The organism is Leifsonia sp. ALI-44-B (genome assembly GCF_001984125.1).
Taxonomy (GTDB): domain Bacteria; phylum Actinomycetota; class Actinomycetes; order Actinomycetales; family Microbacteriaceae; genus Okibacterium.
On the sequence record NZ_MTQL01000007.1, the window covers coordinates 615663 to 728310 of the forward strand.

Annotated in this window: 108 protein-coding genes and 3 tRNA genes (2 of these 111 only partly in view); 54 read left to right on the forward strand and 57 right to left on the reverse strand. The window is 67.6% G+C overall.

Annotated features, from left to right (window positions below):
* The 6 genes from ALI44B_RS09905 to ALI44B_RS09930 form a co-directional block, all read left to right on the forward strand.
* Positions 1-1155, forward strand: partial view of an ABC transporter substrate-binding protein gene (locus ALI44B_RS09905; RefSeq protein ID WP_143459175.1) — the 3' portion only. 165 nt of this gene lie to the left of the window's left edge; the window shows 1155 of its 1320 coding nt (coding positions 166-1320); its start codon lies off the left edge, out of view; its stop codon occupies positions 1153-1155.
* A 25-nt stretch (positions 1156-1180) separates the two neighbouring features.
* A complete protein-coding gene (locus ALI44B_RS09910) occupies positions 1181-2125 on the forward strand; it encodes a carbohydrate ABC transporter permease (RefSeq protein ID WP_238592179.1) in 945 nt (314 codons plus the stop codon).
* Positions 2125-3033, forward strand: coding sequence for a carbohydrate ABC transporter permease (locus ALI44B_RS09915; protein ID WP_083709858.1), 909 nt, complete (start codon positions 2125-2127; stop codon positions 3031-3033). The genes ALI44B_RS09910 and ALI44B_RS09915 overlap by 1 nt, the downstream gene beginning before the upstream one ends.
* A gap of 74 nt (positions 3034-3107) precedes the next feature.
* Positions 3108-3986: a PfkB family carbohydrate kinase gene (locus ALI44B_RS09920; protein WP_077054536.1), complete on the forward strand. Its 879-nt coding sequence runs from the start codon at positions 3108-3110 to the stop codon at positions 3984-3986.
* Positions 3986-4717 (forward strand): GntR family transcriptional regulator, encoded by a 732-nt coding sequence (locus tag ALI44B_RS09925; protein WP_202969380.1) that lies wholly within the window; start codon positions 3986-3988, stop codon positions 4715-4717. The genes ALI44B_RS09920 and ALI44B_RS09925 overlap by 1 nt, the downstream gene beginning before the upstream one ends.
* Before the next feature lie 155 nt (positions 4718-4872).
* Positions 4873-6351, forward strand: coding sequence for an NAD(P)/FAD-dependent oxidoreductase (locus tag ALI44B_RS09930; RefSeq protein WP_083709860.1), 1479 nt, complete (start codon positions 4873-4875; stop codon positions 6349-6351).
* A 24-nt stretch (positions 6352-6375) separates the two neighbouring features.
* Here the strand turns inward: ALI44B_RS09930 and ALI44B_RS09935 are convergent, their stop codons facing one another.
* Positions 6376-6672 carry a hypothetical protein gene (locus tag ALI44B_RS09935; protein ID WP_077054537.1) on the reverse strand — a complete coding sequence of 99 codons (297 nt, stop codon included), beginning with the start codon at positions 6670-6672 and terminating at the stop codon, positions 6376-6378.
* Positions 6673-6937: 265 nt separating this feature from the next.
* On the opposite strand from ALI44B_RS09935, the gene ALI44B_RS09940 reads away from it, so the two are divergent.
* Positions 6938-7123, forward strand: coding sequence for a hypothetical protein (locus ALI44B_RS09940; RefSeq protein WP_077055514.1), 186 nt, complete (start codon positions 6938-6940; stop codon positions 7121-7123).
* Positions 7124-7184: 61 nt separating this feature from the next.
* Here ALI44B_RS09940 and ALI44B_RS09945 read toward each other — a convergent pair whose 3' ends face one another.
* The 3 genes from ALI44B_RS09945 to ALI44B_RS09955 form a co-directional block, all read right to left on the reverse strand.
* A complete protein-coding gene (locus ALI44B_RS09945; RefSeq protein WP_077054538.1) occupies positions 7185-7757 on the reverse strand; it encodes a TetR/AcrR family transcriptional regulator in 573 nt (190 codons plus the stop codon).
* Positions 7750-8601 (reverse strand): alpha/beta fold hydrolase, encoded by an 852-nt coding sequence (locus ALI44B_RS09950; RefSeq protein ID WP_077054539.1) that lies wholly within the window; start codon positions 8599-8601, stop codon positions 7750-7752. Before ALI44B_RS09950 ends, ALI44B_RS09945 begins: the two co-directional genes overlap by 8 nt.
* Before the next feature lie 102 nt (positions 8602-8703).
* A complete protein-coding gene (locus ALI44B_RS09955) occupies positions 8704-11067 on the reverse strand; it encodes an arylsulfatase (protein WP_077054540.1) in 2364 nt (787 codons plus the stop codon).
* Positions 11068-11248: 181 nt separating this feature from the next.
* On the opposite strand from ALI44B_RS09955, the gene ALI44B_RS09960 reads away from it, so the two are divergent.
* Positions 11249-12145, forward strand: coding sequence for a formylglycine-generating enzyme family protein (locus ALI44B_RS09960; protein WP_077054541.1), 897 nt, complete (start codon positions 11249-11251; stop codon positions 12143-12145).
* Positions 12146-12202: 57 nt separating this feature from the next.
* On the opposite strand, the gene ALI44B_RS09965 is transcribed toward ALI44B_RS09960, so the two are convergent.
* Positions 12203-13855 (reverse strand): SulP family inorganic anion transporter, encoded by a 1653-nt coding sequence (locus ALI44B_RS09965; RefSeq protein WP_077054542.1) that lies wholly within the window; start codon positions 13853-13855, stop codon positions 12203-12205.
* Between the two features lie 171 nt (positions 13856-14026).
* Here ALI44B_RS09965 and ALI44B_RS16415 point away from each other — a divergent pair, with 171 nt between their 5' ends.
* Both ALI44B_RS16415 and ALI44B_RS09975 read left to right on the forward strand, forming a co-directional pair.
* Positions 14027-16609: a helix-turn-helix transcriptional regulator gene (locus ALI44B_RS16415; protein ID WP_077054543.1), complete on the forward strand. Its 2583-nt coding sequence runs from the start codon at positions 14027-14029 to the stop codon at positions 16607-16609.
* Positions 16610-16706: 97 nt separating this feature from the next.
* Positions 16707-16907, forward strand: a complete 201-nt coding sequence (locus tag ALI44B_RS09975) for a DUF8691 family protein (protein ID WP_077054544.1) — start codon at positions 16707-16709, stop codon at positions 16905-16907.
* Between the two features lie 36 nt (positions 16908-16943).
* On the opposite strand, the gene ALI44B_RS09980 is transcribed toward ALI44B_RS09975, so the two are convergent.
* Positions 16944-17462, reverse strand: a complete 519-nt coding sequence (locus tag ALI44B_RS09980; protein WP_353615678.1) for a DUF6328 family protein — start codon at positions 17460-17462, stop codon at positions 16944-16946.
* A gap of 178 nt (positions 17463-17640) precedes the next feature.
* On the opposite strand from ALI44B_RS09980, the gene ALI44B_RS09985 reads away from it, so the two are divergent.
* Together ALI44B_RS09985 and crcB are read left to right on the forward strand one after the other, a co-directional pair.
* The gene (locus ALI44B_RS09985) at positions 17641-18288 is read left to right on the forward strand and encodes a fluoride efflux transporter FluC (RefSeq protein WP_077054546.1); all 648 of its coding nucleotides are present in this window, start codon (positions 17641-17643) and stop codon (positions 18286-18288) included.
* Positions 18285-18668 carry a fluoride efflux transporter CrcB gene (gene crcB, locus ALI44B_RS09990; RefSeq protein WP_077054547.1) on the forward strand — a complete coding sequence of 128 codons (384 nt, stop codon included), beginning with the start codon at positions 18285-18287 and terminating at the stop codon, positions 18666-18668. The genes ALI44B_RS09985 and crcB overlap by 4 nt, the downstream gene beginning before the upstream one ends.
* On the opposite strand, the gene ALI44B_RS09995 is transcribed toward crcB, so the two are convergent.
* The 6 genes from ALI44B_RS09995 to ALI44B_RS10020 all read right to left on the reverse strand — a co-directional run bounded on the left by ALI44B_RS09995 (position 18657) and on the right by ALI44B_RS10020 (position 23704).
* Complete coding sequence (locus tag ALI44B_RS09995; protein ID WP_143459177.1) at positions 18657-19628, reverse strand: putative RNA methyltransferase; 972 nt, start codon at positions 19626-19628, stop codon at positions 18657-18659. The genes crcB and ALI44B_RS09995 overlap by 12 nt on opposite strands.
* 224 nt (positions 19629-19852) lie before the next feature.
* Positions 19853-20101 (reverse strand): zinc-ribbon domain-containing protein, encoded by a 249-nt coding sequence (locus ALI44B_RS10000; protein WP_077054548.1) that lies wholly within the window; start codon positions 20099-20101, stop codon positions 19853-19855.
* 9 nt (positions 20102-20110) lie between these two features.
* Positions 20111-20998: a KPN_02809 family neutral zinc metallopeptidase gene (gene ypfJ, locus ALI44B_RS10005; RefSeq protein WP_077054549.1), complete on the reverse strand. Its 888-nt coding sequence runs from the start codon at positions 20996-20998 to the stop codon at positions 20111-20113.
* A 181-nt stretch (positions 20999-21179) separates the two neighbouring features.
* The gene (locus ALI44B_RS10010) at positions 21180-22544 is read right to left on the reverse strand and encodes an ABC transporter substrate-binding protein (RefSeq protein ID WP_077054550.1); all 1365 of its coding nucleotides are present in this window, start codon (positions 22542-22544) and stop codon (positions 21180-21182) included.
* A 123-nt stretch (positions 22545-22667) separates the two neighbouring features.
* Positions 22668-23519, reverse strand: a complete 852-nt coding sequence (locus tag ALI44B_RS10015) for an SDR family oxidoreductase (protein WP_077054551.1) — start codon at positions 23517-23519, stop codon at positions 22668-22670.
* Positions 23516-23704, reverse strand: a complete 189-nt coding sequence (locus tag ALI44B_RS10020; RefSeq protein WP_077054552.1) for a DUF2795 domain-containing protein — start codon at positions 23702-23704, stop codon at positions 23516-23518. The genes ALI44B_RS10015 and ALI44B_RS10020 overlap by 4 nt, the downstream gene beginning before the upstream one ends.
* Positions 23705-23932: 228 nt before the next feature.
* On the opposite strand from ALI44B_RS10020, the gene ALI44B_RS10025 reads away from it, so the two are divergent.
* Entirely contained in the window at positions 23933-25327 is a 1395-nt protein-coding gene (locus ALI44B_RS10025) for an APC family permease (protein ID WP_083709862.1), read from the forward strand.
* Positions 25328-25389: 62 nt separating this feature from the next.
* Here ALI44B_RS10025 and ALI44B_RS16530 read toward each other — a convergent pair whose 3' ends face one another.
* Positions 25390-28062 (reverse strand): helix-turn-helix transcriptional regulator, encoded by a 2673-nt coding sequence (locus ALI44B_RS16530; protein WP_143459179.1) that lies wholly within the window; start codon positions 28060-28062, stop codon positions 25390-25392.
* Positions 28063-28520: 458 nt separating this feature from the next.
* Here ALI44B_RS16530 and ALI44B_RS10040 point away from each other — a divergent pair, with 458 nt between their 5' ends.
* The 4 genes from ALI44B_RS10040 to ALI44B_RS10055 all read left to right on the forward strand — a co-directional run bounded on the left by ALI44B_RS10040 (position 28521) and on the right by ALI44B_RS10055 (position 32678).
* Positions 28521-29210 carry a SipW-dependent-type signal peptide-containing protein gene (locus ALI44B_RS10040; RefSeq protein WP_077054555.1) on the forward strand — a complete coding sequence of 230 codons (690 nt, stop codon included), beginning with the start codon at positions 28521-28523 and terminating at the stop codon, positions 29208-29210.
* A gap of 61 nt (positions 29211-29271) precedes the next feature.
* Entirely contained in the window at positions 29272-29925 is a 654-nt protein-coding gene (locus ALI44B_RS10045) for a signal peptidase I (protein ID WP_083709863.1), read from the forward strand.
* A 9-nt stretch (positions 29926-29934) separates the two neighbouring features.
* The gene (locus tag ALI44B_RS10050; protein WP_143459181.1) at positions 29935-30819 is read left to right on the forward strand and encodes a hypothetical protein; all 885 of its coding nucleotides are present in this window, start codon (positions 29935-29937) and stop codon (positions 30817-30819) included.
* Positions 30816-32678 carry a choice-of-anchor G family protein gene (locus tag ALI44B_RS10055; protein WP_077054557.1) on the forward strand — a complete coding sequence of 621 codons (1863 nt, stop codon included), beginning with the start codon at positions 30816-30818 and terminating at the stop codon, positions 32676-32678. The genes ALI44B_RS10050 and ALI44B_RS10055 overlap by 4 nt, the downstream gene beginning before the upstream one ends.
* A gap of 151 nt (positions 32679-32829) precedes the next feature.
* Here ALI44B_RS10055 and ALI44B_RS10060 read toward each other — a convergent pair whose 3' ends face one another.
* Complete coding sequence (locus ALI44B_RS10060) at positions 32830-34035, reverse strand: MFS transporter (RefSeq protein WP_238592180.1); 1206 nt, start codon at positions 34033-34035, stop codon at positions 32830-32832.
* Between the two features lie 79 nt (positions 34036-34114).
* Between ALI44B_RS10060 and ALI44B_RS10065 the strand changes: the two genes are divergently transcribed.
* The 6 genes from ALI44B_RS10065 (at position 34115) to ALI44B_RS10095 (ending at position 40215) form a co-directional block, all read left to right on the forward strand.
* Positions 34115-34570 carry a winged helix-turn-helix transcriptional regulator gene (locus tag ALI44B_RS10065; RefSeq protein WP_077054559.1) on the forward strand — a complete coding sequence of 152 codons (456 nt, stop codon included), beginning with the start codon at positions 34115-34117 and terminating at the stop codon, positions 34568-34570.
* A gap of 184 nt (positions 34571-34754) precedes the next feature.
* Positions 34755-36884, forward strand: a complete 2130-nt coding sequence (locus tag ALI44B_RS10070) for a glucose PTS transporter subunit IIA (RefSeq protein ID WP_083709865.1) — start codon at positions 34755-34757, stop codon at positions 36882-36884.
* Positions 36871-38322 (forward strand): glycoside hydrolase family 1 protein, encoded by a 1452-nt coding sequence (locus tag ALI44B_RS10080; protein WP_077054560.1) that lies wholly within the window; start codon positions 36871-36873, stop codon positions 38320-38322. Before ALI44B_RS10070 ends, ALI44B_RS10080 begins: the two co-directional genes overlap by 14 nt.
* A 42-nt stretch (positions 38323-38364) precedes the next feature.
* Positions 38365-39195 carry a PRD domain-containing protein gene (locus tag ALI44B_RS10085; protein ID WP_077054561.1) on the forward strand — a complete coding sequence of 277 codons (831 nt, stop codon included), beginning with the start codon at positions 38365-38367 and terminating at the stop codon, positions 39193-39195.
* A gap of 28 nt (positions 39196-39223) precedes the next feature.
* The gene (locus ALI44B_RS10090; RefSeq protein WP_077054562.1) at positions 39224-39487 is read left to right on the forward strand and encodes an HPr family phosphocarrier protein; all 264 of its coding nucleotides are present in this window, start codon (positions 39224-39226) and stop codon (positions 39485-39487) included.
* Positions 39487-40215 (forward strand): histidine phosphatase family protein, encoded by a 729-nt coding sequence (locus ALI44B_RS10095; RefSeq protein WP_077054563.1) that lies wholly within the window; start codon positions 39487-39489, stop codon positions 40213-40215. Before ALI44B_RS10090 ends, ALI44B_RS10095 begins: the two co-directional genes overlap by 1 nt.
* Positions 40216-40248: 33 nt before the next feature.
* Here ALI44B_RS10095 and ALI44B_RS10100 read toward each other — a convergent pair whose 3' ends face one another.
* From ALI44B_RS10100 to ALI44B_RS10110, 3 genes are all read right to left on the reverse strand, one after another.
* A complete protein-coding gene (locus tag ALI44B_RS10100) occupies positions 40249-41493 on the reverse strand; it encodes a type II toxin-antitoxin system HipA family toxin (protein WP_143459183.1) in 1245 nt (414 codons plus the stop codon).
* On the reverse strand, positions 41480-41818 hold the full coding sequence (locus ALI44B_RS10105; protein ID WP_077054565.1) for a helix-turn-helix transcriptional regulator: 339 nt from the start codon (positions 41816-41818) through the stop codon (positions 41480-41482). The genes ALI44B_RS10100 and ALI44B_RS10105 overlap by 14 nt, the downstream gene beginning before the upstream one ends.
* 94 nt (positions 41819-41912) lie before the next feature.
* Complete coding sequence (locus tag ALI44B_RS10110) at positions 41913-42845, reverse strand: hypothetical protein (protein ID WP_143459185.1); 933 nt, start codon at positions 42843-42845, stop codon at positions 41913-41915.
* Positions 42846-43113: 268 nt separating this feature from the next.
* Here ALI44B_RS10110 and ALI44B_RS10115 point away from each other — a divergent pair, with 268 nt between their 5' ends.
* Both ALI44B_RS10115 and ALI44B_RS10120 read left to right on the forward strand, forming a co-directional pair.
* Positions 43114-43470: a hypothetical protein gene (locus ALI44B_RS10115; protein ID WP_077054567.1), complete on the forward strand. Its 357-nt coding sequence runs from the start codon at positions 43114-43116 to the stop codon at positions 43468-43470.
* A 2-nt stretch (positions 43471-43472) separates the two neighbouring features.
* Positions 43473-44267 carry a nitroreductase family protein gene (locus ALI44B_RS10120; protein WP_077054568.1) on the forward strand — a complete coding sequence of 265 codons (795 nt, stop codon included), beginning with the start codon at positions 43473-43475 and terminating at the stop codon, positions 44265-44267.
* A gap of 32 nt (positions 44268-44299) precedes the next feature.
* Here the strand turns inward: ALI44B_RS10120 and ALI44B_RS10125 are convergent, their stop codons facing one another.
* The 3 genes from ALI44B_RS10125 to ALI44B_RS10135 form a co-directional block, all read right to left on the reverse strand.
* Complete coding sequence (locus ALI44B_RS10125) at positions 44300-45385, reverse strand: Gfo/Idh/MocA family protein (RefSeq protein WP_077054569.1); 1086 nt, start codon at positions 45383-45385, stop codon at positions 44300-44302.
* An 84-nt stretch (positions 45386-45469) separates the two neighbouring features.
* Positions 45470-46501: a S66 family peptidase gene (locus ALI44B_RS10130; protein ID WP_077054570.1), complete on the reverse strand. Its 1032-nt coding sequence runs from the start codon at positions 46499-46501 to the stop codon at positions 45470-45472.
* A 9-nt stretch (positions 46502-46510) separates the two neighbouring features.
* Positions 46511-46996, reverse strand: coding sequence for a YxiG-like protein (locus ALI44B_RS10135; RefSeq protein WP_077054571.1), 486 nt, complete (start codon positions 46994-46996; stop codon positions 46511-46513).
* Between the two features lie 175 nt (positions 46997-47171).
* On the opposite strand from ALI44B_RS10135, the gene ALI44B_RS10140 reads away from it, so the two are divergent.
* Positions 47172-48767: a purine-cytosine permease family protein gene (locus ALI44B_RS10140; RefSeq protein ID WP_083709866.1), complete on the forward strand. Its 1596-nt coding sequence runs from the start codon at positions 47172-47174 to the stop codon at positions 48765-48767.
* Positions 48764-49309, forward strand: coding sequence for a cysteine hydrolase family protein (locus ALI44B_RS10145; protein ID WP_238592181.1), 546 nt, complete (start codon positions 48764-48766; stop codon positions 49307-49309). Before ALI44B_RS10140 ends, ALI44B_RS10145 begins: the two co-directional genes overlap by 4 nt.
* A gap of 70 nt (positions 49310-49379) precedes the next feature.
* On the opposite strand, the gene ALI44B_RS10150 is transcribed toward ALI44B_RS10145, so the two are convergent.
* The gene (locus ALI44B_RS10150; RefSeq protein ID WP_077054573.1) at positions 49380-50483 is read right to left on the reverse strand and encodes an alkene reductase; all 1104 of its coding nucleotides are present in this window, start codon (positions 50481-50483) and stop codon (positions 49380-49382) included.
* Between the two features lie 90 nt (positions 50484-50573).
* Here ALI44B_RS10150 and ALI44B_RS10155 point away from each other — a divergent pair, with 90 nt between their 5' ends.
* On the forward strand, positions 50574-51305 hold the full coding sequence (locus tag ALI44B_RS10155) for an AAA family ATPase (RefSeq protein WP_077054574.1): 732 nt from the start codon (positions 50574-50576) through the stop codon (positions 51303-51305).
* Here ALI44B_RS10155 and ALI44B_RS10160 read toward each other — a convergent pair.
* On the reverse strand, positions 51285-52139 hold the full coding sequence (locus ALI44B_RS10160; protein WP_077054575.1) for a helix-turn-helix transcriptional regulator: 855 nt from the start codon (positions 52137-52139) through the stop codon (positions 51285-51287). The genes ALI44B_RS10155 and ALI44B_RS10160 overlap by 21 nt on opposite strands.
* Positions 52140-52240: 101 nt before the next feature.
* Between ALI44B_RS10160 and ALI44B_RS10165 the strand changes: the two genes are divergently transcribed.
* The 5 genes from ALI44B_RS10165 (at position 52241) to ALI44B_RS10185 (ending at position 54572) form a co-directional block, all read left to right on the forward strand.
* Positions 52241-52921 (forward strand): SDR family NAD(P)-dependent oxidoreductase, encoded by a 681-nt coding sequence (locus ALI44B_RS10165; RefSeq protein WP_077054576.1) that lies wholly within the window; start codon positions 52241-52243, stop codon positions 52919-52921.
* 72 nt (positions 52922-52993) lie between these two features.
* Complete coding sequence (locus ALI44B_RS10170) at positions 52994-53395, forward strand: DUF2256 and DUF3253 domain-containing protein (RefSeq protein WP_077054577.1); 402 nt, start codon at positions 52994-52996, stop codon at positions 53393-53395.
* Positions 53396-53478: 83 nt separating this feature from the next.
* On the forward strand, positions 53479-53688 hold the full coding sequence (locus ALI44B_RS10175) for a type II toxin-antitoxin system HicA family toxin (protein WP_077055519.1): 210 nt from the start codon (positions 53479-53481) through the stop codon (positions 53686-53688).
* Positions 53689-53690: 2 nt separating this feature from the next.
* On the forward strand, positions 53691-54092 hold the full coding sequence (locus ALI44B_RS10180) for a hypothetical protein (protein WP_077054578.1): 402 nt from the start codon (positions 53691-53693) through the stop codon (positions 54090-54092).
* A gap of 78 nt (positions 54093-54170) precedes the next feature.
* Entirely contained in the window at positions 54171-54572 is a 402-nt protein-coding gene (locus tag ALI44B_RS10185; protein ID WP_077055520.1) for a DUF1801 domain-containing protein, read from the forward strand.
* Between the two features lie 34 nt (positions 54573-54606).
* Here the strand turns inward: ALI44B_RS10185 and ALI44B_RS10190 are convergent, their stop codons facing one another.
* The 6 genes from ALI44B_RS10190 to ALI44B_RS10215 form a co-directional block, all read right to left on the reverse strand.
* Positions 54607-55362 (reverse strand): GntR family transcriptional regulator, encoded by a 756-nt coding sequence (locus ALI44B_RS10190; protein WP_077054579.1) that lies wholly within the window; start codon positions 55360-55362, stop codon positions 54607-54609.
* Positions 55363-55377: 15 nt separating this feature from the next.
* Positions 55378-56286 (reverse strand): PfkB family carbohydrate kinase, encoded by a 909-nt coding sequence (locus ALI44B_RS10195; RefSeq protein ID WP_179100252.1) that lies wholly within the window; start codon positions 56284-56286, stop codon positions 55378-55380.
* Positions 56287-56290: 4 nt separating this feature from the next.
* Positions 56291-57148 carry a carbohydrate ABC transporter permease gene (locus tag ALI44B_RS10200; protein ID WP_077054580.1) on the reverse strand — a complete coding sequence of 286 codons (858 nt, stop codon included), beginning with the start codon at positions 57146-57148 and terminating at the stop codon, positions 56291-56293.
* Between the two features lies 1 nt (position 57149).
* Positions 57150-58028 carry a carbohydrate ABC transporter permease gene (locus ALI44B_RS10205; protein ID WP_077054581.1) on the reverse strand — a complete coding sequence of 293 codons (879 nt, stop codon included), beginning with the start codon at positions 58026-58028 and terminating at the stop codon, positions 57150-57152.
* A 68-nt stretch (positions 58029-58096) separates the two neighbouring features.
* Positions 58097-59377, reverse strand: a complete 1281-nt coding sequence (locus ALI44B_RS10210; RefSeq protein WP_077054582.1) for an ABC transporter substrate-binding protein — start codon at positions 59375-59377, stop codon at positions 58097-58099.
* 23 nt (positions 59378-59400) lie between these two features.
* The gene (locus ALI44B_RS10215) at positions 59401-60405 is read right to left on the reverse strand and encodes an SIS domain-containing protein (protein ID WP_083709869.1); all 1005 of its coding nucleotides are present in this window, start codon (positions 60403-60405) and stop codon (positions 59401-59403) included.
* A 252-nt stretch (positions 60406-60657) separates the two neighbouring features.
* Here ALI44B_RS10215 and ALI44B_RS10220 point away from each other — a divergent pair, with 252 nt between their 5' ends.
* Entirely contained in the window at positions 60658-62694 is a 2037-nt protein-coding gene (locus ALI44B_RS10220) for an ABC1 kinase family protein (RefSeq protein ID WP_083709871.1), read from the forward strand.
* Positions 62695-62742: 48 nt separating this feature from the next.
* Positions 62743-63426 (forward strand): SDR family oxidoreductase, encoded by a 684-nt coding sequence (locus ALI44B_RS10225; RefSeq protein ID WP_077054583.1) that lies wholly within the window; start codon positions 62743-62745, stop codon positions 63424-63426.
* A gap of 95 nt (positions 63427-63521) precedes the next feature.
* On the opposite strand, the gene ALI44B_RS10230 is transcribed toward ALI44B_RS10225, so the two are convergent.
* Together ALI44B_RS10230 and ALI44B_RS10235 are read right to left on the reverse strand one after the other, a co-directional pair.
* Positions 63522-63827, reverse strand: a complete 306-nt coding sequence (locus ALI44B_RS10230; RefSeq protein ID WP_077054584.1) for a DUF7882 family protein — start codon at positions 63825-63827, stop codon at positions 63522-63524.
* Between the two features lie 222 nt (positions 63828-64049).
* Positions 64050-64535: an Lrp/AsnC family transcriptional regulator gene (locus ALI44B_RS10235; protein WP_143459188.1), complete on the reverse strand. Its 486-nt coding sequence runs from the start codon at positions 64533-64535 to the stop codon at positions 64050-64052.
* 159 nt (positions 64536-64694) lie between these two features.
* Between ALI44B_RS10235 and ald the strand changes: the two genes are divergently transcribed.
* The 6 genes from ald (at position 64695) to ALI44B_RS10265 (ending at position 69771) form a co-directional block, all read left to right on the forward strand.
* Positions 64695-65816: an alanine dehydrogenase gene (ald, locus tag ALI44B_RS10240; protein ID WP_077054586.1), complete on the forward strand. Its 1122-nt coding sequence runs from the start codon at positions 64695-64697 to the stop codon at positions 65814-65816.
* 20 nt (positions 65817-65836) lie between these two features.
* Positions 65837-66511 carry a DUF4166 domain-containing protein gene (locus ALI44B_RS10245; protein ID WP_077054587.1) on the forward strand — a complete coding sequence of 225 codons (675 nt, stop codon included), beginning with the start codon at positions 65837-65839 and terminating at the stop codon, positions 66509-66511.
* Positions 66512-66520: 9 nt separating this feature from the next.
* Positions 66521-67966 (forward strand): coiled-coil domain-containing protein, encoded by a 1446-nt coding sequence (locus tag ALI44B_RS10250; RefSeq protein WP_077054588.1) that lies wholly within the window; start codon positions 66521-66523, stop codon positions 67964-67966.
* A gap of 172 nt (positions 67967-68138) precedes the next feature.
* Positions 68139-68732: a sulfite oxidase-like oxidoreductase gene (locus ALI44B_RS10255; RefSeq protein ID WP_077055524.1), complete on the forward strand. Its 594-nt coding sequence runs from the start codon at positions 68139-68141 to the stop codon at positions 68730-68732.
* Complete coding sequence (locus ALI44B_RS10260) at positions 68708-69451, forward strand: FAD-binding oxidoreductase (protein WP_353615679.1); 744 nt, start codon at positions 68708-68710, stop codon at positions 69449-69451. Before ALI44B_RS10255 ends, ALI44B_RS10260 begins: the two co-directional genes overlap by 25 nt.
* Positions 69451-69771 carry a DUF6510 family protein gene (locus ALI44B_RS10265; RefSeq protein ID WP_077054589.1) on the forward strand — a complete coding sequence of 107 codons (321 nt, stop codon included), beginning with the start codon at positions 69451-69453 and terminating at the stop codon, positions 69769-69771. The genes ALI44B_RS10260 and ALI44B_RS10265 overlap by 1 nt, the downstream gene beginning before the upstream one ends.
* Before the next feature lie 60 nt (positions 69772-69831).
* Here ALI44B_RS10265 and ALI44B_RS10270 read toward each other — a convergent pair whose 3' ends face one another.
* A complete protein-coding gene (locus tag ALI44B_RS10270) occupies positions 69832-71442 on the reverse strand; it encodes a hypothetical protein (protein ID WP_077054590.1) in 1611 nt (536 codons plus the stop codon).
* 186 nt (positions 71443-71628) lie between these two features.
* Between ALI44B_RS10270 and ALI44B_RS10275 the strand changes: the two genes are divergently transcribed.
* The 4 genes from ALI44B_RS10275 (at position 71629) to ALI44B_RS10290 (ending at position 76323) form a co-directional block, all read left to right on the forward strand.
* The gene (locus tag ALI44B_RS10275) at positions 71629-72084 is read left to right on the forward strand and encodes an SRPBCC family protein (protein ID WP_077054591.1); all 456 of its coding nucleotides are present in this window, start codon (positions 71629-71631) and stop codon (positions 72082-72084) included.
* Positions 72085-72257: 173 nt separating this feature from the next.
* A complete protein-coding gene (locus ALI44B_RS10280) occupies positions 72258-73865 on the forward strand; it encodes an APC family permease (protein WP_077054592.1) in 1608 nt (535 codons plus the stop codon).
* An 18-nt stretch (positions 73866-73883) separates the two neighbouring features.
* Positions 73884-75119: a saccharopine dehydrogenase family protein gene (locus ALI44B_RS10285; protein WP_077055526.1), complete on the forward strand. Its 1236-nt coding sequence runs from the start codon at positions 73884-73886 to the stop codon at positions 75117-75119.
* 130 nt (positions 75120-75249) lie between these two features.
* Positions 75250-76323 (forward strand): aquaporin, encoded by a 1074-nt coding sequence (locus ALI44B_RS10290; RefSeq protein ID WP_077054593.1) that lies wholly within the window; start codon positions 75250-75252, stop codon positions 76321-76323.
* On the opposite strand, the gene ALI44B_RS10295 is transcribed toward ALI44B_RS10290, so the two are convergent.
* From ALI44B_RS10295 to ALI44B_RS10330, 8 genes are all read right to left on the reverse strand, one after another.
* Complete coding sequence (locus ALI44B_RS10295) at positions 76287-76991, reverse strand: response regulator (protein WP_077054594.1); 705 nt, start codon at positions 76989-76991, stop codon at positions 76287-76289. The two genes, ALI44B_RS10290 and ALI44B_RS10295, sit on opposite strands and share 37 nt — an antisense overlap.
* Positions 76988-79525 (reverse strand): ATP-binding protein, encoded by a 2538-nt coding sequence (locus ALI44B_RS10300; protein WP_077054595.1) that lies wholly within the window; start codon positions 79523-79525, stop codon positions 76988-76990. Before ALI44B_RS10300 ends, ALI44B_RS10295 begins: the two co-directional genes overlap by 4 nt.
* Before the next feature lie 7 nt (positions 79526-79532).
* Complete coding sequence (gene kdpC, locus ALI44B_RS10305) at positions 79533-80138, reverse strand: potassium-transporting ATPase subunit KdpC (protein ID WP_077054596.1); 606 nt, start codon at positions 80136-80138, stop codon at positions 79533-79535.
* Positions 80139-80216: 78 nt separating this feature from the next.
* A complete protein-coding gene (gene kdpB, locus ALI44B_RS10310; protein ID WP_083709873.1) occupies positions 80217-82484 on the reverse strand; it encodes a potassium-transporting ATPase subunit KdpB in 2268 nt (755 codons plus the stop codon).
* A 2-nt stretch (positions 82485-82486) separates the two neighbouring features.
* A complete protein-coding gene (gene kdpA / locus ALI44B_RS10315) occupies positions 82487-84160 on the reverse strand; it encodes a potassium-transporting ATPase subunit KdpA (RefSeq protein WP_077054597.1) in 1674 nt (557 codons plus the stop codon).
* Positions 84160-84249, reverse strand: a complete 90-nt coding sequence (locus ALI44B_RS15925; protein WP_077054598.1) for a potassium-transporting ATPase subunit F — start codon at positions 84247-84249, stop codon at positions 84160-84162. The genes kdpA and ALI44B_RS15925 overlap by 1 nt, the downstream gene beginning before the upstream one ends.
* A 515-nt stretch (positions 84250-84764) precedes the next feature.
* Positions 84765-84998 (reverse strand): DUF3072 domain-containing protein, encoded by a 234-nt coding sequence (locus tag ALI44B_RS10325; protein ID WP_077054599.1) that lies wholly within the window; start codon positions 84996-84998, stop codon positions 84765-84767.
* A gap of 157 nt (positions 84999-85155) precedes the next feature.
* Positions 85156-85239 (reverse strand) — tRNA-Leu (locus ALI44B_RS10330).
* A gap of 201 nt (positions 85240-85440) precedes the next feature.
* Here ALI44B_RS10330 and ALI44B_RS10335 point away from each other — a divergent pair.
* The 7 genes from ALI44B_RS10335 to pknB all read left to right on the forward strand — a co-directional run bounded on the left by ALI44B_RS10335 (position 85441) and on the right by pknB (position 94479).
* Positions 85441-86193, forward strand: a complete 753-nt coding sequence (locus tag ALI44B_RS10335) for an FHA domain-containing protein (protein WP_077054600.1) — start codon at positions 85441-85443, stop codon at positions 86191-86193.
* The gene (locus ALI44B_RS10340) at positions 86190-86780 is read left to right on the forward strand and encodes an FHA domain-containing protein FhaB/FipA (RefSeq protein ID WP_077054601.1); all 591 of its coding nucleotides are present in this window, start codon (positions 86190-86192) and stop codon (positions 86778-86780) included. The genes ALI44B_RS10335 and ALI44B_RS10340 overlap by 4 nt, the downstream gene beginning before the upstream one ends.
* Before the next feature lie 5 nt (positions 86781-86785).
* Complete coding sequence (locus ALI44B_RS10345) at positions 86786-88033, forward strand: Stp1/IreP family PP2C-type Ser/Thr phosphatase (protein ID WP_077054602.1); 1248 nt, start codon at positions 86786-86788, stop codon at positions 88031-88033.
* Between the two features lie 110 nt (positions 88034-88143).
* Positions 88144-89484: an FtsW/RodA/SpoVE family cell cycle protein gene (locus ALI44B_RS10350; RefSeq protein WP_077055527.1), complete on the forward strand. Its 1341-nt coding sequence runs from the start codon at positions 88144-88146 to the stop codon at positions 89482-89484.
* Complete coding sequence (locus ALI44B_RS10355) at positions 89481-90938, forward strand: peptidoglycan D,D-transpeptidase FtsI family protein (RefSeq protein WP_077054603.1); 1458 nt, start codon at positions 89481-89483, stop codon at positions 90936-90938. Before ALI44B_RS10350 ends, ALI44B_RS10355 begins: the two co-directional genes overlap by 4 nt.
* A complete protein-coding gene (locus ALI44B_RS10360; RefSeq protein ID WP_077054604.1) occupies positions 90935-92662 on the forward strand; it encodes a protein kinase domain-containing protein in 1728 nt (575 codons plus the stop codon). The genes ALI44B_RS10355 and ALI44B_RS10360 overlap by 4 nt, the downstream gene beginning before the upstream one ends.
* A gap of 77 nt (positions 92663-92739) precedes the next feature.
* Positions 92740-94479, forward strand: a complete 1740-nt coding sequence (gene pknB / locus ALI44B_RS10365; RefSeq protein WP_077054605.1) for a Stk1 family PASTA domain-containing Ser/Thr kinase — start codon at positions 92740-92742, stop codon at positions 94477-94479.
* A gap of 7 nt (positions 94480-94486) precedes the next feature.
* Here pknB and ALI44B_RS10370 read toward each other — a convergent pair whose 3' ends face one another.
* From ALI44B_RS10370 to ALI44B_RS10375, 3 genes are read right to left on the reverse strand one after another with little or no spacing between them, the layout of a single operon-like run.
* Positions 94487-95122: an anthranilate synthase component II gene (locus ALI44B_RS10370; RefSeq protein WP_077054606.1), complete on the reverse strand. Its 636-nt coding sequence runs from the start codon at positions 95120-95122 to the stop codon at positions 94487-94489.
* Positions 95123-95126: 4 nt separating this feature from the next.
* Positions 95127-95285 (reverse strand): hypothetical protein, encoded by a 159-nt coding sequence (locus tag ALI44B_RS16165; protein ID WP_179100253.1) that lies wholly within the window; start codon positions 95283-95285, stop codon positions 95127-95129.
* A 43-nt stretch (positions 95286-95328) separates the two neighbouring features.
* The gene (locus ALI44B_RS10375) at positions 95329-96099 is read right to left on the reverse strand and encodes a class E sortase (RefSeq protein WP_077054607.1); all 771 of its coding nucleotides are present in this window, start codon (positions 96097-96099) and stop codon (positions 95329-95331) included.
* 137 nt (positions 96100-96236) lie between these two features.
* On the opposite strand from ALI44B_RS10375, the gene ALI44B_RS10380 reads away from it, so the two are divergent.
* The gene (locus ALI44B_RS10380) at positions 96237-96482 is read left to right on the forward strand and encodes a cell division protein CrgA (RefSeq protein WP_077055528.1); all 246 of its coding nucleotides are present in this window, start codon (positions 96237-96239) and stop codon (positions 96480-96482) included.
* Positions 96483-96659: 177 nt separating this feature from the next.
* On the opposite strand, the gene ALI44B_RS10385 is transcribed toward ALI44B_RS10380, so the two are convergent.
* Both ALI44B_RS10385 and ALI44B_RS10390 read right to left on the reverse strand, forming a co-directional pair.
* Positions 96660-97499, reverse strand: a complete 840-nt coding sequence (locus ALI44B_RS10385) for a rhomboid family intramembrane serine protease (RefSeq protein ID WP_077054608.1) — start codon at positions 97497-97499, stop codon at positions 96660-96662.
* 137 nt (positions 97500-97636) lie between these two features.
* Entirely contained in the window at positions 97637-98176 is a 540-nt protein-coding gene (locus ALI44B_RS10390) for a peptidylprolyl isomerase (RefSeq protein ID WP_077054609.1), read from the reverse strand.
* A 112-nt stretch (positions 98177-98288) separates the two neighbouring features.
* Between ALI44B_RS10390 and ALI44B_RS10395 the strand changes: the two genes are divergently transcribed.
* Positions 98289-98810, forward strand: a complete 522-nt coding sequence (locus ALI44B_RS10395) for a hypothetical protein (RefSeq protein WP_077054610.1) — start codon at positions 98289-98291, stop codon at positions 98808-98810.
* 124 nt (positions 98811-98934) lie between these two features.
* Here the strand turns inward: ALI44B_RS10395 and ALI44B_RS10400 are convergent, their stop codons facing one another.
* From ALI44B_RS10400 to dnaA, 13 genes are all read right to left on the reverse strand, one after another.
* On the reverse strand, positions 98935-99360 hold the full coding sequence (locus tag ALI44B_RS10400; RefSeq protein WP_077054611.1) for an NUDIX hydrolase: 426 nt from the start codon (positions 99358-99360) through the stop codon (positions 98935-98937).
* A 60-nt stretch (positions 99361-99420) separates the two neighbouring features.
* Complete coding sequence (locus ALI44B_RS10405; RefSeq protein ID WP_077054612.1) at positions 99421-100047, reverse strand: FMN reductase; 627 nt, start codon at positions 100045-100047, stop codon at positions 99421-99423.
* An 11-nt stretch (positions 100048-100058) separates the two neighbouring features.
* Positions 100059-101270: an LLM class flavin-dependent oxidoreductase gene (locus ALI44B_RS10410; RefSeq protein ID WP_083710152.1), complete on the reverse strand. Its 1212-nt coding sequence runs from the start codon at positions 101268-101270 to the stop codon at positions 100059-100061.
* A 227-nt stretch (positions 101271-101497) separates the two neighbouring features.
* Positions 101498-101570: transfer RNA gene (locus ALI44B_RS10415), tRNA-Ala, on the reverse strand.
* 45 nt (positions 101571-101615) lie between these two features.
* A tRNA-Ile gene (locus tag ALI44B_RS10420) sits at positions 101616-101689 on the reverse strand.
* Positions 101690-101761: 72 nt separating this feature from the next.
* Positions 101762-102166 carry a DUF3566 domain-containing protein gene (locus ALI44B_RS10425; RefSeq protein WP_077054613.1) on the reverse strand — a complete coding sequence of 135 codons (405 nt, stop codon included), beginning with the start codon at positions 102164-102166 and terminating at the stop codon, positions 101762-101764.
* A gap of 4 nt (positions 102167-102170) precedes the next feature.
* The gene (gene gyrA, locus ALI44B_RS10430) at positions 102171-104780 is read right to left on the reverse strand and encodes a DNA gyrase subunit A (RefSeq protein ID WP_083709878.1); all 2610 of its coding nucleotides are present in this window, start codon (positions 104778-104780) and stop codon (positions 102171-102173) included.
* A 66-nt stretch (positions 104781-104846) separates the two neighbouring features.
* On the reverse strand, positions 104847-106874 hold the full coding sequence (gene gyrB / locus ALI44B_RS10435; protein WP_077054614.1) for a DNA topoisomerase (ATP-hydrolyzing) subunit B: 2028 nt from the start codon (positions 106872-106874) through the stop codon (positions 104847-104849).
* 121 nt (positions 106875-106995) lie between these two features.
* Positions 106996-107481 (reverse strand): DciA family protein, encoded by a 486-nt coding sequence (locus ALI44B_RS10440; RefSeq protein WP_179100230.1) that lies wholly within the window; start codon positions 107479-107481, stop codon positions 106996-106998.
* The gene (gene recF / locus ALI44B_RS10445) at positions 107474-108814 is read right to left on the reverse strand and encodes a DNA replication/repair protein RecF (RefSeq protein WP_077054616.1); all 1341 of its coding nucleotides are present in this window, start codon (positions 108812-108814) and stop codon (positions 107474-107476) included. Before recF ends, ALI44B_RS10440 begins: the two co-directional genes overlap by 8 nt.
* A 57-nt stretch (positions 108815-108871) precedes the next feature.
* Entirely contained in the window at positions 108872-109759 is an 888-nt protein-coding gene (gene gnd / locus ALI44B_RS10450; protein WP_077054617.1) for a phosphogluconate dehydrogenase (NAD(+)-dependent, decarboxylating), read from the reverse strand.
* 25 nt (positions 109760-109784) lie between these two features.
* Entirely contained in the window at positions 109785-110930 is a 1146-nt protein-coding gene (gene dnaN, locus ALI44B_RS10455; RefSeq protein ID WP_077054618.1) for a DNA polymerase III subunit beta, read from the reverse strand.
* A 933-nt stretch (positions 110931-111863) separates the two neighbouring features.
* A protein-coding gene (dnaA, locus tag ALI44B_RS10460) for a chromosomal replication initiator protein DnaA (RefSeq protein ID WP_077054619.1) crosses the window boundary here: on the reverse strand, positions 111864-112648 show its 3' portion. It continues 712 nt past the right edge of the window; only the last 785 of its 1497 coding nucleotides appear in the window; its start codon lies beyond the right edge, outside the window; it ends in the stop codon at positions 111864-111866.

The following is a 112648-nucleotide window of genomic DNA, read 5'->3' on the forward strand; positions in this document are numbered from 1 at the left end:
GAGGGGTTCTTCCAGCAGATGAAGGCCGACTTCGAGGCCGAGCACCCCGATGTGACCATCGAGCTGCAGCAAGAATCCGACCAGGGCTATAAAGACAAGATCAAGACGCTCACGGCATCGCAGAGCCTCCCCGATGTGTACTTCTCCTGGGCCGGCAACTATGCCGAACAGTTCTACGACAACGGGGTCGTGCAAGACCTGACCAGCGTCATCGGGTCGGGCACCGAATGGGGTGACACATTGGCTCCCAGCGCAGTGGGCGCCTTCACCAAGGACGGAAAGACCTACGGCATCCCCTTCGGCCTCGACGCCAAGTTCATGGTCTACAACGAGAAGATGTTCGCGGATGCGGGCGCCACCGTCCCCACCGACCTCGACAGCCTGCTCGAAACGTGTTCGACCCTTTCGGCCGCCGGGCTGACGCCCATGTCGTTCGGAAACGTCGACGGCTGGCCGGCCCTGCACTTCATCACCCAGTTGAACAGCTACAACGTGCCGGCCAAGACCCTGGCCGACGATTACAAACCCGATACGGCGACCTTCGAGAACCCGGGTTACGTCGACTCGCTCGACCAGTTCTCCGAGATCGTCGACCAGTGCACCACGACGGGCGCATCGGCGAACGGCTCGGACTACTACTCGCAGCGCGACGCGTTCGGGGCGGGAGCATCCGCCATGTTCTATGTCGAGAACCTCGAGTTCGGCGCGACCGTGCCGGAAGGCAGCCAGGCCGAACAGGACGGCTGGAACATCTTCAAGCTGCCCGTGCCGGCCGACGCCGCGGGAGACACCGGCGCACTCACGGGCGCCCCGGACGGCTTCCTCGTCAACCCGAAAGCCGAGAACCTGCCGCTCGCGGTCGAGTTCATGCGCTTCGTCACCGACAAGAAGAACGCCGAGACGCTGACCACCATGCTCAACATCCCGAGCCCCGTGGTGGGTTCGCTCACCGAGAGCAACTCCACCCCGCAACTGCGCGAAAGCATCGATCAGCTGCAGGATGCGAGCAGCCTGTCGATCTGGCTCGACACCGTCACGGTGCCCGACGTCGCCGACGCCTACCTCTCGGGGGTCGAGGGCCTCATCGCCGGCGACAAGACGCCAGAACAGGTGATGGATGCCGTGAAGGCAGCCTCCGAGCAGGCGAAGGGCTGAGCGACCCATGCTGAAGGAGGTCCCCGTGGCCAGGAAGGATTCCGCCCTCGCGACGGGGACTTCCGCCCCGCTGCGCACCGGCCGGCCGACGCGCCGCCGCCCCGCCCGCTGGAAGGGTCTGGTCTGGGTCGTCCCCGGCCTCGCCGTCCTGTTCCTCTTCGTCTACTACCCGCTCGTGCTGAACTTCCGTTACAGCGTCGAATCATCGAACATCTTCACGGGCGAGCAATCGTTCGTCGGCGCGGACAACTACGTCAAGATGTTCGCCGACCCGATCTTCTGGCGGGCCCTCGGCAACAACGTGCTCTACGCGGTCATCTCGATCGTCTTCCAGGTGGGCTTCGCGCTCGTGTTGGCGGCGATCATCGAGGGTCTGCGCAGCGCCCGGTGGCGAGCCGTCCTGCGGTCGATCTACTTCGTGCCCGCGGCGATGTCGCTCACCGTGACGGGCCTGCTGTTCAGCTTCATCTATCAGCCGGATGGTGGCCTGCTGAACGGCATCCTCGACGCGGTCGGCGCGGATGACCTGCAGCGCGCGTGGCTCGGCAACTCGCAGACCGCTATGACGGCGATCATCATGATGAGCCAGTGGCAGGGGTTCGGCTACACGGCGCTTCTCTTCGCCGTCGCCATTCAACGCATCCCGCGCGAACTCTTCGAGGCCGCGGCGATCGACGGGGTGGGACCGATCCGCCAGATCTTCACCATCACGGTGCCGCTCGTGCGCGAGATGACGGCGCTCATGATGATCGTCACGATATCGGGCGCATTCCAGGTGTTCAACGAGGTCATGGTGATGACCTCTGGCGGCCCTGATAACTCCACGCAGGTGCTCGGCACCTGGCTCTACCGCAGCGGATTCGTGAAGAACGACTTCGGTTATGCGGCCGCGATAGCCGTCGTGATGTTCGTCATCACCCTGGCGCTCGCCATCGTCCAAGTCCAGTACGCCAACAAGAAGAGGGTCTGATGGCCGAGACATCCACCGTCGCCATCGTCACGCAGGGTGCGCGACGTGACCGCGACCCGCGACGCGCGGTCACGGCGAACCGAACCGACGCATTGCGCCTCATCGGGCGCCTCCTGCTCGTCGGGTTCCTCGCCGGCCTCGCCATCGTCGTGATCTACCCGATCCTCTGGATGGTTCTCTCATCGTTCAAGACCAACGGCGAGATCCTGCAGAACCCGTTCGGCTGGCCGTCCGCCCTCAACGCCGACAGCTACGGCCGCGCGCTCGACAGCGGAGTCGGAACCTATCTGCTCAACAGCGTCATCGTCACCGCGGCGAGCGTAGTGAGCACCACCCTGCTCAGCGCGTGGGCGGCGTATGGCCTGACGCGCATCACCATTCCGTTCAGCCGCACGATCCTGTTCGTGATCGTGGGCGGGCTGATGCTCGCGCCGACCGTCGCGGTCATCCCCCTCGTGCGGTTGCTGCAGTCGTGGGGAATCTACGACTCCTACTGGGCGCTCATCGTGCTCTATACGGCGTTCCGCATTCCGTTCACGACGTTCCTCATCCGCTCGTACATGGTCGACCTGCCCGTCGAGGTCGATGAGGCCGCCGTGCTCGACGGCGCCCGCAACAGCCAGATCTTCTGGCGCATCACCCTGCCGATGTCGGCGCCGATCATCACGTCGGCGGTCATCCTGCAGATCCTGTTCGCGTGGAACGAATACCTCTTCGCGCTCATCTTCGTCGGGGATGACGCGCTGAAAACCCTGCCCGTCGGTCTCGCCACCCTCTCCTCGCGCTCGGTCACCGATTTCCCGGCCGTCTTCGCGGGGATGACGATAGCGGCCGTGCCCATGATCGTGTTGTTCTTCGTCTGCCAGAAGTACTTCATCCGGGGCCTCGCCGACGGGATCGGCAAATGACGGTCGGGCACCCCGCACCGGAAGCACGAGATGATGTGAGCGGCGGAGGGGCGCCGCTCAGGGAGGAGAACGGCATGACGGGACCGCGGTTCGCGACGCTCGGCGACAACACGATCGACCAGTACTTCGGCGCGACGAACGAAAGCTTCGTCGGCGGCAACGCCGTCAACGTGGCCGTGCAGTTGGCGGCTCTCGGCGACGACGTCCGCTACGCGGGGGCGGTCGGCGCCGATCGCGACGGACAGCGCGTGCGGTCGGCCTTGCACCAGCGCGGCGTCGGCGTCGAACTTCTCGTCGACCTTCCCGGGGTGACGTCGATCTCCCAGATCCAGGTGCAGAGAGACGGCGACCGGCGCATCGGTTTCGAGGACTTCGCCGTCTGCGCCGACTACCGCCCATCGGCTGCGGCGTACGACGCGGTGGCCGACGCCGCGATCGTGCACCTCGGGTGGACCCCCTTCGGCGGAGAGATCCGCCGCGAACTCAGCTCCCGCGGCGTAGCGATCAGCCAGGACTGCGCGGTCACGGCGGGTTTCGACCACCTCGACATCGCGTTCGGATCGGCCGGCGAGAATGTCGAGGCCGCCCGCATCCAGGCCATCGAGGCTCTCGCGGGCGGTGCGGCACTCGCCATCGTCACGATGGGTGCAGCGGGGAGTATCGGGTTCGACGGCGAGAGCTGGTTCGAACAGGCCGCCGAACCGGCCGAGGTGGTGGACACCACGGGTGCCGGGGATGCCTTCATCGCGGGTTTCCTGCACGAGTGGGCGCGGTCCGCCGATGTCCCGGCCGCCCTGGCCTCTGGGGCTCGCAACGCCGCCCGAGCGTGCGGGCACCCCGGGGGGTTTGCGCAGCAGCCGGAACCGCTCGACATCACCTCGCCCCGCGGTACATTGAGAGATCGAGCGCAAGGGCACGAGCCGGCCGTGATGCACGATGAGGGGAGCATCTGATGGAGACCACCATCGTGGGGCGTGAGCTCATGTCCGTACAGGTCAGGGATGCCCTGATCGAGTACTTCCGCGAGCACGGCGTCAAACCGGGCGACCGCATTCTCAGCGAGCCCGAGATCGTCGAGCTGTTCAAGGTGGGCCGCAGCACCGCTCGAGAAGCCGTGAAGTTGCTCGAGCACGACGGGCTCGTCGAAGTGCGCCCGGGTCTCGGTCGGTACCTGTCGTCGCTGTTCGCGGCCACCGTCGATCGCCCCATCACGCGTTTCGAGTCGGTGTCGCAGATGCTCGCCGGCATGGGTTATTCGAGTCGAACGCTCACCCTGTCGGTCGAAGAGTCGGCACCCACCGACGTCGAGGCGACCGCGTTGGGCCTGACGGCCGAAGATGCGGTCGTGCGCGTGACGCGGTTGCGCAGCGACCACGACGAACCACTCATGTACAGCATCGACACCATCGTCCGCTCGCACCTGCCCGGGCCGATCAAGCACGTCGACTGGAACGGTTCGCTGAGCGCGCTCATGCGCGACCAGGGCAAGGAGATGACGTTCTCCACCGCTCGCATCCAGGCCGTCAATCTGCCCGACGAGGCCGCAGACCGGTTCTCGCTCACCGGGCACGATCCCTGGCTGCTCATCACCGAGACGGCGTTCTCCACGACCGGCGAGGCCGTCCTGTATGCCCAGGACTATCACCGCGGGGACATGTTCAGCTTCAACGTGCTGCGGCGCTGACCGCAGCACGACCTCTCACGACCCCGGGCCCGGGCAGTCGGCGTCAGCACCTCCGACGCCGCTCATCGGCGTACCCGGAATCGCACCACCGACCGACTCATCGATCCACTGACCCACCGACCCACCGACCCACCGACCAGTGAAGGACCAGGACCATGGCCAGCACCGACACCACGACTCGCACCTCGTCATCCCGTCGCCGTTCCCGCCGTTCCCACCGCACCGAGTGGCATCTGCGCCGTCCCGTCGATGCACCCGCCGCCGACCGTTCGTTCTGGTTGCAGGATGCGCCCGCGGGCCCCGCCCTTCCAAGCCTCGCCGGCGACACCACGGCGGATGTCGTCATCGTCGGCGGTGGCCTCACCGGGCTGTGGACCGCGCTGCGCATCCGCGAGGCGGCCCCGGAGAAACGTGTCGTCGTGCTCGAGGCGCTCACGTGCGGCTCGGGTGCGTCGGGACGCAATGGCGGCCAGGTGCACTCCTGGTACGAGAGCCTTGACCGCCTCACCCACGTGACGGATGCTGCCGAGGCCGAGCGGTTGGCTCGAGCGACCTCCGAGGCGATCGACGAGTTGCACGACCTGCAGAGCTCGGGCGAACTGGACATGGGCCTGCGCCTGGACGGCTGGTTGTGGACCGCATCCTCTCGCGCTCAAGAGGGCGCGTGGGATGACGCGGTGCGCGCGAGTTCGGCGCTCGGCGTCGACGCTTACACGCCGCAGGATGCCGACACAATCGCTCGGTCGACAGGCTCGACGGCGTCCTATGTCGGCGTACGAGAGACGCACGCGGGAAGCCTGCACCCGGGCAAGCTCATGCGCGGGCTGCGCGCTCTCGCCGAGCGACGCGGTGTCGTGATCCACGAGCACACGCCCGTCGACACCATCCGCATCGGACCCCGGCCCTCTGTCGTCACCCCGACGGGCACTGTGACGGCCGACGCCGTTCTCGTCGCGACCAACGTGTGGGCCTCCTCCATCCCAGAACTCCGACGCCGCATGTTCATCGTCGACAGCGAGGTCATCGCCACGGAACCCATTCCCGAGCGGCTGGACGCCCTCGGGTGGACGGGTGGCGAGGCCATCTGCGACGCTCAGCAGCAGGTCCTGTACTACCAACGCACCGCCGACGGCCGCATCGTCTTCGGGCGCGGCAGCGGGCGCACCATCTTCGCCGATCGCGTGGGGGCCTCGCTCAACCGCCGCTCCGGAGAGCGCACCGACACCGTGGCCGAATTGCACCGCGTCTTCCCGGAGTTGAGCGATGTGCGCATCGACTACGACTGGACGGGCGGCATCGACTGCGTGCCCGAACACGTTCCGATCTTCGGTGCCCTCGACGACCAGCGCAGCGTGTTCTATGCCGTCGGATGGAACGGCACCGCTCTGGCGCAGATTCCGGCATGCTCGCGCATCATCGCCTCGATGGTGTTGAAGCGCGACGACGAGTGGAGCGGGAGCAAGCTCATCGACCAGACATCGCCGACGTTGCCGCCGGAGCCCATCCGCTTCATCGGCGCGAACATCGTGCGAGCGGCCGTCGTGCGCAAGAATCGGGCCGAGATCCGGAACCGTCGCCCCGGCCTGCTCACGCGCCTCATCCTGCGCCTCATGCCGGGTTCGTCCGAGCACTGAGCGAGGCCCGCGAGCGTCATGCCGTCAGTGCAGGCACGTGCCCCGGATGGTGCGCATCGCCTCGGTGAAGTCGGGGTGCCGGCTGATGCGTGCCTGTGGCCGCATCCAGGTCAGCTCGACGTGCGAGCCGCATTCGTCGACGTAGCAGAGCACCTGGAAGTCCTCGGTGACGTCGACGTGGTCGGTGACCCGCCACTGCGTCTCGGTGAGGCGCACGATGTCGAGCGAATTGGCGTGCGTCTGCGTCAGCGCGCGCGCCCGCGTCTCGGTCTCGGCTTCGGCCTGGGCCTCGGCACGTGTCCTGGTCTCCACAGTGGTCATGATGTCCCTCCCGTCCCTGATCGTCACGGCGTTCCGTGCTCGTGTGACGACGGTACGGCGTACCCCCAACGGGTGTCACGAGGATTGACAGATCGGCGAACCAGTGCAGGATGCGGGGGCCGCCGCGAGCACTTGTCCCCCAAAAGGGGGAGAAGTGTAGAAGCGCTTCTCGGTCTTGTGAATCCCCTCCTCAGGGGCGCCGCTTCTTCCTAACGTGGGGTCCGCGAGCAAACGTTCGTGACGCATGACGAAGGGAGAAATCATCATGGCAGATCAGAGTAACCCGGGTCAGTTCGGCAACCGCGAGGACACCGAAGAGCAGGCTAGCAAGGGCGGCCAGGCGAGCTCCGGCAGCTTCGGCAGCGAGAATTCCGCAGACCCCAGCGAGGCCGGCAAGAAGGGCGCAGAAGCCCAGCCGACCGAGGCGAAGGCAGAGGGCGGCCGCAACTAGGTCGCGCATGCGGGCGGGGTGGGGAGCGTGCTCCTCACCCCGTTTGTGTTGCCCGGGTTTGTCAGCGACCGGGCTGCGCGCGCAAACCGCGGTCGACGAGATCGATGAGCCACTCGAAGCTGTCGTCGATGTCTTCGGCCCAGCGAAAGCCACCCGTCGATTGGATGCTCGCGAACCCGTGGAACATGCTGCGAACGGCGCGCAGCGCGTGGGTGGACTGCTCGGGCGCCACATCGTATCCCCGCAGCACGGCCCGCAGCGGGCGCAGGCCCTCGGCCGCCGCGAGCGCGAGCGGGTCGCCGGGGCCGAGGGGCTCGAAACTGACGGTGGCGGCATAGCGACCCGGATGCGTGAGCGCGAAGTCCCGCAGCGCGTGGGCCGCGGCGGCGAGCGCATCGCGACCCGCGAGCCCCTGGATGGCGGCACCCATCGCCTCGCCCGCTTCGGTGAGCGCCAACGTCGCGATCGCACGGTTGAGGTCGGCCTGGTTCTCGACGTGTTTGTAGAGCGACGGCGTGCGCACCCCGACGCGCTGGGCGAGCGCTCCCATGCTGAGCGCCGCGAAGCCGATCTCGTCGGCCAGGTCGGCGCCCGCGGCGATGACGGATGCGCGATCGAGGCCCGCCCTAGGCATGCGAACCGTTGCGGGTGGGGGCGATCGTGCTGAGGAAGGGGAGCATCGCCTCGAGTGTCTCATGCGGTGCCTCGACGTGCGGGTAGTGCCCGGCGCCCTCGATCACGGTCAGCTGACCGAGACCCGCTGGCAGGTCGGCGAGGATCGCTTCGCCTTCGGCACGGGGCGACACCCAGTCGGGATCGGCGGAGCCCTGAATGACGAGCACGGGTTGCGTGACGCGCGGCAGGGCCTCGCCGGCGTCGACGGGCGGCAGCGAGCCCATCTTCTGCAAAACCTTCATGCGGCCGGGCTGCTCGAGCGAGTCCGTGATCTCGGCGAGGCGCGCGGACCAGTCGGCGGGCTTCGCGCCCGGGTAGGCGACGTCGAGGTACTTCGCCCACTGGCGCGTGCTGCCGAGCATCGTGGTGCCGATGAGATGCAGCGCGCCACGGCGGTAACGAGCCACACCGAAGTCGCCGAGGCGGATCTTCTGCTTGCGCGTGAACGGGCCGAGCTCGACGACCGCGGTGACGAGTTCGGGTGCGTCGGCGGCGGCGATGGTGACGGCGCCGCCCGCGATGGAGTGGCCGACCAGGACCGCCGGGCCCCCGAGGTGACGCACGAGGGCGAGCAGATCGCCCGCGATGGCCGCGCGGGTGTAGGTGGGCCAGTCGACGCTCGATTCGCCGCAGCCGCGCAGATCGACCGAGGCGACGCGGTAGCCGGCCGACACGAGCGCGGGGGCGATGAAGCGGAAGGCTTCGCGGCTGTCGCCCATGCCGTGAGCGAGCACGACGAGCGGGCCGGAGCCGGCGATGTCGTAGGCGAGGGTGCCTTCGTCGAGTGCGAGGTACTCGGTCATGATGAACTCCTGTCGATTGCGGCTAACGCCGTTAGCTAGAAACTAACAGCGTTAGCCGCAGGAGTCAACCCGCGTCAGTCCGGTATCCGCCGCACGCGAAACTTATTGCCTCGTCATGGCGATCTGCATGAGGTGGTGCGGATCGGCCAGATGGCTGTGATCGTCGTCGCCGGCGTCGAGGCGCAGCCATGCGATCTTGCCCGTGAACTGGTTTCCCGTCGGCCCGTAGTCGTCGGAGACGGGTGAGGCCAGGTCTGAGCCGATATCTACCGTTTCGTCCATCGAGAAGAAGAACGGAAGGGTGCGCTCGATGCGCCCCTCCGCGAGCACGGTCTCACCCTCGAAGAGCGTGACCGTACCGCCTTTGCCGAGACCGCCGCCGTCGTAGGCGAAGTGCGCCCGCAGTTCGACTGCCCCCTCGCTGACCGCCGTCTCGCTCCTCACGTAGTCGGTGTGGACGCCTCCCAAGTTGTAGGCGAACGCGGGCTTGCCATCGAGAAGGTACAAGCTCCACCCGCCGTACGCACCGCCCTGGGCGATGAGCACGCCCGCTGCCCCACCACGGGGCACCTCGATTTTGGCCGTCACGGTGAAGGACTTGTTCTTCACATTCACGACCGAGTTTTCACTCATGCGCTTCATGCCCGAGTAGAACGTCTGGCTCGAGCCCTTGACGAGCTCCGGGCGACCGACGAGCTCACCGTTGAAGCGCTCAGCGGACCGCGTGTCCATGGGGAGCACGTTGAAGCGCGCAGCCTGGATCAGGAAGAGCCTCTGAAGCTCGGCCAGCTTCTCGGGGAACTCGGCGGCGAGGTCGTGCGATTGAGTCCAGTCCTCTTCGACGTTGTACAGCTCCCAGACGTCGTCGTCGAGCCCGTGCGAGGAGCTGAGCCACGGGTCTTTGTGTTTTGCCACGGCCGTCCAACCGAGGTGGAAGATGGCTCGGTTCCCGAACATCTCGAAGTACTGCGTGGTGTGCCGTTCGGGCGCATCAGCGTCGTCGAAGCTGTAGTTCATCGCGGTGCCCTCGTAGGGTCGCTGCGTAACGCCGTTTACGGTGTGGGGTTCTGGGATGCCGGCCGCCTGCAACACGGTCGGCGCCACGTCGATCACATGCGCGAACTGGTCGCGAACTTCACCGCGCGCCGCGATTCCCTTGGGCCACGCGACGATCGTTCCATTGCGCGTTCCGCCCCAGTGGCTGGCGACTTGCTTCGTCCACTGATAAGGCGTGTCCATCGCATGCGCCCAGCCGATGGCGTAGTGGTTGTAGGAGCGCGGCGTGCCCAGGTCGGCCGTGTGGGCGATCTTGTATTCGTCGGTCTCGACGTCTTCCATATGGTTGATCGTGAAGCCCTCGTTCGTGGTGCCCGTCATGGTGCCCTCTGCGCTGGCGCCATTGTCGCCGATGATCAGGTAGATGAGCGTGTTGTCGAGCTCGTCGAGTTCTTCGAGCGCATCGAGCAGCAGACCCACGTGGTGGTCGGTGTACTCGAGGTACCCGGCATATACCTCCATCTGGCGCGCCAGCGTTGGTTTGATGTCCTCACTCATCTCGTCCCAGGCCGGGATGCCGGGGCTCCGCTTCGTCAGCTCGGCGTCGTCAGGGATCACACCGAGCTTCTTCTGCGCCTCGAAGGTGTCGGCGCGCACGGCATCCCACCCCGTGTCGAACCGACCGCGGTACTTGTCGGCCCATTCCTCGGGAACGTGGTGGGGCGCGTGGGTCGCACCGGGGGCGAAGTACGTGAAGAAAGGCTTGTCGGGGGCCAGGGACTTCTGCTGCTTCGTCCAGTCGATGGCCTTATCGGTCATGTCGGCCATGAAGTGGTAGCCCTCTTCGGGCGTGCCCCAGGGTTCGACCGGTGAGGTGTTCTCGTAGATGGCCGGATACCACTGGTTCGTCTCGCCACCGATGAAGCCGTAGAAGTACTCGAATCCTCCGCCGGGGTGGGGCCAGTGATCGAACGGCCCGACCGCGCTCGTCTGCCACACGGGCACCTCGTGGCATTTGCCGAACTGGGCGGTGCTGTAGCCATTGAGCTTCAGCGTCTCGGGAAGAGGGGCGCAATTGTTCGGCCGTAGGGAGTTGTACCCGGGGGCACTCGTCGCGATCTCGGTGATGCCCCCCATGCCGACAGTGTGGTGATTGCGACCCGAGAGCAGGGCGGCACGCGTCGGCGAGCACAGCGCCGTCGTGTGAAAGCGCGAGTATTTCACGCCGAGTGCGGCGATGCGCTCGAACGTGGGCGTGTTGACGGGGCCTCCGAAAGCGCTCGTCGCGCCGAAGCCGCAATCGTCGATGAGGACGACGAGCACATTGGGCGCACCCTCCGGCGGGCGCACATCGGCGATGGGCGGAAAGTGCGTGTCGGGTGACGTGGCGTCATACGTGACTGTTCCGGTGTACGCGAGGTCCGGAATCGGCAGACTCGATCGCTGCAGATTGTCGTCGTTGGTGGTCATGCGTGCCCCTTCATCGGCGCGGTGGATGTCTGATCCGCGATGCCTTCAGTGAAGTGCGCCCGGTGCCGCCCTTCCACACCCGAAAGAGGTGAGGTTGGGCGACGCCATTGAGTCCGGAGGGTCGACACGATTGGATGTCTACAGAGGAGGAACATCTGTGGCGGTCGTGGAATTGAGCGATATGAAGCACATCGAGGCGGGGACGTTCAGCATGGGCTCCGCCGAGTTCTATGCCGACGAGATGCCCGTGCACGATCGCCGTGTCGACGCTTTCGAGCTCGATGTGCGCCCGGTCACGAATCGGGATTTCGCAGCTTTCGTGGCCGATACGGGTTATGTGACGGTCGCTGAGCGCGAACTCGACCCCGCCGATTTTCCGGGCGCCGACCCAGCCGACCTCGTGCCGGGCGCCCTGGTCTTCCGCCCCACCGCCGGGCCGGTGAATCTCGCGGATTGGCGCGCGTGGTGGGATTGGGTGCCCGGTGCGCACTGGCGTCGACCGTTCGGTCCGGGCAGCTCCGTCGACGACAGGCTCGATCATCCGGTGGTGTCGGTGTCGTTCGACGATGCGAGCGCCTTTGCCGAATGGGCGGGGAAACGCCTGCCCACCGAGGCGGAGTGGGAACGTGCCGCTCGGGGACACCAGTCGGGTGCGCGGTACGCCTGGGGCGACGATCTGCGCCCCGGTGACCGCATCATGGCGAATACCTGGCAGGGCCGCTTCCCCTATGCCAACAGCGGCGCCCAGGGCTGGGTCGGCACCTCGCCCGTCGGGTCCTTCCCCGCGAACGATTTCGGGTTGGTCGACATGATCGGCAACGTCTGGGAATGGACCACGACGCGCTACACATTCGGGCATGTCGTCCCCGAGATCGAGCAGAAACGCGTCTTACGCGGCGCCCGAGCCGATCTACTCGGGCCTGAGGAGCCCACCGGCGACGAACGTCGGGCGCTCAAGGGCGGCTCGCACCTGTGCGCCCCCGAGTACTGTCTGCGCTATCGGCCGGCGGCACGTTCACCTCAATCGGATGATTCCGCCACCACACATATCGGCTTTCGCTGCGCCCGCTCCATCTAGTCGCTCGCCCGCGGGCGGGCTCACCGTATTCGCGCCGACGAGCTGCGCCCGCCATGCCTATGCGCCGTCGACATCGCCACGTGTTTCAGCTGTGGGTCGGGCGTCGGCCGCCAGCGCCTCTCGCGCCGAGGAGTGCACTCGACCCGATTCGTCGAGCGCGCGCCACCACGCCGTCCGCTCGGCCAGACGGAGCGCGCCGGTCGGCATGCCGGCCACCTCGAGCCGCACGCCCGTGCCGCGCAACTCGGCGTCGAGATCGGCGAGCGTGTCGAGAACCGTGACCGACGTGATCTGCAGGATCGAGGCATCGAGAATGACCACGCGGGGACGCTCTCGCCCGACAGCCTCCTGCACCGCGGCCGTGGTGCCCAAGACGTTGGCTGTGTAGAGCGGCGACTCGAGCACGACGACGAGAACCCCCGGCCGCGGCTCCGTCACCGCGATGCGAGGCCGGTTGAGCTCGCGGAGCACCAGCAACAGCGTGAAGAGCACGCCCGCCGCCACCGCGGGTATCAGGCCCGCCGCGAGCCCGATCACGGCGGTGAGGGCCGCGATCCAGAACTCGGCGCGGCTGATGCGCCAGAGGCGAACGAGGCCCTGGATGTCGATGAGACCGACGACCGCGACGAAGACGAGCGCCGCCAGGGTGGCCTGGGGCAGCTGGCTGAGGACGGGGGCCAGGAGAACGGCGACGAGGACGGCGAGCCCGGCCGTGACGAGGGAGGCGACCTGCGATTTCGCCCCGGCGCGCTGATTCACGGCGCTCTGAGAGAAACCGCCGGCCGCTGGAAGCGACTGGAAGAACGCCCCGATCGCGCTCGTCACGCCGGTTGCGAGCAGCTCGCGGTTGCTTCGGATCTGCGGATCGCCCGCCACACGGATTCCGCGAGCGACCGAGGCGGATTCGAGGAAGGCCATGACGGCGATCGCAAGTGCCCCCGGAAGGAGCGCACCGATCAGGTCGAATTGCGGCAGCATCGGGACGGGCAAACCCGTCGGCACCGGGTCGATGAGGCGCAGGCCGTTGTCGCTCAGTGCGGTGAACGTCACGAGAAGGATTCCAGCGGCCACCACGACGAGCGGGCCCGGCACGCGCGGCGCGAATCGCCGCAGGGCCACCAAGAGCACGATCGAACCCACCGAGAGCAGCAGGGTCGCGAGGTGCGTTCCCGGCACAGCGGCGAGCGTGGCGGCTAACGTGGCCGCGAACCCACGCCCGGTCGGTTCGACGTCGACGCCCAGAAGCTTCGGCACCTGTCCGAGCGCGACCGTCGCCCCCAGACCCACCTTGATGCCGACGAGGGTCGCGTGATTGATGTTCTCGACCAGGCTGCCGAGGCGCAGAACGCGGGCAAGAATCAGGATGACGCCGACGAGCAAGGTAAGGGTGGTCAGGGCGCGCAGCGGGTCGGATGAACTCGCCGCCACGCCGGCGGAGACGAAAGTCGTCGCGGTCAATGTTGCGATCGTCGATGTCGTCGTCACGCTCATAGCCCGCGAACCGCCGACGGCGGCATAAACGACGAGCGGCACGATGCACGTGTAGAGCCCGACCTGCACGGGCAGCTCGGCGATGGTTGCGTAGGCCATGGCTTGCGGAATGACGACGGCGCCCGCAGACAGGCCAGCGATGGCGTCGGGCAGGGCCCACGCCCGTCGATACCCTCGAAGCGTCGGAAAGAGCCAAGCTGCCGTCACGAGCGTCACCATCCTGTTCCTGCCGTCCCCGCCGAACCGAGTTCTGCCAGTGTGGGCGACCCCGGCGGCTCCTTCACCACCCCAAGCGGGTGAATTCGCTGAACGAATTCGTGGCCCGGCATCTCCCTGCTGAGCTAACCTGGCGCTGTTCAGGGGAAATCGGCGGCGGCGGGAGGAGGCGACGTGGTGCAGGAGGCGGAGCTTCGGGCCGGTTCGCGCGATTCCGGCGCGCGCATCCCCTCTGCCGGCCCACGCACTCTCGTGCGAAATCGCTTCGACGCCCACGTGGCGTCGCTGAGCGAAGGCCCGGCGCGACTTCTCGGCGTGTGGGGAGCAGCGGGCTCGGGCAAGACGACCCTGCTCGCGGCGTGGGCCCGCCGCGCACAGGAGGCCGACCAGACCGTGCTCTGGGTCTCCGCGACGGAACTGCGGCTCGACGCCGACATCGAGACCCTGCTCGCATACCTCGCCAGGCCCCCGGCCGAGGCGTTGGTCATCGTCGACGACCTACACCGACTCGGGCCGCGGGCGCGCAACCTGGCGGAGCGGCTGCTCGATACGCCGCGGCGAGAAACGGGCATCATTCTGGCGGGACGCTTCGACCCGTCGGGCCGACACGCCTATCTCGAGGCATCCGGCGCCCTGATCGATATCCGCGAGGCCGAGCTCGCGTGCACGCTCGAAGAGGTGCTCGAGTTGGCGAACCTGCATGGTCTCGAGCTGAGCAGCGGCTCGGCCGAGCGTCTGGTGCGGCGCACGGGCGGGTGGATGACGGGTGTCGCGCTCGCCATGCCGTGGTTGCTGCGCGAACCGACGCCGGATCGGGCCATCCGCCGGTTCGACGGCAACCACCGCGCTATCGCCGACTTTCTGACCAGCGAAATCATCGCCGACCTCGACGACGGTGACCGGGCCGTGCTGATGGACGCAGCGGTGCAATCGTGCGTGCCACTCGGACTCGCGATCGCCGTCACCGGGCGCGTCGACGCGGGATCAATCTTGCACCGGCTCGCCGCGCACAACGCATTGATCACCGAAGATCTGCACGACGAGACCTTCACCTACCACCCCATCCTGCTGGCCTTTCTGCAGGCCGAGAACCGCAGGCGGGACTTCGTGCGCGCCAACGATCGCCACCGGGCGGCGGCGGATTGGTACGCCGCACGGGGAGACGGCGCGTCGACCCTGACCCATTCGGCCCTCTCCGGCATGCCCGGGGTGGCGGAGGCGGCACTCGACGAGTTCGGGCTCGAAGTCTGTCTCACAGGCCCGATCGAAGCCGTCGGTGCGGCAACGACGACTGTTGGTTCGCGCGCGGGCCCCGCCGCCGCGGCACTGCGGATGCTCATGCAGTGGCCTCTCGGCGTGCACACGCCCGAGAGCCGGCACGCGCTGCGCGACGTCGAGGCCGCACTCGCCGCTGCCCGGCAGCCGCCGAGGGACGCGGCGACCGTGCGGGTGGCCCGCTGGTCAGCCGTGCTCGCGGCCCTGCGTGCGTGGGCACTCTCCGCTGACGACGGCGACGCCGCCGCCGAGACCGAGCTGGCGCTCCGCTCACCCGAGGTCCGCGAGGCCCGGGCCGCCTGTCTCTCCCTGGATCTGTTGTGTCTGACGGCCGAGGGCCTCGTCTCACTGCGGCGAGGCCGCGGGAGTGAGGCGGCCGCGCGGCTGGCCCATGCCTCGGAATCGGCGCGCGCGGCCGGGCTCCTGCGTCTCGCGGCCATTGCGGACGACCTCGCGCGCGAACCGGCCCGGCAGGCGCACGACTGGCGGCAGGTCGCGCGACTCGAACTCCGACTCACCCGGATGCGTCGCGTCGACGCGTCCGCCGATCCCGTCGACGCCCATATCGATCTCCTCCGAGATCTGCGCGCCTGGGAGGCTTTCGCGCCGCTTCCCGCGTCGACTGCCGTGCCCTTCATCGACGTGCGGCCGGCTGGCCCGGGCGAGCTGGGCACCGCACAGCACGCGTTGTCGCTCGTCATGCGCTTGGGCGAGGGAGTCGACCCCTCTGCCGACCTGACGGACTTCGAGGCCTGGGCAGTCGAGTTCGGTCCGGGGCACCCGGCCAGCGTCGCCACCGCCGCCCTGGCATGGTTCTCGGCGGTGTACTCCCTGCGTGGCCGCAGCGACGCTCTTGCAACGGCACGATTCGTGTCGGCGACGCTCGGTGCGGGAACGCTCGAAGACATCGTCATGCGCGCGGCAACCGCCGACTCCAAGAACCGCGCGTCCACTCTCGCCGACCTGCGTGCCGCGCTCGGCGATGGTGGTTCGGCCCCCTCGCACGAACACGCGCGGGCCTGGCGCGGTACGACCGAGGTCTGCGCGTGGATCATGTTGGCGCACACCGCTGAAGCGGCCTCGCGACTGGTCGAAGCGGATGCGGCTGTGCGGCGCGCCCTCGAACTCGCCCAAGCCATCGATTGCGTGCGAGCGTTCACTTTCTTCGACGCCGCCGGCATCCGTCTCCTGCACAGCCGGCGCGGGCGACTCGGGCATTCAGAGGGTTACGCGCGACACATCCTCGTTCGCTCGGGCTTCACGGGGACGCGAGACCCCGTCGGGCAGACCGGAACGCTGACCGCCCGAGAGTTCGCTGTGCTGCGCGAGCTTCCGGCCCACCAATCGGTCGCCGAGATCGCCAAGCGTCACAGCGTCAGCGTCAATACGGTCAAGACGCATCTGCGCAGCATCTACCAGAAGCTGGGCGCGAACGATCGCGCGCACGCGATCGCGATCGCTCACGACATCGGCCTGCTCTGATCGGCTCGACCCGCCACCCCGGCCTCACCCTTCCCGGGTGAGGCCCCGGCATCGCCAGAAGACCATCATGGTCCCAAGCCGGCAGGGAGGATCGGGCATGAAGCGCTACGAGTTCCGAGTGCCCTGCGCGCTGTCCGACACACTCGCCGCCGCCTTCCCCGAGCTCGACGCCGTGCAGATCGGCCCGGCCACGACCATGCTCACGGGCGAGATCCGCGATCAATCCGAGCTCCACGGCATGATCGCGCGCATCGGCGACCTCGGTCTCGAATTGCTCGAGGTGCGCCAGGGGCAGTGACGTGATGCGGGGTCCGCGAGGTCAGGGTCCGCGAGGTCAGGGCCGAGCGTCCTCGCGATCACCATCCGGTACGTCTGCGCGTCGCAGGATGAGCGGGACGACCACCCAGATGATGGCGACGACCACGAGGATGCCGGCACCCGCGACGATTCCGGCGGTGCGCCCGATCACGAAATCGCACACGAACATGGCGACGCCGCCGAACAGCAACGAGCCGAGCGCGAGACACACGATCAGGATGCGGCTCGCCGCCGTCACGAGCACGGCCTTCGCCCCGCGGCGGAACAGGAGGCGGTGCAGCGCGACCGGCGCGAGGGCCAGCAATGTGACCGCGGCCGCCAGGAACACGAGCACCAGATAGGTCGTCACCTCGAACGCGTCGAGCTTCGTGAAGCGCGCCTGGAACGGGAGGGTGACGAGAAAGCCGGCGAGGATCTGCGTGCCCGTCTGCAGCACCCGGAACTCCTGCATGAGCTCGTCCCAGTTGCGATCGGAACGCTCGTTGGGTGTCTCGTTGCGGCCGTCGTTCGGCGCGACATCCATCGTCTTCTGCACGGTACGCCTCCCTCGGTGTCTCGGGCGGCGATCGGGCGCGGGCCTCGCCACCGCTGGGCCAGAAGTTTAGTCCCGTCGGGCTGCGCTCGCGCGGGGGGGCGACGCCCCGATTGTCGGCGCCGTGCGAAGGTGGGAAGATCGACGGGTCGCGTGCGTGCGGCCGTGGGTTGGGAGACACGTGGACGAGCGGGAACCGATATCCGGTGTACACGGCCTGCCCACCGACAGCGATCTCGGTGACCATGATTCGCCCGGCCCGACGCCCCCCGCGTCGGCGCCGCCTGCCGGCGCTGACCGCCCCGCGCATCTGCAGTGGCCACTCATCGCACTCGTCGCTCTCGGCGGGGCCGTCGGCACGGCCGCCCGCGAAGCGTTGACGCTGGCCTTTCCCGTGCAGACGTCGACTGCCGACGGGACGATCGGCTCCGTCGCACCGGGCCTTCCCCTCACGGTCGGCGTCATCAACGTGGGCGGCGCCTTCGTGCTCGGCATCCTGCTCGCCGCCCTCGCCGCGCGGGGCCCGGATGTCGGGCGCCGCCGCGCACTGCGCCTGACCTTCGGCACGGGTGTGCTCGGCGGTTTCACCACCTACAGCGCCCTGGCCGCCGACACCGCTGGGCTGCTCACGAGCGGCTTGGCGGGGCAGCAACTCACCGGCGCCGCCTACGCGGTCGGCAGCATCGTCATCGGCGGCGCGGCGAGCGCCCTGGGCATGTGGATCGGCAGCCGGGGCGCACCACACCTGGGCAGTCGCCTGCCAGCCGCAGACTCCCCCGCCGGCGGCCCGCGCCCGGCTGCGCCTCGCGAACGCGCAGGCGAATCGTGACCCCGCTGCTCTTCATCGCCATCGCCTTGGCCGGCGGTCTCGGTGCCGCCGCCCGGTTCGTGCTCGACGGCGTCGTGCGCGCCCGAACGGCATCGCGCACGACGTTCCCGGTGGGCACCTTCGTCATCAACGCAACGGGTTCGCTTTTGCTCGGGCTGGTCGTCGGGCTCACCTCGGCGCAGCTCCTTCCCGAAACGCTGCAGGCGGTCGTCGGGGCGGGCTTCCTCGGCGGCTACACGACGTTCAGCACGGCCAGTTTCGAGACGGTGCGCCTGCTGCAGGAGCGACGTTTCAGCGCGGCCGCCGTCAACGGCATCGGGATGCTCGCGGTCTGCGTGCTGCTCGCCACCGCCGGGCTCCTTTTCGGCTCAGCCCTCTAACGTCGGGGCCGCGCCAAGGAGCCGGTTTCGGCGCGGCGCGAACGCGGTGGTCACGGTCACCGAAACGGTCACGCTGACGGGTTCGGGCAGCTGCGCAACCCGCTCAGCCAGGACATCCTCGTCGACGTGGTGGGCGCTCGGCCCCATGAGCACGTCGTTCAGGACATCCGCGTGACTCATAGAGGTCTCGTATTCGACGGGGGTGGACGAGAGGTCGACGAAGCCGTCGAGTTGAGCCGCCAGGCGCTCCTGTTTGCGATCGTCGACCCCGATCATGCCCAGCGGCCCGACGAGTTCGCGCAAGTGACGCGAGGTGGGCGTGACGACGATGAGCCGTCCGCCGGGCTGCAGCACGCGCAGGATCTCGGGTCGATTGCGCGGCCCGAAAATGCTCAGGATGGCGGCGGCCACACCCGTTTGCAGGGGCAGCGGTTGCCACACATCCGCCACGACCGCGGCCAGCGTCGGTGAGGGAACATCACCATTGAGCGTGCCACGGCGGGCCGCTCGGCGGGCGGCGAACTTGGACAGGTCGATGTCGATGCCGCGCATTTCGGGATGGGCGCGCAAGACGCGTTCGAGGTAGTAGCCCGTGCCGCCCGCGAGATCGACGACGAACCCCTGTCGGCTCACCGGGGCCGGCGCCGGCGCCGGCGCGCGGGCAGGGGCCTCGGCATCGATGTGAACGTCCTCGCCCGCGCCGGAAGAAGGAACGGTCGCGAGAGCGGCGGCCACGGTATCGGCGATGCGCTCGTAGTGGCCACGGCTGAGGAGGGCGTCGCGCGCCGCGACCATGTCGGCGTTATCCCCTGTCCCCGCGTTTCCGCCGCCGCGAAGCAGCGACACGTAGCCCTGTTTCGCGACGTCGAAACCGTGTCCGGCGGCGCAGGTCAGCGCCGTCTCGTCTTCGGTGAACGCGATCGCCTCGCCACAGACGGGGCACGCGAGTGCGTCGATCACCCGTGAGAGCGAACCGCGCCGCGCGCGGTCCGGCGAGGCCACCGGCGTCGCGCTCGTTCGCGAGGGCGAACCCGTTGCGGTGGTTCGAGAGAAAGAACCCGTCGCGGTGGTCGCCGCGCGTTCTGCGTGCTCGCTGCCGGATGTCACGGTCGAAGTCTCCTCGAGGTCGATCCATCCTCCCACGCGCTCGATGATGCGAGTCGGGACCAGGCGTGGCGGAACGCTCAGCGCTGCGAGGCGCTCCACTCGAGGGAGTGCTGCACCTGCTCGGCGCTCAGCTGCGTCTCGGCGCCGCAGTTGGTGCACCGGTTGACGTGCTTCTTCGAGAAGGAGAACAGAGGGACGAAGAACAGCGTGAAGCGGTTCGCGCGTTTGACGACCTGCTGCGGCGCCCGCACGTTGCACACGGCACAGACGAAGGTGACGACGTTGACGATGCTCTCGGTCACGCGACTGCCGAAGATGAGTAACACGTGCGCGCCCTACAGTTCCGAGGCCGAGACGGAGAACGTGTCGCACGCCTGCGGGCCGCCGTCGAGACCCGCGGTGAACCACTTCTGGCGCGAGGCGCTCGAGCCGTGCGTCCAGGTGTCGGGGTCGACCTGACCCGAGGACTGTTCCTGAATGCGGTCGTCACCGATGACGGACGCCGCATTCAGGGCATCCGCGATCTGCTCGTCGGTGAAGGGTTTGAGCAGGGCCTGACCCGAAGCGTCCTCGGTGGTCGACGCGAACTTGGCCCAGGCGCCCGCATAGCAGTCGGCCTGCAGCTCGGTGCGCACCGAATCGGATGCCGGGCCGGAGCCTCCACGGTCGGTGCGGTCGAAAACCCCCGTGACCTTCTGGATGTGGTGGCCCCACTCGTGCGCGATGACGTACATCTGCGCGAGCGAACCGCCCGAGGCGCCGAACTGGGTGCGCAGCTGCTCGAAGAACGACGGGTCGACGTAGATCTGCTCGTCGGCCGGGCAGTAGAAGGGGCCCGTGGCGCTGGACGCCTGACCGCAACCCGTGGAGATGCCCTGGCTGAAGAGGTTGACGTCGGCGGGCGACCGATAGGCGGCACCGAGCACGGCGGGCGAGGCCTCGGCCCAGTAGTCGTCGAGCGAGTTCGAGGCGCCGACCACCAGGCAGTCGGTGCGTTCGTTGGCGTCGGCCCCGGTCTCGCAGTCGAGTGCGACCTCTTGCGACGAGCTGCCCCCGCCGACACCGCCGCCGCCCACGAGCCCCGTGAGATCGACGCCCAGCAGCTGCGACAGGATGAACAGGCCCACCACGACGACCGCGCCGCCACCGCCGGCGATAGCGGTGTTGCGGCCGCGCTTCGACACCTTGGACGTATCGAGGCGCGCGTTGTCGTTGAAAGTCATCCCCCGAAGTTACCCGTTTCCCGAATCGCGCGGGGAGGGGTTGCGCGGCCGACGCGGCACAGTTGCGCGGCACCGCCGGCGCGGTTGCGCAAGAGCGCCGACACGGTTGCGCCCACACGAACGAGGGGTGGGATGCCGCAGCCCGCGCGCCATCCCACCCCTCGTGATCGAGCGTGATCGGCTATTGCCCGCCCGCCTGCGTGTAGGCCGTCATGGCGGCGGCCTGCGCGTCTTCGAGCGCCTTCTCGGGCGTCTTGTCGCCCAGCAGCGCCGACGTGATGGCGTTGTTCAGCTCGCTCTTGATGGCCTGACCGGCCGGCGAGGAGCCGAACGACCGACCCTCGGCGGCGACGTCGTAGAACGTGGAGATCGTCTGGTCGAAGCCGGCGTTACCGCTGTCCCCGACGAACTTCTCGCGCACGGCCTTGTCGGCTTCGGGCGATCCGGTGAAGAGGCCCGTGTTGATGGCGCCGGGTTTCGCGGCAATGGTGTCGGCTCGAGCCTCACCCGCGGCCATCCAGGCGTCCTGCGACGTCAAGTCGAGGGCCCACTGGCACGCGGCCGACGGGTTCTTGGCGCCCGTCGGAATGACGAACGCCGTGCCGCCGGTGACCGAGAAGGGCTCGCCGTCCTGGTCGCGGAAGGGCACGGCCTCGATCTCGACCTGGTCGGCATAGGGCGAGAGCACGTTCACGTACCACTGCGCGTTCAGCTGCGCGCCGACCTGGTCGGCCACGAACTGGTTGTTGTCGCCGAACGTGTCGAAGGAGTCGGAGAAGCTCTTCATCTTGGCGAAGCCGCCCTGAGCGTCGGCCAGCTCGGTCAAGAATTCGATGGCCTTGACGTTGTTGGGGTCGTCGAGCGTGGGCTTGCCGTCGTCGTCGATGACCTGGCCGCCGTAGCCCAGCATCCACAATTCGCCTTGGCCGGTCGCGACCGGGTCGAAGCCGATGGTGGTGGGATTGCCGCCCGACTCCTTGTACATCTTCTTGGCGGCCTCGATGAGGACATCGGGTTTCGAGGTGTCGATCTGATCGGCCGTGACGCCCGCGGCATCCATGACCTTCTTGTTCAGGATGATTGCGGGCGGCTGGTAGAACTGCGGAACGCCCCACATCTGGTCGTCGTAGGTGACATCGTCGACCACGTTCTCATACCAGCGCTCGTCGGCGTCGACGTCGCCCGCCGCGAAGCATTTGTCGAGGGGCTGGATGAGGCCCTGCGCGGCGTAGGTGCCCACGAATTGGCGGTCCATCTGCACGATGTCCGGCACCGAACCGCTCGCGGCGCGCGTGGTGAACTTCTGCGCATCGAAGGCGGTCTGGTCGATCTTGATGTCGACGTCCTTCAGCTGCGCCTTCGCGTAGTCCAGGCGGCTGGTGCCCACGTCATCCGCGTTGTCGAAGCCCCAGGCGTTGAGCGTGCCCGTCGGCGTGGTGGTGAAATCGGCGGCGGCGGTGTCGTTGCCCCCGCCGGAGCATCCCGCGAGTGCGACCATGGCGGTCGCGACCCCGACGGCGAGCAGAGTCTTCTGTGACTTCTTCACGTGTCCCTCACTTCTTTCGAAACTACTTCTTAACAACCACAGCGGAGAAGCGCTGGTCAATCCCTTTCATTGCCAGCGCTTCTCTGCATGCGGATGCGAGCCCGCCTCGTTTTTCGTTCGGGATCAGCCCTTCCGCCACTCGTCGGACTCGAGGTGCGAACCCGCCTGAGGGCCCATCTGCAGCATGCCGCCGTCGACCACGAGCGAGGCGCCCGTAACATACGAGGCCTGCGGCGACGCCAGGAAGGCGATGGCCGCGGCGATCTCGCGCGCGTCGCCGGGGCGGCCGAGCGGGATGCCGGGGCGCTCGGTCTGGCGCGGGTCCTCGTCGGTCTGACCCGTCATGGGCGTCGCGATCTCGCCCGGTGCGACCGAGTTGGCGGTGATGCCGTAGCGGCCCAGTTCGAGCGCGATGGTCTTCATGAGGCCGCCGAGACCGTGTTTGGCGGCGTCGTAGGCACTCGACCCGACGCGTGGCTGGTGTTCGTGCACGCTCGTCACGGCGATGATCCGGCCGCCGTGGCCCGCTTGCACCATGCGCGCCGCTGCCCGCTGCAGGCACACGAACGCGCCGTCGAGGTCGGTGGCAACGGTGTGCCGCCAATCGGCGAGCGACATCTCGAGGAACGGCGCGTTGTCGCCCGTCCCCGCGTTGTTGACGAACACGTCGACGCCGCCCAGCTCATCGGCGAGAGCGTCGATGACCGAGCCGGCCGACTCGAGTTTCGTCGTGTCGAGGTGGCGCACCGCGGCCGTGCGACCGAGCGCCCGCACCTCCTCGGCCGTGCCCTGCGCGCCCTCCTCGTCCTCATGCCACGTGATGCCCACGTCGAGACCCGCTTCGGCCAGCACCACGGCCGTGGCCTTGCCGATGCCCGAGTCGGCACCCGTCACGATGGCGACGCGGGGCCGGAACTCGGGCGAGCGCTCGACCGGGGCTCCGGCATCCGCACCGCTTTCTTGGCCGTCGCTCATTCGCCGCTCACCGCCTGGGTGACGGCGGTCGGGGCGTCGAAGTCCTGCTCGGGCAGGCCCTTCAGCGCGTCGAGCACCTCGTCGCCGGCGCCGTTCTTCTCGGCTGCCGACACCAGGTCGTCGCGGCTGGCGGGGTAGTCGACGCCGCCCAGGTGCTTCTGCAGTTCGATCGGATTGACCGTCATCGTTTCCTCCTCGGATCGACAGATTGGTGAGCACCAGAAAACCCCCGAACGGGTGACAGCGAAAGACCCTTGACGAACCCGCGGTGGCGGCTTTAATTGCCTCGACAGACACGGGGGCGCATCCATTAGCCCATCCGCGAGGATTTCTCTCCCCCTTTCGCGGGTCGCGGAGCGCGCAGTACCGTCTAACCGGCCTCGAGGCCACGCCCCACACGAAAGACGAAAATCATGAGCGACAAGACACGTCCTGCCACCGGACCGGGTTCCTCCGGCGCGGCCGCCGACCCCGGCTCGGGCTCCGGCACGAACTCCGGCTCCAAGCTGAAGCAGGGCATCACGGGTCCGCTGCTCTTCCTCTTCATCCTGGGCGATGTGCTCGGCGCGGGCATCTACGCCCTCATGGGCAGCCTGTCGGCGGATGTCGGGGGCGCGCTCTGGGCCCCGCTCGCCGTCGCGCTCCTGCTCGCACTCCTGACGGCCGGCTCCTACGCCGAACTCGTCACGAAGTACCCGAAGGCCGGCGGAGCCGCCATTTTCGCCGAGCGCGCCTATAAACAGCCCCTCATCTCGTTTCTCGTCGGCTTCAGCATGCTGGCCGCCGGCGTGGTCTCCGCCGCCGGTCTCGCTCTCGCCTTCGCGGGCGACTACCTCTCGGTCTTCATCGAGCTGCCGCCCATCCCCACGGCCATGGTGTTCCTGCTGCTCATCGGCGCCCTCAACGCCCGGGGCATCTCGGAGTCGATGAAGAGCAACCTCGTGATGACGATCATCGAGCTCAGCGGCCTCGTCATCGTGATCGTCGTCGTGGCCGTCATGCTGGGCCGCGGCGATGGCGACGTCAGCCGCGTCGGCGAGTTCCCCGAGGGTTCGGTGCCGGCCCTCGCCACTCTGAGCGCCGCCATCGTTGCCTACTACTCGTTCGTGGGCTTCGAGACGTCGGCCAACGTGGCCGAGGAGGTCAAGAACCCGAGCAAGGTCTATCCCCGGGCCCTCTTCGGCTCGCTCGCCACGGCCGGTGTCGTCTACATCCTCGTCGGCCTGGCGAGCGCCATCGCCCTGCCGCCCGCCGACCTCGAGGGCTCCTCGAGTCCGTTGCTCGACGTCGTGGCCGCGACGGGCGTTGGCGTGCCCAGCTGGATCTTCAGCCTCATCGCCCTCGTCGCCGTCGCGAACGGCGCGCTCCTCACCATGATCATGGCGAGCCGCGTGACCTACGGCATGGCCGAGCAGGGCCTTCTGCCGAGCGTTCTGGGCAAGGTGCTGTCGAAGCGCAAGACGCCGTGGACCGCCATCCTCTCGACCACGCTCGTGGCGATGCTGCTGACGCTCGTCGGGGATGTCTCCACCCTCGCCGAGACCGTCGTGCTGCTGCTGCTCTTCGTGTTCATCAGCACCAATGTGGCCGTGCTGGTGCTGCGCCGCGACCCGGTCGAGCACGACCACTTCCGCGTGTGGACCTTCGTGCCCGTGCTGGGCGTCGCCTCGTGCATCCTGTTGCTCACGCAGCAGAGCCCGCAGGTGTGGCTGTTCGGGGCGATCCTGCTGGCCGTGGGTGTGGTGCTGTACTTCGTGGCTCGTTTCACGCGCAACCGTCAGGATGCCTCGGCGCGCCGCGACGTCTGAGCCGAGAAGCCGCCCGCGCCGAGAAACCGCCTGGGCCGAGAAAGCGCCTGCGCCGCGGGCGTCTAAGCCGAGGGTTCGACGCCGAGGGCCGCGGCCAGCCCGCGCCGTGACGCCACCCCGAGCTTCAGGCGCGCCTGGTAGAGGTGCGACTCCACGGTGCGCACCGACAGGAACAGCGTCTGCGCGATCTCGCGGTCGCTGCGCCCCGTGGCCGCGAGTGTCGCGACCTCGAGTTCGCGGCGCGTGAGCGTCGCCGTGGTCTCGGGTTCGACGATCGGCGCCGGCAGGGCACCCTGGTCGCTGGCGCGCCGCCACTCCTGCCGTTCGGCGTGCGCGCGGCTCTGCTGGGCGGCCGCATGGTCCCCGAGAGAGGCATGGATGACCGCAGCGTGACGCGAGGCATCGGCGGCGAGCCCGAACGCGTTCATGCGCGCGAATCGACATGCCGAGGCATCCAGTCGGCCCGGATCGACCTCGACGAGGGCGCGTGCGTAGGCGGCCTTGGCGTGCAGAAGCGGCGCGTCGGTGAGCGATGCGACACGCTCGAGGCGGTCGACCACACGCTCGCTCTGCGCCCCCAACCGGAAGAGCTCGAAGACCCCCCACGCACCGACGGCGCTCCCCATCGGGTCGTCCTGATCGAGCATGAGCGTGATTGCGCGATCCCGTTCGGTGCGCGTGTCGGCCCCTTCGCCGGGAACGAACGCGAGGATGGCGTTGAACCACGCGTGCTGACCCTCGAGCGTGGTGCGCCCGATCGAGGCGGCCAATTTGCGGCGTGTCGCGGAGGCGTCGCCCCGACGTGCCGAGACGAGGGCGAGCTGCACGAGCATCCAGGGTCGCCATCCCGCGATGTCGAACGGATCGAGGCGCTGCTGGGCGCTCCGCAACTCGACAGTGGCGCGGGCATCGTCGCCCTCGTGCAGCGCCACGAGCGCGGCGACCATGCTGATGGCGGCGAGCAGATAGCGATCGTCGAGGGCGTCAGGCCGGGACAGCAGCTCGACCGTGCTGTCGGTGGCGAGGCCCACGTCGAAACCGGCCGTGCACCGGATGACGGCCTCCGTGCCCCGCACTTTCGCGCGATAGTCCACCGACCCGAAGGCGACGGTCGCGGGCGAGATGTCGTCGATCAGCGTGTCGAGCACGTCGATGGCGTCGAGCGCCCGCCCGCAACGGCCGGTGTGGCAGAGCAACAGGGCCGTGAGGCATCCGGCGACGATGCGGGTCGCGAGATCGGCCGAGGGGTCGCGCAGCAGGGGGTCGCCGAGGCGGATGGCCGCCTCCTGGTCGCCCGTCACGTTGGCGCGCACCACGGCGACGCCCGTCGCGAGACACGGGCCCGCGAGGCCGTCATCCACCCACAAGGTGACGGTGTCGAAGAGTCGGCCGAGTTCGGTTTCCGCGTCGGGCAGAGACACGGCCAGCTCGGACCACCAGATTACGAGACGGGCGAGCTCGGGATGGGTTGCGCCGCGCACATCCGCCTCGGCCAGCACGGTCAGGGCAGAGCGCTGACGACCCCGCTGGGCGAGGGAGCGGGAGCGCTCGACATCCGCCAGGACCGACCCGCGCAAGCGCCGGCTGCGCAGGGCGAATCGCTCGGCACGCACATACTCGCCTTGGCGGTTGGAGCCCGAGGCTGCGGCCAGCAGCACGTCGGCCACACGCTCCTCGCCCCACTCGGCGAGCGCCGCGGGCTCTTCGTCATACCCCCACTGCCCGGCGATGGCGATGGCCTGGGCGGGGCTCGGCAGGTGATCGACGTCGCGCAGGATGGATTCACCGAAAGCGCCCGTGACCTGGTGCACGCGGTCGGGATCGGCGATCTCGAAGGCCGCGCCGGCGAACAAGGTTCCTGGCACGACGAGCTGCGTCGAAGCATAGTCGGAGGCGATGAAACCGTGCTGTGACAGCACGCGCAGGTCGCTGCGGGTCGCCGCGGCTCCGAGCACGCCGAGCGGGATCGGCCCGGTCACGTGCAACGCGGCGAGCGCCGTCAGCTGCCGCTCGGTGAGCACGCGCAGCTGATGCTGCAGCAGGTCCAGGATGCGGGGCGACTGGGCCGGCAGGTTCGAGAAGGCCGCGATGGGCGATTCGGTCGGGTCGAGTGCGTGCACGGCCGCCGCGAGTTCTTTGATGAGCTGGGGCGAACCGCCGCTGTTCGCGAAGATCAGCGCGCGCGACACCGTGTCGAATACGGCGTCGGGCATCACCTGTGCCAGCAACTCGTCGGCCTCGCGGGCGGTCAGGGGCGCGACGTCGACGCGTTCGGCACCGCGCTCGATCCACAGCTCGTTGATGGCCCGCACGGTGTCGCGGTCGTAGCGGTGATCGCCGTCGGGCGTACTTCCGGGCGCGCTCCCGAGTGCCACCGGGGTGGAGGTCAGCAGGAGCGCCACCGTTCCGGCCTCGGCCAGTTCGGTAAGGCGGCGCATGATTCGGGGGTGCAGCGTCTGGGCGTCATCGACGTGGACGACCACGGGCGCAGCGGATGCGGGCGGCCCCGCCTCGATGCGTTCGGTGATGAAGCCCAGCGCGTCGTCGAGCCCGCCGGCCCGGGGCGATCCATCGAGCGCGGTCGTGCCGTCGCGGTGCAGGCCGAGCAGGGTGACGGGTTCGATGCCCTCCGTGCGCAGCAGTTCGGCCACGGCCGACGCCAGGTAACTCTTACCGAAGCCGAATTCGCCGACGATCACGACGCTCCGGCCGGCGAGCAGGCATTCCGAAAGCAACCTCGGATTCTTGCCGCGGCCCACCATGCGGTGTCTCCCCGGCGACCGTCTGACGGATATCGGAGCCGTCCCTCGTTCTGCGTCATTCATCGCACTCGTCCCCCAAAGACTCGCACTCGGGTATTGCCCCGGTGCGGCGACGCTGCTGCCCCTGAGCCTCTTTCTTCCCCCCCAGTATGCCGAGAATTCATCCCCTTTACGTCCTCGGAGTACTGAGTTCGACCACTGAGTTGTCCCAGTAGTGCGTGGCGAATGCTCAGAATCCGCGGGACTGAGTCGCTCGAATTGCGGAGGAGAGAGGCCCAGACACGGGGGTAACCACGGAGAACGGCGGGACAGTGTGGTCGGCCGCGCCCCAAAACCCGAAGCTTTCCTCAGCTACCCCGTCCGGGGTGGCACACGTGATGTGACGCAGCTCGACGACGGGCACGTCACCGTGCATCAGCAAGGGGAAAACCATGGCTCAACACGTTTCCGCACCGCGCAGCTCCCGTCGAGGAAAGGTCATGGCCATCGCGGCCGGCGGCCTCGTCATCGGGCTCGCGACCGCCGCCACCCTGGCCGCCTGGACCGACACCGAATGGGTGTTCGGCGGCAACGCTGCGGGCGACGGACCCGGCGTCGGCACCAGCGCCTTCGAAGTCGAACAGAACGTCACCGCACCGTTCGCCGCCGCCGGCTTCGTGCAGGACGAGGAGAACCCGGGCTCGCCGCTCACGTTCGGCCTCGACGCCCTGAGCCTCAGCCCCGGCGACTCCGTCTACGCGCCCGTCGCCCTGCGCACGGTCGACGGTTCCATCGGAGGCACCATCGACCTGCAGTCGGCCGTCGCCGCCGACGGCATCACCGTGACCGACGCCGACGGCGTCCTCTTCGGCGCCCTCGAGCTGCGCGTCGCCGTGAACGCGACAGCGGTCACCTGCGACGCCGGCGCCTTCACTGCCACCAGCACCATCGCAGACGGCACTCTGGCCGACGCCGAGGGCAACGCCGCTCAGGCCCTGACGGCCGACTCGGGCAACACCCAGTACTACTGCTTCGAGCTGACGCTGCCCGACGCGCCCACCCTGCCGACCGGCACCACGCTCGACGACCTGCAGGGTCGCACCGTGGCCCCCGCGTGGGAGTTCGCCGCAGAATCCGAGTAACCCGCATCATCCGCTGAGGCACATCACACACGAGAACGACGAGACGGGCGGGACGGACACCATGAACACGGTCAGTACGACTGCCACGCACGACCGTGACGGGTCGGATGTGGGCGGCGAAACCCCCATCGCCACCGCATCCGCCCCCGTCCCGACCCGTCGGTCGCTCTCGGGCCGCGCACCCCGGCGCCCCCGCGCCAACGGCTCGCGCGCCACCCGCCTCATCAAAGAAGTCCTGCTCCTCATCGCCGGGATCGGTGGCATCCTGTCGGTCCTCTGGCTCGTCGCCTCGCTCGTCTTCGGCCTCTCGATCGTGATCTTCATGACGGGTTCGATGTCGCCGACGCTGCCGACGGGCGCGGCCGCGATCGTGAAGGATGCCGTGCCCGCCGCCGAGCTGCAGGTCGGCGACGTCGTGACGGTCCCCCGCGAGGGCCAGCCGCTGCCCGTCACCCACCGCATCGTCGACATCTCCCCCGTCGACCCGCTGTCGGGTGCCGGACCGGAGGCCCGCGAGCTCACGCTGCGCGGCGACGACAACGACACCAACGACCGCGACACCTACATCGTCACCGCCGCCGACCGCGTCATCGTCGGGGCTCCGTTCATCGGTCACGCGCTCACCATCATGCAGACACCGATCTTCTTCGGCGCCCTCACCCTCGGGGTCATGCTGCTCGTCATCTGGGCCTTCTGGCCCGTCCGTACATCCTGAGGAGGATTCGTGCACACCATCGGCGCATCGACGAAGCTGCACCGAGCGTGGAGCCCAATGCGGCTCGTGCTCGCCAGCGTCGCCACCCTCGTGCTCGTCGCCGGGGCGAGCCTGTTCTCGGTCCGAGCGTTCGCCGTGCTGAACGACGTTCCCGAGACCGGCACCCCGGGCTATCTCTCGCTGCGATCGGATCCCTACCCCGCGCAGTTCCTCGAACTCTCGCCCGGCTCGCCCGCCCGCTGGCAGATCGCCGCCGACCTGCAGGATGCCGAGACCGCTCGCCTCACGCTCGAGATGCGCAAGGACGGCGAGCTCGTCGACCACCCGCGCGGCCTCGAGGTCACGGTCGAGCGCTGCGATGCCGAGTGGACCGGTTTTCCGGATGCTCCCACGTGCGCCGCCAACCCGGTGCTCGTCACCGAAGCCACACCGCTCGACGACTACTCGTCCACGAGCCCCGTCTTCGATCTGGATGGCCTCACCGCCGCCTCGGGCAAATACCTGCTCGTGACGCTGGCCGTCGAAGACTCGCCCGAGGCCGCGGCCGACGAAAGCCTCATGAACCTCACGGGAGACATCGGGTTCGCTCTCACGGCGACCGGTGACAGCATCGGGGCCACGCCGACTCCGACCCCCTCGCCGAGCACGACTCCCGGCGCCCCGGCCCAACCCGGACAACCCGCCCAGCCGGGGCAGCCCGGCCAGCCCGGCGCCAACGGCCGCTCGCCCCTCGCGGCAACGGGCGTCGACATCGTCGCCCTCGTGGCCCTGGGCGCGGGAGCCATCGGCCTCGGCCTCGTGGTCTCGTCGGCCCGCGCGGCCGGCCGACGTAACGCCGCCGCTGCCCCCACCGGCACCCCCCTCATCACCGACGACCGAGGAGACCTGCGATGACCCGCACGACACCGTCCCGGCACGGGCTCGCCCCGGCACCCCGCTCCCTGCGGGGCCGGCTGCGCAGCGTCACCGACAACAACCGCTTGCTGGGCTCGCTCGCCGGGGTGGCCGCCGCCACCCTCGTCGTGGCCACCGTGCCCGCCACCGTCGGCCAGACCGTCGCGTCGTGGGGTGGCAGCGAGTGGGTGCACGCCCCCGCCGTCGGCACCTCGGCGTTCGACTGCGGCACCGACACGAACTACCGCACCACGTCGTCCGGCACGTTCCTGAGCGGCCAGCTGCTCGGCATCGACCTGGACGACATCGCCGAGCTGAGAGACATCCGCACCGTGCGCGAGCCCGGCCAGCCCGTCGTCGTCGACCCGCCGAACGCCGTCGACCTGGGTGGCACCAACCCCGAGGTCAGCACCTACGCCAACCCGCTCGCCGTGAGCGTGCTCGACGACCTGGCGGTGCTCGACCTCACGGGCCTCAGCGTCGGCCTGCCCGCCGGTTCGACGGGTGCCGTCAACCAGTACAGCCAGTCATCCACGCTCGGCACCTCAGCGGGCGCGGCGGGCCTCGTGACCAACTCGGGCGGCGTCGGCGTCACGTCGACCACGCCGGACTCCGAGCTGCCCGAACCCGCCACACTGCAGCTCTCGAACGTGCTCGCGCCCCTCACGGGCGTCGGGGATGTCTCGCTCGAGGTCGGCGCGGTCGCGGCGTCATCGGCCCTCGACTGGTGTGCCGCCCGCGAAAGCGACGAATGGGGCGACGGCAGCGTCACGGGTGTCACGCGCGACTACGGCATCGCCGGCCTCGATCTCGTCGTCGACAGCCCCCTCGTCTCGGGGCTCGTCACCGAGGTCAACGACACCGTCACCGACCTGAACACCGCCGTCACGGCGCTCTCGGGCGTGAACGGCGGCATCGCCAATCTCGTGCGCGCCCAGGTCGCCGCCAACCTTCCCGGGCTGCTGGGCGTCAACCTCGGCGGCAACGTGACCATCAGCAACCTCAACCTCACGGGCGCCGTGCAGAACCTGCTGACCACGCCGCTCACCGACGGAACCGTCACGATCGATCTGAGCGCGGGCACCGTGTCGGTCGATCTCGCGTCGCTGCTGGGCGACGGTGCGAACGGGCTGAACGACCTCTCCCCCAACACCGAGCTGCTCATCAACAACGCCGTGCTCAACCCGCTCGTCGACCGGGTCGGCGACCTGCTGGATGCCTGGACCACCCAGGTCACGCAGGCCCTCACCACGGCCCTCGACAACGCCACGGTCACCATCGACCTCTCGGGCGCGATCAGCATCCTGGGCTCGGGCCCGAACAGCGGGCTGCAGGTGGCGACGCTCGATGTCGACGTGAACGCGAGCATCGCCTCCATCCGCGCCGGCACGGCCCCCGTCACGATCGATACGGATGTCGTGGGCGCCGTCACGGTGGTCAACATCATCCTCGGCGGGCTCGGCCTCCCGACGATCACGACCATCCTGAGCACCCTCACCTCGGGCCTGACCACGGGTCTGCTCGCCCCGATCGCTGCCACGTTGAGCACGAACCTCTTCGGTCTCGTCACGACGCTCGGATCGACGCTCGCCACCGCGGTGAACCCGATCCTGACGGCCGTCGGCGGTGTCTTCAACGCCCTGCCGAGCGTGCTGTCGGTGGGCGTCAACGTGCAGCCCGACCAACCGAACCCGCTGCCGGGCAGCACCTTCGACCCGGGAGCTGCGCCGCTCGAGAGCCCCGAATACGCGGTCTCGGCCCTGCGCATCGGCCTCGTCGACGCGGTCGCTCCGACCAATGGGTTCGTCTACTTCTCTCTCGCCACGGCCACCGCCGGGCCCACTGTCGCACTCCCCTAGCGCGTCGGGCGCGGGGCACGCGATTGAGAGAAGATCGGCGGGCCGGATGCTGGGCGAACAGCCCCGCACCCGGCCCGCCGTTTTGTCCGCTCGTGCTGAGCCTGGGCCGACCCCACAAGCATCGGGTTTGCCAGCAGTGGCGAGGGCGCCCTCAGCTAGCTGTAGGAGACCGTAACGTTACTGACGGTCGCCGATACGAGGCCGGGACCGTGCGCCGGCTGAGCGTCCAGGTTAGTAGTCCGCAGAGGGCGAAACTTGCGCCGAGAACGGCACATCCTGCCCACCCCGAGGTGGAGTAGATCGTGGTGGTGGCGGTCGCGCCGAGAGCGGAGCCGAGCGAGTAGAAGATCATGTAGCCGCCGATGGTGCTGCTGGTCTGTTCCGAGTAAACGGCGGTGAGTAGGGACTGATTGCTCACGTGCACGGCCTGGACCGCGAAGTCTAGGACGATGACACCGACCACGACTAGCCAAAGCGACCAGGTGGCCTGCCCTGATGCGATCCAGGACAGGGCCAGCAGCGCGAGCGCCAAACCGGTCACGGAGTTGGCTCGGCCGCAATCGGCCCATCCGCCAGCCCGCGCAGCTCCCAGTGCGCCAGCGAGCCCGGCGATTCCGAACAGGCCTATCTGGGCCGTGCTCAGTTCCCACGGTTCGGCAGCCAGTGGCAGCGCCAGCGCGCTCCAGAGCGTGCCGAAGGAAGCGAAGAGGAAGAACGCGATCATCCCGCGCGAGATGAACAGCGGCTCGCGGAAGAGGTGCCCGAATGAGGTCAGCACGTCTCCGTAGGTCCTGCGGTTCGACCGGTGGTCTGCTGGTAGCCGCTTCAGTACGGCGATCGAGAGCACGACGAGGAGCAACATGAGCGTGATGTAGATGCTTCGCCACCCCCACAGGTCGGTGAGAACCCCGGCCAAGACTCGGGCCCCGAGAATTCCGATGATGACTCCCGAGGTAACGATCCCGAGCGTGCGCCCACGCTCCGCGGGCGTCGACAGATCAACAGCGAATGCGACGGCGGTTTGCACGACGACCGCGAAGAGCCCCGTCGCGGCGAGACCGATAAGCAATAGCCACACGTCTGAAGAGACCGCGGCCACCAGCATGCCGATGGCAGCGAGAATGAGTTGGGCCCCGATGAGCTTGCGCCGATCCAGCATGTCTCCCAAGGGGACGAGGACAGCCAAACCCGCCAGATAGCCGATCTGTCCAGTTGCCACGATCCAACCCAGGTCGGCCTCGGGCACTCCTAAGTCTTGACCGATCTGCGCGAGCACTGGCTGGGCGACGTAGATCGTCGCGACAGCAACCGAGCAGACCATCGCGAGTAACAACCTTGAGCCATGCGAGCGTTTCACACCATCTCCAATCAGTAGCAATTTGCAACCGTTCTCACTATGGCAGAATGGTTTCGTTCTGCAACTTATCGGAGGCGTAATGGATCAAGTCGTATCGATTGACGACGTGACCTGGACTGACCCCACGTGCCCAGTCGCGCGGACGCTCGACCTCGTCGGAGACCGGTGGAGCCTGCTGATCATTCGCGACGCGATGGACAACGCGCGGTCGTTCACGGACTTCCAGCAGCGCACCGGGGTCGCGCGCAACATCCTCACCGACCGGCTTCGCCGCCTCGTCGACCACGGCATCCTCGAGCGAGAGACGGCGATCTCCGGACGCCGGCAGATCTACGTCCTTACCGAAGCGGGCCGCGACCTCTTCACGACCATCGTGGCAATGCGTCAGTGGGGCGAGCGACACGCGTTCGCCGACGATGAAGCGCATTCCGCTCTCGTGGACGCGAGCGGCACCCCCGTGGGCCGACTGCGCCCGACCGACGCACACGGTCACCCGGTTGACGTCGACTCAACCGAAGTCATACGTAACCGCTAGCAGGGATGCTCACTGGGCGACCGAGCGGCGACCGATTTGGCGCCGCCGCGGCCGCGTGTTAGTTTTCTCGCGGACATGTGACTGGTCATGCAGGCAGGATCCGACAATTCGTGCACGTTGCGCGAGGTCGGGTCCTTTTTTTGTGCCCGGAACGGTCCTGACAACCCCGGTTCAAGGAGGATCCATGACGACCACAGAGAGCGCGCAAGCGATTTTCGACAATGTCGGCGGTGCCGCCAACATCTCGAAACTGCAGCACTGCTCCACCCGACTGCGCTTCGCGCTGGTCGACGACACCCTGGCCGACGAGGCCGCGTTGAAGGCCGTTCCCGGCGTCATCGGCGTGGTCAAGGGCCCGCAAACGCAGGTCATCGTCGGCAGCAAGGTCGCCGAGATGTACACGGCGGTCGAGAAGCTGCGCACGTCGGGCGGCCCCGCTGCCGGCGCTGCGGCGGATGGCTCGGGCGCGGGCGGCTCGGCCACGACGGGCGGTGCGGCATCCGGTGGCCCCGGCGGCCGCAAGCCCTTCTCGTGGAAGCGCACGGGTTCGGTCTTCATGGACTTCGTGGTCAGCGTCTTCACGCCCATCATCCCCGCGATCGCCGGCGCGGGAATCTTCAAGTCCCTGCTCGTGCTCGCGTCGGCCCTCGGCTGGCTCGACCCGGCCACCGACAACTTCAAGCTGCTGAGTGCCATCCCCGACGCCGTCTTCGGCTTCCTGCCGCTGCTCGTGGCCTACACGACCGCCAAGAAGCTCGACGTGAACCGGCCCGTTGCCCTCGGCCTCGTCGGCCTGCTGCTCTTCCCGGCATTCACGGCGCTCGTGGCGCAGGAGGGCGGCGTCTCGCTCTTCGGCCTCACCGTGCCCAACGTGAACTACAACGCGCAGGTGTTCCCCGCCATCATCTCGGTCGTCGTGCTGTGGGGCGTCGAGCGCCTCTTCACGAAGATCACGTGGGCGCCCATCCGCACGTTCTTCGTGCCACTCATGGGCTTCATCATCGTCGCGCCGCTCATGATCTTCGTGCTCGGCCCGCTCGGCTACGGCCTCGGCACGCTTCTCACGGGCGCCATGCTGGGCCTCTACAACACGCTCGGATGGGTGGCCGTGATGCTGCTCGCCGGTGTGCTGCCACTCATCATCTCGGTCGGCATGCACAAGGCGTTCATCCCGCCGACGCTCGCCACGGTCGCCGCATCCGGCAAGGACTCGTTCTACCTCGTCGCGTCGCTCGCCCACAACATGAGTGAGGCCGGCTCGAGCTTCGCGGTCGCCCTGCGCACCAAGAACCGCACACTGCGCGCCACCGCCATCTCGGCCGGTGTCTCGGCGCTCTTCGGCATCACCGAGCCCGCCCTCTACGGTGTCACGCTGCAGAACCGACGCGCCCTCATCTCGGTGGTCGCGGGAAGCATGACCGCCGGCGCCTACCTCGGCCTCACGCAGGTGTCCGCCTTCGCCGTGGTCAGCCCCGGCGCGGCGAGCATCTCGATGTTCATCGACGGCGCCAACCCGTGGAACTTCCTCAACGCGCTCATCGGCCTCGTCATCGCCATCGCGGTCTCGTTCACGGTGTCGGCCATCCTGTGGCGCGACTCCGACTCGGGCACCGTGCGCGCCCTCGAGAACGCCAACGGCGGGCGGGATGCCGCAGCCACGGGCGCCTCGACCGCAGCCGTCCCCGCGGCATCCGTCGTCGCCGGCGCCGCGGCCCCGCGCCACGCCGCCTCGGACGCAGCCGTCTCGAACACCGCCTCGGCCTCCGCCTCCTCCGCCGTCGCCGAAGCTGAAGCCCCTGCGGCCGACGCCTCTGCCGCAGCTGCCGGCACCACCATGACGGCCCTGCTCAGCCCCCTCACGGGCGAGGTCGTGCCCCTCGACAGCGTCGACGACGCCGTCTTCTCGGCCGGCATCCTGGGCCAGGGCGCGGCGGTGCGCCCCACCGACGGCGCCGTGCGCGCCCCGCTCGGCGGCACCGTCACAGCGCTCATGGACTCGAAGCACGCCGTGGGCATCCGCGGCGACAACGGCGTCGAGGTGCTCGTGCACGTCGGCCTCGACACCGTGCAGCTCGAGGGCGCCCCGTTCACCGCGCACGTCTCGATCGGGGACCGCGTCGACGCGGGCCAGCTGCTCGTCACGGCCGACCTCGACGCCATCCGCGCGGCCGGCTACGACACCATCACACCGGTCGTCGTCGTCAACAGCGACGACTACACCGTCACGGTCGACCAGACCGGGGCCGTTCAGGCGGGCGAACCGCTCGTCTCGGTCACAGCGAAAGAGAAGGAGAACGCCCATGGCGCTGCCTAAAGGTTTCCGTTGGGGCGGCGCACTCGCCGCCAACCAGGTCGAGGGCGCGTGGCGCGAAGGGGGCCGCGGGCCGGCCGTCTCGGATGTCGCCACCTACAAGCCCAAGGCCGACCCCAAGGAGTACGCGCTCCACCACGTCAACACGGTCGCGAGCATCACGGCGGCCCTCGAGGACGACGACACGGTCTACTACCCCAAGCGCCGCGGCATCGACTTCTACCACCGCTATCCCGAAGACCTGGCGCTGTTCGCCGAGATGGGTTTCACCACCCTGCGCGTCTCGATCGCGTGGACCCGCCTCTACCCGACGGGCGAAGAACTCGAGCCCAACGAAGAAGGCGTCGCCTACTACCTCGCGCTGTTCGAAGAGATGCAGCGCGTCGGCATCGAACCGCTCGTCACGCTGTCGCACTACGACCCGCCCATCGCCCTCGCGCTGAAGCACAACGGCTGGGTCGAGCGCCGCACGATCGAACTGTTCGAGCGATTCTCGCGCACGTGCTTCGAGCGCTTCGGTCACCTCGTGAAGATGTGGCTCACGTTCAACGAGATCGACGGCATGATCCGTCACCCGTTCACGTCGGGCGGCATTATCGAGGAGACCGTCGAGGGCAGCGCGCTGCAGGCGTCGTACACGGCCCTGCACCACCAGTTCGTGGCATCCGCGTCGGTCACCCGCATGCTCAAGGAGCTGTGGCCCGAGGCGCAGATCGGATGCATGCTCACCATGTTGACGACCTACCCCAACACCTGCCACCCCGACGACGTGGCCGCCACCCAGGCCAAGGAGCGCCTGCTCTACCTGTGCACCGACGTGCAGGCCGCGGGCGCCTACCCCACGCTCGCGCTCAATGCGCTCGGCCGCATGGGCGTCGAGATCCCGTTCGTCGAGGGCGACGTCGAGCTGTTGCGCGAGCATCCCGTCGACTTCATCTCGTTCAGCTACTACATGACCATGACCGAGTCGGTGAACCCCGACGCCGAGCGCACGCCCGGCAACACGGTCCTGGGCGTGAAGAACCCGTTCCTCGAGTCGAGCGAGTGGGGCTGGCAGATCGACCCCGTCGGCCTGCGCATCTCGCTCATCGACCTCTACGACCGTTACAACAAACCGCTGTTCATCGTCGAGAACGGCCTGGGCATGCGCGACGAGCTGACGGATGACGGCAAGGTGCACGACCCCTACCGCATCGACTACTTCCGCCGGCACTTCGAGCAGATGATCCAGGCCGTCGATGAGGGTGTCGACCTCATGGGCTACGTGAGCTGGGCTCCCATCGACCTGATCAGCGCATCGAGTTCTCAGATCTCGAAGCGATACGGTTTCATCTACGTCGATCAGGACGATCTCGGCAACGGTTCCGGCGACCGGCTGCGCAAGGATTCGTTCTTCTGGTACCAGAAGGTCATCGCCTCGAACGGCACCGACCTGGAGTAGTCGCCCCGCCGCCCGGTGCGGTGGGTGTCGATGGAGTCACGCATGCAGATCATCAAGAAGGTGCTCAACTCGTCCGTCGTGCTCGTCGAAGACGAGCGCGGCGTCGAGCGGGTGCTGCTCGGCAAGGGCATCGGTTTCGGTCAGAAGGCCGGAACCGCCCTGCCGTCGACCGCCGCGGACCAGGTGTTCGTGGCGCTCGACGACTCCGACCACCGCAACCTCGTCGAACTGCTGGCCCAGATTCCCGCCGAATACGTCGAACTCACGCGTGCCATCGTGGCGGATGCCGAGGCCTCCGGTCTCGAACTCGACCCGCACATCTACCTGACGCTCACCGACCACCTGCACTTCGCGGTGGACCGGCAGCGTCGGGGGCTGTTCGTGGCCAACCGGCTCGCGTGGGAGATGCGCACCGTCTACCCCACCGAACACGCCGTCGGGGTGCGCGCCGTCGATCGGCTGCGCGAGCGGCTGCAGGTCGAGCTGCCCGCCGAGGAGGCCGCCAACGTGGCCTTCCACCTCGTCAACGCCGAGGTCGGCAAGGTGGGCATCGACTCCCAGCGCGTCGTGCAGCTCATCGCCCAGGTCACGCAGATCGTGTCGCACACGAGCGGCGTGCGCGTGAACCGCGACGATCTGCACTCCTCGCGGTTCGTCGCGCATCTGCAGTACTTCGCCGAGCGGTTCTTCGCCGGCAAGCTGCTCACGAGCGAGGACGACTTCCTGTTCCGCAGCCTGAGCGAGCGCTACCCAGCGGCCGTCGCCTCGGCCGAACGGGTGCGCACCTTCGTCCGTCACGAATATGACGCCGATCTCCCCAACGAAGAGGTCGCGTTCCTCGCCCTGCACATTGCACGGGCGTCATCCGAATAGGTTTGATCACAGAAGAAAGGCACCACCCATGGCACAACGCACCACCACCGTCGCCTCGTCCGTCGGCCTGCACGCCCGCCCCGCCGCCGTGCTCGCCAAGGCCGTCGCCAAGACCGGCCACGAGGTCACCCTCACGGCCAAAGGCAAGACCATCGACCCGAGGAGCCTGCTCTCGGTCATCGCGCTGTCGATCGGCCACGGCGACGAGGTCACCCTCGACGTGACCGGTGACGACGCCGAGCGTGTCGCCGACGAACTGCAGGCGCTGCTCGAGTCGGACCTCGACGCCTAGTGCCCTCCGTCGCGCGCATCCATTTCGTCCGGCACGCCGAGACGCTGTTCAACGTCAACCGCCAGCTGCAGGGGTGGTGCGATTCGCCGCTCACCGAACGCGGTGAACGCCAGGTCGCCGCGCTGGGCGAGTGGATGCGTGAGGTGCCGCTGACCGCGGCGTTCATGAGCGACCTCACCCGCACGCGCACCACCATGGCGGGCGCGCTGATCGGCCACCCCGACCTCGAGCCCGTGCCCATGACGGCGCTACGCGAGTGGCACTACGGCGGATGGGAGGGCCAGCCCAACCCCGACATGTGGACGCCCGTCTATGCCGACCACGGTTTCACCTACAAACCGGGTTCGGGCAGCTGGCCCGCGCTCACGACCGACAGCTTCGACCACGTGATCGACTCGATCCACGCGCACGATCCGCTCGGTCGGGCCGAGACATCCGCTCACGTTCGCGCGCGCGTCGAGACGGCCTTCGAGACCATCCTGGCCGAGGCTCGCTCGGGTTCTGGCGACGTCATCGTGGTCACGCACGGCACCATGCTGGGCAGCCTCCTGCGGCACCTCGTGCCCACCAATGTGGCCCCACCCTCGGGCTACCCCAACTGCGGCATCGTCACGGCCACGGTCACCTGGCCCGACGCCGACGCCCCGGATGACGCGGCCTCAGCTGCTGCGCTCAGCTACACCGTCACGCTCGCCGACGTCGACGGGTCGAACGCGACCCCCGCCTAGCGATCCATGAACGGGCCGGTGACTCCTCACACCTCAGTCATAGAAGATGCCCGGGTTGAGGAATTGCCGGCCCCACAGCGCTTTCGCCTGGGTGTTTGTGAGCATCGCGACGTCTCGCGCCTCGTCCCAACGGTCATTGATCACAGCGACCATGCCGTCGATTCTCGATCGCGCCGTTTTCTGGTCGAGCCCGTATCTCCCGGAGTGTTTCTCGAGACGCTTCAGAGAAGACGTTCTCTCTCCGGGGCGCCCCTCCTCGACCGAATAGGCCATCGCTTGCGATGCGGTTTCCCCCGACCTGGCGTTGGGGGCGAGGTCGTATGCGGGGGTGAGTGAGAGGGCTCGACCATCCCAGAAGGCCGCGTGGTTGCGGGCGTGATCATCGGAGTTCGAGATCATCATGTTGAATGCAATGCGATCGAAGAGGCCGGGGCCCGGATCGACGTCGGGACCGTGTTCGCGAAGCCGTTCGAGAAGCCCGGGATAGGTTGCGTAGCGGGCGTACATCTCGTCGAGTCGAGCGAGTGTGAGCGCGGAGACAATCAGACGCCTGCCCCCTTTCGGCGTTCTGTCGAACCGTCGCACGAGGAGCACCTGCTTGCCTAAGGAGCGAGTGACCGTGACGTCGGCCACGGGGAGCCCGGCGAAACGGGCAAGGGTCATCGCAGCCCCCTCGGCCTGAACCACGGGCAGAGTGTCGGTCAGCGATGAGAACTTCGCGATGTAGTGGTCGCCTCCGTCGCGGATGAGGGCCTTCGGCCGGGCGCCCCCGATGGTTGTTCCGTGTTCGAGGGCCGCTTCCAGGTCACGCGAGAGCGGCCGCCCCTCCTCGATGCGATCTGCTGCCTCGTGCAGTTCATCGAGAGTGGCAGTGGTTTCGCGAGGGACCCAGGAGACGTGATCGTCTTGGAAATCGAGCCCGCCGAAGCGGTCCGTCCCTGAGCTGCGCATGAAGGCCAGTTCCATATGGGCGTGAGGGTCGGCTTCGGCATCGAGTTCTTCCGATGCGCGCGCGGCGAGAACACGTCGCCCCCAGGCGTCTGGCATGGCGTCTCGGAGCGTGGCCGGCATGAGCATGCCCCCGTCGGGCGAAACGATGTCATTCCCCAGCGGCATGTCAGGGGAAAGGGTAATCGCATCGTCCCGGGCAAGGTAAGAACTGGCGTAGACGAATTCAAGCGCCCGACCGGTCGGATCAACGCGCACCGTGCCGACGGCGGTCGGTTCGGTCGCGCCCGGAAGCCAGGCCCAGACGCGCTGCCGATTAGAAATCATCATCAATGTCCAGGCGCCGGGAAGTCGCGACCCGCTTCGGCAGGAGCGACTCGATGTAACGCGCCGAACCCGCCGCGCGCGCCAGGCCCTCGCGATCTTCACCGAACAAGGGAACCCCCAACACGCCAGCTGCCGAGAAGACGTGCCCGATGGAGACCGTGTGAATGCCGCGCTCGAGCGAATGGATGGTGCGGGCACTTGCACCGATCGCGTTGCCGAGTTGCTCCTGCGTCCAACCGCGATCCACGCGCGCCGATCGGATGGCTGCTCCCAGAACGAGCGCCGCGTCGGCGGCCTCTTGGCGAGGCGCGAAAGATTGACGGCCCATCACGCACTCCTCTGCAATAAATTGGCTCTACGTGCATCTTAGCATCAATCTATTGCAGATTGGTCGGCTAGACCGGCGCGCGACCGCAGGACATCTAGTGATTCGGGCGCCGGGTTCGCAGCGCTCGGGCGGCGAGGCCGAGTGCGGCGACGACGATCGCGAGGGCGACGTAGCGCAGCGAGACGCCGGGCTCGAGAAGAGCGGCCTGGAAGACCTGCAGCCCGTATTCGAGCATTTCTGCGGGGTAGCGGGCGAGGCCGCGGGAGCCGATGGACGACGCGACGGCCGTGAAGGTGACCGGGCCGATCCACAGCACGAGGAGGCCGAAGAGCGCGGCCACGATGCGGCCCGCCGACCCGAGCCCGCACCACGCGATGGTGAGGCCGACGACGATGGCGGGGATCCACAGTGAGGCCGACTGCAGGAACGCGAGGAACTCGGGCGGGACCGGCTGAAGCGTGTGCGGCAGAATGAGGCCGCTCAGCCAGGGGCCGAGGGCGACGGCGGCGAGGCTCGTGCCGACCAGGGCGCCCGCGGCGGGGGCGGCGGCGATGAGGCCGAGCACGAGCATCCCGACCACGATGGATGCCACGGCCCCGCCCGTCAGGCCGTAGAAGTAGAGCTCGGTGGCGCTGGTCTCGCGCAGACCGTCCTCGACGACGGAGGCGGTCTGGATGACAGCGATCAGCTGCACGAGCAGGACCCCGAAAGCCACCGCCGCCGTTCCGAATCGCGGCCGGTGCCGTTTCGTCAGGCGCGCGACGAGGCCGCCGAGCGCCGAACCCACCGCGATCACACCGATGAGCAACGTCACGAAGTACTGACTGAAGGGCAGCAGCACGAACGGCATCGGCTCGGCGAGCCCGGCCCCCTCGTCGGCCCACAGGTTCTGCAGCGGCAGCCGCATGCCCGTGATGATCCAGGGCAGAAGCCCCACCACGGCGGCCCCGACACCCATCAGCACGTAGAGCCACACGTTCCAGGTCTTCGCCGTAGCGGTGGCGGTAGCGGTACCCGCAGCGGTCACACTCATATCGTCAGAACTCCCCCGGTCATGCACGCCGTCAGCCTAGCGGGCGGCGTGAGCCGGTCTTATGAGTAACCGAGTTACTCATAATCTTGGCCCGGGCTTTTATGAGTAACTCGTCGGGCGTCGACCCGAGGGGGCCGGGTGAGGGCGGGAGTACTCGTGCTCGAGCCGTCGGCGTCAATCCGGGGCCCCCAAAGCGGCGTCGCGCGTAAAATTGGGGCGGTTCGGTGACGACACGTACGAGCGAGTTCAGGCAGGGGATGGCATGGGGCGAGCAAGACGCGCGGGCGACACGGCCAGCTCGACCCACCTGTTTCGGGCCGCCGCCCTGAGCTACGCCGCGAACTGCGCGCTCGGCACCGCCGTGGGCCTGCGCCTGATCGACACGCGCCGCATCCGGTGGGTGCACCACGGGTTGTATGTGACGACGTCGGTTCTCGCCGGGGCGGCCGTCGTGCGCGCGGTTCCCGCCGGCAACCCGGTGGCCGCCGCCGCTCTCGTGCCCGCGGCCGTGCCGCTCGCACTGATTCCGCGCATCAGCGCCCGGTCTCGCCGACATCCGCTGCTCGCCCTCACCGCTGCGCCGTTCTTCGTGGCGGCCGTCCTGCTCTCACGGAGGTAACCATGGAATTTCTCGACGTCGTCCGTCGCCGCAAGACCACGAACGGGCCGTTTCGCCCCGACCCGGTGAGCCGCGAACACCAGCGCCTGCTCATGGAGGTGGCGGGCCGCGCGCCGTCGCAGTTGAACAGTCAGCCGTGGCGCTTCGTGATCGTCGAGGACCGCGCAACGATCGACCGCATCGCCTCCATCAGCGGCGAGAGCATGACCGAAGCCATGTCGAACGGCACCTTCTTCGAGCGGTACAAGCCGTACTTCCGGTTCAGCGCCGACGAGATGGCCGAGAAGCGCAGCGGCATGCTGTTCGACAAGTTGCCCGCCCTGTTGCGACCCTTCACCAAGCAAGTGTTCACGTCGCGCGGCCAGAAGCTGATGAACGGGCTGCGGGTGCCGCAGACCCTCGGCGAGGAGAACCGCAAACTGGTGGCGGGCTCACCTCTGCTGCTCGGCGTGATGCTCGACCGCAGCGAATACCGGCCCGGCGAGCTGAGCTCGTTCTACTCGTTGTTCAGCATGGGCGCGGCCATGGAGAACGTATGGTTGACCACGGTGGAGCTCGGCATGGGCATCCAGTTCGTGTCGTTCCCGATGGAGGTGCCGGGCAAGTGGCAGCTGATCGTCGACCTGCTGGGGGTTCCGGATGACCTGGAACTCATGGCCGTCTATCGTCTCGGCTATCTGCCGGCCGAGCAGGTGCGCCCGGCCATCGACTGGTCGAGCCGCGAGCGCAAGAAGCCCTCGCAGTATGTCTTTCGCAACTCGTGCGCGACCCCCGAGACCGAGTGGGATGGCGAGTGACGGCCGGCGTTCAATCGGCCCAGACGTAGCGTTCAGTCGGCCCAGACCTGGCGCTCGGAGCGGATCGGCTCACCCGTCTCGGCGGCCCGGTGCATGAGCATCCCTAGGTAGTGATCCTGACTCGCCTCGGCGAGGCTGTAGAGCGCGGGGCCGCCCGCGATGTGGTCGCGCATGCGCACGAGGCAGCTGGCGATGGCGATCTCGTCGTCGTTGAGGCGCGCGGGCGCGAACTCGTTGACGTACTCCCACGACGAGCCCACGAGGATGCCGCGCAGGAACATGCCCTCGAGGTTGCCGCCCTCGCCCGTCGCGACGCGGCGGAATTCGGTGAACACGGGCGTGCGGAAGTCGTCGAGGGAGGCGAGGTCGAGGTTGTTGATCTCGCCGCGGTCGCCACGGATGAGGATGCGGTTCGCGCGGATCCACGAGAAGTACTGCTCGTCGGCGAAGTCGTAGACACCGAGGCGGTCGCCGAAGTCGAGGCGGGCCGAGAGCTGCCGGGCGGTCACATGCGACTCCTCGCGCGGGTCGCCGGCGCGGTCGGGCCCCTGCACGAGCGGGGACTCGAAGAGCGACGCGGTGATCACGGCATCCTCGAAACCGATGCCGAGTGCCCGCCGCAACACGCTGACGCCGTGATAGTCGTGGCACTGCGCGACCAGGGCCGAACTCACCGTGCCCAGGCGACCGGATGCCGCGACCCCGAGTTGCGCCCGCAGCAGCGGCGACAGGTGATACTGCTCGGCGACCTGGATGATCGCGCCCCCGAGCACGAGCTCGTGCAACCGTTCGAGCGCCGCGACGTCGGGTGCCGGCGGCGTCTCGGTGAGCACGGGCATGCGGTGCTCGGCGAGTTGCGCGATGATCGCGGGCGCGGCGTCGCGCGGCACGGAGACGACCACGAACTCGGGGGTGGAGGCATCCAGGAGCGCGTCGATGTCGGGGAAGGCTCGCACGTTCCACTCGGTTTCGATGGCGCGGGCCGTCTGGGGGTTGCGCGTGACGAGGCCCGTGACCTCGAAGCGGTCGGGCAGGGCGCGGGCGATGCGCAGGAAGAATTCGCTGCGCCATCCGCTGCCTACGATGCCGAATCGGATGCGGTCGCCGTTGTCGCTCATGCGTCCAGCCTAAAGTCGGCCGCCGGCTGGCGCGAGGTTCGGGCACCGGGCCGCGCGCGAGGTTCTCTCAGCGAGGAGGCCCACTCAGGGGACGAGGCGTTGCGTGATGCGGGCCGATGCGGCATCCCACTCGACCTCGGCGAGCGCGCCGTTGACGAGCGGCAGCTGCGGCGGTTCGTGGCCGAAGTCGACGTCGTACAAGACCGGGACGCCGAGGCCGCCCAGCGTGTCGGCGAGCGCCTGCAACCGCGTATAGCCCGGGCTTTCGGGCGCCGGGGTGCGGCCGATGAGCACGGCATTGGCGTGATCGAACCAGCCCGCGAGGCGCAGGCGGTGCAGCAAGCGCGCGGTCTCGAGCGTGTCGGCTTCGGCCGCCTCGAGGTAGACGAGCAGGCCCTCGGGGGCGTGGCGGCGGGCGAAACCGTCGAGGTCGCCGTAGGGGGTTCCGGGCAGGAGCGCGACGGTTTCGAGGCATCCGCCGATCAGTCGGCCCGTGACCGTGACCGGGTCGTCGCCGTCGAGCCGGCGCCAGCGCGTGGGTTCCTCGTAGGCGTCGTCGCGCGTGCGGGGTTCGGTGGCCCAGGGACCCCAGGGCCGGATGCGGCGGCGAGGGGCGGCCGATTGCACGAGGGTGGCCCCGGCCGGCGCGGTGACGACATCCACCCAGCTGGAGAATTCGACGGGCAGCTCGTAGGGCGTGTCCATGAGGTTTGCTCCGTGCAGCGTGGCGACGCCCGTTGCGAGGGTCAGCGGCGTCATGAGCGTGGACAGGTCGGAGTAGCCGATCAACCAGGTCGGGTCGACGGTCAACGCGTCGAAGTCGAGCCGGTCGAGCAGGTCGACGGCCAGGTCGCCACCCCACGGCGGGATGACGGCGCGTACGGACGGGTCGGTCATCATCTCGGTGAGCTCGGCGGCGCGGGCTTCGGGCGGGCCCGACGTCACGCCGTCGACGCGGGCCAGCTCGCCGACGCGCGCGCGGAAACCGTGCGCGGCAACCGCATCGAGCGCCGCGTCGAGCCGATCGTGCAGCGACGCGGGAACCCCCGAAGACGGTGTCGCCACCCCCACGAGATCGCCGGCGACGAGGGGACGTGGGTAGCGGATTCCGACCATCGCCACAGCCTAACGACCGGGCGCGGGCACGACGAAGGGCGCGTAGCCCGCGGGCGCCGGCTCGACGCGCAGATCAGAGAATACGAGCGTCAGGGTGTGGCCGTTCGCCTGCACGCGAACCTCGTGAAACGGGATCCCGACGTCGGCCGACCAGGAGCGAGCGAGCTCGGAATCGGGAACAATCGCGAAACCGGGGTAGAGCGCCTGCCACTTCACGCCCCAGACATACCCGTCGAGGTCGATCCCGGTCGCCGCGCCGATCAGACGTTCGTCGAGCGAACCCGCCCAGCCGGTAGGGCTCAGGGCCGTCGTGACCTCGGCGCGAACGCAGTTCACGAAGAGGAACCGGAGGAAGCGCGTCGGGATGCCGGTGCTCGGCGCGGCACTGGTCTCGATCACGACCTCGTAATCCCTCATGTACGTCGCGAAGCCGTGGAAGACGATCGCCTCGTCGAACACGTCATCGAACGCCGCCTGCATCTCCCCGATATCCATGACCCCCAGGGTAAACCGCCGGATACAAGCTGCGACGGCGTGTCGCCGCCGGGCCGGACCTCGGCGGGTGCCGGGCCGATTGCTCGTGCCGGGAATGAGCGGGCGCGCGGCGTCCGTTACCTTTGACACACTGAGCGCGGCCGATGCCCGGGCCGCCGCCGACGAAGGGACCGCCATGTCCGCGAACAGCACGCCCTCCTCATCCGCCTCGTCTTCACCACGCGCAGCCTCGCCAGGAAGCCCGTCGTCGGCCACCAGCACCGCCGACACCGCCGCCGCCGCCAGCCGTACGCTCGGCGTCGAGCTCAACGGCATCAACGTCGTGCACGAGAGCGAGCACAAGGGGCGCCCGCGCGACCTCTTCTGGCCGTGGTTCGCCGCCAACGTGTCGGTGCTGGGAGTGAGCTACGGCTCGTTCCTGCTCGGCTTCGGCATCTCGTTCTGGCAGGCGACCATCGTGGGCCTCATCGGCATCGTCGTGTCGTTCCTGTTCTGCGGCATCATCGCGCTGGCGGGCAAACGCGGCAACGCGCCGACCATGACGCTCAGCCGCGCGCCCTTCGGCGTCAACGGCAACCGCGTTCCGTCGGCGATCTCGTGGATCTTGACGGTCGGTTGGGAGACTGTGCTCGCCTCCCTGGCCGTGCTCGCCACCGCGACGGTGTTCGAGGCGCTCGGCTGGGAGGGCGGCGTCGTTACGAAGGTGGTGGCGCTCATCGTGGTCGCCGCGCTCATCGTGGGCGGAGGCATCCTCGGTTTCGAGTTCATCATGAAGCTGCAGATGTACATCACGATCGTCACGGGCGTGCTGACCGTCGTCTACATCGTGCTCGTCGCGCCGACCATCGACTTCGCGGCCGTCTCGGCCATCCCCGCGGGTTCGGCTCCCGCATTCATCGGCGCGCTCGTATTCATGATGACCGGTTTCGGCCTCGGCTGGGTGAACGCCGCCGCCGACTATTCGCGCTACCTGCCGAAGTCGGCCTCGAGCCGCGGCGTCGTCTTCTGGACCACGTTCGGCGCCTCGCTCGCGCCCCTGCTGCTGCTCTTCTTCGGCCTGCTGCTCGCGGGCAGCGACCCCGAGCTCAACGCCGCCATCGCCTCCGACCCGATCGGCGCGTTGACGACCATCCTGCCGATCTGGTTCCTCGTGCCGTTCGCCCTCGTCGCCATCCTCGGTCTCGTCGGCGGCGCCGTGCTCGACATCTACTCGTCGGGCCTCGCGCTGCTGAGCACCGGTTTGAAGGCCCCGCGTTACGTCGCCGCCTCGATCGACGGCCTGCTCATGATCGCGGGTGCCATCTACGTGGTGTTCTTCGCGGCCGACTTCCTCGGCCCGTTCCAGGGCTTCCTGATCACGCTTGGTGTTCCCGTCGCGGCGTGGTGCGGCATCTTCATCGCCGACCTGCAGCTGCGCAAGAAGGACTACGCGCTGGCCGAGCTGTTCGATCCGAAGGGGCGCTACGGCAACTGGAACGTGCGCGCCATCCTGCTCATCGTCGTCGGCGCGGTCGTGGGCTGGGGCTTCGTCGTCAGCTCGTCGCCCGGTTTCGAGTGGGAGGGCTACCTGCTGGGCCTCGTCGGCGGCAAGGACGGCGAGTGGGCCTACGCCAACCTGGGCGTGCTGTTCGCCCTCGTGATCGGATATCTGGGCACGCTCGTCTTCGGTCGCGCCTCGGTGCGCCGCCAGGAGTCGCTGCCGACCAACAACGAGCAGATCGCGGGTCGGGCAGCCGCCGAGGCCACGACGCCGACAGGTCTCAACCGGTGAAAACCACGCTCATGATCATCGACATGCAACGCATCTTCGGTGAGCAGACCAGCGGATGGTTCACGCCCGAGTTCGCGGCCGCCTCGGAGGGTTCGCGCCGCCTGCGTGCCGCCTTCGGGCCACGCGTCACCCTCACCAGCTTCGTCGCCCCGGCCGAGCCGCAGGGCGCGTGGGTGCCCTACTACGAGGACTGGCCGTTCGCCCTCGATCCGGCCAACGCCGACCTTTACGAGCTGATGCCCGAGTTCCCGGTCGACGACGCCACCGTCATCACGCGCACCACGTTCGGCAAATGGGATGCCGACACCCGGACCGCGCTCGGCAACCCCGACAGCCTCGTGCTCACGGGCGTGTCGACCGACTGCTGCGTGCTCTCGACGGCCCTCGCGGCCGCGGATGCCGGAGTGCACGTGCGCGTGGCCACCGACGCCTGCGCGGGCGCCAGTGCCGCCGACCACCAGCGCGCGCTCGACGCCATGGCGCTCTACGCGCCACTCATAGAACTCACGACGGTCGACGAGGTTCTCGCGGGCATGGCGTAACGCTCACGACTCATGACGACGCCCGCCCCGGCAAGGCCGAGGGCGGGCGTCGTTTCGTGCGTTCCGCCGGTTACGCGTTCGCGCCCTCACGGGTTCCGTTGGCCTCGGCCAGCGTCGGGTAGTCGGTGTACCCGTGCGGCCCGGGCGAGTAGAACGTCGACGGGTCGGGCTCGTTGAGCTCGGCATCCTGAGCCCAGCGCTCGGCCAGGTCGGGGTTCGCGATCGCCAGGCGACCGACGGCCACGGCATCCGCGTGGTCGCCACCGACGAGTTCGAGGGCCTCGTCGCGCGTGGTCACGACGCCGAAACCGGTGTTGGCGATCCAGTTGCCGCCGAAGCGGTGGCGCAGGTCCTGCACGAGAGTGCCCGTGGGTTCGGCGTGCAGCACGCTCACGTAGGCCAGGCCGAGGGGTGCGATGCCGTCGACGAGGGCCTCATACGTGGCGCGCACGTCGGCCTCGTCCTTCTCCCAGACATCCTGGATGTTGTGAGCCGGCGAGATGCGGATGCCCGTGCGGCCGGCACCGATGGCCTCGGCGATGGCCGTGGTGACCTCGATGCCGTAACGGGCGCGGTTCTCGGGCGATCCGCCGTACTGGTCCTCGCGCACGTTGGCGACGGGCGACAGGAATTCGTGCAGCAGGTAGCCGTTGGCGCTGTGCACCTCGACGCCGTCGAAACCGGCGCGGATGGCGTTGCGGGCGCCGGCGACGAGAGCCTGCTTGGTGGTCTCGAGCTCGTCGAGCGTGAGGGCGTGCGGCACGGGGAAGGCCTGCTTGCCCGTTGGCGTGTAGAGCTCGCCCTCGATGGCGACGGCGCTCGGGGCGACGATGCGGTCGGTGCCCGTGATGTCGGTGTGGGTGACGCGCCCGCCGTGCATGAGCTGCAGCACGATGGTTCCGCCGGCGGCGTGCACCGAATCGGTGACGACCTTCCAGCCGGCGACCTGCTCGTCGGTCTCAATGCCGGGCTGGCCCGAGTAGGCCTTCGACTCCTGCACGGGGAAGACACCCTCGGTGACGATCATGCCCAGGCCGGCGCGCTGCGTGTAGTGCTCGACGACGATGTCGCCGGGAACGCCGTCGGCGCTCGAGCGCATGCGGGTCAGCGGGGCCATGGTGATGCGGTTGGCAAGGTGAAGGTCGCCGAAGGTGGCGGGCGAGAACAGGTCCATAGATGAAGCCTTTCGAGTGATCGGTACCAACGCTGAAACGCTCGCGCGGCATCCCTATTCCATGTCGGTGGGGTCTGTCAGAGTATTCACATGGCCCAGGATGATGCGGACGCGTTCGGTCGCTTGCCCGTGCGGCAGGTGCGCGAGTTGTCGGTCAAACCGATGGCGCGCAATCGCTGGCCGGCCACCCTGGCACCCGTGCGGCAACTGCTCGACGACGGTCTCGACCTCGGCGCGATCACGGTCCTCGTCGGCGACAACGGTGCCGGCAAGTCCACGATGGTCGAGGCCATCGCCGCGGTCTACGGCCTGAACCCCGAGGGCGGGTCTACGAGTTCGAGATATCAATCGCGCGTCGACGAGTCGGGGCTGGCCGAACATCTGCAGCTGGTGCGCAACGGCGGCGCATCCAAACGTGGCTTCTTCTTGCGCGCCGAGACCATGCACGGCTTCTTCACCTATCTCGAGTCGATCGGCGATTCGGGAGTGTTCCACGAGCGCAGCCACGGCGAGTCGTTCCTCGACATCGTGGTCGAGCGTTCGCGCATCAGCGGCCTGTGGATCCTCGACGAGCCCGAATCGGCGCTCTCCCTGCCGGGATGCCTGGCGCTCATCGGTCTGCTGCGCGACCTCGTCGCCGGGGGCTCGCAGATCATCCTGTCGACGCACTCACCCGTGCTGGCGGCCATCCCCGGTGCCGAGCTGTACGAGATCGGCGAGTGGGGCATCCGCGCGTGCGACTACGACGACCTCGACCTGGTGCGCAACTGGCGGGCGTTCCTCGACGCGCCCGAGCGCTATCTACGGCACCTCGACGACTGACGCAGACCCGGCGAAGGTCTGCAAACCCGTGACGCGCAGCAGCTCGAGCGCTTCGGCATCCCGGCTGCCGGGAACGGTCGTGTAGACGACGATGCGCAGGTCGCCGCCCGGCACCGCGAGCACGTCGCAGTCGATCTCGATGGGCCCGACGGGCGTGCTCACGACCTTGCGGCTCGACCGATGTTCGGCGATGCGCGCCGACCCCCAGCGCCGCTCGAACTCGGGCGAGGTGGACCTCAGACGTGCCACGAGCGCGGCCAGAGACGCGTCGCGCGGGTAGCGACCGACCGCGGCACGCAGGTCGGCCACGAGGTCGCTGGCGAATTCTTCCTCGTGGATGTCGTCGAACTCGACGCCGTCGTGCCCGTGCGTGAAGTGCCGCCACACGAGGTTGCGTTCGAGCGCCGACTCGGCCGAGGGGTCGCCGTTGACGGCCGCCCACAGCGGGTTCCACATGATGATGTCGTGGGCCGCGCTGAACACCGCAAGCGGCACGTCGCCGAGCCGGTCGACCAGGCGTTGCACCCCGGGCGTCACGTGGCGGGGCACGAGATCGCGCGAGGGCGGCGCGGCGCCCGCGACACGGTAGAGGTGGTCGCGCTCATCGGCGCTCAGGCGCAGGGCCAGGGCCAGGGCTCCCAATAGTTGTGGCGACGGATGCTGCGCCCGCCCCTGCTCGAGCCGCACGATGTAGTCGACGCTGACGCCGGCGAGCGCCGCCAGCTCTTCGCGCCGCAGCCCGGCCGCGCGTCGCCCCGAACCGGCCGGCAGCCCGACATCCGCGGGGCTGAGCCGTTCGCGCCAGGACCTCAGCACACTCGCGAACTCACTCATGTGCCCATCATGCCCCGGTCGCGTGGCCGGTCGGTGGTATCAGCAGTCCTACCGTCGACCAAGGCCTGGGCGCCGGCGTGATCGGAGCGCAGGCTGTAAACATGACAACGACACTCATCACCGGGGCCAACAAGAGCCTCGGCCTCGAAACCGCCCGCCGCCTGATCGACGCGGGCCACACCGTCTATGCCGGCATGCGCGACCCCGCCAACGGTGACGCCGCCCGGGCTCTCGGCGCCCACATCGTGCAACTCGACGTCACCGACCAAGCCAGCGTGGATGCCGCCGTCGCCGCCCTGCCGAACCTCGACGTGCTGGTGAACAACGCCGGCATCCTGGGCTCCTCGTTCGGGGTCGACGACCTCGACGCCGATGCCATGCGCACCGTGCTCGAGACCAATGTCGTCGGCATCGTGCGGGTGACGCAGGCAGCGCTTCCGCTCCTGCGTGCGTCCGAGCATCCGGTCATCGTGAATGTCGCCTCGGGCGTGGGCTGGCCGCGATTCCTGTCGACCGAGACGGCCGACGAGTTCCCGGTCAAGGCCGTGCCCTATGCCTCCTCGAAGGCCGCGGTCATCGCGCTGACGGTGCAGTATGCGAAGAATCTTCCCGACTTCCGCGTCAACGTGAGCGACCCGGGCTACACCGCCACGGACTTCAACGGCCACGGCGGCCACCAGACCGTCACCGAGGGCACCGATGCGACGGTCGCCCTGGCCCTCATCGGCGCCGACGGCCCGACGGGCGAGTTCCACAGCCGCCACGGCCGCATCGACTACTAGTCGCTCAGGAGGTCTCAGCGCGGCGGCATGCCAGCCCCTTGACGCTGGTGCCCGGTCGCGCACACTTGAAGGATGGCTCACAAACAACGCGCGGCGGCCTCCCCGGTGCCCGAAAGCAAGGTCTGCGCCTCGTGCGGCCGGGAGATGCAGTGGCGCTCGAAGTGGGCCGACAACTGGGATGCCGTTCGCTACTGCTCGGACGCGTGCCGACGCCGCGGCGTCACCGACGTCGACCGCCGCCTCGAAGAAACCATCATCGAACTCCTCGACAAACGTGCAGCCACCTCGACCATCTGCCCGTCGGATGCCGCGCGGGCCGTCGGCACGAAGGATGACTGGCGCGACCTCATGGAACCGGCCCGCCGCGCCGCGCGCCGCCTCGTCGACGCGGGCGTCGTCGACATCACGCAGGGCGGCTCGGTCGTCGACCCCTCCACGGCCCGCGGCCCCATCCGCATCCGCCGCCACCGCTGACGTCACCCCCGCGAAAATGACCAACCCTCAGTTATCGTCAAGCCCCCCTTGCGGGCACCTGCCAGGGGGACTAGCGTATGATGATGCCGAGACCGCAAAAGTACCGCGATGTCATCAAGTTCCTGCGATCTCAGGGCTGGGTTGTTCTGCGCCAGGGCAAAGGTTCACACGTCATCTGGGGTCAACCGGACGGTTCCAGCTGGTTGAGCATTCCAGCCCACGGTGAGATCAGTGCCGGCATCGTCAAGCAGCTCGTCCGCATTTTTCCGAATGCACCCGAAGGGTGGAGGTAGACATGGCTCACTACGACGTGAACACATATCAAGATGGCAAGTGGTGGACGTTCGAGATCCCCGAACTCACGTCTCCCGCACCCCACGGGGGCGAACCGATCGTCGCGATGGGACAGGCGCGCCATCTGTCTCAAGTCGAGCGAGAGGCGAGAGAGCTGGCGGATGTGTGGACCGAAACCGAAGGATCGACGGTTTCGGTGCGCGTAAAACTAGCGCCGCACATCGCGGCCTGGGTGGAGCAGGCCCGTGGGCGCGAGACTGAAGGCCGAGCAGCGCTCGAGGAAGCCGCGACCCTGCGCCGTGAAGCTGCGAACGCGCTTCTTGCGAGTGGCATCACGCAGGCCGATGCAGCAGTCGCGCTCGGCGTGTCGCGCCAGCGTGTGCAACAACTCGTCAGCCACTGACCCCGCCGCTCGGCTCGGCTGCCGACCAGAGAGTAGCGTCGGGCCGACGGAACCCGTCGACTGCAGATGGAGGACCACGTGACACCGAGTGAAGAGATCGACGCGCTCATCGCGAAGCATCCCGACTGGCGGGGCGAGGTGCTCGCCCAGGCGCGGAAGGCGATCCTCGAGGTCGACCCCGACATCGTCGAAGAGTGGAAGTGGATGGGCGCTCCCGTCTGGGAGATCGACGGCATCCTCGTGGTCGGCAACATCTTCAAGACCAAGGTGAAACTCGGCTTCATGTACGGCGCCTCGTTGGACGACCCCGATGGGCTGTTCAACGGCGAGCTAGGCGGCAATCAGCGCCGCTCCTACGAACTCGCGGCCGGCGACACGCTCGACGTGCCCGGATTGCAGGGCCTCGTTCGCCGCGCCATCGAGTTCAACCGCGCCAAGCGCGCGGCCAAACCCGTCCGAGCGACGAAGGCTCCGCAGTAGCGAACAGCCCTGTCAGCAGCGCGCCGACCCGACCTCAGACCTGGTCGAGCTCGATGGCCGGGTCGTGCTGTTGCGTCGCAACCACCGTCAGGGTCATACGTGCGGGCACGCATTCGATGCGCGAGGTGTGAACGACCCCGCCGTCGACGTCGGTGACCAGCTTGTTGATGGCGATGATGGGGTCGTTTTCGGGGCGTTCGAGCCATTGCGCGCTGCGCGGGCTCGTGTAGCCGACACCGATTTCGCGCTGCACGGTGGCGAACTTGGCTCCGTAGCGCTCGCGCAACACCTGATACGTGGAGGTCGCGTCGTCGATGAGGGTGTCGAAGTCGGGGTAGCGCTCGAGCGAGTAGTAGGCCTCGTCGGTGGCGATGGGCAGCCCCTCGAGGCTGAACGCGCGGATGAGGTGGAAGACGGGCGCACCGGCGTCAATTCCGAGCGAGGACGCAACCCGTTCGCTCGCTTCGGCCCGTTCGGCGAGCAGGATGGTGCGCGTCGAGTTGCGCCCCTCGCCGAGGAACTGGTCCGAGAATCCGCCGACCGCCATGGTCGCCATGGTCGCCTGCCGCGGCGTGACGAACGTGCCCCGGCCCTGTTTGCGCTGCACCAGGCCGGCGGTTTCGAGCTCGGAAACCGCGCGACGAACCGTGATGCGGCTGACCCCGAAACGCTCACCCAATTCGGATTCGACGGGCAGGCGGCCGGTCTCCTCGTACTCCCCCGATTCGATCTCGTGGGTGAGGATGTTCCGGATCTGCTCGTGCAGCGGGATGGATGGCCGGTCGAGCATCGCGTTCCTCTCCCCCTACACAGACTCGTAGGTGCGCGTCATCTGGCGCCGCGCGTCCGCGCCCGCTTCAACAGGGTAACCAAATGCGCCCCTCCGCGTGCAGGCGAGCGCGCCACTCGTCGCCGCCACGTGCAAACACTCGTCGAGTTCGGCGCCGGATGACCGCGCCGCGATGAAACCGGTGATGAACCCGTCGCCGGCCCCCAACGTGTCGACCACGTGTGTCTGCTGGATCCCGATCGTGGTCACCCCCGAGCGGTCGAAAGCCTTGGCGCCCCGCGAACCCTGTGTGAGGACCACGCGGTCCATTCCCGCATCGACGGCGAAGCGGCCGAGGGCGTCGACGTCGGCATCCGACAAGCCCTCGCCCGACAAGAAGCCCACCGAGACGTGCGCGGCGACCTGTTCGATGCTCGCGGCATCCCGCACCGTCGAGAAGTCGAAGGAGACCTCGCTGTTCTCGGCAATGGCGGCGAGATCGGCGGTGAGCGACGAGTAGGCCGAGGTGTGCACGACGCCGAAGCCGGCCAGATAGTCGAGGTCGAAAGGCGTCATGCGCAACCGCAGCTCGGCCTGCACCCCACCCCAGTTGGAGCCCACGAAACGGCGGTCGCCGTCGGCGTCGACACGCACGAATGCCATCCCGTTCTGGCCGATCGCGGTGCGGCTGCGCGAGTGATCCACGCCCACGTCGTCGAGGGTGGAGCGCAGGTGGTCGGCGAAACGGTCCGTGCCGAAGATGCCCACGAAACCGCTGTGGGCACCGAAGAACAGCGTCGAATACACGGCGATGTTCAGCGCGTTGCCGCCTGGAAAAGCGAGTTCCTCGTCGACGTAGCAGTCGAGCACGTTGTCGCCCACCCCGACGACGCTCGGCGCGGGCACGGTGTTCAGCTGCTCCTGCAGCTCTTCGGCGGTCTTCACGGTTCTACCCTTTCCAGCTTCCGGCCGTGATGCCGGCCACGAAATACCGCTGCAAGAAGATGAACAGCACGATGATCGGCAGCGCGGCGATCACGAGCCCGGCGATGAGCACACCCCAGTCTGTCGACAAGGCGTCGCGGAACGACATCAGCCCCGCGGGGATGGTGCGCAACTCGTCGGAGTCGACATAGACGATCGCGAAGAGGAACTCGTTCCAGGCGAAATACGCGGTCAGCACGCCGGCGGTCATGAGCACCGATTTGCTGATCGGCAGGTAGACGTTGCGCAGCACCTGGAGCGACGAGCATCCGTCGATGATGGCCGCATCGACGAGTTCCTTCGGCACACCGATGAAGACCGAGCGGATGAGGATGATGGCCATGGGCAGCCGGAACGCGATGTAGGGCAAGATCATGGCCCACAACGTGTTCAGCAGGCCGAGCGTGTCGAGCAGGCGGTACAGCGGAATGAGGCTCACTTGCGGGGCGACCACGAGGCCGCCGATCGCGAGCACCAACACGATGCTCGACAGCCGGTTCGAGATGCGCGTCATGCCGTAGGCGCACAGGGCGGCGATGAGCACCGTGCCGACCGTCGACACGATGGTGACGATGACCGAGTTCACGAAGTAGTCCGAGATGCCGCGGTCCCAGGCGTTCACGTAGTTCGACACCAGCCAGGTGGTGGGCGGGGCCCACGGGCTCTGGCGGATGTCGGCCGACGTCTTGAACGACGACATGACCATCCACACGAGCGGCACCGCCACCACGACGGCGTAGACGGCGAGAACGAGATAGACGGGGGTCTGGCGCAGGTGGTCGGCGGTTCTCATGCGCCCGCCCACGATGGTGCTTGTCGTCATGTCAGTCTTCCTTTCCGGTGCGCAAGACGACCATCTGGATGATCGACACGACGAGTGTGATGACGAAGATGAGGCTGGCTATCGAGGATGCATAACCCATCTGCCCCTGGAAGAAGCCCTGGTTGTACATGTAGGTGGCCAGCACCTGCGTCGAGTTTCCGGGCCCGCCGCCCGTCATGATGTAGGGCTCGTTGAAGACCGTGAATGCGCCCGACACCGTGAGGATCATGGCGACGAAGATCATCTCGCGGCTCTGCGGCACCGTGATGGCGAAGAACTGTCGAATGCGGCCGGCACCGTCGAGCGAGGCGGCCTCATAGAGTTCGGTGGGGATCTGTTGCAGCGAGACCACGTAGAGCATGGTGACGTAGCCGATGCTCTGCCACTGGGACACGGCTATGACCGAACCCATGGCGGTCGCGGCATCCCCCAACCAGGCGTGGCCCTCGACGCCGAAGAAGCCGAGCACCGAATTGAGCAGGCCGTTGCGGGCGTCGTAGATGAAGGTGAAGAGCAGCGCGATGACGGTCATCGAGATGACGGCCGGCACGAAGTACACGCTGCGCAGGAAACCACCCATGCGCGGCCCGAGCAGATGCGTGAGCCAGGCCGCGACGACGAGGCCACCGCCGACCTGCAAGACGATCGACACGACGGCGTAGAAGAGGTTGTTGCCGAGCGCCGTGGCGATGATGGGGTCGCGGAAGAGGCGCAGGTAGTTGTCGAGACCGACGAACTCCATGGTGCTGCCGGCCGCGTTGAAGCGGAAGAAGCCGAACGAGACGTTGGCGACGAGGGGGTAGTAGACGAAGAGCCCGATGAGCGCGAGGGCGGGAAGCAGATAGATCGCGTTGACGAGACGCCGAGACGTTGAGCGCATGTGAACCTCGAGAGAGAAGGTCCCGGCGGGCCTGCACAGTGGCCCGCCGGGAGTAGGTGGCGTCCGGGCTAGGAGGCGTCGCGCACGAGAGCCGCAGCCTCTTGCACGGCCTTCATGACGTCCTTCGCCGATTTCTGGCCGCCCAGCATGAGCTGCGTTTCGCTCAGATAGGCCTGCACGATCTGAGCGTCGTAGGCGTTGTCGAGCCATGGGGTCATGGCCGACGCGTCGACGATGTCGGTGGCGATCGACTTCAGGATGTCGGGGGCGTCCGACTCCTCGACCGCTCCGACGACGGCGCTCAACTCACCGGTCTTCTCCGTGTAGGCGATGCCGTTCTCCTTGTTCAACATGAAGTCGAGGAACCGCAGCGCTTCTTTCGGGTGTTTGGTGTTCTTCGACACGACGAACCCTTCGGGTGCGCCCGTCAGCTGCGCCGGGTCGCCCTTGCCGTCTTCGACCTCGGGGAAGTTGAACGTGCCGTAGTCGAAGGCGACGTCGGTGAGGTAGTTGACCTCGGAGCCCTGCAGATACATGACGGCGGCCTCACCTGCGGCCCACGACGCTCGCGCGTCTTCGTGGCCGACGGCGTTGGGGTCGGGGTTCATGTATTCGCTGAGCTCGGCGAAGTCGTCCAACGCCCCGACGTAGCCGGGGTCCGTGAACTTTCCCTTGGCCGGATCCTGGTCGGCGGCGAGCACCTTCGGATCGAGGACGCGCTGGTTGAGCGTGCCGACGTAGTGCGCGATCGTCCACGGCTCCTTCGACGCGTATTCGAGCGGCGTGATGCCCGCATCCTTCAACGACTTCAGCACGTCGAGCAGCTCGGCGTAGGTCGTCGGCACCTCGAGTCCCTGCTCGGCGAAGATGTCCTTGTTGTAGAAGAACAGCTTGGCGTGCATGCCGACGGGCAGGCCGTACTGCGCACCATCCACCTGGAAGGGTTTCAGCTGCGACTCGTAATAGCGGTCGCGGATGTCGGGGTTCTCGGTCAGCCAGTCGGTGAGGTCCATCACACTGCCTGAATCGACGAGGTCTTCGACGAATGTGCCACTCCACGAGAACATGACGTCGGGGGCGTTCGACGAACCGGCGACCACCTTCACCTTGTCTTTGTAGGAGTCGTTGAGCACGCTCTCGACGTTGACCTTGATGTCGGGGTTCTCGGCTTCGAACTCCTCGACGAGCTCCGAGAAGTAGGTGTTCTTCGGTTCGTTCGGCCACCGGTGGAAGAAATCGATCTCGACCACGTCGCTGTTGCCGGCTGACGAGCTGCCGCAGGCGGCGAGGGGCACGACGAGCGCTGCGGCCGCGATGGCGACGAGAGCCCGACGGAAGGTTTTTCGCATGATGAACTCCAGGGTGGTTTCTGTTAGTACTCCATGCGCCACATGTAGCGGCGCACGCTGAGCGGGTGGCCTCGGTGGTCGGCGAGCGCGTCGGCGTAGGCGCGCAGTGCCGGTCCGAAGAGGAGGTGCGAGACGATGCCGCGCACGGATTCGTCGACGCTGTCGAGGCCGAAGGTGTTGGCGTCGATCACGAGCGTGCGGTCGGAGTGCTGCGTGACGAAGTCGACGGCGCGCTGTTCGATGGCGCGTGTCTCGTCGAGCCCGACGAGGGCGATGAACGGAACGTCGCGGTCGGTCACCTCGAAGGGGCCGTGGAAGTACTCGCCGGCGTGGATGGCCTGGGAGTGGATCCACTGCATCTCCTGCAGCAGGCAGATCGCGAACGAGTAGGCGGTGCCGTAGTTGGAGCCGGCCGCCATCGTGTAGATGAGCTTCTCGTTCTTGTACTGCGCGCCGTAGGCGTCGGCGGGCGCCGTGTGGGCGTGACGCACGTCGCCGACGAGCGTGGGCAGCTGCGCGACGGCGTCGTCGATGGATGCCGAGAGCGTCGTCCCTTCACGGTCGTCGAGCAGTCCGGCGACAAGTCGCAGCAACAGCGCGGGCGCCACGTAGCTCTCGCTCTTCTCGGGGCCGTGCTGATAGCCGATGACGTATTCGGAGGCCTGCGCGAGCGGCGACTCCAGTTCGTGGGTGAAGGCGACCGTGAGGGCGCCGAGCGAGCGGGCGTGTTCGGCGGCGGCGACCGTCTCGGGCGTGTTGCCCGAGTGCGAGCAGAGGATGACGACGGTGTTCTCGCCGACGAGCTTCGACGAGCGGGCCGTGAATTCGGCCGCGTTGAACGCGTGCGTTTCGAGCGTCGTGGCGGTCGTCGAGAGGAAGTACTCGTTGGGCATCATCACGGCGTATGAGCCGCCGCAGGCGGTCAGGACCACGTTGGTGACGGTGGTGCGCTCAGCGATGGCGGCGCGGGCAGCGGCGAGCTGCTCCTCGATGACGGTCGTTTCGGTGGACAGGGCAAGGGTGGACAAGGAGATCCTTCCGATCACGGATGTATTGCTTGGTCATGTTGCAAACGTTATAGAACGTTATGGTGACAGTAGCAGCGCGACCCCGGCTCGTCTAGACCCGTTTACACGGAATTTACGTGGCGGCACTAAGCGTCTCGACGTGCCCTCCTCACACCCTCCGCGCGCCCGCGGACATTTCTCCTGAGCCCCCGGCCGCGCCCCGCACTAGGCTGAGCGCACGCGCCAGGCGACCGACACCGGGGGGGTTCACACGTGTATCTGTTCATCGCCATTCCCCTCGCGATCGTCTACGCCCTCGGGGTCGGCTTCATGACGCGCCGTCTGCTCGGCGCCCCGGTCGGATGGCCGCGCACCTTCGTTGTGGGCCTCGTGGTCTTCGCCACGAGCGTGCCGTTCACGCAGTACACGGCCGGCAAGGCGGGCCTCCTCGACGACGGCGGCGGCCTTGATGTCCACCCCGTCGTCGCGCTCGCCTTCATCCTGCTGGCCTTCGGGTGGACCTTCGCGTTCGGCGTCGCGTTCCTCGTCGGCACCGAAGCCATTTGGCCCACCGCCTCGGTGCCCAACCCCATCTACGCGTTCCAGGAGGCCGTGCACCGCCGCCGCCGCACGCAGCGCTACCTGCAGATCCTCGCGATCGCCTCGCGCCACGGCGTCGGGCACGCCATCCACGGCCACCCGCGCCGGCGCACGTCGGCGGATGCGACGGCCGGCGCCTCGGTGGCGACCAACCCCAGCAGCGCGCCGTCACCCTCCGGCACCTCCCGCTCCCCCGACGCCATCGTCTCCTTCCTCAACGACGCCGGGGTCACCTTCGTGAAGCTCGGCCAGGTCATGTCCACGCGCCGCGACCTGCTGCCCCCGCGCTTCATCGAGGCGTTGTCGTCGCTGCAGACGAGCGCCACGACGCTGCCGTGGTCGGATATCGAGCGCGTCGTCGAACACGAGCTGGGCCGCCCCCTCGGCGAGGTGTTCGCGTGGGTCGATCAGAAACCCCTCGCCGCGGCATCCGTGGCCCAGGTGCATCGCGCGACCCTGCTCGACGGCACCGACGTGGTGCTCAAGGTGCAGAGGCCGGATGCGGAGCGCCAGGTGCGCGCCGACGTCGACATCATCCTGCGCATCGCCGACCGTATCGAGGCCAAGACCTCCTGGGGGGCCGAGTTCGGAGCCATCTCGCTCGCCAACGGTTTCGCGAAGACGCTTGAAGAAGAGCTCGACTACCGCATCGAGTTCGGCAACACCGAGATGATCCGCAGCGCCGTCGAGCACACGGCATCCCACGTCCTGTCGGTGCCGCGCGTGTTCGCCGAGGCGAGCAGCCGGCGCGTGCTGACGCAGGAGCGGGTCGACGGCATCCCGCTCGGCAAGGCGCAGAAACACCTGGCGAGCATGCCGATGGCCGACCGCCAGGCGCTGGCCGAGGCGTTGTTGGATGCCGTGCTGCAGCAGGTCATCGTCGAGGGCGTGTTCCACGCGGATCTGCACCCCGGCAACCTCATCCTGCGCGAGGACGGCACGCTCGGCATGATCGACTTCGGCGCCATCGGCGTGCTCGAGCGCAGCATGCGCGAGGCCCTGGCAACGCTGCTGCTGGCCGCGGCCAGCGAAGACGACGTCGCGACGACCGATGCGCTACTGCTCGTGGTCACGGTTCCCGAGGGCACCGACACGCAGGCCATGCAGCGCGAGATCGGAAAAGTGCTCACGTTGATGCGGCACCGGCGCAAGGGCGACGGCTCGATCTTCAGCGTGCTGCTCGACGTCATCCGCGCCTACCACCTGGGGCTGCCGGCATCCCTCAGCTCGGCTTTTCGCACCATCGTCACGCTCGACGGATGCCTCACCCTGCTCGATCCCGATTTCGATCTCGTCGATCACGCCCTCAAACGCGTGCCCCACTTCATGCGGCACCTGCTCAGCCCCGAGCGACTGTTCGCGTCGGCTCAGGCGCAGGCTGCGACATCCCTCGCCACCCTGCGCAAGCTGCCGCGGCGCATCGAATCGGTGTCGTCGCGCATCGAGAACGGCACGTTCAGCGTGCGTGTGCGTTCCTTTGCCACGGGCGACGACCGCTGGTGGGTGTCCACGCTCGTCTCCGAGACGGTCGGCGTGCTCATCGCCATCACGGCCGTCGTGGTCGGAATCGTTCTCGTGGTGACCGATTCGGGGCCCTACATCGTGCCCGATGTGCGACTTTTCGCGTTCCTGGGGTCGACGATCGGGCTCGTCGGGTTCATCCTGATACTGCGGTCGTTGCGGCGGGTGTTCTTGACGAAGCCCCGCTAGCGGCCGGCGCCGATGGAATTCTGACCCCGAAGGGACGTTGTACCGAAGATGACAGTAATCATCGCAGGAGGACACGGAAAGATCGCCCAGCTCGTGGAGCGTCGACTGGCGGATGCCGGCCAGGAGGTCGTCGGAATCATCCGCAACCCCGACCACGCCGCCGATCTCGAGAAGGCCGGAGCGAAAGCCCTGGTGCTCGACCTCGAGTCGATCGACGCCGACACGCTCGCGCAGCACCTGCAGGGTGCCGACGCCGTGGTGTTCGCGGCCGGCGGCGGAGCGAAGAGCGGCGCCGAGCGCAAGATGACGGTCGACCGCGACGGCGCGATCCTGTTGGCGGATGCCGCAGAGAAGGCCGGCGTCGACCGCTACGTGATCATCTCGGCCATGTCGGTCGATGGTTTCGACGTCGAGAAGTCCACGCTGCCCGTCGACGACAACGACGATGCGGCCGTGTGGGAGGTCTACCGCCGCGCCAAGAGCGAGGCCGACGCCGACATCCGCTCGCGCGACTTCGACTGGACGATCGTGCGCCCCGGCGCCCTGACCGACGAGCACGGCACCGGCCAGATCACGACCGGCTCGACTGTCGACCGCGGCGAGATCCCGCGCGCCGATGTCGCCGAGATCGTGGCGACCGCCATTCTCGAGGGAACGGCCGTGCGCACGCAGTTCGAGGTCGTCTCGGGCGAGACGCCGATCTCCGACGCTCTGGCCGAGATCAAGTACTAGGCAACGAAGCGCCGGCGAGGCTTTTACGCCGAACGGCAACGAAAAAGGGACCGATCAGCCGATCGGTCCCTTTTTGTGTCCAGCTGCGCCGCCGGTCAGGGCTGCGGCGGCTCCGGCATGATCTGCATGCCGTTGGTGCTCGAAGCCGAAATGAGCATTGCCTCGGCCCACGCGCGGTTTAGCACCGGCTCGCGGCCGCCGAAGAACAAGAAGTGCAGGGGGATGCCGGGGTGCAGCCAGATGGTGCTGCGGCCGCTGCCCTGATCGTGGCCGTGATCCCACGACAACGTGAAGGTCTCGCTGCGACGGAGTTTCGTCACGATGGCCACCTTGAGGTGCGCCAAGAGGCGGTCCTCGAACTCGATTTCGGTGCTTCCGTCACCGTAGATCAATTTTCCCATCGCGCCGTGCCAGTCTCCTCATCAAACGATCCGACCAGGCTCCGGGGGTGGGCATCGGGGGATCGAATTCCGAGTTTATGGACCCCGTTGGACTTCTCGAAATCTAGCCGCAAGGGGGCGAAATTTGAGGTCCATTTGCTCTATAGTTTCGGTTTGCAGAGGGCGCTGGGCGCCGCCGCTCGACAGCCGCAGGAATCTCCACGGAGCTATGCGTTTTCGCGTTTAACGGGGGTCGAGGGCCGGGCTGTTTTGGTAGTGCTCGAACATCACGCTCGTGCGCGTCGACGCAACGGCTGGGTGAGCCGAGAGGTGCGTGACGACGAAGTCGCGCAGGTGATCGGAATCGCGCGTCGCGAGATGCACGATGAAGTCCTCAGAACCGCCCAGGAAGAAGAGTTGCACGACATCCGGCAACGAGCGCATCTCCTCGGTGAAGGTGCGGATCTGCTGGCGCGCGCCGGCACGGATGTTGACGCTGATGAGCGCTTGCAGTCCCAGGCCGACCGCCGCCGGGTCGATGTCCGCGCGGAAGCCCCGGATCGCCCCACGGTCGACGAGCGAGCGCACGCGGGCCACGCACGTCGACGGCGCGATGCCCACGCGCTCGGCCAACTGGTTGTTCGGCAGTCGCGCATCACCCGCGAGCTGGGCCAGGATGGCGCGGTCGATGTCGTCCAGATCCCGCACATTCTTCGGTGACACCGACATCGAAGCCCCTCTTCCCCGCATGAAAATGCAAATTGGATGCATCCAACCGCTGATTCTGCACAGTTTACGTCCCTGTAACGCAGAATCCGGAGCATTGTTCTGTCGCGAACGACCGGCAACGACGCCGGCGCTGAGACGGCCTCTCGATTGGAGAAACGCATGCGCGTCGGCATCCCCACCGAAATCAAGAACAACGAGAACCGGGTGGCCATCACGCCCGCCGGGGTGCACGAGCTCGTGCGACTCGGGCACGACGTCGTCGTCCAGCGCGGCGCGGGACTCGGCTCCTCGATCTCAGACGACGACTACACGACGGCCGGCGCCACGCTCGCCGAGACGGCCGACGAGGTTTGGGCGGCGGGCGACCTCATCCTCAAGGTCAAGGAGCCCATCGCCGAGGAGTACCCGCGCATGCGCGCCGGGCAGACGCTCTTCACCTACCTGCACCTCGCGGCCTCGAAGCCGTGCGCCGACGCCGTGCTCGCCTCGGGCACCACGGCCATCGCCTACGAAACGGTGCAGTTGCCGAACCGGTCGCTGCCCCTGCTGCAGCCCATGAGCGAGGTTGCCGGGCGCCTCTCGACCCAGGTCGGCGCCTACCATTTGATGCGCGCGGCGGGCGGTCGCGGCATCCTGCTCGGCGGCGTGCCCGGAACCCAGAAGGCCAAAGTCGTCGTCATCGGTGGCGGCGTCGCGGGCGAACATGCCGCGGCGAATGCGCTCGGCATGGGTGCCGACGTCACCGTCATCGACCTGTCCATCCCGCGACTGCGCGAGCTCGAGGTGCGTTTCGGCGGCCAGATCCAAACGCGCGTGTCGTCGACCTACGAGATCGCCGCACAGCTGCGCGAGGCCGACCTGGTCATCGGTTCGGTGCTCATCCCGGGGGCGCAGGCGCCGAAGCTCGTGACCCACGAGATGGTCTCGACTATGAAGCACGGCTCGGTGCTCGTCGACATCGCCATCGACCAGGGCGGATGCTTCGAGGGTTCGCGCCCGACCACCCACGACGACCCCACCTTCGCCGTGCACGACAGCGTCTACTACTGCGTCGCCAACATGCCGGGCGCCGTGCCCGAGACATCCACCCGTGCGCTCACCAACGCCACGTTGCCCTACGCCATCGCCCTCGCCGAGAAGGGCTGGAAGAAGGCGGTGTCGGATGATGCGGCCCTCGCGCTCGGCCTCAACGCGCAGGCCGGTTCGCTCACCAACGCCCCGGTCGCGCGCGCCCTGGGCCTCCCGTCCGTCTCGCTCGACGAGGCCCTCGCGCTGAACTAGCGCAGGCTAGAGTCGCCCTTATGCCGGCGCCGTCACCCTATGAAGCCACGATCCCCGAGGTGTTGGCGCACCTGCATCCTCGTCTGCGCCTCTACTTCTCTGCCATCCCGCACGGGTCGGTCGGCCGGGGCGACGGGGTCTTCCACACGGTCGGAACGCCGCGCCGATGGATGTGGCCCGTGCTCGCCGTCTTGGCCCGGCGCGGCATCCTCTTTCCCGTGTGGCAGCGCGACGTGCCCTTCACGGTGCAGAACAGGCCCGTTGCGGATGCGGGCGGGGGCCCCGGTGTCGCGGCCACGCGCACGTTTCGGCTGGCCGGGCGCGCCGGGTCGGCCCGCCGAGATCGCGACATGGTGGATGTCATCGCCGGGGAGGACGGCTCGCTCGTCGACCGCCTGGGTCTCGGAGCGCCCCTCTGGGCTCGCTTCGATGCACGCGCCGAAGACGGCGCGCTCCTGCTGCGCTCCAACGCCGTCGCCGTGTGCCTCGGCTCGCGACATTTCCGCATCCCTCGTGTCGTCGCTCCCCATGTGACCCTGCGCGAAGCCTTCGACGAGTCGGTCGACCGGCAGCGCGTCGATGTGACGCTCTCGCTCCCCCTCGTCGGGCTCGTGTACGAGTACCGCGGCACCTTTCGCTACGAGATCCGCCCGGATCGGCCGGGTTCTGAGGGTTCACACACCGCCACTGCCTAGAATCGGCGTATGTCTGGCGCACTGTGGTGGCTTCCCTCGCTCATCGTTTTCGGGGGCGCCGCCATTGCGGCCGTTCTGCTCGTGCGCGGCCTGCGCGCCCGGGGCCGCCGGGTGCTCGAGGACGAGGGTCGCACGCCCGAAGCGCTCGACCAGCGCGCGGGCCTGGCGCTCGTGCAGGCCGACGACGTCGTGCGGCAGGCCGAAGACGAGGTCGGTTTCGCCGAGGCGCAGTTCGGCAAGTCCGATGCGGCGCAGGTGGCCCGCGCGGTGAGCTCGGCACGGCAGGCTTTGCGCGAAGCGTTCCTCCTTCGACAGAAGCTCGACGATCATATTCCCGATACGGAATCCGACCGCACGCGCTGGAATACACGCATCATCGAGCTGTGTGCCACGGCCACGCGACTCGTCGAGACCGAGAACTCGTCGCTCAGCGAGCGGCGCTCCGTCGAGCGAGATGCACCCGAACGACTCGCTCAGCTGACCGCCGGCCTCGCCGAAACCGAGGCCGCCCTCCCCGCCGCCCGGGCTACGCTCGACGCCCTCGCTCGCCGCTTCTCCCCCGCCGCGATCGGTGCCGCCGCCGACGCACCGCGCGCCGCAGCAGCCCTCCTCGCCGAAGCGCGACGATCCGCGGATGCCGCGACCGACGCCGTTTCACGTGGAACACTCGCCGCTCCCCACCTGGACGCCGTCGCGCGCCATCTCGGAACAGCCCGCACGACATTGGCGCAGGTAACGCATATCGCCGACACGCTGAACGGTGCCGCGACCGAACTCGAAAGCTCCCTCGCCGATACGCGCGCGGGCATCGCCGAGGCCCGCGCCGCGCGCGACGCCAACCCCTTGCCCGATGCGGCGGACCTGATCGGCGATGCGATCGCCGTCGCCCAGCGCGCGGCCGATGAAGCAGAGACGCAGGTTCGCGCCCTCGCCGCGGGCCCAGCTGCGGCTGGAGCAATCGGAGCCGCGAACGGTGCCATCGGTGCGAGCCTCCCCCCGTCTCGCGCCGATGACGGCGACGCGGCACCGGCCGAGGCCGACGGCGGCTCGGCGGCCGATGCCGAGCGCGAACTCGTTCCCGTCGGCGCTCTCAACCCGTTGCCGGCCATCGGGCGCCTGCGCGACGCATCCCTGCAGCTCGACCAGGCGCTGGCCGAGGCCCGCAGCAACGTCGAACGCATCAAGAACGCGCAGGCCGCCCTGCGCGGCGCGGTCTTCTCGGCCAACAGCTACATCGAGGTGGCCGCCGACTTCATCACGTCGAACCGTTCGCGCGTCGGCCCGGAGGCGCGCACGCGACTCGCCGAAGCGGAGCGCCAGATCGTACTCGCCGGCGCCTCCGCCGATCCGGTCGAAGCTCTCGACATCGCTCGCCGAGCCGCGCGCCTCGCCCAGGACGCCGACGCGCTCGCCCGCTATGACGCCGGGCCGCGGCAAGCCCCAGTTCGCCGCTGAGCTCCGCCGCCCCTCCCCTTCCGTCCTTCGACGAGGAATCCTTCGACAAATAAGTGTTGCGCGGCCCCGGCCACACGCACCAGAATCAGCCGCAGGGCACACGTTGCGCGTTCGCACGGGCGGCGGCCGAGCCATCCGCCGCGCCACCGCGCACCGAACGAAGGGCGAGACCATGGCCGTCATCTCACGCGGGTTCGGCGCACGCCGCCGCGAATCGACACCCGATCTGCCGCCCGGGCAGTTTCTCACCACCGACTTCCCGGTGCTCTCGGCCGGGCCGACGCCCGAGGTCGACACCGCGGAGTGGGAGTTCCTCATCCGCACCGAGACGGGCGACGAGAAGAAGTGGTCGTGGGATGACCTGCAGGCGCTGCCGCAGGAGACCATCGACACCGACATCCACTGCGTGACGCGCTGGTCGAAGCTCGGCACCACCTGGCGCGGCGTCTCGCTCGACACGCTCTTCGCCGAGGTCGAGACGAGTTACGACTTCACGATGGTGCACTCCTACGGCGGCTACACGACCAACCTGCCGCTCGAAGACCTGCTCGACGGCAAAGCCTGGATCGCCACCGAGTTCGACGGGGAGCCGCTCGACCCCGAGCATGGCGGCCCCGCGCGGCTCCTCGTACCGCACCTGTACTTCTGGAAGAGCGCCAAGTGGGTTCGCGGCATCGTCATGCACGGCGACGACGACCCCGGTTTCTGGGAGCAGAACGGCTATCACACCTATGGTGACCCGTGGCAGGAGCAGCGGTATTGGTGACGCGGGCCGAGTGGTTCGTGGGCACCGTGACCGAGGCGACGATGTTGACGCGCACGGGTCGACGCCTGCTCGTCGACGTTCCCGGATGGCCGGGCAACCGCCCCGGCCAGCACCTCGACCTGCGACTCACCGCCGAAGACGGCTACCAGGCCGTGCGCTCCTATTCGATCGCATCGTTCGGCCACGGCCAGGCGGTCGAGCTCGCCGTCGACCAGCTACCCGACGGCGAGGTGTCGCCCTACCTCGTCGAAGACGTCCTCGTGGGTGATCAACTCGAGGTGCGCGGCCCGCTCGGCGGTTATTTCGTCTGGGATGAGGAGCAACCCGAGCCCGTGCAACTCATCGCGGGCGGCAGCGGAATCGTTCCTCTCGTCGCCATGGCCCGCGCCCACCACGCTGCGGCGAGCGCCAGCCCGTTCCGCCTGCTCTACTCGGTGCGCACCCCGGCCGACGCCTACTTCGCCGACGAGCTGTTGTCCCTGGCCAATCCAACGTTTGCCCTCGACTGGGTGTACACGCGCGAAACCCCGAGCGGATGGCCTCGCCCCGCCGGCCGTGTCACGCGCGAGTTGCTCGCCGAGACGACGCTGCCGGCATCCGACGCCCCCACCGTGTATGTGTGCGGCCCCACCGGTTTCGTCGAGGCCACGGCGAAGGCTCTCGTGGCCCTCGGCCATGACCCGCAACGCATTCGCACCGAACGCTTCGGAGGTTCGTGATGTCGTCTCACCCGTTCCCGCACCTGGCGGATGGTGTCACCTCGACCGTGGAGAACGTCGACGGCAACGCCCTCGCTGGGCCGCTCTCGACCCTGTTCGCCGCCGACCTCACGACCACGCTCGTCACGTGCCGCCACTGCGGCGACGAGGCCCCGCTCGCCACGGCCGTCGTCGAGCGCGATGACTCATCCGACATCGTCATCTGCCGCGGCTGCACCCACACGCTCTTCACGCTGCACCACTCCCCTGCCGGCCTGCGCCTCGACATCGCTGGCCTCGCGGCCCTCGCGTCGCCTCATCCAGCAGAAGCGAGCGCCTAGCCGCGCGCACCCTGCACATGCGGCCGAGGCCCCTGGAGCGCGCTCGCCCCGCGCCTGCCGCTACTGGTAGGTGACCAGGTCGGGCAGCGGAGCGACGTCGCGCATCGTCTGGTCGGGCGTGAGCATGGGTTTGTCTTCGTCGTAGAAGTTCTTCCAGCCCCAGGCCATGCCCTCGGGGGCACCCTGGTGCAGCGCCCGCCACGTGGCCTGCTTGTCGGGCTGGCCGCCTTGGCCGTCGGCGTGGATCAACATGGCCAATTCGGGGTGCGACATGTCGAGCGTCTGCCGGTCCTGGATCATGGCCAGACGGAACTGGTGCAGCACGAACATCTTCGGCGGCAGGCCCTTCTCGTTCGTCAGCTGGGCGAGCCACGCCGATACCTCGTTGACCTCGGCGGCCGACACCGACCCGATCTGGCGCAGCGGAACCTGGTCGGGCTTCAGCCGCCACTCGGGGTCGAGCGCCAAGCCCACGTTGGGCAGTTCGAGCAGCGACTGGTAACGCTTGGCCTGGCTGAGGAAGTCGCTGCGGCCGGGCTGCAGGTCCAGCACGACGTATTGCCCTGCATCCGCGGCGGCCTGAATCCAGGGGCGGATGGTTTCGGGGTCGATCTCGTTGGAGTAGTCGCCGTCGGGGCCGGCCGCCCCCGCCGCAACCGTCGCGATGATCTCCATCAGGGGCACGACGGTTTTGTCGCTGAGGCTCTCGTAGGGCGCGGCGACGTCTTTCGCGCGCTGCACCGTGGCGGCGGCATCCTGCTCGCCGAGCACGCCGAGGGCGCCCGTGCCGATGGCGCCGTAGAGGGCCACGAATTGGTGGCCGGGAAAGAGGATCTGGCCGCCGCCCGGCAACTGGTAGCCCGTGCGGGCCGAACGCACCTTCCAGTCGAGCGCCTGCTGATCGGCGAAGGGGGCGCCCAGGGCGAGCACCGCGTCGTCGGGCGCGGCGGCGAGCGCCGTGATGGCGTCGGCGGATGCTTGCGGGTTTGCGTTCGCGGCGGGCACAGCGTGCACGGGCACACCGGCCGCGCGGGCGGTCGCGGCGGCGGCAAGCGCGCTGGGATCATCGGTCGCGAGGGCGAGGGTCTTGCCGGCGGGTTCGCCGCGCTCGAGGCGGGGCACGTCGTCGTCGGAGTCCGCGGACCCGGCGACGATGCGTCGCTCGGCACCACTGCCGCCATCGGAACCTTCGCCCGGAACATCGAGCTGATGCGGGTTGACCTCCCCGTAAGTCACCACCGTGTGCGCCTTGAGGCGGTCCAGCTCGTCATCGACAGCGTTTGCCTGCTGCTCGTCCGAGCCATCTTCGTCCGAGCCCTCTTCGGACGAAGCCGAGGAGGTCGACTCCGGATCGCGAGACGCCGCGCCCAGCAACATCGGCACGCCCAACTTCTCGGCCGCGGCGGCCCCGGCCCCCTGCGCGTCGGCATCATCGCTCGCGGCCACGACGACCACGGATGCTTCGCCGAACAGCTGCCGACTGGCCACGAGCGCGTTCGCCGCGGCATCCCCGTCGGCGACCGTGAGCGCATCGGTGGGAGCCGTCAGCACGGTGCGTGCGGCGGACGGCGTCTTCGGCCCGGTCGGGCTGGATGCCGTGCAGCCGGTCAGGGCCACGAGCCCCGCCAGGGCGGTCGCGGCGAGCGCGGTCGTCGTTCGGTTTCGGGCCATGGTGCACCTCCCAGGTCGCGTCAGCCATGCTACCGGCGGCCCCCGACGGGCCCGCAAACCCGACCCCCGATCACGGCGCGTCCTCTAGCACGTCATCCGCATTCTCGACACCCCGCGCGCGAAGAGAAGCCCCGGCGTAGCGTCGATATCGATCTCGTAAACCGCACAACGCATAGGAGTATCACCATGACCCAAACGATCGAAACCGTCGACGTCAACGTTCCTCTCTCCGTCGCCTACAACCAGTGGACGCAGTTCGAGGAGTTCCCGCACTTCCTCGAGGAGGTGGAGTCGATCACCCAGGTCACCGACACGCTGACGGTCTGGAAGGTCAAGGTCGGAACGGTCGAGCGCGAGTTCGAGGCGAACATCACCGAGCAGCACCCCGACGAGCGCGTCGCCTGGAACAGCACGGGCGGCGAGGTCGACCACGCCGGTGTCGTCACGTTCCACAAGCTGTCCGACACCGAAACGCGTGTCACCGTGCAGATCGACTGGGAGCCCAAGGGCCTGCTCGAGAAGCTCGGTTCGACGCTCGGCGTCGACAACCACGCCATCAAGAAGGACCTGAAGAACTTCAAGGAGTACATCGAGTCGAAGGGCACCCCCGACGGCGCCTGGCGCGGTGACGTCGAGGCCTAAACCTCGCACAGCACGACCACGGCGGCGTCTCGTTTCGAACGGGATGCCGCCGTTCCGCGTGTCACGGGAAAAACCCTCACGACCTGGGCCGCGCGGGTCTAGTGTGAACGCACCACAGCACCATCGGCGTTATCTGCCGCCCCGAGCGGCCCAGAGACAAGGATGCCCGCACGATGACCGATGCACCGTCCACCCGAACCCCCGGCCGCCCTCCCGTCCCTCCCGAGAACGGCGCGGGCAAGGGCCTTGCGGCGGGCACGCTCGGCACGGCCGGTTCGGTCGTCATCGGGCTCGCCTCCACGGCCCCCGTCTATTCGCTCGCCGCGACGCTCGGCTTCGTCGTGCTGGCGGTGGGCGCACAAGCGCCGATCGCGTTCATCCTGGCCTTCATCCCCATGCTCTTCGTGGCGTTCGCCTATCGCGAGCTCAACCGCGAGATCCCCGACTGCGGCACCTCCTTCACCTGGGCCACCAAGGCTTTCGGGCCGTGGGTGGGCTGGATGGCGGGGTGGGGCGTCGCTGTCGCCGGCATCGTGGTGCTCGCCAACCTCGCCCAGATCGCGGGCACCTACCTCTGGCTGCTGATCGGCGACGGCTCGCTGGCCGAAAACGGTTTCCTCGTCACGGCGACAGGCGTCTTCTTCATCGCCGCCATGACGTATGTCAGCTACCGCGGGCTCGAGATCGGCGAGAAGCTGCAGGTGGTGCTGCTCGTCATCCAGTACGCGGCCCTCGCGCTGTTCGCGATCCTGGCGATCGCGAGCGTCGTCAACGGCACGGCTCCCGACCCGACCATGCCGACGCTCGACTGGTTCAACCCGTTCGCGTTCACCGATGCGACGGGTTTCACCGAGGCCATCCTGCTCGCGCTCTTCATCTATTGGGGCTGGGATGCCTGCCTCGCGTTGAATGAAGAGACGAAGGATCCTCGCCGCATCCCGGGCCGTTCGGCCATCATCTCGACCGTCATCCTGCTGGTCACCTACGTGGGCGTCACGGTCGCGGCCATGATGTACGCGGGCGTCGGCGAATCGGGGCTGGGCCTGGCGAACCCCGACGGCTCTGACGACATCTTCTTCGCGCTCAAGGATGCGCTCTTCGGGCCGTGGGCGTGGCTGCTCGTGGTGGCCGTGCTCGTGTCGGCCGTGTCGTCGACGCAGACCACCATTCTGCCGACCGCCCGCGGCACCCTGTCGATGGCGGTCTACCAGGCCCTGCCCGCGCGTTTCAGCGTGGTGCACCCGCGTTTCAAGACGCCGTCGTTCTCGACGCTCGTCATGGGCGCGGCCTCGATCGCCTACTACGTGATCATGACGGCCGTGTCGAGCAATATCCTCGCCGACTCCATCCTGTCACTGGGTCTCGCGATCGCGTTCTACTACGCCATCACGGGTTTCGCGTGCGTCTGGTACTTCCGCCGCAACCTGTTCGACTCGGCGCACAACTTCTTCTTCCGCTTCCTGTTCCCGCTGCTCGGTGCCGTTCTGCTCACGGCCGCGTTCGTGAAGTCGGCCATCGACATGGTCAGCGTCGACTACGGCTACAGCACGCTGCTCGGCATCGGCGGAACCTTCGTCGTCGGCATCGGCTCGCTCGCGCTGGGCTTGGTGCTCGCGATCGTCTGGTGGGCGTTCCCGGGTTCGAAGCGTTTCTACCGCGGCGAGAGCCTCAACCGAGAGACCCCGGTGCTCGTGCCGGACTCCCCCGATCTGACCGCACCCCCTGCCACCCCCGCGCGCAACGCCCGTCCCGCCCGGCCCACCCGTCCCGAAGGGGAGTAATCCATGACCGAGCAACGCCTGCGCATTCTCATTGTCGGAGCGGGAGGCGTGGGTTCGGCGGCCGTGCGCATCGCCGTGCGGCGGCAGTTCTTCGAGCTGCTCGTGGTGGCCGACTACGACCCGGCCCGGCCGCAGCTGCTCGTCGATGCGCTGGGCGACGAGCGGTTGCGCGCGGCACAGGTCGATGCGTCATCCGCGGATGCCGTTGCCGCTCTCATTCGCGAACACGACATCACGCATGTGCTCAACGCGGTCGACCCGCGCTTCGTGATGCCCATCTTCGAGGGAGCCTTCCAGGGCGGCGCCACCTACCTCGACATGGCCATGAGCCTGTCGGTGCGGCATCCCGAGCACCCCTTCACGCAGACGGGTGTCATGTTGGGCGACGAGCAATTCGCCGCTGCCGAAAAATGGTCGGATGCGGGACGCCTGGCGCTCGTGGGCATGGGTGTCGAGCCCGGCCTCTCTGATGTCTTCGCCCGCTATGCCGAAGACGAGCTCTTCTCCGACATCGAGGAGCTGGGCGTGCGGGACGGCGCCAACCTCACGGTCGAGGGCTACGACTTCGCCCCCTCGTTCTCGATCTGGACGACCATCGAGGAGTGCCTCAACCCGCCCGTCGTCTTCGAGCGCGAGCGCGGCTGGTACACGACCGAGCCGTTCTCCGAACCCGAGGTCTTCGAGTTTCCCGAAGGCATCGGCCCGGTCGAGTGCGTCAACGTCGAGCACGAGGAGGTCATCCTCATGCCGCGCTGGACGAGCGCCCGCAAGGTGACGTTCAAATACGGTCTGGGCGACGAGTTCATCGACGTGCTGAAGACGCTCAACAAGCTGGGTCTCGACAAAACCGAGCCTCTCACCGTGAAGGGCGCGTCGGTGTCGCCGCGGGATGTCGTGGCCGCGGCGCTGCCCGACCCCGCAACCCTGGGCGACAAGATGCGCGGGAAGACGTGCGCCGGGCTGTACGTGACGGGGCGCGGCACGGATGGCGCACCCCGGGCCGTCTACCTCTATCACGTGGTCGACAACGAGTGGTCGATGCGCGAATATGCCTCGCAGGCCGTGGTCTGGCAGACGGCCGTGAACCCCGTGGTGGCGCTCGAACTGTTGGCGCGGGGAGTCTGGTCGGGCGCGGGTGTGCTCGGGCCCGAGGCATTCGATGCGCGGCCGTTCCTCGAACTGCTGGCCCAGCCGGCACCGGCGGGTTACGGCTCGCCGTGGGGCATGGAGGAGCGGGACGCGCCGGAGTTGTGAGGGTGCCGCATGCTGACGGCTCACGTGGCCGGGGGTGAGAAAGTGACGCGGATGCGGGGGTGTGCGCGACGCGCCGACGTTCTCGGCACATTTCTCGTCTTCAGGACGTTGATATTCTAGAGTAGGCAATATGAGCTACCCTGATGCGCCCCAACCCGCGCCCCCTCTTCCGCACACGTCGGCCAAACTCCTCGCCGAGGCCGCCGGCACGTTCCTCCTCGTGTTCGCGCTGACCGGAACGGCCACGTTCTCCGCCTTCTTCGGCATCGAACCCTCCAATCCCCTCGGCGTCGGGTTCCTCGGCGTCGCCCTCGCGCTCGGCCTCGCGGTCATGATCGGCGCTTACGCCTTCGGCCCGATCTCGGGCGGCCACTTCAATCCCGCGGTCACGCTGGGCCTCGCGGCGGCCCGTCGATTCGCCTGGCGTGAGGTGCCTGCCTACATCGCGGCGCAGCTGGTCGGCGCCATCGCGGGAGCGGCAGCCGTGCTTGCCATCGCCTCGGGCGGGCCGCTCGGCTACCTCGAACGCACCCTCGTCGACGGTTTCGCGTCGAACGGCTACGGCGAGCTGTCCCCCAACCTGTTCTCGCTGTTCTCCGTCATCATCGTCGAGGTCGTCGCCACGGCGCTGTTCCTCTTCGTCATCCTGGGCGTCACGCACGCCCGCGCAAATGCCGGGTTCGCACCCATCGCCATCGGGCTCACGCTGACCGTGCTGCTACTCGTCGCCATCCCCATCGACAACGCCTCGCTCAACCCGGCGCGCTCGCTCGCGACCGCCGTCTTCGCCGGAACGCCGTGGCTCGTGCAGCTGTGGGTGTTCCTCGTCTTCCCGAGCCTCGGCGGGCTCATCGCGGGCTTCGTCTACGCCACCCTGTTCGATCGCGAGACGACCGCACCGGGTGGCCCGGCAGCCGTCGGCCGGCTCGAAGCCGCAGCCGCACAGCCGTCGAACTCGGGGGCACCCGCCGCATCTGCACCCGTCCCTGCCGCCGCCCCCGGAGCGCCCGTCGCTTCAGCCCCTCGCCAAGCACCGGCAACCAGCCAGGCACCGCCCCCCGTCCAGACGCCCGCGGCCGCGCAGCCATCCGCATCATCGACGGCGGCGCCTCAGGCTCCCCCAGCCGCCGCGCCCGCGCCGTCCCCCACCATCCACCCGGGCACGGCTTACGGCTCGACGCCCCCGTCGGGCACGAAGCGATAACCCATGCCGGCCTCGGTGAGCAAATGCCGGGGCCGGGAGGGCTCCGCCTCCAACTTCTTGCGCAACTGCCCCATGTAGAGGCGCATATACCCCGTGTCCTCGGTGTGGTGCGGCCCCCACACCTCGGTCAAGAATGCGTCGCGCGTCACGAGCTTGCCGGGGTTGCGCAGCAGCAGCTCCAAAATCTTCCATTCGGTGGGCGTCAGGCGAACGGGTGCCGACGTTCCATCCGCAGCGCGCCGCGCGATGTGTTTGGCCGCGAGGTCGACTCGCACGTCTCCGAACTCGATGACGGGTTCGTCGGCCGCGGTGGGCTTACGCCTGGTCAGGGCCCGGATGCGCGCCAGCAATTCGTCGATCGAGAACGGTTTGGTCACGTAATCGTCGGCTCCGGCATCCAGAGCGTCGACCTTGTCGGCGGCGCCCGTGCGACCCGACACGACCAGAATGGGCACCTCGCTCCATCCGCGCACGCCCTCAATCACGTCGATACCGTCGAAATGCGGCATGCCGAGGTCGAGCATGATGAGGTCGGGATGCTGCTCGATGGCGGCGTTGAGGGCTTCGCGCCCATCGGCGGCCGTCACGATCTCATAGCCGCGGGCGCCCAGGGTCACGCGGAGCGCCCGCAGAATCTGCGGGTCATCGTCGGCGATCAGAATCTTCACGGGGTCTCCTCCGTCGGTGCCGGCTTGGCGTCGCGGGCACCCGGTTCGCAGCCGAGCTCGGCCGCGGGCAGGGCCACAATCATGGTGAGCCCGCCGCCCGGGGTGTCCTCGGCCTCGAGGGTGCCGCCCATGCCCTCGACGAACCCCTTCGAGAGCGCCAGTCCCAGCCCGAGCCCCGTGCTGTTGTCGGTGTCCCCGAGTCGTTGGAACGGCACGAACACGTCGGCGCGCCGGTCGGCGGGAATGCCCGGGCCCTGATCGCTCACGCGGATCTCGACGCGCCCCCCGAAAGCGCTCCCCGCCACCCGCACGCGGCTTCCCTCTGGCGCATAGCGCACGGCGTTCGACAGCAGGTTCACGACCACGCGCTCGAGCAGCACCTGGTCGGCGAGCGCCGCGGGCAGCCCGCTCGGCAGGTCGAGTTCGACGTCCCCCGGCCCGAGGTCGAGTTCGTCGAGCGCGGGCAGCACGGCCTCGGCCACATCGGTCGGTTGCAGCGACACGGCCAGCACGCCGGCCTCGACCCGGCTCACGTCGAGCAGATTGGTCACGAGCACGGCCAACGATTCGAGGCTCTCGGATGCCGTGGCCAACAGTTCCTCGCGATCGGCCGCCGTCCAGGCCACCTCGGTCGAGCGCAGTCCGCTCACGGCGGCGGTCGCGGCGGTGAGCGGGCGCCGCAGGTCGTGCCCGACGGCCGCGAGCAGGGCGCTGCGCATGCGGTCGGCCTCGGCCAACGAGCCCACGACGTCGGCGGTTTCGGCGAGCGCATTGTGTTCGAGCGCCTGGTCGATCTGCGTCGTGATGACGCTCAGCAGGCGGCGCTCCGAGGCCGCGAGGTCGGGGCCGTGCAACTCGAGGACGGCGCGGTCCCCTACGGGCATGGTGGTGACGCGATCGTCGGCGGCCGGTTCACCGTCGGTGGTGAGAACCGTGTGGCTCGAGGCATCCAGCAGGCGCACGCCCGTCAACGAGAACGCCTCGCGGGTGCGGGTGACGAGGGCCTGCAGGGCATCTTGGCCCCGTAAGACGCTGCCGGCGACCGTGGCGAGCAGCTCGGATTCGGCGGCCGAGCGGCGCGCCGACCGGCTGCGGCGCGCGGCCTGGTCGACCACCACGCTCACGAGCACGGCTATGACGATGTAGAGCAGCAGGGCGAGCAGATGCAGCGGGTCGCCCACCGTCACGGTGTAGAGGGGCTGCACGAAGTAGTAGTCGAGCGTCAGCCCCGAGAGCAGCGCGGCGAAGAGGGCCGGCCAGATGCCGCCGACCAGCGCAACGACGACGACCAGGAGTTGGTAGGACAGGACATCCGACGTGATCGACTCGTCCGAGCGGAACTGCACGAGCAACCACGTGAGCAACGGGCCACCCACGAGCGCGACGAGCGCACCCATGATGCGGCGTTTGGGGCTGAGCGATCCGCCGAGCCCCGGCAGCGTGAACCGCGAGCCGGCGGCCCCGTGCGTCACGATGTGCACGTCGATATCACCCGATTCGCGGATGACCGTCTGGCCGATGCCCGGCCCCGTGACGGCCGCCGCCAGCCGCGACCGCCGGCTCACGCCGATGACGAGTTGCGTGGCGTTGGACGCCTTCGCGAAATCGACGAGCGCGCGCGGCACATCCTCGCCGATCACCTGGTGATACGTGCCACCCAGCGTGTCGACGAGGGCGCGTTGCGCCGCCAGGGCCCCGGGCTGTGCGTCGCGCAGGCCGTCTTGGCTGATGACGTGCACGGCCAGCAGTTCACCACCCGACGACCGCGCGGCGATGCGTGCGCCGCGGCGCAGCAGGGTCTCGCCCTCGGGCCCGCCCGTCAGCGCCACCACAACGCGCTCGCGCGCCTCCCACTTGTGGTCGATGCCGTGCTCGCGGCGATACCGCTTGAGCGCGCTGTCGACCTCGTCGGCCAACCACAGCAGCGCCAGCTCGCGCAGAGCCGTCAGGTTGCCGAGCCGAAAATAGTTCGAGAGCGCGGCGTCGATGCGTGCGGCGGGGTAGACGAGCCCGCCCGACAGGCGATCGCGCAGCGCCTCGGGCGCCAGGTCGATGACCTCGATCTGATCGGCGCCGCGCAGCACGGCATCCGGAACCGTCTCGCGCTGCGGCACACCCGTGATCTGCTGCACCACGTCGTTGAGCGACTCGATGTGCTGGATGTTGACGGTCGAGACCACGTCGATCCCGGCGTCGAGCAACACCTCCACGTCGTGCCAGCGCTTCTCGCGGTCGTCGCCCGGCGCGTTGGTGTGCGCCAATTCGTCGACCAGTGCGACATCCGGATGCCGCGCCAGCACCGCCTGCGTATCCATCTCGTCGAGCTCGACACCCCGATGCCCGACCTGTCGCCGCGGCACCACCTCGAGCCCGTCGACGAGTGCCGCGGTGGCCGTGCGGCCGTGGGTCTCGACGATCGCCACGACCACATCGACGCCCTGCTGCTGCAGCCGGTGACCCTCTTCGAGCATGGCGAACGTCTTGCCCACGCCGGGAGCGGCGCCGAGCAGCACCCGCAGCCGCCCACGTTTCATGCGGTCATCAACCCATCTCGGCGACAGCGGCGTTGAGCTGCAGCACGTTCACGGTCGGTTCGCCGAGGTAGCCGGCATCCCTTGCCTGAATCTTAGACTCGACCAGGGCGCGCACGTCGTCGGCGCTCAGGCCGCGCTCGGTTGCGACCCGTTGCACCTGCAACAGCGCGTATTCGGGGCTGACGTGCGGGTCGAGGCCGGATGACGAGGCCGTCAGCGCGTCGACCGGCACCTCGCTGGCCGGCACACCGTTGAATTCGGCGACCTGCGCGCGACGCTCCTCGATGGCGGCGATCAGGTCGGCGTTCTCGGGGCCCAGGTTCGAGCCCGACGAGGCCGCCGCGTCATAGCCGTCGCCCGCGGCGCTCGGCCGGGGCTGGAACCACTCGGGCAGCGGGTTGCCGTCGGCGTCGCTGAACGACTGACCGATGAGCGCCGAACCGACCGTCCGGCCACCCACCTCTTCGAGCGACCCGTTGGCCTGGGCCGGCAGCACGCCCTGCCCGATGCCGAGGATCACGAGCGGGTAGGCGAGGCCCAGCACCACCGTGAAGACGAGCATCGCTTTCACCGCCACCCAATACTGTTTCGCTGCGTTCCGGGCCTGGCCCATGATTCCTTCTTCTTTCTCGGATGTTCTGTGTCTGAGTGTTCGTTTTTGTGTGTGTCGTCTGTGGCGAGCCCGGCCGGGTTAGAACCCGGGAATCAGGCTCACGATCAGGTCGATCAGCTTGATGCCGATGAACGGCGCGATCACGCCGCCGAGGCCGTAGATCAGCAGGTTGCGGCCGAGGATGCTCGACGCACTCGCCGCGCGATACTTCACACCCCGCAACGCCAACGGGATCAACGCGACGATCACGAGCGCGTTGAAGACGATGGCCGACAGGATGGCCGAAGCCGGCGAACTGAGCTGCATGATGTTGAGCACCGCGAGGCCCGGGAAGACGCCCGCGAACATGGCCGGGATGATGGCGAAGTACTTGGCGATGTCGTTCGCGATCGAGAACGTGGTCAGGGCGCCGCGCGTGATGAGCAGCTGCTTGCCGATGCGCACCACGTCGATGAGCTTCGTCGGGTCGGAGTCGAGGTCGACCATGTTGCCGGCCTCCTTCGCCGCCGACGTGCCCGTGTTCATGGCCACACCCACGTCGGCCTGCGCGAGCGCGGGGGCGTCGTTGGTGCCGTCGCCCGTCATGGCGACGAGGTTGCCGCCCTCCTGCTCGCGGCGGATGAGCTCGAGCTTCTGTTCGGGCGTCGCCTCGGCGAGCACGTCGTCGACGCCGGCTTCGGCACCGATGGCCTTGGCCGTGAGCGGGTTGTCGCCCGTCACCATGACGGTGCGGATGCCCATGGCGCGCAGCTCGGCGAACCGTTCCGCGATGCCCTCCTTGACGACGTCCTTGAGGTGCACGACGCCGAGGATGCGCGTGCAGGGTGCTGCGGCATCCGTCGGGGCCTCGCGCACGGCGACGACGAGCGGCGTGCCACCCGACTGCGAGATGCGGTTGATCTCCTTGTCGAGGCGCCCGGCCACGCCGTGGTTCACCTCGCCGGTTTCGCGCACCCAGGCGAGCACGGCCGAACCGGCACCCTTACGGATCTGTTCACCCGAGGGCAGGTCGACGCCCGACATGCGGGTCTGGGCGGTGAACGGCACGACGACGGTTCCCACCTCGAGTGCCGCGCCCTCCTCGCGCGAACCGAGCCCCTCGTTGCGGGCCAGGTCGACGATCGACTTGCCCTCGGGGGTCGGGTCGGCGTCAGAGGCGAGGGATGCGGCATCCGCCAGATCGCCGAGCGTGACACCGTCGAGCGTCACGAACTCGGTCGCGCGCCGGTTGCCATAGGTGATGGTGCCGGTCTTGTCGAGCAGCAGCGTGGTCACGTCACCCGCGGCCTCGACGGCCCGACCCGAGAGCGCCAACACGTTGCGCTGCACGAGACGGTCCATGCCGGCGATGCCGATGGCCGAGAGGAGCGCGCCGATCGTGGTCGGGATGAGGCAGACGAGCAGAGCGATCAGCACGGGCACGCTCACGGCCGCGCCCACATAGGAGGCGATCGGGTTGAGTGTGAGCGCCACGATCACGAACACGATCGACAGGCTGGCGAGCAAGATGTTGAGGGCGATCTCGTTGGGCGTCTTCTGCCGGGACGCGCCCTCGACGAGGCCGATCATGCGGTCGACGAAGGTTTCGCCGGGTTTCGAGGTGATGCGTACGACGATGCGGTCGCTCAGGACGCGGGTTCCGCCCGTGACGGCGCTGCGGTCGCCGCCCGATTCGCGCACGACGGGGGCAGATTCGCCCGTGATGGCCGATTCGTCGACCGAGGCGATGCCCCAGACGATGTCGCCGTCGCCCGGGATGGACTCCCCGGCGCGCACGATGACCGTGTCGCCGAGGGTGAGCTCGGCCGACGACACCTTCTCGGTGGGCGCGTGTTCTGCCGCGGCATCCGCGTCGGGGTCGTAGCTCGTGACGCGTTCGGCCACGGTGTCGGTGCGGGTCTGGCGCAGGCTGTCGGCCTGGGCCTTACCGCGGCCCTCCGCCACGGCCTCGGCCAGGTTGGCGAAGAGCACGGTCAGCCACAGCCACACGGCTATGGCCCAGGTGAATCCGCCGGGAACGCTCTGGCCGCCCGAGGTGCCGGCGCCGCCCACGAACGGTTCGGCGATCGCGATGAGCGTGGTCAGAGCCGCGCCCACCTCGACGATGAACATGACGGGGCTCTTCCACATGAGGCGCGGGTCGAGCTTGCGGAAGGCGCCGGGCAGGGCCTGGACGAGTTGCGCGGGCGAGATGGCACCGACGCGGGGTGCCGGGGCTGCGCCATCCGACGCCTTCTTGGCGCTGCGGTTCGGGGCACCGAGCTGGCGGGACGAGCCGTCGTCGTCGGAGCCGTCGTGCGCGCCGTCGGCGGCCGGGGTGTTCTCGATCGTGTTCGAGCTGGACATGTTTATGACAACCCTTCCGCCAGGGGACCCAGCGCGAGTACGGGGAAATAGGTGAGTGCGGTGACGATGACCGTGACGCCGACGAGCATGCCGACGAAGAGCGGACGGTGCGTGGGCAGCGTCCCGGCGGTCGAGGGCACCTTGTCCTGCGCCGCGAGCGAGCCGGCGAGCGCCAGCACGAGCACGATGGGGATGAATCGGCCGAGCAGCATGGCCACGCCCAGGGCCGTGTTGAACCAGGGCGTGTTGGCCGTCAGCCCGGCGAAGGCCGAACCGTTGTTGTTGGCGGCCGACGTGAAGGCGTAGAGCACCTCGGAGAGGCCGTGCAGGCCAGGGTTCCAGATCGACGTGCCCTCCACGTTGCCGCGCACCGCCGGGATGGCGAAGCTGAGCGCCGTTCCCGCCAGCACGAGCGTCGGCGTGACGAGGATGTAGAGGCTCGCGAGCTTGATCTCCTTGGGACCGATCTTCTTGCCCAGCAGTTCGGGCGTGCGGCCCACCAGCAGGCCGGCCACGAAGACCGCGATCACGGCGAGGATGAGCATGCCGTAGAGCCCCGAGCCGACGCCGCCGGGCGCCACCTCGCCGAGCATCATGTTGATCATGGGCATCATGCCGCCCACGCTCGTGTACGAGTCGTGCATCGAGTTGACGGCGCCCGTCGACGTCAGCGTGGATGTCGAGCCGAACAGCGTCGACCCGATGATGCCGAATCGCATCTCCTTACCCTCCATCGCGCCCCCCGCGAGCTGAGGTGCGGTGCCGGCTCCCCCGAGCTCGAGCAGCGTCAGGGCCGTGAACGACACCAGGAAGATGGATGCCATGGCGGCGAGAATCGCGTAGCCCTGCTTGTTGTTGCCCACCATGCTGCCGAAGGTGCGGGGCAGGCTGAACGGGATCACCAACATGAGGAACACCTGCACGAGGCTGGTCCACGCGGTCGGATTCTCGAACGGATGCGACGAGTTCGCGTTGAAGAACCCGCCCCCGTTCGTGCCCAGCATCTTGATCGCCTCCTGTGAGGCAACCGGCCCGCCCGGGATCGACTGCGCGTTGCCCGCGAGCGTGTTCACGTCGGTGAACCCGTTCAGGTTTTGGATGACTCCGCCCACGATCAGCACGACGGCGGCCACGGCGGCGAAGGGGAGCAACAACCGCAGGATGCCGCGGCTGAGGTCGACCCAGAAGTTGCCGATGGTGCCCGAGCGGCGGCGCGCGAAACCGCGCACCAGGGCGATGGCCACGGCGATACCGACGGCGGCGGAGACGAAGTTCTGCACCGCGAGACCGGCCAGCTGCACGCTGTAGCCCATGGTCACGTCGGGCGAATACGACTGCCAGTTCGTGTTGGTCACGAACGAGACGGCCGTGTTGAACGAGAGGTCTTCGGGGATGGCAGGGAACCCCAGCGAATACGGCAGGACCGCCTGGGCCCGCTGCAGCACGTAGACGAACAACACGCCGACCGCTGAGAACGCGAGCACGCCGCGCAGGTAGGCCTGCCACGTCTGCTCGGAGCGGGGGTTCACGCCGATGAGGCGGTAGAAGCCGCGCTCGACGCGCAGGTCGCGATCGGAGGTGTAGATGCGTGCCATGTATTCGCCCAGGGGCTTGTACACGAGCACGAGTGCCGCCACGAGCGTGGCGACCTGAAGGATGCCGAACCAGGTGTCCATCAGAAGCGCTCCGGTTTCACGAGCGCCCACACGAGGTAGCCGATGGCGGCGACGGCCAACACGGCCGCGAGGATGTTGAAGACGATCACAGTCTCTCGACCCCCCGGGCGACCAGGGCGACGACCGCGAAAACTGCGATCACGCCGACGATATAGAGAACGTCGAGCACGGCAAGACTCCATCCAGGCTTCCTTCGCGCACCTCGCGGCACGTGGGCACCCGTTCGGCGCCAGAGCCATCAGACACCCGCCCGCACCCCGTCTAAACGATCCTCACGATTTCCTCACGCCCCCTCCCCCGCCCCTCACGAAACCAGAACGCTCGGCCCCAGTGCGCGCCCGTCACGGAGCCCCGCCGCGCCTCCTCCAAACCGTTTCGCGCGCCCTCTCGCCCCGGCGCCCGGCGCCCTTGATGCCTATGCCCGCGCCCGCCCTCTCAACTTCCGAATGCCGCGCACCGCTCGAGCTCGCCGCACGCGATGTTCCACGTGAAACGTCCGGCCCGTCGCCGCCAGGGCGCTCCGCCACGTGCCTGGTGTGCACGCAAAAGCGCCCGCCCTGCCTTCTCGGCAGAACGGGCGCTCTATATAAGGAGTGGGGCGGTCTTACTCGCCGCGCCCCGTCTTCTTCTGCAGGCGGTCGATGTGCTCGGATGCCTCGGCCTTCGTCATATCGGCCGACAACTCTTCGTCGGCCTCGCGGGCCAGCGTGTCGAGGTAGCTTTTCTGCGCCTCGGTGATCGGCTCGTCGCCCGTCACCCAGTCGCTCGGATCTTTGCTCGCGCTCGTGTCGGCGTCGGCTCCCCGACCGCCCAGGGTCTCACCACTGTTGTCTGTCATGCCCCCATGCTAAATCGCCCCACCGACATCCCCCAGGCCCTTGCGGAGGGCGAATTCCGCGGTACGAACATGCCGGGTTATGAATGTGCCGCGTGGTGAATGACAGAAGGCCCGGCCGGTCTCCCGGTCGGGCCTTCTACTCACTGCGTACGATCTGTGCGCGAGGGGGGACTTGAACCCCCACGCCCTTTCGAGCACTGGCACCTGAAGCCAGCGCGTCTGCCAATTCCGCCACTCGCGCGATCGCGACACGCGAACGTGTCAACTCAGCGAGATTAGCACGTAGACTTCCTCCGCGCCATTTGGCGCAGGACCCGCCGCGAGGCGGTTCGCAAATAGTCCTCGTCGCGCCGCGTTTCCGTTGCTCTGAACGCGTCTCTCAGTACATCCCACTAACATGTCCCTAGCCGTTTGAGCACGCTTTTATTGGATCGGGAGACCCGTGGGCATACTGGACAACTTCGAGAAAGGTCTCGAGCGCGCCGTCAATGGCGCCTTCGCAAAGACCTTCCGCTCGGGGCTGCAGCCCGTCGAAATCAGCTCCGCCCTGAAGCGCGAGCTCGACACCCGGGCCGCCGTCGTCACGCGCGAGCGCATCCTGGCCCCCAACCGCTTCCGCGTGCGCATGGCCACGACCGATCTCACGCGCATGCAGGGCCTCGGCCCGGCCCTCATCGACGAACTCGTCGACGTCGTGCAGTCACACGCCACCAAGCAGGGCTACCAGTTCGCGGGCGGCGTGCGCATCGACCTGGCCGCCGACGAAACGCTGTCGGCGGGCATGGTCCAGGTCGATTCGCAGAACGTGAAGGGCCAGGTCAACTGGACGCCGGTCCTCGACGTCAACGGCAAGCGCTATCCGATCACGCAGAGCCGCACGGTCATCGGGCGCGGCAGCGACGCCGACATCACGATCGACGACTCGGGCACCAGCCGCAAGCACGTCGAGATCCTGTGGGACGGCACCAACGCCCAGGCCCGCGACCTCGGCTCGACCAACGGCTCCGAGCTCAACGGTCGCCCATTCACGCAGGCCGCCCTCGAGCCCGATTCGGCCATTCAGATCGGCCGCACGCGCATCATCTTCCGCATCCTGCCGCAGTCCGACGACGCGGGCCGCGCGAGCGCCGGCCGTGCCGACGACGTGACGCGCCTCAACGATGTGAACGACGGTTTCTGGGGGCCCGGCCGATGAGTGAACTGACTTTCCTGGTGCTGCGCATCGCCTTCCTGGTGCTGCTGTGGCTGTTCGTGTTCGGCGTGGTCTACGCGCTGCGCTCGGACATGTTCGGGCAGGGCACGCGCAAACCCGCCGACGGCAAGGGTGCGCGCGCCGCGGGCTCTCCGGCCGCTGCCGGCGCTGCCGGTGCCGGTGCCGGAGCGGGTCTCGCGGCCGCGAGCGCCGCCGCAACGGCAAGCAAGCCCAAACCCCGTCAACAGGCGGCTGCGCCGGTCGCGAGCGGCCGGCGACATGAGGCAGCCACCATCCACAACACCACGCGGCTCGTCATCACGGCGGGCCCGAAAGAGGGGCTCGAGGTGCCCCTCGGGCGCGAGCCGCTCACCATCGGGCGGTCGAGCGACTCGACGCTCGTCATCCGCGACGATTACACATCCTCACACCACGCCCGTCTCCTGCTCTGGAACGAAGACTGGATGGTGCAAGACCTCGACTCGACCAACGGCACCTATCTGGGCGGCAAGCGCATCGCCTCGCCCACGCAGATCACGCTCGGCACCCCGATCAAGGTCGGCGCGACGACATTCGAGCTGCGACGGTAAACACAATGGCCTCAGGCAACAGCGCGGCGATCTCCCATGTGGGCAAGATCCGCTCGAACAACCAGGATTCCGGGTATGCCGGAAACCGGTTGTTCATGGTTGCCGACGGCATGGGCGGGCACGCGGGTGGCGATGTCGCCTCGGCCATAGCCCTCAAGCGCATCATCGAGGCGGATGTCCCCTACGAGACCGCCGCTGAGGCCGAGCTGGCCCTGCAGGAGGCCATCACGGCCGCCAACGGCGAGCTCGCCGACACGGTTTTCGAGCATCCCGAGCTGACCGGCATGGGCACGACGGTCGACGCCATCGTCGTGGTGGGCGACGAGATCGCGCTCGCCCACATCGGCGATTCGCGCATCTACCTCTACCGCGACGGCGAGCTGTCGCAGATCACGGTCGACCACACGTTCGTGCAGCGGCTCGTCGACTCGGGCCGCATCACGGCCGAAGAGGCAATGGTGCATCCGCGGCGCTCTGTGCTCATGCGCGTGCTGGGCGACGTCGACTCGGCGCCCGAGATCGACACGCAGGTGCTCATGACGCATCCGGGCGATCGCTGGTTGATCTGCTCCGACGGCCTGTCGGGTGTTATCGACAACGACTCGATCAAGAAGGCGCTGGCCGAAGAGCTTCCGGCGCACCAGGTGGCGCAGAAGCTCGTCAAGGACAGCCTCGATCACGGCGCGCCCGACAACGTCACGGTCGTGATCTACGACGTCGGTGCCGAGCCGACGCCGGCCGCGACCTCCCCCGTCGTCGTGGGTTCCGCTGCCAAACCGCTCGCCTTCGAGTCGCCCGAGCCGCGGCGCACGGGTCTGTTGCCCGCGCTGCGCCTGCACTCGGGCCGTGCCACACCCTCGGGCCCCAGCCACTTCGAGTCGGCCGCCGAGGACTACTACGACGAGCTGATCGAAGAAGACGCGCGCCGCGCCCGACGCCGCCGGCTCACCTGGCTGGTCGGGTCGATCGTCATCGCCCTCGCGATCATCCTCGCCGTTCTGCTGGCCTACGCGTGGACGCAGACCCGCTTCTACGTCGCATCCGACACCGACACCGTCGTGATCTACCAGGGCATCCAGCAAGACCTCGGGCCCATCTCACTCTCGCACCGCTATGAAGACACCGGCGTTCCGCTCTCGCTCCTGTCAACCTACGACCGGCAGCAGATCGAGGGCACTATCAGCGCCGAATCGCTGAAGGACGCGAAGGACATCGTTTCGAGGCTGCGCACCACGGCGGGGGGCACCGAATGACCGCGGCAGACAACACGCCCACGGTCGGCGTGAACCGTGCATCGGGCCCCGTTGTCGACGTTCAGAACCGCACCAATGAGTTCCGGGCCGACACGGGCGTCATCCGCACCATGAAGAAGCTGCGGCTGCCCAAGAAGCTGCGCAACCGCGAACTGGCGCTCCTCGTCTTCGCGTGCGTCATCAACCTCTCGGCGCTCGTGCTCGTGCAATTGGGCGCCCTGGGTGCCATCGAGCCCGAGCTGCTCATGCTGGGCGCGGGCCTGTGCGTTCTCGTGCTCGCCCTGCACGTGTGCCTGCGCTACGTGGCTCCCAACGCCGACCCGTTGCTGCTGCCCATCGCCACGGTGCTCAACGGCCTGGGCGTCGCCATGATCTACCGCCTCGACATCGCCGAGAAATACGCGGGCTGGAGCGCGTTCTCCACGCGACAGATCGTATGGAGTGCCATCGCGATCGTCGCCGCCATCGTCGTCATCCTGGTGGTGCGCAACCACCGCGTGCTCTTCCGCTACACCTACGTCTTCGGCCTGCTCGCGTTCCTCCTGCTGCTGTTGCCCCTCATCCCGGGCATCGGCCGCGAAGTCAACGGCGCGCGCGTCTGGGTTGGCATCGGTGGCGTCCTCAGCTTCCAGCCGGGTGAAATCGCCAAGATCGCCCTCGCCATCTTCTTCGCGGGCTACCTCGTGCGCACGCGCGAGAGCCTCGCCATGGTGGGCAAGAAGTTCCTCGGCATGCGCTTCCCCCGCCTGCGCGACCTCGGCCCCATCCTCGTGGTCTGGGCGCTGTCCATGGCCATCATCGTCTTCCAGCGCGACCTCGGAACGGCCCTGCTCTACTTCGGCCTCTTCACGGTCATGCTCTACATCTCGACCGCGCGGCTCAGCTGGGTGCTCATCGGCCTCACGCTGTTCCTCGGCGGTGCGGCCATTGCCAGCCAGTCGCTCACCTACGTCAACGGCCGGTTCAACAACTGGTTGGATGCCTTCAGCCAGCAGGCCTACGACGCGCAGGGCGGAAGCTTCCAACTGTTGCAGGGCATCTTCGGGCTCGCCCACGGCGGACTGCTCGGCACCGGCCTCGGCCAGGGTCGCCCGCAGATCACGCCCCTCGCCGAGAGCGACTACATCATCGCGAGCCTGGGCGAAGAGCTGGGCCTCGCGGGCGTATTCGCCATCCTCGCGCTCTACCTGCTGCTGGTCTCGCGCGGCATCGCCATCGGCTTCTCGAGCCAGGATGACTTCGGCAAGCTGCTCGCCGTCGGACTCTCGTTCACGGTGGCCCTGCAGGTCTTCATCATGGTCGGAGGCGTGACGCGTGTCATCCCCCTCACGGGTCTGACGACACCGTTCCTGGCCGCCGGCGGATCGTCGCTGGTCGCGAACTGGATCATCGTGGCGCTGCTCATGCGCCTCAGCGACAGCGTCAAACGAAACCAGGGGGTGTCGGCATGAACCGCGAACTCCGGCGCCTGAGCGTCGTCGTCCTGGCCATGTTCCTGGCCCTCTTCGGCAGCACGACGGTCATCCAGGTGATCCAGGCAGAGGCCCTCGCGAAGGATGCCCGCAACACGCGTGCCCTCTACGACTCCTACGACGTCGAGCGCGGCGCCATCCTGGCGAGCGACGGCACCGTCGTGGCGCAATCGGTGCCGACGGGCGACGAGTTCATGTACCAGCGGCAGTACCCGCAGGCTGATCTCTACTCGGCCGTCACGGGCTACTACAACCCCACGCAGGGGTCCACGGGCATCGAGCGCTCAATGAACGAGTACCTCTCGGGCACGAGCAACACGCAGTTCTTCGACACGCTCAACCGCATCGTCGCCGGCCAGGCGCCCCGCGGGGCGGCCGTCGAACTGACGATCGACCCCGTCGTGCAGCAGGCCGCATCCGATGCCCTGGGCGACCGCCGCGGAGCCGTCGTGGCCATGAACCCCAAGACGGGCAAGATCCTCGCCATGGTGACGAGCCCCGACTACGACCCCAACACGCTCGCGTCGCACGACTCGAAGCAGGTGCTCGAGCAATACCGGGCGCTCAACGCCGACCCGCTGCAGCCGCTCATCAACCGCGCCATCCAGGGCAACATGAACCCGCCCGGGTCGACCTTCAAGCTGGTCGTCGTGTCGGCCGCGCTGTCCACCGGCGACTACACGCCCGACACCGAGCTGCCCAACCCGGTGTCCTACACGCTGCCCGGCACCTCCACCGAGGTCTTCAACTTCACGCGCGGCGCGTGCGGCCCGGGTGAGACGGTGACCATCGCCGAGGCGCTGCGCCAGAGCTGCAACGTGCCGATGGCCGAGCTCGGCATCAAGCTGGGCGACGACGTCATCCGCGCCGAGGCCGAGAAGTTCGGCTTCAACAGCGGCTTCGACATCCCGACCACGGTCGAAGGCAGCGTCTACCCCGACGACCTCAACGCGCCGCAGACCGGCCTGTCGGCCTTCGGCCAGTCCGATGTGCGAGCCACGCCCATGCAGATGGCCATGGTGTCGGCCGGCATCGCCAACGGCGGCGACGTCATGAACCCGAGCCTCGTCGACCGCGTCGTCGGCCGCAACTTCGAGGCCCTGCAAACGTTCGAACCCAGCGTCAAATCAACCGCGATCTCAGAGGATGTGGCCAAGCAGATGACCCAGATGATGATCGCCAACGTCGATACCGGCCAGGCCAACAATGCAAGAATAGAGGGGGTCGACGTGGCCGGTAAGACCGGAACCGCGCAGAACGGTGATGACGATCCGTACACGCTGTGGTTCACCGGTTTCGCGCCGGCTGCGAATCCCGAGGTCGCTGTGGCGGTCGTGGTGGAGAACGATGGAAACCTCGGGCGGCACAGCTCGGGCAACATCGTGGCTTCTCCGATCGCCAAGAAAGTCATGGAGGCGGTGCTGAACAAATGAGACCCACAGCAGGGCTCACCTTCGGTGGGCGATACGAGCTGGAGTCCCGGATCGCCATCGGCGGCATGGGAGAGGTATGGCAGGCCACCGACCAGGTGATCGGCCGCACCGTCGCGATCAAGATCTTGAAAGACGAATACCTGGGTGACCCGGGCTTCCTCGAGCGTTTCCGCGCCGAGGCCCGCCACGCGGCACTCGTCAACCACGAGGGCATCGCCAACGTCTTCGACTACGGCGAAGAAGACGGCAGCGCCTTCCTCGTCATGGAACTCGTCCCGGGCGAAGCCCTGTCGAGCCTGCTCGAGCGCGAGAATGTGCTCCCGGCCGACAAGGTGCTCGACATCGTGGCCCAGACGGCCGCGGCCCTGCAGGCCGCGCACGCCGCGGGTCTCGTGCACCGAGACATCAAACCCGGCAACCTGCTCATCACGCCCGACGGCCGCGTCAAGATCACCGACTTCGGCATCGCGCGCATCGCCGACCAGGTTCCGCTCACCGCGACCGGTCAGGTCATGGGCACGGTGCAATACCTGTCGCCCGAGCAGGCGTCGGGTCACCCCGCATCCCCCACCACCGACATCTACTCGCTCGGCATCGTGGCCTACGAATCGCTCGCCGGCCGCCGCCCCTTCACGGGCGAGTCGCAGGTGGCGATTGCCATGGCTCAGATCAACGAGACGCCGCCCGATCTGCCCGTCACCGTCTCCGAACCGGTTCGCCGCTTCGTCATGTCGATGATCGCTAAGAAGCCGGCCGATCGTCCGTCCACGGCCGCCAACGTCGCCCGCGCGGCCCAGGCCCTGCGTCGCGGAGACATCACCGCCGCCACCATCGCCGTTCCCGCCATCGCTGGTGTCGCCGCCGGGTCCGATGCGGCCACCACACTGCTGGCCGCCGGTGGTGCCGACGACGCGACACAGTTGCTCACGGCATCCGAGCCGCCCGTCACCACCGCGCCCACGCCCATCGACCCCGAGAAGAAGAAGCGCAGCCCGTGGACGTGGCCGCTCATCGCCCTCGTCGGTCTGCTCGTCATCGTGCTCGTGCTGTCGCTCATCGCCCTGATGAACCAGAACAACGCGTCCACCGACCCCAGCACCACGCCGGCCCCGTCAGTGACCGAGTCGCAGCCGGCCGAGACGCCAACGCCCTCCTCTACGCCGACACCGTCGCTCATAGCGGTCGACCAGGCCGAGTTCGTGGGCATGACCTACGACGAGGCCGCCGCGCGCCTGCAGCAGCTGGGCCTCGCGTCCAAGCGCGCCGTCGGAAGCGCCGCCTCGACCGGCGACGACGTGGGCAAGGTCTACTCGATCGAACCCGAGGGCAACCTGCCGCGCGGCTCGGTCGTCACGGTCACGGTCTACGGCGACATCGCGCAGATCCCCACGCCCACCACGAGCCCCACGATTTCGGGATGCTCGGGCGCCGCGTGCACGGTCGAGCCCGGGTCAACGGTCACGGTCACGTGGCCCACCTTCACGGGATGCCCGGCCGGCCAGGAGCTCACGGGCTACCGCCTCACCACCTCCGGTGGCGTGGTGCAGAACGCGCCCGGCGGAGCGGTCAAGTCGAACAGCGCGCAGGTGCTCATCAACGACGCCCCCGGTGCCTTCACGGCCTCCTACTCGGCATTCTGCAACGAGGGCGAAAGCTCGCAGTCGCCGTCGGCCAACGCCACGATCGCCGCGGCGTCGCAACCGACGCCTACGCCGACTAATTGACCTAGTATCAAAAGCTAAGACGACCACGATCCTCTCCCCGCGGGGAGGCCGGATCGTCGAAGAGAAGGAGTACCTGCGTGGCTGACGATCAACGCGTCCTCGCCGGACGCTATCTCGTCGGCGACCTCATCGGTCACGGGGGCATGGCCGAGGTGTTCCGGGGCACAGACACGCGCCTGGGGCGCACGGTCGCGATCAAGATCCTGCGCTCCGAGCTCGCCACCGACCCCGCCTTCCGCACCCGTTTCCGCCAGGAGGCGCAGGCCGCATCGCGCATGGCGCACCCCACCATCGTGCGGGTCTACGACGCGGGCGAAGAGACGACCACGGCCGACGACGGCCGCACGGTGCGCGAGCCCTTCATCGTCATGGAATACGTCGAGGGCCGCACGCTCAAGGCCATGATCTCCGAGGGCCCCATCGAGCAGTCCGAGGCTGTGCGCATCTCCGAGGGCATCCTCACCGCGCTCGAATACTCGCACCGCGCGGGTGTCGTGCACCGCGACATCAAGCCCGGCAACATCATGATCACGCCCGACGGCCGCGTCAAGGTCATGGACTTCGGCATCGCGCGCGCCGTCTCCGACTCGTCGACCACGGTCGCGCAGACCACCGCCATCCTCGGCACGGCCGCCTACTTCTCGCCCGAACAGGCGAAAGGCGAGACCGTCGACGCCCGCACCGACCTCTACTCCACGGGCGTCGTGCTGTTCGAGATGCTCACGGGCCGCGCGCCGTTCCGTGGTGACACGGCCGTCGCGGTCGCCTACCAGCACGTCAGCGAAACCCCCGTGAAGCCGTCCTCGGTCAACCCGCAGGTGTCGCCGGCCCTCGACGTCGTCGTGCTGCGCGCCCTGCACAAGGGCCGCAACGACCGCTACCAGACGGCCGCCGAGTTCCGGGATGACCTCGTGCTCGCCGGTTCGGGCAAGGTCCCGCTCTACCGCCGCCAAGAGGATGCCAGCACGGCGCTCTTCGGCACGGCCGTCCCCACGTCTACGAGCACCGAGCAGGCGCTCCGTCAGCTCACCACCGACACCACGGTCACGCGCACCCAGCGCCGACCCCCCGTCGTCTGGATCTGGGCGGGCATCGCCGCCGTGGCCGTCATGCTCGTCGCCGTCATGATCTGGGTGCTCACGCTGCCCACCGGTTCTACGCTGCCCACCGACACCCGCACGATGCCCAACGTGGTCAACGTGGCCGAACAAGACGCGCTCGACACCCTGAACGGGCTCGATCTCGTCCCCGTCGTGCAGCGCGAGGCGAGCGATACGGTCGACCCCGGCATCGTCATCCGCACCGACCCTGCCGCCGGCCTCAAGGTTCCGCGCGAGCAGAGCGTGCGCGTGACCGTCTCGTCCGGCCCCGAGCAGGCGGTGGTCCCCGAGGTCACGGGCCAGGGCACGGATGCCGCGGTGCAGGCCCTGCAGGCCGCGGGTCTCGTCGCGGGCTCGCAGAACAAAGAGAACTCACCCACCGTGCCCGCCGATACGGTCATGCGCTCCGACCCTGCGGCCGGCACACCCGTCGGCAAGGGCAGCACGGTCAACCTGATCGTGTCGTCCGGCCTCGTGACCATTTCGGATGTCCGCGGCCAGATCTTGTCGGTCGCCACCGAGATGATGTCCGACCCGGCCGTCGGCCTCACGGTCACCCCCAAGCCCGACCCGTCGTGCCCCGCGCAGGCGAACAGTCCCGTCACCAACCAGTCGCTGGCTCCCGGAGACGTGCCCCAGGGCTCGACCATCGAGCTCAGCTACTGCTCGGGCGGCGCACCCTCGACGCCCTCCGCTCCGACGCCCGACGAGGGCTAGCGGCGCCTTAGAGCTGTACGAGCGGGCTGAGTCCTCGCGCCGTCACGGCGGCCTCCGGCAGACCGGATGCCGCGAGCCAGTTGCCCAGCATCTGGTAACCGCCCTGCGTCAGAACGCTCTCGGGGTGGAACTGCACACCGTAGATGGGCGCACTCTCGTGCTGCACGCCCATGATGACGCCGCCCTGCGTGCGGCTGGTCACGGCCAGCTCGGCGGGCGTCGTGCCGTCGACAACAGCCAAGGAGTGGTAACGCGTGGCGGTGAAGGGCTGCGGAACGCCGTTGTAGATGACGCTGTCGTCGTGCTGGACCAGCGACGTCTTGCCGTGCATGAGTTCTTCGGCGACCGTCACGGTGGCGCCGAACGCTTCGGCGATCGCCTGGTGGCCGAGGCACACGCCGAAGAGGGGTGTGCCCGCTTGAAGTGCGGCGTGAACCATGGGGATGGAGACGCCCGCATCCGACGGCTTGCCCGGACCGGGCGAGACCAGCACGGCGTCGTATTCGGAGAGCTTGGCCGCGGCGTCGCCGGCGGCGAAGGCGTCGTTGCGCAACACCTCGGTCTCGGCGCCCAGCTGCTGCAGGTAGCCGTTGAGGGTGTAGACGAAACTGTCGTAGTTATCGATGACGAGTACTCGGGTCATGCGGTCAACCTCCTACGGTGACATCCGTCGCGTTGGTGAGCTCTTGAACCCAGGGGAAGACCCACGTGACGAGGCTATACAACACGATAGCGACGATCACGAGCACGATCAGCAACCGGATCCACCAGGGGCCGGGCAGGATGCGCCAGAACGCTCCGTACATGTCTTGTCCTCTTCTTACTGGTTCTTACTCGATGAGTGTGGGGCTACTTCTGCGCCGCGAGTTCGGCCGGGGGGCCGGCGTCGGTCGGCCGCCACGAGTCGAACACGCCGTAGGCGACGATGCGCTCGGCCGTCGAGAGCTTGGGGTTGCAGCTTGTGAGAGTGATGAACGAATCGGTCATCTCGGTCACCTCGGTCTGCGGCACCGGGTTCAAGACGTCGACGGCCTTGGGCGTGACGTACTCGAGGGTGCGGAACTTGTAGGTGTACCAGCCATCCTTCGTCTGCACGATGATGGAGTCGCCCACCTGCAGCTCGGCAATCTGGTTGAGCGGTTTGCCGTAGGTGTTGCGGTGGCCGGCCAACGCGAAGTTGCCGTTTTCTCCGAGCACCTGCGTGTCGGGATAGTGCCCGATGCCGATCTTGTCGAGCGTGCGGGCCTTGCTCACGCCGCCGGCGATGTTCTGGTGATACTCCGAACCGAAACGTGGAACCTGCAACACCGCGAACGTCTCGCCATCGACGGGTTCGGGAGAAACGGGAGGGGCCCCGAAATCGGTCTCGTCGGACCTCGGCAGGTCACCCAGGTCGCCAGTCCAGCTCTCGCTCAACTGCGCAGCGGCGCTGTCCTGCTCCGCGCGCACCACGATGTCGTTCCACCACAGCTGCCACACCAGATACAGCATGACGAGCAGTCCGGCGGTGAAGAGGAGCTCGCCGAGCACGCCGAGGAACGTCACCTTGGGCGGCCGCTTGGCCGTCTTGCGGGTGCGACGCTCGCGGCGGGTCACAGGTGTGCCGTGGGCAGTGGTCATGGTGGCGATTCTATCGAGCGCTCGTGACGCAAACCCTGCGAGTGCCGTGGGAGCGTCGACGGCCGCCGACAGAAGCGTGCCCGGACCAGCACCGTTCACTCAGCGAAGGGGTCGCTCGTCCCGCTACAATGGGCGGCATGGCACGCACCAAGCAGAACACCAAGCCCCTGGCATCCGACACCGAGCGATCGGGCGAGCAGGCCCCGAACCCTGTGTGGTTCAAGCCGGTCATGTTCGGCTTCATGCTCGTGGGCCTCGCGTGGATCATCGTCTTCTACGTCAGCCAGGGCGTTCTGCCCATTCCCGCGCTTGCGTCGTGGAACATCGCGGTCGGCTTCGGCATCGCGTTCATCGGCTTCCTCATGACCACTCGCTGGCGCTAGCAAGCCGCGCCACCCACGCTTTCGCGCTGCCGAACTTCAGCCGCCGCATCCTGACCCCAGGTGCGGCGGCTTTTTCGTGCCATCGGCGCTGCGTGAGTGACGCGCGCGGCTATACCGCAATTACACGCGTGTAATTATCCCCAGTGTTAATAAACCTGTGGATAACTTTGTAGCCGACTACACAAAGACGTAGGTCAGGCTCGCCGCGACGAGCACGACGGCGACCGCTATCAGGAGTCCGATCTGCAGATTCTTCTGGTTGCGACGGCGTGTCTCGAACAGGATCAGTCCTATGATCGCGCCCACGACGAGCCCACCGAGGTGCGCCTGCCACGAGATGCCGAAGCCGGGAACGAAGCCGATCACCAGGTTGATTCCCACGAGAACGAGCAGACCGGTCATATCGCCGCCGAGCCGCCGCTGAATCACGAGGAACGCGCCCATCAAGCCGAAGATCGCGCCGGATGCTCCGACCACACCCTGCAATGGGTTGGCCAGGAACATCACGGCAAGCGAACCGCCGAGCGCCGACAACAGATACAGCGCGAGGTAGCGCACCCGCCCGAGCATGGGCTCGAGGATGCGACCGAAGAGGAACAGCGTGTAGAGGTTCAGCGCCAGGTGCAAGAAGTTGCCATGCACGAAGGCTGCCGTCAGCATGCGCCACGGCTCGAAGGGCGCTCCCGTGTTGGGCATCGAGTAGACACCCGCATACGACAGAACGTCGGTGACCAGGTTGCCCGTCACCAGCTGCAGCACATACACCACGGCGCAAATCGCGATGATGGCGTAGGTAACGACCGGCGCGTCAGACGATGCGGTCAGGATGGTCGGGCGCACCTGTCGCGGCGCCGATCGCCGCTGCTCGGCCATGCACTCGGGGCACACGACGCCCACGGCGGCCGGGGTCTGGCATTCACCGCAGATGGTGCGGCCGCAGCGCTGGCACAGCACGAAGCTCTGACGATCGGGATGCCGGTAGCAGAAGTTGTCGCGGTCGGGTTGGGCCTGGCTCATGCGAACCTTCAGCTCCTCGGGGTCGGGGCGGATCGACGACGTGCGGTAAGAAAAACGGCCCCGGTGCCGAAGCCCCGCCCGATGGACGAAGGGTTCGGCGCCGAGGCCGCGGAAGCGCTGATCGCGCCAGCCGGGGCCTATGCCTCGGTGACGGTGACGTTCTGGATGACGATGTCGTCGAGCGGGCGGTCGCGCGCGTCGGTGGGGACGGCGGCGAGCTTGTCGACGATCTTGCGGCTGGCATCGTCGGCGACCTGGCCGAAGATGGTGTGCTTGCCCTGCAGCCACGTGGTCGGGCCGACGGTGATGAAGAACTGCGAGCCGTTGGTGCCCTTGCCGCCGATGGTGCCGGCGTTGGCCATGGCCAGGATGTAGGGCTCGGTGAAGCCGAGTTCAGGGTGGATCTCGTCGTCGAACTGGAAGCCGGGCCCGCCCGTTCCGGTGCCGAGCGGGTCGCCGCCCTGGATCATGAAGCCGGGGATGATGCGGTGGAAGATCACACCGTCATAGAGGGGACGCTTGGTGGGCTGACCGGAGGTGGGGTCGACCCACTCGATGTCGCCCGTTGCGAGGCCGGTGAAGTTCTTCACGGTCTTCGGTGCGTGGTTGCCGAACAGGTTGACGACGATGTCGCCATAGTTGGTGTGGAGCGTTGCGACAGCGGTGTGCGATGACATGTTCCCAATTCTTACACATGCCCACCTGCGCAACCCATGTGCCCCTCCGAGCATTCAATGGCAAGATGGGGGCATTCGTCCGCACGAAATCGATGATCGATGGAGGTCAGCAGTGAGTCTGTCACGCAAGCGCAAGAAGGAGCTGAAACGGCTCAAGAACCACGCCAACGATCTGTGGCAGTCGCAGCAGGAAATCCTTGACCACGCCAACGCCGTCGCGCGAGAAGCAGGCCGTCAACTGGGAAATTACAGCCGCGAGCAGGTCGCTCCCGTGGTCCGCGGTGCCTACGACCAGCGTCTCGCCCCGGTCGTCGACCGCGGCGTCAAGGTCACGCACAAGGTGGCCGACGAGGCCAACCGTGCATTCAACAAGAACGTTCTCCCCGCTGTGGGCACGGCGCTCGGCGCGGTTCTCAGCGTCGGCGACATCGCCAAGGACACCCGTGTTCGCTCAGCGCTGAACCGTCTGCAGGGCAAGCCGCCCGTCAAGAAGGGTCCCGGCGCGGGCACGGTCATCGCGATCGGTGTCGGCGTCGTCGCTGCTGCCGGTGTCGCCTACGCCGTCTGGCAGACCTTCCGTGCCGACGACGAGCTCTGGGTCGCCGAAGAAGAGCCGGTTCTGCCGAACCTGTAAACACCGTTCGGCCGCTCCGCCAGCGCGCGGCCACAACGTCAGAAGAGCGCATCCTCAGTGAGGGTGCGCTCTTCTTGTCGTTATCAGTGCCGTTGTCGGTGCCGTTGTCGTTCCGGGGTGCCGGTCAGACGGTGTCGTCGAGCATGCGCATCGCGACATCCACGAGCCCGACTCGCTTGAGCGTCGGCAGCGCCGAGAGCGGATGCCAGGCGGCGTAGTCCGTCGAGCCATCCTCTTCGAACGTGAGGTCGCCGCCCGTCACGTGCGCACGGTAGAGGATGCGGATGGCGTGCAACGGGCCCTGCGCCGCGGGGTCGAGTCGCCGCGTCGCCGGCACGACATAGGAGTCGATGCCGATGAGACCGTCGAGGTCGGCTTCATAACCCGTCTCTTCGAAGATCTCGCGCACCGCGGCATCCGAGGGATCTTCGCCGGGGTCGATGCCTCCACCGGGGAGCGTCCAGCCGTCGTGCCCACGCTCGTTCCAGTGGGCGAGCAGGATGTTGTCGCCCTCGATGATCACACCGTATGCCGCAACCCGAATGTCCATGCGCACAGCCTACGCGGGCATCCCGAGGTCATACGCGGGGATTCCTCACTCGGACCAGGACTACTGCCCCTGTGCCCGCAGCATGTCCTCGAACGACATCTCGAGTGCGAACGGGTCGGCCTGAGGCGTACGCGGCGACGAACCGAGCACGGCGTTCGCCAGCTCTCCGGCGGTGCGCGAGATGCGAGAGGGCAGATCGGCCACCGTGTCGGCACCGTCACCCCAGTCGGAGCTGGCCGCGAACACGCCGGTGCTCACGGGCGCAGCATGCAGGTAGGTGAACAGCGGGCGGATGGCATAGTCGATCGCGAGCGAGTGACGCGACGTGCCGCCGGTCGCCCCCAACAACACAGGCGTTCCGACGATCGCCTCGCGGTCGAGGATGTCGATGAACGACTTGAACAGACCGCTGTAGCTCGTGCTGAAGATGGGTGTCACGGCGACGATGCCATCGGCCGCCGACAGGGCGTCCAGCGCCTCACGCAGTTCGGCCGACGGAAAGCCTGTCAACAGGTTCTTGGTCACGTCGAGCGCGTGGTCCCGCAACTCGATAACACGAACGGATGCCTCGACGCCGCTCTCGGCCAGGCGTGACACCGTGGCATCCGCGAGCCGGTCGGCCAGCAGGCGCGTGGACGAGGGGTTGCTCAGCCCGGCGCTCAGGACGACGATCTTCTTCTCGGTCATGACGGCCCTCCTTAGGCCACAACGCGCTGGGCGTCGCTAGAACGTGAGTCGGTGTCGGTGGATGCCGCAGCGTCGCTCTGTGCGCCTGCAGCGCCCGCGGCGTCCGCATCGGCTTCGGCGTCGTTCGAGGCTTCAGCGGCCGCGAGCTCGGTGTCGCGAGCAAGGACGAGCGCCTCGTGCGTCGGACCCTCGGGAACGTGGGCGGGGCGCAACTTGGCGAACTCGGCTCGCAGCACGGGCACGACTTCCTCGCCCAGCAGGTCGAGCTGTTCCATGACGATCTTCTCGGGCAGCCCGGCGTGGTCCATGAGGAACAACTGGCGCTGGTAGTCGCCGAAGTATTCGCGGAACTCGAGCGTGCGGTCGATGACCTGCTGCGGGCTGCCGACGGTCAGCGGCGTCTGTTCGGTGAAGTCCTCGAGCGACGGGCCGTGTCCGTAGACGGGCGCGTTGTCGAAGTAGGGGCGGAATTCGCGCACGGCGTCCTGCGAGTTCTTGCGCATGAACACCTGGCCGCCGAGGCCCACGATCGCCTGGTCGGCGCGGCCGTGGCCGTAGTGCTCGAAGCGCTGACGGTAGAGCTGGATCAGGCGCATGTAGTGCTCCTTGGGCCAGAAGATGTTGTTGGCGAAGAATCCGTCGCCGTAGTAGGCCGCCTGCTCGGCGATCTCGGGGCTGCGGATGCTGCCGTGCCACACGAACGGCGGCACATCGTCCAGCGGGCGGGGCGTCGAGGTGAAGCCCTGCAGGGGCGTGCGGAAGTGCCCCTCCCAGTCGACCACGTCTTCGCGCCACAGGCGGTGCAACAGCGCATAGTTCTCAATGGCCAGCGGGATGCCTTGGCGAATGTCCTTGCCGAACCACGGGTAGACGGGCCCCGTGTTGCCGCGGCCCATGATGAGGTCGACGCGGCCGCCGGCGATGTGCTGCAGCATCGCGTAGTCTTCGGCGATCTTGATGGGGTCGTTGGTCGTGATGAGCGTCGTCGAGGTCGACAGGATGATGCGGTCGGTCTTCGCCGCGATGTAGCCCAGCATGGTGGTGGGCGAGGAGGGCACGAAGGGCGGGTTGTGGTGTTCACCGGTCGCGAAGACGTCGAGGCCCACCTCTTCGACCTTCTGCGCGATGCGCAGGGTCGACTGGATGCGCTCACCCTCGGTCGGTGTGTACCCGGTCGTGGGATCGGTGGTGACGTCGCCCACCGTGAAGATGCCGAACTGCATGCTCATCGCCTCTTTCCATGTCTATGCATTTGCATACAAACACTCCAACGCCCGCCACGCAAATCTATTCCCGCCCAATGGCGGCGCAGCAAATCACCCGGCAAAGCGAGCGCTCGAAGCATCGCACCCAGATCGTCGCGTTAAGCGACGAAACCCGCCGGGCGGGGACCGGCGGGTTCAGAAAATATTAATGCCCGCCGGACGGGGGCCGGCGGGCCATAGGCACGTGGAGACGAGGGGAATCGAACCCCTAACCCCCTGCTTGCAAAGCAGGTGCTCTGCCAATTGAGCTACGTCCCCGTTGGGGATTGTTGTGATTGGTGAGAATCAGTGACGTTCCCCGAGTGGGGCTACCAGGACTTGAACCTGGGACCTCTTCGTTATCAGCGAAGCGCTCTAACCGCCTGAGCTATAGCCCCGTCTGGGCAGGTTAGACATTACCGGATTTCCGTGGGATTCGTAAATCGGCGCCGTTCCTGCCCGGTTTGTGGTCAGTTGTTGGTGAATCCGACCAGCAGACCGCCCGTGATCTTGACGCTCAGGTTGTAGAGAGCGGCCGTGATCGCGCCGAGCGCGGTGATGACGACGAGGTTCAGGATGGCGAGCACGACGGCGAATCCCATGACCTGTCCGAGACCGAAGAGGTCGGTGAGGGTCATGCCTTCACCGGCGACGGTTTCGTAGAGCTTGTCGATCTCGCCGAACAGGCCGGTGCGGTCGAGCACCGTGTACACCAGGAAGAAGAACACGATTGTGATGACGGCGAGGGCCACGGCGACGAGGAAGGACAGCTTCACGGCCGACCAGAAGTCGATGTAGACGAGCTTCAGTCGCACCTGCTTGGTGCTGGGTCGCTTGGTCGATTTCTTGGCCAGCTTCTCGGCAACAGTACTCATGTGGTTATTCTTCCTTCTCCGCCTCGGCGACCGGCTCGATCTCGGCTGCGGGAACGTCTGCTTCCGCTACGTCGAGATTCCGGTCACTGTTTTTCGCGAGGGCGATGATTCTGTCTTCTTCGGCGAACCGAGCAAAGACAACCCCCATGGTGTCGCGGCCTTTCGCCGGAACTTCGGCCACGGCAGACCTTACCACCTTGCCTCCGGCCAGAACCACGAGTACCTCGTCGTCCTCCTGGACTATCAGGGCACCCGCAAGTTCTCCGCGGTCTTCACTCAGTTTGGCGACCTTGATGCCGATTCCGCCTCGGTTTTGCAGGCGGTACTGGTCGACCGAGGTGCGCTTGGCGTAGCCGCCTTCGGTGACGACGAACACGTATCCTTCGTCGCTGACCACGGATGCCGAGAGCAGCTCGTCGTCGCCGCGGAAGTTCATCCCGATCACGCCGGAGGTGGACCGGCCCATGGGGCGCAGGGTCTCGTCGGACGCCGTGAAGCGGATCGACATGCCCTGGCGCGACACGAGCAGCATGTCGGAGTCTTCCTCGACGAGCAGCGCGCCGACGAGCTCGTCACCCTCGCGCAGGTTGATGGCAATGATGCCACCCGAGCGGTTGGTGTCGTATTCGGTGAGCGCCGTCTTCTTGACCAGACCGTTGCGCGTGGCGAGCACGAGGTACTTGGCGGTCTCGTAGTCGCGGATGTCGAGGATCTCGGCGATCTCTTCGTCGGGCTGCATGGCGAGCAGGTTGGCGACGTGCTGGCCCTTGGCGTCACGGCCGGCCTCCTGCACCTCGTAGGCCTTGGCGCGGTAGACGCGGCCCTTGTTGGTGAAGAACAGCAGCCAGTGGTGCGTGGTGGTGACGAAGAAGTGGTCGACCACGTCATCCGCTCGCAGTTGGGCGCCCTTGACACCCTTGCCGCCGCGGTGCTGCTGGCGGTAGTTGTCGCTGCGCGTGCGCTTGATGTAGCCGCCGCGCGTGACGGAGATGACCATTTCTTCTTCGGGGATGAGGTCTTCGACGCTCATGTCGCCGTCGTAGCCGAACATGATCTCGGTGCGACGGTCGTCGCCGAAGCGGTCGACGATCTCGGTGAGCTCTTCTGAGACGATCTCGCGCTGGCGCTCGGGGCTGGCGAGGATGGCCTTGAACTCGGTGATCTGGCGTTCGATCTCGTCGTGCTGGTCGATGATCTTCTGGCGCTCGAGGGCAGCGAGGCGACGCAGCTGCATCTCGAGGATCGCGTTGGCCTGCAGTTCGTCGACGTCGAGCAGGTCGATCAGGCCCTTGCGTGCGTCGTCGACGGTGGGTGAGCGGCGGATGAGCGCGATCACGTCGTCGAGGGCGTCGAGCGCCTTCAGGTATCCGCGCAGGATGTGGGCGCGGGCCTCGGCTTCGCGCAGGCGGTAGGTGGTGCGGCGGACGATGACTTCGATCTGGTGGGCGACCCACGCGGTGATGAAGCCGTCGAGCGCGAGCGTGCGCGGCACACCGTCGACGATGGCGAGCATGTTGGCGCCGAAGTTCTCTTGCAGCTGGGTGTGCTTGTAGAGGTTGTTGAGCACGACCTTGGCGACGGCATCCCGCTTGAGCACGATGACGAGGCGCTGGCCCGTGCGACCCGAGGTCTCGTCACGGATGTCGGCGATGCCACCGATCTTGCCGTCTTTCACCATGTCGGCGATCTTGATGGCGAGGTTGTCGGGGTTGACCTGGTAGGGCAGCTCGGTGACGACGAGGCAGGTGCGGCCCTGGATCTCTTCGACGCTGACGACGGCGCGCATGGTGATCGAGCCGCGACCCGTGCGATAGGCGTCGTGGATGCCCTTCACACCGAGAATCTGCGCGCCGGTCGGGAAGTCGGGGCCCTTGACGCGCTGCATGAGCGCTTCGAGCAGCTCTTCGCGGGGCGCTTCGGGGTTGGCCAGGTGCCATAGCGCACCCTCGGAGACCTCGCGCAGGTTGTGCGGCGGGATGTTGGTGGCCATGCCGACCGCGATGCCGACCGAACCGTTGACGAGCAGGTTGGGGAACCGCGAGGGCAGGACGGCGGGCTCTTGTGTGCGGCCGTCGTAGTTGTCCTGGAAGTCGACGGTCTCTTCGTCGATGTCGCGCACCATCTCGAGGGCGAGTGGCGCCATCTTGGTTTCGGTGTATCGCGGGGCGGCGGCGCCGTCGTTGCCGGGCGAGCCGAAGTTGCCCTGGCCGAGCGCGAGCGGGTAGCGCAGGCTCCACGGCTGAACGAGGCGCACGAGCGCGTCGTAGATGGCCGAGTCGCCGTGTGGGTGGAACTGGCCCATGACGTCGCCGACGACGCGCGCGCACTTGGAGAAGGCCTTGTCGGGGCGGTATCCGCCGTCGAACATGGCGTAGATGACGCGACGGTGCACGGGCTTGAGGCCGTCTCGCACCTCGGGCAGCGCGCGACCGACGATGACGCTCATGGCGTAGTCGAGGTAGGAGCGCTGCATCTCGAGCTGCAGGTCGACCTGGTCGATGCGGCCGTGCTGGTTGAAGCGCAGCGTTTCGGCGGCCTCGGCCGCGGCGGCGTCGGCTTCGCGGGTGGAGGCCTGCTCGTCGGCGTCGCCGGTCGTGGGGGTTTCGTCAGCCATGTCTTCTTTTCTCGTTCGCTTCGTCTAGCTCAGTGCGCGGTCGTCGTCATCGTGCGGGCGGACCCGTTAGATGTCGAGGAACCGCACGTCTTTCGCGTTCTTCTGAATGAATGTGCGTCGGCTTTCGACGTCTTCGCCCATGAGGGTGGAGAAGATCTCGTCGGCGGCGGCCGCATCGTCGAGCGTGACCTGCATCAGCGTGCGGGTCTGGGGGTCCATGGTGGTCTCCCAGAGCTCTTTGTAATCCATCTCGCCGAGGCCCTTGTAGCGCTGGATGCCGTTGTCCTTCGGGATGCGGCGGCCGGCGGCGATTCCGTCGGCGAGCAGGGCGTCGCGCTCCCGGTCGCTGTAGACGTACTGGTGCTCGGCGTTGGTCCACTTGAGACGGTAGAGCGGCGGCTGCGCGAGGTAGACGTAGCCCTGGTCGATGAGCGGCCGCATGTAGCGGAACAGCAGCGTGAGCAGCAGCGTGGTGATGTGCTGGCCGTCGACGTCGGCATCGGCCATGAGCACGATCTTGTGGTAGCGCGCCTTGTCGGGGTTGAAGTCTTCGCCGATGCCGGCGCCGAACGCCGTGATCATGGCCTGGACTTCGGCGTTGCCGAGGGCGCGGTCGAGGCGCGCCTTCTCGACGTTGAGGATCTTGCCACGCAGCGGCAGGATGGCCTGGGTCTCGGGGTTGCGCCCCTGCACCGCCGAGCCGCCGGCCGAGTCGCCCTCGACGATGAAGATCTCGGAGATGGACGGGTCTTTCGACTGGCAGTCCTTGAGCTTGCCGGGCATGCCGCCGCCCTCGAGCAGACCCTTACGGCGTGCGGTCTCGCGCGCCTTGCGGGCCGCGAGGCGCGCCGTGTTGGCCTGCATGGCCTTGCGGATGATCTCTTTGGCCTGCAGCGGGTTGCGGCCGAACCAGTCGCCCAGCTGATCGCCGGCGACCTTCTGCACGAACGCCTTGGCCTCGGTGTTGCCGAGCTTGGTCTTCGTCTGGCCCTCGAACTGAGGCTCGCCGAGCTTGACCGAGATGACGGCCGTCAGGCCCTCGCGCACGTCTTCACCCGAGAGGTTGTCGTCCTTCTCTTTGAGGATGCCTTTTTCCCGCGCGTACTTGTTCACGAGCGAGGTGAGCGCGGCGCGGAAGCCTTCTTCGTGCGTGCCACCCTCGTGCGTGTTGATGGTGTTGGCGTAGGTGTGGACGCTCTCGGTGTATGCCGTCGTCCACTGCATGGCCACCTCGAGCGCGATCTTGCGCTCGGTGTCTTCGGATTCAAACGAGATCACATCGTCGTGCACCATCTCGGAACGCTTGGCCTGGTTCAGGTATTCGACGTAGTCGACGAGGCCGCGCTCGTACAGGAACACGTCGGAACGCTCGGCGTTCTCCTCGACCGTGACGTCTTCGCCCTCGGTGGCGGCGTCTTCGCCGGTCTCGACGACGACCTGGCCGGCGCGCTCGTCGCGCAGGGCGATCTTGAGGCCCTTGTTCAGGAACGCCATCTGCTGAAAACGCGTGCGCAGCGTGTCGTAGTCGAAGTCGACGGTCTCGAAGATGTCGTCGTTCGGCCAGAAGGTGATGGTGGTGCCGGTCTTGTCGGTCGCCTCGCCCTTTTCGAGAGGCGCGTCGGGCACACCGTTTTGGAAGCTCTGACGGTAGACGTTGCCCTGGCGGCTCACCGCGACATCCAACTTCTTGGAGAGGGCGTTGACCACCGAGCTGCCGACGCCGTGCAGGCCACCCGAGACGGCATATCCACCGCCGCCGAACTTGCCACCGGCGTGCAGGATGGTGAGCACGACCTCGACGGTCGATTTCTTCTCGACGGGGTGGATGTCGACCGGGATGCCTCGACCGTTGTCGATCACGCGGACAGCGCCGTCGGCGAGGATCGTGATGTCGATAGTGTCGCAGTAGCCGGCGAGGGCCTCATCGACGGAGTTGTCGACGATCTCGTACACGAGGTGGTGCAGACCGCGGGGGCCCGTCGAACCGATGTACATACCCGGGCGCTTGCGAACGGCTTCGAGCCCCTCGAGAACCTGGATATCGTTGGCGCCGTATTCGTGCTGCGTCGTACCGCTTTTCGGTTCTGATGACATATGAAATTGGGCTCCAAACCGTCTGTTACTCGACAGTCGATTCTATCAGCTGAGTCCCAGTTCACGGGCGTATTTGGCGATCTGAGCCACTATTTTCGCGTGGGTGACCTGTTTTGTCCGGTTATCCGTAGGTATCGCGCACGCCGCGCCCTTGAACCGATCTGAGGCCCCGTTTGAAGGATGGGACGTCCGGCCCGAGAAAGCGGATGCTCTGAACCCCGGCTTCGGGAAAACGCTTCACGATGTGGGTCATGATCTCGACGCGCATCATGCGCAGTTGCGTGGCCCACGCCGTGGAGGCGCACTGCACGATCAGCACGCCCTCCTCAACGCCCACCGGAGTCGAGTGGTTTGCGGTCTCTTCACCCGCCAACTCGGCCCATCGATCGACGAGCTCGCTCTGCGCGAGGGGCGAGTCCCAACCCAGTTCGGATGTCAGCGACATGACGACGTCGCCGAGGCCGCGGGGTTCGCGGCCCTTACCGTAGGGCACCGTGTCGGCGTCGACGGTTTCGCGCCGTTTGCGCCCCTTATATCGGGGGCGTTCGCCGGCGAAGATCTCTTTGAAGTGCTCGTAGACCCGCACGGCCTCGGTGTTGTCAGCCACGGTCGGCCCCCGGTTCCGTGTCGGCGACGGTCGAGGGTTCACTCGAGGGTTCACTCGAGGCTGCCGCGCTGGCCGTCGCGCTATCGTTCGAGACAACCGCGTCGCTCGTTCCGACGATCTCACCCGCGGCGATCCGCACGGTGCGCGCCGTGAGCTGCTCGGGCACATCGTCGAGAACGGCCGCCGTGATGAGCACCTGTTCGTAGCCTGAGATGGCCTCGGCCAGGCGGCGGCGGCGCGACTGATCGAGCTCGGCGAACACGTCGTCGAGGATCAACACGGGGTCGCCCAAGTTGGATTCACGCCGCAGCAGCTCGGCCGAGGCCAGCTTGAGCGACAGCGCGAACGACCAGGACTCGCCGTGGCTTGCGTATCCCTTCACCGGCAGGCCGTTCAATTCGAAGAGCAGGTCGTCACGGTGCGGCCCGACGAGCGTGACCCCGCGGTCGAGTTCTGCGCGACGACGTTCGGCGATGCGGCGGCGGAATGCCTCGGCCACCTCGGCCGCTGTCGGCAGAGCGGCAGCAGAACCGGGCCCCGTCGATGCAGCGCCACTCTCGCCATCCGCCGCCGTCGAAACAGGGGCGGATGCCGGAGCCGGAGCGTTGGGAAAACCGTCGTCGTCCGCATCCACGCCGTCGACCGACATGATGAGGCTGATGCGCGGCCCGTGGTCGTCACCGACGACGGAGCGGTATGCGGCCTGCAGCGGCGCGGCCATCTCAGCCACCAAGCGGCTGCGCGCGCCGATGATTTCGGTGCCCAGCGCAATGAGTTTGTCGTCCCACACCTCGAGCGTCGAGAGTTGCGTCTCCTTCAGCCCCGAACCTCGGGCCGATTTGAGGAGCGTGTTGCGCTGGCGCAGCGTGCGGTCGTAGTCGGCATAGACCCCCGCCATGCGGGGTGTGCGCAGGACGATGAGCTGGTCGGCGAACTTGCGCCTGGCCGACGGGTCGCCGCGCACGATGCCCAGGTCTTCGGGTGCGAACAGCACGCTCGAGAAGTAGCGGGGCAGCTCGCGCGGTTTGATCTGGCCGCGGTTGACCTGTGCCCGGTTGGGAGTGGAGCGGTTGATCTGCACCTCGGCCAACAGGTCGCGCCCGTTGTGCTCGAGGCGGGTGCGGATGATCGCGGAGTCACGGCCAGCCCGGATCATGGCTTGATCGGACGACACCCGGTGCGAACCGAGGGTGCTCAGATATCCGATGGCCTCGACCAGGTTGGTTTTGCCCTGGCCGTTGCGACCGATGAAGAGGTTGGTGCCGGGCGCGAGTTCGACATCGGCCGCCGCGTAGTTGCGGAAATCAGAGAGGGTAAGGTGCCGAACGATCACGCCGTCACCTTACCCTCGTCATCCGTCACTGGAGCCTCGGCCCCAGCGGCAGAGGTGTTAGTCGTTCGACTTGACCGCGTGGCCGCCGAACTGGTTGCGCAGGGCCGCGACCGCCTTCATGGCGGGCGAGTCGTCCTGGCGCGACACGAAGCGCGCGAAGATCGACGCGGCGATCGTCGGAACGGGAACGGCGTTGTCGATGGCTTCTTCGATGGTCCAACGGCCCTCGCCGGAGTCCTCGACGTAGCCCTCGATCTTGGCGAGAGTCGGGTCTTCCTTGAGCGCACGCACGAGGAGCTCGAGCAGCCAGGACCGCACGACGGTGCCGCGCTGCCAGGCCTCGAAGGTTCCGGGGACGTCCTTGATCAGGTCGCTGCGCTTCTCGAGCAGCTCGTAGCCCTCGGCGTAGGCCTGCATCATGGCGTACTCGATGCCGTTGTGCACCATCTTGGCGTAGTGGCCGGCGCCGACCTCGCCCACGTGCACGAAGCCTTCTTCGCGGGGGCCTTCGGGGCGCAGAGCGTCGAAGACGGGCATAACGCGCTCGACCTGTTCGGCCGAGCCGCCGACCATGAGGCCGTAACCGTTCTCGACACCCCAGACGCCACCCGAGACACCGGCGTCGATGTAGTCGATACCCTTCTCGGCGAGCAGGGCGGCGTGCTTGAAGTCTTCAGTGAAGCGGCTGTTGCCGCCGTCGATGACCAGGTCGCCGGCCTCGAGGTGCCCGTTGAGCTCTTCGATGACCGAATCGGTGATCTGTCCGGCCGGAACCATGACCCAGACGGTGCGGGGTGCCGGCAGGGCCTGGACGAGCGCTTCGACCGTGGGGACGTCGGTGACATCGGGGTTACGGTCGAAACCGGTCACCTCGACGCCGGCCTCGCGCAGGCGGGTGCGCATGTTGTTTCCCATTTTGCCGAGACCGATGAGGCCAATGTGCATTGCAATCACGCTTTCTTCTGTTGACTTAGCGCAGCAGCAGGTTGGGCTGCAGCAGGTACTTGTAGCTGTCGGCGCCCGGCTGGTCCTTCGAGCTCTGGCTCGTGATCAACATGGGTCCCGGCTTGTTCGTGTTCTCCGACTTGGTGAACGAGAAGCGCACGAATTCGCTGCGGACGGCGTTCAGGCCGTCGATGAGGAACTGCGGCTTGAGTGAGAGCACGATGTCGTCGCCGGTCAGGAGAGCGTCGATGCTCTCGGATGCCTGCGCATGTTCGCTGCCGACGGCTTCCATGATGAGTCCGTCGATGGTGAAACTGAAACGGAGCGCAGCTTCGCGCTCGAGAACGAGGGAGACGCGGCGCACGGCCTCGATCAGCTCGGCCGTGTTGATGACCGCGTAGTTCTCCGTGTTCTCGGGGAACAGGCGGCGAACGGGCGGGAACGAGCCCTTGATCAACAGCGAGGTGACGGTCTTTTTGTCGGCGCTGAAGGCGATGAGTTCTCGGTCGTCTTTGTTGGTGAAGCTGACCGAGATGGTGCCGGAGTGGCCGAACGTCTTGCCGACCTCTTGCAGGGTCTTGGCGGGGACGAGGGCCGTGAAGTCGCCGCCCTCCGAGGTTCCGTTGTCCCAGTCGATGTTGCGCACGGCGACGCGGTACCGGTCGGTTGCGACCAGGCCAAGCGAATTGTTCGAGACTTCGAGCTGCACACCCGTGATGACGGGGGTCACATCGTCGCGCGACGCGGCGACGGCGACCTGGGCGACGGCCGTGGCGAATTCTTCGGCGGGGACGAGGCCCGACTGCTCGTCGACCTGGGGAACGCTGGGGTACTCCTCGACGGGCATCGACAGGAGCGTGAAGTTGGCCGACCCACACGAGACGAGGATGCGGTTCTCGTCGGTGCTGAACTGCACGGGTGCGTTGGGCAATCGGTTGGCGATGTCGGCCAGCAGTCGACCGGAGACGAGCACCGTTCCTGCTTCTTCGACATCGGCCTGGATCTGAGTTTGTGAGGAGACCTCGTAGTCGAAGCTCGAGAGCACGAGTCCGTCTTCGCGAGCGTCGATGAGAACACCGCTCAGGATCGGAAGGGTCGTGCGCTGGGGCAGGAGCTTGACGGCGAACGAGACAGCTTCGCTGAAGACATCTCTGTTGACGCTAAATCGCACAGTGGTTCCCCTGTCATTTCGAGGTACGAGTCGTCACCATGTTAGCCGGATGCCTGGATTGCTGTAGTTCCACGAACGGACGTCGTTCGGCCCGGCCGCAAAAGGTTGTCGGCCAGAGAAATGTTTAAAGAACTGTTAATGGTGTTAACGCCTGTGGATAATGTGGATAACTCGGTGGAGAGCGCTCAAACACTGGGAACTACAACCGTGTGACTTGTTGACAGGGTGTGAAACGGGTGGGGATGCCGGTGCCGAAGAATTCCGCACAAACACGGGTCTATTCACAGGCCGTGGTCGAGTTTCAACAGACACGCCCGGAGTAATCCACAGTTATCCACAGGTTGTCCACATTGTGTAACACGGCCGTAATTCGCTTCTCCCCAGCCTGTGGATTACTCGGTAGCCTGTGGATAACTCGAGGCGAATCGGCGCGTTTCGGCACCTGATCGGACGCGATCGTGAGCCTGGCTTGTGTGAAACGGGTCAGAGACCATGAGCGCCCGGCATCCCAAAAAAATTCGAGGGAATTCGGGATTTTCTGGGGAAACGTCGGCATCCGGCCCCGAAGCGTCGTGCCCATGCTCTCGAGCGGTCGTCATCCGGGCGCTCAGGATCGTTTCTGGAGAACGTTTTGGCGGGTTGACGAGCTTTCGGCCGGGCGCCGGGGATCGCGCAAAGGAATGGTGCGACAGAAAGTGGGCCAGCAGAGCTGGTTAGGCAGGCGTCGACGCTCCTTTTGCGCGTCAGCACGTCGACGCGCAATAACGCAGATAGGCGCCAACGCGGCTCAGAGGCGTTAACGATGCACGCAGGCGTCAACGATGCACAGACAGGTCCACGAGGCGGTAGAGGCAAGGAGTCGGTTGAAGGACGTCGAGGCGTGTGAGCGACAGGACAGATATGAACGAACGAGCGGCCCGTGGGCGTCCCGGATCAGTTGTTGAAGCGGTGACCCTGCTTGATGCGACTCGTCAGCTCGGTGACCTGATTATAGATGGAACGACGCTCCTGCATGAGGTCGCCGATCTTCTTGTTCGCGTACATGACGGTGGTGTGGTCGCGGTTGCCGAACAGCTGGCCGATCTTGGGCAGCGACAGGTTGGTGAGCTCGCGACACAGATACATGGCGATCTGCCGCGCGGTGGCGACGGCTTGCGAGCGCGAGGAACCATACAGGTCGTCGACCGTGAGCTTGAAGTAGGCCGCGGTCGTATTGATGATGTCGACGGGCGCGATCACATTGTCGTCGTCGAGCGTGACGAGGTCCTTCAGGACCGTCTGCACGAGCACCATGTCGATGGGGGTTCGGTTGAGGCTCGCGAAAGCGGTCACGCGAATGAGCGTTCCTTCTAGTTCGCGGATGTTCGACGACACCTTCGTGGCGATGAACTCGAGCACCTCATCCGGAATCTGCAGCTTTTCGCTCTGCGCCTTCTTACGCAGGATGGCGATACGCGTTTCGAGGTCGGGTGCCTGCACATCGGTGATGAGCCCCCACTCGAAGCGCGAACGCATGCGGTCTTCGAAGCCGGTCAGGGCCTTGGGGGGCAGGTCGCTCGTGATGACCACCTGCTTGTTGTGGTCGTGCAGCGTATTGAAGGTGTGGAAGAACGCTTCCTGCGTCTCGGCACGACCCTGCAAGAACTGGATGTCGTCGATGAGCAGGATGTCGATGTCGCGGTAGCGCGCCTGGAACACCGAACCTCGGTTGTTTGCGA

Bases quoted from the DNA above. Each gene is read 5' to 3' on its own strand.
- ALI44B_RS10085 (WP_077054561.1), top strand. From the start codon at position 38,365: ATGCAGATCATCAAGAAGGTGCTCAACTCGTCCGTCGTGCTCGTCGAA.
- ALI44B_RS10045 (WP_083709863.1), top strand. From the start codon at position 29,272: ATGAACACGGTCAGTACGACTGCCACGCACGACCGTGACGGGTCGGAT.
- ALI44B_RS10180 (WP_077054578.1), top strand. From the start codon at position 53,691: ATGGCTCACTACGACGTGAACACATATCAAGATGGCAAGTGGTGGACG.
- ALI44B_RS10065 (WP_077054559.1), top strand. From the start codon at position 34,115: ATGGATCAAGTCGTATCGATTGACGACGTGACCTGGACTGACCCCACG.
- ALI44B_RS10205 (WP_077054581.1), bottom strand. From the start codon at position 58,028: ATGCGCTCAACGTCTCGGCGTCTCGTCAACGCGATCTATCTGCTTCCC.
- ALI44B_RS10360 (WP_077054604.1), top strand. From the start codon at position 90,935: ATGAGACCCACAGCAGGGCTCACCTTCGGTGGGCGATACGAGCTGGAG.
- ALI44B_RS10090 (WP_077054562.1), top strand. From the start codon at position 39,224: ATGGCACAACGCACCACCACCGTCGCCTCGTCCGTCGGCCTGCACGCC.
- ALI44B_RS10055 (WP_077054557.1), top strand. From the start codon at position 30,816: ATGACCCGCACGACACCGTCCCGGCACGGGCTCGCCCCGGCACCCCGC.
- ALI44B_RS10080 (WP_077054560.1), top strand. From the start codon at position 36,871: ATGGCGCTGCCTAAAGGTTTCCGTTGGGGCGGCGCACTCGCCGCCAAC.
- ALI44B_RS10425 (WP_077054613.1), bottom strand. From the start codon at position 102,166: ATGAGTACTGTTGCCGAGAAGCTGGCCAAGAAATCGACCAAGCGACCC.
- ALI44B_RS10275 (WP_077054591.1), top strand. From the start codon at position 71,629: ATGACCCAAACGATCGAAACCGTCGACGTCAACGTTCCTCTCTCCGTC.
- ALI44B_RS10125 (WP_077054569.1), bottom strand. From the start codon at position 45,385: ATGAGCGACAACGGCGACCGCATCCGATTCGGCATCGTAGGCAGCGGA.
- ALI44B_RS10390 (WP_077054609.1), bottom strand. From the start codon at position 98,176: ATGTCATCGCACACCGCTGTCGCAACGCTCCACACCAACTATGGCGAC.
- ALI44B_RS10230 (WP_077054584.1), bottom strand. From the start codon at position 63,827: ATGGGAAAATTGATCTACGGTGACGGAAGCACCGAAATCGAGTTCGAG.
- gnd (WP_077054617.1), bottom strand. From the start codon at position 109,759: ATGCACATTGGCCTCATCGGTCTCGGCAAAATGGGAAACAACATGCGC.
- ALI44B_RS10280 (WP_077054592.1), top strand. From the start codon at position 72,258: ATGACCGATGCACCGTCCACCCGAACCCCCGGCCGCCCTCCCGTCCCT.
- ALI44B_RS09965 (WP_077054542.1), bottom strand. From the start codon at position 13,855: ATGGTGACGCTCGTGACGGCAGCTTGGCTCTTTCCGACGCTTCGAGGG.
- ALI44B_RS09915 (WP_083709858.1), top strand. From the start codon at position 2,125: ATGGCCGAGACATCCACCGTCGCCATCGTCACGCAGGGTGCGCGACGT.
- ALI44B_RS16165 (WP_179100253.1), bottom strand. From the start codon at position 95,285: ATGTACGGAGCGTTCTGGCGCATCCTGCCCGGCCCCTGGTGGATCCGG.
- ALI44B_RS10375 (WP_077054607.1), bottom strand. From the start codon at position 96,099: ATGACCACTGCCCACGGCACACCTGTGACCCGCCGCGAGCGTCGCACC.
- ALI44B_RS09935 (WP_077054537.1), bottom strand. From the start codon at position 6,672: ATGACCACTGTGGAGACCAGGACACGTGCCGAGGCCCAGGCCGAAGCC.
- ALI44B_RS10380 (WP_077055528.1), top strand. From the start codon at position 96,237: ATGGCACGCACCAAGCAGAACACCAAGCCCCTGGCATCCGACACCGAG.
- ALI44B_RS10140 (WP_083709866.1), top strand. From the start codon at position 47,172: ATGTCCGCGAACAGCACGCCCTCCTCATCCGCCTCGTCTTCACCACGC.
- ALI44B_RS10300 (WP_077054595.1), bottom strand. From the start codon at position 79,525: ATGAAACGTGGGCGGCTGCGGGTGCTGCTCGGCGCCGCTCCCGGCGTG.
- ALI44B_RS09920 (WP_077054536.1), top strand. From the start codon at position 3,108: ATGACGGGACCGCGGTTCGCGACGCTCGGCGACAACACGATCGACCAG.
- ald (WP_077054586.1), top strand. From the start codon at position 64,695: ATGCGCGTCGGCATCCCCACCGAAATCAAGAACAACGAGAACCGGGTG.
- ALI44B_RS10020 (WP_077054552.1), bottom strand. From the start codon at position 23,704: ATGACGGTCAATCCGATCGAACTGCAGAAGCACCTGGGCGGCGTCGAC.
- ALI44B_RS10370 (WP_077054606.1), bottom strand. From the start codon at position 95,122: ATGACCCGAGTACTCGTCATCGATAACTACGACAGTTTCGTCTACACC.
- ALI44B_RS10150 (WP_077054573.1), bottom strand. From the start codon at position 50,483: ATGGACCTGTTCTCGCCCGCCACCTTCGGCGACCTTCACCTTGCCAAC.
- ALI44B_RS09950 (WP_077054539.1), bottom strand. From the start codon at position 8,601: ATGACCGAGTACCTCGCACTCGACGAAGGCACCCTCGCCTACGACATC.
- ALI44B_RS10190 (WP_077054579.1), bottom strand. From the start codon at position 55,362: ATGCTCGACCGGCCATCCATCCCGCTGCACGAGCAGATCCGGAACATC.
- ALI44B_RS10325 (WP_077054599.1), bottom strand. From the start codon at position 84,998: ATGACAGACAACAGTGGTGAGACCCTGGGCGGTCGGGGAGCCGACGCC.
- ALI44B_RS10200 (WP_077054580.1), bottom strand. From the start codon at position 57,148: ATGACGACAAGCACCATCGTGGGCGGGCGCATGAGAACCGCCGACCAC.
- ypfJ (WP_077054549.1), bottom strand. From the start codon at position 20,998: ATGACTTTCAACGACAACGCGCGCCTCGATACGTCCAAGGTGTCGAAG.
- ALI44B_RS10350 (WP_077055527.1), top strand. From the start codon at position 88,144: ATGAAGAAGCTGCGGCTGCCCAAGAAGCTGCGCAACCGCGAACTGGCG.
- ALI44B_RS10385 (WP_077054608.1), bottom strand. From the start codon at position 97,499: ATGAGCCAGGCCCAACCCGACCGCGACAACTTCTGCTACCGGCATCCC.
- ALI44B_RS10270 (WP_077054590.1), bottom strand. From the start codon at position 71,442: ATGGCCCGAAACCGAACGACGACCGCGCTCGCCGCGACCGCCCTGGCG.
- ALI44B_RS10255 (WP_077055524.1), top strand. From the start codon at position 68,139: ATGGCCGTCATCTCACGCGGGTTCGGCGCACGCCGCCGCGAATCGACA.
- ALI44B_RS09925 (WP_202969380.1), top strand. From the start codon at position 3,986: ATGGAGACCACCATCGTGGGGCGTGAGCTCATGTCCGTACAGGTCAGG.
- gyrB (WP_077054614.1), bottom strand. From the start codon at position 106,874: ATGTCATCAGAACCGAAAAGCGGTACGACGCAGCACGAATACGGCGCC.
- ALI44B_RS10015 (WP_077054551.1), bottom strand. From the start codon at position 23,519: ATGAGCGACGGCCAAGAAAGCGGTGCGGATGCCGGAGCCCCGGTCGAG.
- ALI44B_RS09955 (WP_077054540.1), bottom strand. From the start codon at position 11,067: ATGACCACCAACGACGACAATCTGCAGCGATCGAGTCTGCCGATTCCG.
- ALI44B_RS10170 (WP_077054577.1), top strand. From the start codon at position 52,994: ATGGCTCACAAACAACGCGCGGCGGCCTCCCCGGTGCCCGAAAGCAAG.
- gyrA (WP_083709878.1), bottom strand. From the start codon at position 104,780: ATGGCTGACGAAACCCCCACGACCGGCGACGCCGACGAGCAGGCCTCC.
- ALI44B_RS10340 (WP_077054601.1), top strand. From the start codon at position 86,190: ATGAGTGAACTGACTTTCCTGGTGCTGCGCATCGCCTTCCTGGTGCTG.
- kdpB (WP_083709873.1), bottom strand. From the start codon at position 82,484: ATGTCCAGCTCGAACACGATCGAGAACACCCCGGCCGCCGACGGCGCG.
- ALI44B_RS09940 (WP_077055514.1), top strand. From the start codon at position 6,938: ATGGCAGATCAGAGTAACCCGGGTCAGTTCGGCAACCGCGAGGACACC.
- ALI44B_RS10210 (WP_077054582.1), bottom strand. From the start codon at position 59,377: ATGCGAAAAACCTTCCGTCGGGCTCTCGTCGCCATCGCGGCCGCAGCG.
- ALI44B_RS09945 (WP_077054538.1), bottom strand. From the start codon at position 7,757: ATGCCTAGGGCGGGCCTCGATCGCGCATCCGTCATCGCCGCGGGCGCC.
- ALI44B_RS10115 (WP_077054567.1), top strand. From the start codon at position 43,114: ATGGGGCGAGCAAGACGCGCGGGCGACACGGCCAGCTCGACCCACCTG.
- ALI44B_RS10120 (WP_077054568.1), top strand. From the start codon at position 43,473: ATGGAATTTCTCGACGTCGTCCGTCGCCGCAAGACCACGAACGGGCCG.
- ALI44B_RS10345 (WP_077054602.1), top strand. From the start codon at position 86,786: ATGGCCTCAGGCAACAGCGCGGCGATCTCCCATGTGGGCAAGATCCGC.
- ALI44B_RS10265 (WP_077054589.1), top strand. From the start codon at position 69,451: ATGTCGTCTCACCCGTTCCCGCACCTGGCGGATGGTGTCACCTCGACC.
- ALI44B_RS10400 (WP_077054611.1), bottom strand. From the start codon at position 99,360: ATGGACATTCGGGTTGCGGCATACGGTGTGATCATCGAGGGCGACAAC.
- ALI44B_RS10355 (WP_077054603.1), top strand. From the start codon at position 89,481: ATGAACCGCGAACTCCGGCGCCTGAGCGTCGTCGTCCTGGCCATGTTC.
- kdpA (WP_077054597.1), bottom strand. From the start codon at position 84,160: ATGGACACCTGGTTCGGCATCCTTCAGGTCGCCACGCTCGTGGCGGCA.
- ALI44B_RS10040 (WP_077054555.1), top strand. From the start codon at position 28,521: ATGGCTCAACACGTTTCCGCACCGCGCAGCTCCCGTCGAGGAAAGGTC.
- ALI44B_RS10105 (WP_077054565.1), bottom strand. From the start codon at position 41,818: ATGGGCCGTCAATCTTTCGCGCCTCGCCAAGAGGCCGCCGACGCGGCG.
- ALI44B_RS10165 (WP_077054576.1), top strand. From the start codon at position 52,241: ATGACAACGACACTCATCACCGGGGCCAACAAGAGCCTCGGCCTCGAA.
- ALI44B_RS10155 (WP_077054574.1), top strand. From the start codon at position 50,574: ATGGCCCAGGATGATGCGGACGCGTTCGGTCGCTTGCCCGTGCGGCAG.
- ALI44B_RS10410 (WP_083710152.1), bottom strand. From the start codon at position 101,270: ATGCAGTTCGGCATCTTCACGGTGGGCGACGTCACCACCGATCCCACG.
- ALI44B_RS10290 (WP_077054593.1), top strand. From the start codon at position 75,250: ATGAGCTACCCTGATGCGCCCCAACCCGCGCCCCCTCTTCCGCACACG.
- ALI44B_RS10130 (WP_077054570.1), bottom strand. From the start codon at position 46,501: ATGGTCGGAATCCGCTACCCACGTCCCCTCGTCGCCGGCGATCTCGTG.
- ALI44B_RS10100 (WP_143459183.1), bottom strand. From the start codon at position 41,493: ATGATGATTTCTAATCGGCAGCGCGTCTGGGCCTGGCTTCCGGGCGCG.
- ALI44B_RS10160 (WP_077054575.1), bottom strand. From the start codon at position 52,139: ATGAGTGAGTTCGCGAGTGTGCTGAGGTCCTGGCGCGAACGGCTCAGC.
- ALI44B_RS10135 (WP_077054571.1), bottom strand. From the start codon at position 46,996: ATGGATATCGGGGAGATGCAGGCGGCGTTCGATGACGTGTTCGACGAG.
- ALI44B_RS09975 (WP_077054544.1), top strand. From the start codon at position 16,707: ATGAAGCGCTACGAGTTCCGAGTGCCCTGCGCGCTGTCCGACACACTC.
- ALI44B_RS10070 (WP_083709865.1), top strand. From the start codon at position 34,755: ATGACGACCACAGAGAGCGCGCAAGCGATTTTCGACAATGTCGGCGGT.
- ALI44B_RS10245 (WP_077054587.1), top strand. From the start codon at position 65,837: ATGCCGGCGCCGTCACCCTATGAAGCCACGATCCCCGAGGTGTTGGCG.
- ALI44B_RS10405 (WP_077054612.1), bottom strand. From the start codon at position 100,047: ATGACCGAGAAGAAGATCGTCGTCCTGAGCGCCGGGCTGAGCAACCCC.
- ALI44B_RS10250 (WP_077054588.1), top strand. From the start codon at position 66,521: ATGTCTGGCGCACTGTGGTGGCTTCCCTCGCTCATCGTTTTCGGGGGC.
- ALI44B_RS10235 (WP_143459188.1), bottom strand. From the start codon at position 64,535: ATGTCGGTGTCACCGAAGAATGTGCGGGATCTGGACGACATCGACCGC.
- ALI44B_RS09930 (WP_083709860.1), top strand. From the start codon at position 4,873: ATGGCCAGCACCGACACCACGACTCGCACCTCGTCATCCCGTCGCCGT.
- ALI44B_RS09960 (WP_077054541.1), top strand. From the start codon at position 11,249: ATGAAGCACATCGAGGCGGGGACGTTCAGCATGGGCTCCGCCGAGTTC.
- ALI44B_RS10175 (WP_077055519.1), top strand. From the start codon at position 53,479: ATGCCGAGACCGCAAAAGTACCGCGATGTCATCAAGTTCCTGCGATCT.
- ALI44B_RS10025 (WP_083709862.1), top strand. From the start codon at position 23,933: ATGAGCGACAAGACACGTCCTGCCACCGGACCGGGTTCCTCCGGCGCG.
- kdpC (WP_077054596.1), bottom strand. From the start codon at position 80,138: ATGGGCCAGGCCCGGAACGCAGCGAAACAGTATTGGGTGGCGGTGAAA.
- ALI44B_RS10225 (WP_077054583.1), top strand. From the start codon at position 62,743: ATGACAGTAATCATCGCAGGAGGACACGGAAAGATCGCCCAGCTCGTG.